This window comes from Synechococcus sp. CS-1332 (assembly GCF_025127995.1).
Lineage (GTDB): Bacteria > Cyanobacteriota > Cyanobacteriia > PCC-6307 > Cyanobiaceae > Cyanobium.
The window spans coordinates 1-115,343 of record NZ_JAHLYP010000052.1 but is presented as its reverse complement, the minus strand read 5'-3'; the positions used below and the strand labels follow the sequence as shown (position 1 = coordinate 115,343).

Here is a 115,343-nt window from a genome sequence, read left to right as displayed (position 1 = left end):
CGGGGGGGGCAGTGGGTGCAGCCGGTGGGCGGCAGCGGCTACGTGGACCTGCGCCAGGCCGATGCCCACGCCTGGAGCGAAGTGTGGCTGGAGGGGGAAGGCTGGCAGCGGGTCGATCCCACCGCCTGGGCCGATGGTGACTCCCTGGCACGCACCCTGGCCGCCGGCGCCGATCGCGCCGGCATTCCCCCCTGGGACTGGCTGCAGCAGCAGTGGTGGGGTCTCGACATCGCCTGGGCCCGCTGGTGGCTGGGGTACGACAGTGAACAGCAGCAGGCCCTGGTGCGTCGGCTGCTGGGCGACCATCGCCACCTGCTTGGGCTGGTGGTGTTGCTGGCGGTGGCCCTCAGCCTGGCCGCCAGCCTGGGGGGCCTGGGCTGGCTGGGCCGCCGCCGCAGCGGCGATCCCCTGCGCCTGGAGCTGGAGCGCACCCTGCGTGCCTTCGCCAGGCAAGGCATGGCGCCGCAGGCAGGGGAAACCCTCCCCGTCTTCGCCCAGCGGCTTGCCCAACGGTGGCCAGGCCTGGCCGGCCCCCTCGACGACTTCGTCGGGCACTACCAGCGGCAACGCTTCGCCAGCACCCCCAGCCGTATGGGCCGGCGCCAGGCCCGCCGGCTGGGACGGGTCCTGCGCCGTTCCCTGCGAACCGGCAACCGGTCAAAGGAAGCGGTACAACGGGAGCACCCCTGAACCGGCGACCATGACCAGCGTGCACGGGTCCGCCCGGAGCTTTTCAGGAGCTGGCCCGACCCACCTCTGGGGCCTGCTGCTCGCCGGCTCAGCGTTTCTGGCCCTGCTGCTGCCAGGTCCTGTGAGGGCGAGCAACGACGGCGATGTGATCCGGCTGCTGAATCAGCGCAACTGTCCCCGCTGCAAGCTGCAGGACGCCGACCTGGTCCATGCCGACCTGCGGGATGCGGATTTGCGGGGTGCCAAGCTCCAACGCGCCAATCTGGGCCAGGCCAAGCTGGATGGGGCGCGCCTGGAGGGCGCCGACCTCCGCTTCACCAGCCTCCAGGGAGCCTCCCTGCGGGGCGCCGATCTGCGCGGAGCCAACCTGGAGGGAACCGACCTGCGCCAGAGCGATCTGAGCGGCGCCCTGCTTGATCCCGGCGGCCTCGCCCGCAGCCACTGGCAAGACGCCCGGGGTGTCGGCCCTGCGGTGCTGAGCTATCCCGAGCTGCACAACGCCGGCGTCACCGCGGCCCTGGAGGGCCGCCATCCCCAGGCCGAGCAGCTGTTTTCCGAGGCGATCCGCCTGCAGCCGGAGGCAGCGATCAGCTGGGTGGCCCGGGGGCTGAGCCGCACCGAACAGGGCAAAACGGAGCTGGCCGCCCAGGACCTGAGCTACGCCGCCGTCCTCTATGGCCAGGCCGGCGAGGAGGCCCAGGCCAAACAACTCACCGAGGTCGCCACTGCCCTGCTCAAACCCGGCAAAAAAGCCAACCAGGGCAGCGGCATGGGCGGCCAGATGCTCTCCGGCGCTGCCGGATTCGCCTCGGCCCTGGCCCCCCTGGCCATGAAGTTCCTGCTGCCCCTGGCGTTCTGATCAGGCGTTACCTTGATCAGGGGGTCATTGAAGGCTGGGGTTCGCCGCCCATGAAGGCACGGGAGGACGGTGTCGAGGGCTGATAGCCGTAGCCGTAAGTGCCGCCTTCGGTGTCGTTGATGATGCGCGGCGTCACCATGATCACCAGTTCCCTCTTCTCCCGGTTGTTGCTGGAAGCGCGGAAGAACTGCCCAATGATCGGGATGTCCCCGAGAATCGGCCATTTGGTGACTATAGCCCGGTCGAAATCGGAAATCACCCCGGTGAGGATCAGGGTTTGCCCGTCCCTAACCCGCAGAGAGCCTGTATCCAAGCGTCGAATACTTAAAATCTGAATATCGCCGCAGCCCGTTACAGGCAGGGTAGCGGTGACGGCAGAAATGCTTGGGGACAGAGTAAATGTAACAAATCCATTGTCGTCAATCTTTTCGATTCGAGCTCCGAGCACCAAACCGGCCGTGGACAAGGTTGGCGTGCAAGTGATGACATTGCTCGTCGTCCCGGCACCTGCAGATGAACTTGTCTCAAATTCCGTAATCACATTGGTACCAACACGAACGACTGCTTCATTGGCCCTTCTCCGACCAATCGGAGAATCAATCGTGTATTGATCTAGGCCACCAGTAGCCCCCGTGTCGCCACTGGCGGAGCTGGATCCTCCTGTACCGGCCTCTCGAAGAACCGAGGGATTCTCCTGCAAAATAAGTGTCGGGCTGGCAATGAGCTTGCTATTGCGAGAAAGAATTTGAGCCTGTACAAAGTCGAAGAAGTTATTGATGGGATAGTTATTCCCGGGGTTGGGGTCGCCATTAAAACCTTGAAATGGAATCACCGCAGGTATCTGTTGCTGGCCAGGTGCTCTGGGCGAACTACCACCAAGAAGAGATCCAAAGTTTGCTGCTAGTGAACCATTGTCGTTGACGATAAAATTATTGCCCCAGCGGAAGGCGAAACTATTGGCAACCTCAAAGTCATTCTCGAGGTTCACATCCAGAATCTTCACCGAGAGTGCCACCTGCCGCTGGCGTAGATCAAGTTGCTTGAGATACTGCTCGGCGATGGCCACCAGCCTTGGCGCGCCCACCAGAGTGATGGTGCCGAGCCGGGTGTCGGTGGTGGCCCGCAGGCCGATGAGTGGGCCATTCAAGGCCCCGAAGGATTCCACCGTGGTGGTGGTGCTGGAGGAGGTGGTGGAGGCCGTCGGGCTGCCGGCTGGAGCGGCGGTGGCAGCGACGCCCTCGGAGACCGCCGTTGTGATCGTGTTGGTCTTGGTGACCTGGGCCCCCAGGTTGGCCAGGTAGTCGGCCGCGGAGTTGGCGGGCACCTGGTTCAGCCGGTACACCTTGGACAGCTGGGCGCCGAAGCTCTTGGCCAGCACGTTGGGGCCGGCGAAGATCGTGTTGCCGTCGCGCTTGCCCTGCAGTCCGGCCGCCAGGAGGGCCGAGTTGATCGCCCGGCCGTAGCTCTCGCGGCGAAAGGAGATCGAGATGGGCCGCATGGCGGCAGACGTCGCGGCTGCCGGGGTGGTCGTGCCGGGGGTGCTGGCTTCATCGACATAGACGAATCCATACCCGCCCAGCTGGCTGAGGGCCATCAGCACATCCTTGGCCGGGGCGTTGCGCAGGGTCATGGTGACCGGCGGGCCGCTGACGCTCACATAGCTGGGATTGCTGATGGTCATGGTCCCAACGGCCATGTCGCCCAGTGGCGGGGCAACGGCGCGCGGCTGGAGGGGGGGAATGAAGCCTGGCTGGGGAACCCTTCCAGGGGTGTTGACGTTGGGCGTCAGGGTCTGAAGGGTGCTCAGCGCCGGGGCGTTGAAGGTGAGGATCAGGCTGCGGCCATCGGCGCTGACCACAGGTCGGCCGACCGGGAAGCCCTGGGTGGGGGAAACTCTCAGTTCGAAGACGCTGCCCGAACCCTCAAAGCTGATGCTCTGGAGCCCAGCCTCAGGGAGGGAGAGCTGCACCGGGCCACGACGCAGGGCCATGGGGACGGCCGTCTGCAGCCGGCCCACCCAGACGGCTCCCTGGGTGGTCTGCTGGAGAACGGGGGAAGGGCCCGTCCCTTCAATCGTCAGCTCAACGGAATCCGGCAAGCGCCGCAGCTTGATGTCAAGGGCGCCGCTGACCTGGGCGATGTCGGAGAGCCGGGCTCTGGGTGACTCCCCAGCGGCGGATGGAACGGCAACAGCGGCAACGGCAGCGAGGCCAGTGGCCTGCTGCAGGACCACAACACCAAGCGATGCAGAAAGAACGTGCCGCCACTGACGTTTTGCCACGTTCCGCTGATCTCCGAATCGGACGAATGGTATCGGCGATTGTGCAAAACGGCCACTTGCCGGATTCGGTTGCGTCGGCATGGTCAGTTGGGAGTTGCGGGGGATGCTGGAGCGGGGGCTGCTGCCGGTGCCGGAGCCGCCGGAGCCGGGGCTGCTGCAGCTGCAGCCGGCGCTGCCGTGGCAGGGGGAACCGCTGGTGCCGGGGAGCGGCTGTACAGGCCCAGCGTGAGCTTCATCACGACCTCATTGCTGGGCTTGAGGGGCCTGGCGGCCGAGGCTCCGGCATCGGGGAGCGTGAGGTTGAGGTCGCTCTGGACAACCAGCACGTTGAGCGCTTCCAGGCGACGCAGAAAGGACAGGAGGGAAGGGAACGAGCCCCGGGCCGACACCAACAACGTTCGCTGGGTGAGACCCTGTAAAGCCAGGGGATCGGCCTGTGGGGCTCCTGGAGCGGCAGGGGTACCCGGTGGCGGTGCGGCGGCGGGTGGAGCAGCAGCGCCAGGCGGCGTTCCTGGGGCAGCGACGGCCTGGGTGGGCTCGTAAAGCGTCAGCTGGACGGCCGAAGCCTCGGCCTCGCGGTCGAGCATGGCCAGAAAGGTGGAGAGGTCGCCGTTGCCCGTGATCAGCCTCTCGATCTTGGCCTTGCTGGCCATGGCCGCCTCGGTGTTTTCCTGGGTGGTCACCAGCTGGCCCCGCATCAACGTCACCTGGTCACGCAGTTGTTCCAGCTCCTGAAGACGCTGGCTGTCCCGTTGAAGGGTCGCCCACAGGGGCAACAGGCCGGCCAGGACGACCAGGAGACCCAACCCACCCAGCACAGCCGCCGGCAGGATCAGCCAGATCAGGCGCAGGGTAGAAACGGGGAGCCTGGAGGACCCTTGTTGGAGATTTGTCATGGGATGAGGCCCTCCGCCTGCAGTAGTTGAAGCCGGCGCACCATGCCCTCCGATCCCAGCTGCTGCATGACAACCAACTGGCGGGCAGGGGCAAGGGTGGCAAAGGGTCCCGACAGTTCAAAGCTGACGGCGGCGGGGCCCACCGCTCCGGCCTGCCCGGCAACGGCCGTGCTGGGAACCCGCTCCAACTTGACGACCGTCACCCCCTTGGCCTGCAGCAGCGGAGAGCGGGCCAGCTCCAGCTGCAAGGCATTGATGCGCGCAAAGGCCAGTGGATCCAGGGCCTTCCCCTTGAGAATCAGGTTGTCGCCATCGACTTCGGCACTCTGGAGCTGAAGTCCTTCGGGTGTGCGCAGCTGCAGATCAGCCAGGAGGGCCGAAGAGGTGCGCAGGGTGGTGAGGCCTTCGGTCAGCTTGCGGGTGGTGGCGGTGAGCTGGTCAAGCTTTGCCCTGCTGGCCGCCATCTCGGCCTGCATCTGGGTCGACTCGGTTTCGAATCGGGTGAGCTGGGCGGTCTGGAGCTTGACGAACTGGTAGCGGAGGAAGACCAGAGCCGTGCTGCCCAGGGCCGCCCCCAGGAGGACAGCCCCGATCAGGGCACCCCGCAGCAGCAGGGGCCGCCGATCGCGCAGCGCCGAGACCATGCTCTCTTGGCCGATTTCCTTGCGCCTTTCGCGCAGCAGATCGAGGATGGGTCCTGTCATCGGACCGACTCCAGGGTTGCCAGCCCTTGCAGAACCAGGGACCCGAAGGGCTCTGGGGTGAGGATTTCGGCCCGAACCCCCAAAGCATCCTGGAGGTTGTCCTGGCAGGGGAGGGGCGCGCTGAGCAACAGCCGAAGGCGACGCACAGAAGAATCCTGGCGACGGTAGAAGGCCACGCAGCGATTCACTTCGCGCACAAGGTCGTCATCGTCCTCCGGAAGGGGCCAGTCAAAGACCGGTTCAGCACGACGCAGCAAAAGCAGCCGGGCCCCCACCGCCAACGGGTGGATCAGCACGGTGAGCTCGTCGCCTGGAGCCACCTCGAGCAAGGCGTTCACAGCCGCCAGCCGGCAGGACTGGGGCGGGGCGAGCCGCTCGAGCTGGGCGCCAGCCAGGTTGAAGACGTCAATCCAGTCCTCCACCAGCTTCCTGGACGCCACGGCCAGCAACATGCGCGGGGTGGCGCCCGGAAGGTGGCGCAGATCGATGGTCGCCTCGGCCAGGGGAACAGAGAAGCTGAGGGTTGGGTCGATCGTCCGCAACGCTTCAATGGGGTCGTCGGGAATGGCCGCCGAGGGCCAGTCAATGACGCGCCACTCCACCGCTCCCTCCGGAAGGGAAGCCAGGACGACCGCATCAAGCAGCCCGTCTCGTACCAGCAGATCACCGATCAGATCACCGAGGGGCTCCTTCTCCAGGGGCTGGCCATCCAGGCAGGTGAGTGGGGGCAACGGCAAATCGATGCTCACAGGCTCCGGGCCGGAACCCCTGAGCACCTGGCCTTTCAAGGCGTCGTCCTGGAGCTCGAGCAGCAATTGACGTGGGAAGAGCTGCGCGCGGATCGGTCGCAGACGATCCTCAAGATCATCCTTCAAGCCGATCAGGCCAGAAAAAACCAAGGCTCCGATCCGATGCTCGCAAAAGCTACCGAATTATGGGCGCCAAGGCATCCCCGAACCTACAACTTCAGAAAGCGTCCGACATCCATGGCGATCGAGCTGATGGGTCAATCCCTCCAGAATTGATGGGACAAGTGCGGGGCCTTCATAGATCCAACCGGTGTAGATCTGGATCAGGGACGCTCCTGCGCTGATGCGCTCCCAGGCAGCCTCGGCTGAGTCGATGCCACCCACACCAATCAGCGGCAACGCGGGGCCTGCCGTCGCCCGCAGCCGCCTCAGCACCTCAACCGCCCGTCGGCGCAGGGGACGGCCGCTCAATCCTCCCGCCTCCTCTGAGAGGGTCTGGCCCGTGGCCTCCAGGCGACGTCCTTCGAGTCCAAGTCGATGGACAGACGTGTTCACAGCGATCACTCCAGCCAGACCCTCTTCGTAGGCCAGTCGGGCAATGGTGTCGATGGCATCGTCCTCGAGATCGGGGGCGATCTTGACCAGCAGGGGAGGACAGGCCGGCAGGCGCCGGAGGCGCTCCACCAGCCGCCGGAGCTGGGCCTCTTCCTGAAGGTCCCGCAACCCCGGGGTGTTGGGTGAGCTGACGTTGACGACCGCGTAGTCGGCGAGGGGAGCCAGCAGCTCCAGGGAGGCGGCGTAATCGTCGGGGGCCATCTCCAGCGACACGCTCTTGGATTTACCGAGATTGATGCCAAGCACGGCGGGGCGTTGCCCCTGCGGAGGCAGGCCCTGGCGTTCCAGGGTCCGGCGCACGCCCCTGGCCCCGTCGTTGTTGAAGCCCATGCGGTTGAGGGCGGCCCGCTCCTCGGCCAGCCGGAACAGCCGCGGCCGGGGATTTCCCGGCTGGGGCTGCCAGGTGACCGTGCCCAGCTCGGCGAAACCGAAACCGAAGAGGTGCCAGATCGCGGCAGCCACGCCGTTCTTGTCGAAACCCGCGGCCAGCCCCACCGGGTTGGCGAAGCGACAACCGAACAGCGTCTGCTCCAAGCGGGGATCCCGCCGCTGCAGCTCCACCCCCAGCCCCGCCAGGCTGCCGCTCACCAAGGGCCAGCTGCGGCGCAGGGACGCCTGGCCCAGGGCCAGAAGCGTCAGACGACTCAGCTGTTCAGCGTCGGCACCGTCGTCACGGCGCAGCAGCGGCTCGACGAACCGGGCATAGAGAGCCCCGGTTCCCACCTGGCCGCCGCCGGTCGATTGCTCCTGCGGCATCCCTGTCTCCTCACTGCGGCCTGGCCAATCCTCCCGCGCCGCGCTCCAGACGCCAGCACCCATTGCCAACGGGCCTCACGAGCCAGTCACGCCAGAGCCAGGGTTCCCCTTTCCCCTCGAGGCTGGCCGTCGGCACCTCCAGCAACCTGGCGAGCTCCACGGCCCGCAGGCTGTAGCCCCCTGCGGCGAGCCGATCGGCCAGCTCCATGCGGGAAAGCAACTCCTGCAACGACCTGGGGGCCCGATCCACAGCTTCGGCAACGTCCACCCCCTCAGCAGCAGCCTCTGCCGCCGGCGCGACTTCAGCCGCCGAGGCCGGGGAGGCCTGGCTTTCGATCGCCAGTTTTGGGGCCTGCCCGCGGGAATACGCCACGGCGATGACATCGCAGCGATCGTTGTCCGGATCACCACTGTGTCCGCGCACGTGACGCAGGGCCAGCCCCGGCAGCCTGGCGGCATCCAGCAGCTCCCAGAGGTCCCGATTGAGCACGGGCCCACCGGACGCGGTGCGCCAGCCCTTGCGCTTCCAGCCGGCCATCCACTTCTCAAAACCATCGATCAGGTACCGGCTGTCGGTGCGCAGCACCAGATCGGGGTGGCGTGGCAGGTCTCGCAGGGCCTCCAGCACCGCCAGGGCCGCTGTGAGCTCCATGCGGTTGTTGGTGGTGGCCGGTGCTGCCCCCCCCAGCTCCCGCCTGGACCCGTTCTCAAAGCGCAGCAAGGCGCCCCAGCCCCCCGGCCCAGGGTTACCACTGCAGGCCCCGTCGCAGGCGGCAGCCACTACCCGCACCGGACGATCATCCATGGAGTCACCTTGACAGCATCGCTTGAATAGGTCCCTCTTCCCGGAGAACGCCCGGGCCCTGGAGGTGTTCCCATGCAGCGAACCTACCTGGCCCTGGCGGGCCTGGCCCTGGCCGGAGCAGGCCTGCCGATGGTCCAGCCCAGGCTGGCCATGGCCGCTGGCCTTTTCCAGAGCACGGAGGTGAACGCCGATCGTTTCGCAGTCCTGGCCAGGCCAGTGGGCGACAACGACTGGACCCTGCTGGTCCTCGAGCAGCTGGCCCCCCAACCCTCCTGCTGGCAGGCGCGCCCTGACGGGCTGGTGGATCCCACCTTGAACCGCTTCGACTACACCGGCATCTGCAACCGCTACCTCGACAGCAACGGCTATTCGCTACGGGTCGCTGACCAGGACATGGGCACCAGTTACAGCCTCCGGGTCCAGCAGGTCGGATCCCGACTGGAGCTGCAGGCCATCTCCTCCAGAAGCTCCGACATTCTCGTGGTGGGCAGGGCCGACATTCCCCTGCGCGACCGTGACGGCTTCGTGGCCCTCAAGCTTGATCCCGGCTGGGACCTCAAGCGCCGAACCTACGAGGAGAGGGCACTGACGCACCTCTATTTCGCCAGTGCGACCCCCCTGGAACAGCTGATCGCCCGGGCGGGCGGCACCCAGACCTTCCGGGGTCCGCTGCGTCCCGGCAGAGCCGAACTCCCTGGCGTTGCCGCCAGCCTGCCGATGCTCAACCAGAGCGACGAGAGCATGGGCTCGGAACGCTCCAGTCGGGCGATCGCCCTCCAGGTGATTCCCTACAGCGACACCAATGCAGGAGGGCTCTGAGTCCTCGCCAAGTCCCAAGCCACCGAACCGATGGCCAGTTGAATCACCGGACTGTTCACCCAGCACCTGCCTCCCACCTCACTTAAATTCAACAGGTGAGGAGTGGAGGACGCTCTTCCAGGGTCGAAACGAGGACAGACTCCCGGAAACGTTCCATCTCCAGAGCCCTGCCTTCGGCGGGGCTCTTTTTTATGGGATGACGTCCTTGCGCCAGGCCACAGCCCTGTCATCACCGACCACTGCCATGAAAAAGCCGGCCCCGAAGGACCGGCCGGAAGGAAAGGGAAGCTGGGCCCGGAGGCACAGCTTCGGCTGGTCACTTGATGGAGACCTTGCCACCCACTTCTTCGATGCTCTTCTTGAGAGCTTCGGCATCGTTCTTGGAGATGCCTTCCTTGACGGCCTTGGGAGCGGCTTCCACAAGGGCCTTGGCTTCGCCCAGACCGAGGCCAGTGGCCTCGCGGACGGCCTTGAGCACCTTGATCTTGGCGGCCGGATCGAAGCCATCGAGGATGACGTCGAACTCGGTCTGCTCCTCGACGGCCTCGGCGGCCGCGCCGGGGGCGGCGGCGGCCATCACGACGCCAGCCGAAGCGGCGGCGGACACGCCAAAGGCCTCTTCGATCTGCTTGACGAGCTCGGAAGCCTCAAGCAGGGAGAGGGTTTTCAGTTGTTCGAGAATCTGGTCGGTGGTAGCGGACATGGGGGGGGAATCAGCAACAGAACGGGAGGATCGGTGGAGCCCAGGGGTTCGCGAAAGGCGAACTCAACCTTCGCCGGATTCGGCGTGCTGCTTGAGTGCCCTGGCGAGACCGGACGGAACCTCGTTGATGCCCACAGCCAACTTGGTGGCCAGGCCATTGATCGCACCGGCGATCTGGGCCATGAGCACCTCCTTGGAGGGCAGATCCCCGATGGCCTGGATGTCGGAAGGGGAAAGGAGCTTGCCTTCGAAAAGGCCTCCCTTCACATCCGACTTCTTGGTGTCCTTCTGGAAGGACTGCAGGGCCTTCACCGCACCGCCGACATCGCCCTTGATCAGGACGAAGGCATTGGTGCCAGTGAGCAGGGAATCGAGATCCGACCAGGCGCTGTCACCATCAATGGCACGGCGCATCAAGGTGTTTTTGGTCACCTTGCACACACCGTTGCTGGCCTGCAGACGGGTCCGCAGATCAGTCATTTCCTTGATGGTCAGGCCCTTGAAATCGAGGACCAGCGCCATTTCGGCTTCACCGAGGAGCCCTTTGAGCTCTTCGACGATCTGTTGCTTGTTCTCCAGCGTGCGGCCCATAGGAGGTGGATCGGATCGGGGGAACAAGCAGGAAACGCGGCCCGGACAGCTCCTGGTGGGGGGCTTCGAGGCTGCTCATCGCTCCGCTCCGATCTGAGTGGCTCCGGCGGAGACACCAGCACAGGCAAAAACCAATCGCGTGGACCTCGGCAGGACTTACGAGAAGGAACGAGCGACCGAAATCGACGTTCTTGACGACCTGCTGTCTTGGGTGGGGCGCGTGCCCTTCTGGACGAATCCAGTTCATCAACCTACATCACGGCAGGTCAAGTTCCCGAAGCCGTGCCTGCCAACGGGCGTAGCCAGCGGCGTTGAGATGCACGCCATCCACCGTGTAGGGGCGCTTCAGCCCATCGGCATCGGCCATCACCGGGGTGAGATCGACATAGTCCTGAGGGGGAATCTGCTGTGCCAGCCGGTGGTTGAGTTCCGCCACTCTGCGAACACCGTCAGGGCCACAGCGGAACCGGGCACAGGGGATGGTGGATTGGACAATCACCCGTGCCCCGCTGCCGATCTGCAGGCCGGTGCGCAGCCACTGAATCCGGCCAGCAATGCGGCTGGGGTCGTAGCCCCAGACGATGTCATTGATCCCCACCATCACCAGATAGGTACTGGCACCCGTCCGGCGGATCTCCGGCAGCCGGGCCATCAGCTGGAAGCTGGTGTCACCGCTCACGCCCTGGTTGTGGACCACACGGTCGGGGAAAGCGGCCTGCCAGTCGCCCTGGGCCGTGAGCGAATCACCGACGAAAGTGACCGGACCACCGCGGGAGGGCGGCGATCCGGACGGCGGCGGCGCCACGGAGGCGATGGACCTGGCGCCTGGCCTGGAAAGCAGGCCCCACCCCAGGCTCAGCAGGGTGAGCGGAACCGCCACCCAGCCAACGATCCGGACCCATGACGACGCAGACACGACAGGGGCTCAGCTGTCCTGCTTGATGTCCTGGAGAGCGGCGAAGTCGACCTGGACCGACGGGCCCATGGTGGAGGCCACATAGAGGGTCCTCCAGTAGCGGCCCTTGGCACCGCTGGGCTTGTTGCGGTCGATGGTTTCCTGCAGGGCCTTGAGGTTCTCCAGCAACTTGTCGCTCGGGAAGCTGGCCTTGCCGAAGCGCACGTGCACGATTCCGGCCCGGTCGGCCCGGAATTCCAGCTTGCCGGCTTTGAACTCGTTGATGGCGCCAGCCAGATCGGTGGTCACGGTGCCGGCCTTGGGGTTCGGCATCAGGCCGCGGGGACCGAGCACCCGGCCGAGCTTGGCCACCTTCGGCATCATGTCGGGGGTGGAGATCAGCAGATCAAAGTCGATCGCGCCGCCGGCGATCTGGTCCACCAGCTCATCATCACCGGCCAGATCGGCACCGGCGGCCTTGGCTTCGGCCACCTTCTCACCCCGGGCGATCACCGCGATGCGAATGGTCTGACCGGTGCCGTGGGGGAGCGCCACGGTGGTGCGCAGTTGCTGGTCGGTGTACTTGGGATCGATGCCAAGGCGCACATGGGCTTCGATGGTCTCGTCGAAGCGCGCGGTGGCGGTGTCCTTGACCAGCTCGATGGCCTCGAGCGGTTCATAGGCGCGGTCCTCAACCTTGGCGGCGAGGGCCGTGAAGCGTTTGGAGATTTTCGTCATGGCAGGAAGGGGTGCGGACGACCGTGGGCGGTCTCCCCCAGGTAGGTGGATGGAAAGGAACGACGCCCGGGGAGGGTCAGTCGCTGACGGCAACGCCCATGTTGCGGGCGGTGCCTTCGATGATGCGCATGGCCGATTCAACGCTGGTGCAGTTGAGGTCGGGCAGTTTGGTCTTGGCGATCTCCTCGAGCTGGGCGCGGCTGATGGCACCCACCGCACCCTTGGCGGACGTGGCGGCACCCTTGTCGATGCCGGCGGCCTTGGAGATGAGCACCGAGGCGGGCGGGGTCTTGGTGATGAAGGTGAAGCTGCGGTCTTCAAAGACCGAGATCTCCACCGGGATCACGTACCCGGCCTTTTCCTGGGTGCGGGCGTTGTACTCCTTGCAGAACGCCATGATGTTGACCCCGTGCTGACCGAGGGCAGGGCCCACCGGTGGTGCGGGGTTCGCTTTGCCGGCCTGGAGGGCCAGCTTGATCACAGCTACGACTTTCTTGGCCATCGTCTGGGCTAGGGGACGGAACTCCCTTGCGGGAGAGCGGGACGGAACTCCCTCGCGGGAGTGCTGCGGATGGCCGGGGTGGGGCGATAGCCGGCCCGGCGGTGTGGCAGCCCCGTAAGGAACCACCCGGGGCCGCCCTCCGCAGGGAGGCGGCCGCCGCTGATCAGCTCTGTTTGCTGATCTGGGAGAACTCGAGCTCGACCGGGGTCTCCCTGCCGAAGATCGACAGGAGGGCCTTCAGCTTGCTGCGTTCTCCGGAGACTTCGATCACCTCGCCCTGGAAGTCCTTGAAGGGGCCGGCCGTGACGAGAATCTGGTCGCCTTCGGTGAGGTCGACCTTGAGGACGGGCTTCTTCTCAGCGGCACGCTTGAAGATGCGGTCGACCTCCTGACGGCTCAGGGGCCGTGGCCTGATGTGGCCGCGAGCCTTGCCGGTGGCGCGGCGTTCCTCCTGGCCCACGAAGTTGATGACGTTGGGGGTGCTGCGCACCGCCATCATCGTGTCCTCATCGAGAACCATGCGCACCAGCACGTAGCCGGGGAACACCTTCTCCTCGATGGACTGGCGGCTGCCGTCCTTTTTCAGCTTGACACCAGGGGTCTGGGGGATCTCGATCTCCAGGATCCGGTTGCTGACCCCCAGCGTGACGGCCCGCTGCTCCAGCGTGGCCTTCACCTTCTTCTCGCAGCTGGAAGCCACCTGAACCGCATACCAACGGGCCACCTGGGGCTTGGTGGCTTCACCCGCCTCGACGGCGGGATCAGCGGCGGCAAGGTCAGACCCGTCAGCGACAAGGCCAGTGCCTTCGCCAGGAAGCTCGAGCACCTCTGGGGCGTCGGGTTCGATCTCGGGCACGGTCTCGGGCACGGAAGTCAGGGGAAGGGTCATCAACGGAAGATCTGGGCCGATCCCCAGTGATAAAAACGGTCGATCGCAGCGATCGCCGCGGCCGAAAGACTCACCATCAGGATCACCGCCACCGACTCGCTGAACAGCTGCTGGCGGCTCGGCCAGACAACCTTTTGAAGCTCCGCGTAGGTCACCGCGAAGAAACCGGTGGGGGTCTCCTCCTCGGCGGAAGGACCGTCCGGCCCATCCTCGGGTGCGGACAGGCCATTCCCTTGGGCCAGGGGCCCTTCGGGACTGCTCGTGGTGGTGGTGACGGGGGGGATGGGTTCCACAGCGTGGATTCCGATGGATGCCGTTACGTCGGCACGCATCGGCAAACGATCACCCTACCGGACGTCCTTCCCCCACGGCCTTGAGAGGAACGAAGCGAAAGCCCGCTTCCCCGGGGCCGGCGAGCTCCAGCCGCACCCCCCTGGCCCCACTGAAGTGATCCTCCAGTAACTCTGTGGCCAGGGGGTTCTCGATGCGACGGCGCAGCACCCGCCGCAGCGGGCGGGCGCCGTACTCCGGCTCGTAGCCCTGCTGGGCCAGGGCCACCACGACGGCCTCATCCAGTTCCAGCTCCAGGTGCTGCTCCCGCAGCAGGGCCGCCAGCTCCGCCAGCTGCAGCCGCACGATGCGCTCGAGATCGGCTCGGGCCAGGGGACGGAACCGGATCACTTCATCGATGCGGTTGAGGAATTCCGGGCGGAACTGGCGCGACAGGGCCTCCTCCACCGCCAGATCGAGGGCACGCTCCTGATCCAGCTCCCCCTCCGGGGGCTGGGAATCCCCGCCACCATCAGGGTTGGAGGCGGAGCGGGCCCGCTCCAGAATCGCCCGGCTGGCCAGGTTGCTGGTCATGATCACCACCGTGTGGCGAAAGTCCACCGTGCGCCCCTGGGAATCGGTGAGACGGCCGTCGTCGAGAACCTGCAGCAGCAGGTTGAACACGTCAGGGTGGGCCTTTTCCACCTCGTCGAGCAGCAGCACGGCATAGGGGCGGCGGCGTACGGCCTCGGTGAGCTGCCCCCCCTCCTCGTAACCCACATAGCCGGGGGGAGCCCCCACCAGGCGGGCGACGGCGTTGCGCTCCATGAATTCGCTCATATCCAGCCGCACCAGCGCCTCCTCCTCATCGAAGAGGGCTGCCGCCAGGGCCTTGGCCAGTTCCGTCTTGCCGACACCTGTGGGCCCCAGGAACAGGAACGACCCCACCGGCCGGGTGGGGGCCTGCATACCGGCCCGGGAACGGCGGATCGAGGCCGCCACCGCCGCCACCGCCTCCGGCTGGCCGATCACCCGCCCAGCCAGCCGCTGCTCCAACTCCAGCAGCTTCTGCCGTTCTCCCGCCAGCAACTGCTGAACGGGGATGCCGGTGGAGCGGGCCACCACATCGGCGATGTCCCCCTCCTCCACCTGCTCGCGCAGCATCGGATCGCTCTGCAGCTCCGCCTCGACAGCGGCGCGGCGTTGCTGCACCCCGTGCAGCTGGTCGTACTGGAGACGGGCCGCCTCTTCCAGGTCCCCGTCTCGCTCCGCCTCAGCGATGGCGTGGCGCAGGTCCTCGTCCTGGTGCATGAGCTCGCGCAGTTCCTCCAGGCGCTCCCGCTCCCCCGCCCAGCGGCGCTGCAGCCGTTCGAGCTGCTCATGGGCGAGGCGCCGCTGTTCCTGCAGCGGCAGACGGTCCTCCACAGGGGAAGCTTCAGCCGCCAGCAGCTCCAGCTCCACCCGCCGCAGGTCCGCTTCGGCCGCCTCCACCACCTGGGGCTTGGAGGTGGCTTCCATACGCAGGTTGGCGGCGGCCTCGTCGATCAGGTCGATGGCCGAATCCGGCAGGCAGCGGTCGCTGATGTAGCGGGCCGCGAGCCTGGAGGCCGCCACCAGGGCCCCATCGGTGATGGTGACGCCATGGTGGAGCTCGTAGCGCTCCTTCAGCCCCCGCAGGATCTCGAGGCAGGTGGGACCGTCGGGCTCGCGGATCACCACCTGCTGGAAACGGCGCTCCAGGGCAGGATCCTTCTCGATGCTGCGCCGGTAGTCCTCGGGGGTGGTGGCGCCGATGCAGCGCAGGTCCCCCCGGGCCAGTACCGGCTTGAGGATGCTGGCCGCATCAGTGCCGGAGCGGTCGCTGCCCACCACCGTGTGCAGTTCGTCGATGAACAGCACCACCCCGCCGGCACCTCGGGCACCCCCCTCCTCGCCTCTCGCACCGTCGCAGTCGCGGACCTCGGCCAGCACGCTGCGCAAGCGCTCCTCGAACTGGCCGCGGAACTTGGCCCCGGCGATCAGGGCCCCCAGATCCAGGGCGACCAGCCGCAGCCCCCGCAGCGCATCGGGCACCTCGCCGGCCACGATCCGCTGGGCCAGGGATTCGGCCACGGCGGTCTTGCCGACGCCAGGCTCACCGATCAGCACCGGGTTGTTCTTGCTGCGGCGGGAGAGGACCTGGATGAGCCGGCGGATCTCCGGATCCCTTCCCACCACGGGATCGAGTTCTCCGGCCCGGGCGGCGGCCGTGAGGTCACGGCCGTAACGGGCCAGGGCACCGGGTTCGGGGTCCTCCTCCCGCCGCAGGGTCATGGTGGTGTCCGTTGCGGGTGATGGCGGGGCCACCGGATCCGTTGCCGGCGGGGCAGCGGGTGAGGGCAGCGTGGCGGGTGGCATGGCAACAGGTGGCATGGCGGCGGGGGGCTGGGCAACGGCGGGCAGCGGCCGCCACTGGCGCAGCAGCAGGTCCTCGCTCAGCCCCTCCTCCACCAGCAGGGACGCCCCGATCCGGGGTTCCACCAGCAGGGCCAGCAGCACGTGGGGGACATCCAGCAGCCGGGATCCCCAGGCCGCCCGGCGGCGGTCGGCCTCCTCCAGGAGATCTTCAAGGGCGTCACCGATGTAGAGCGTGCCGCCGTCTCCGCCGGGTTGCTCGGCGCAGAAAGCTTCCAGGCGGTCGAGCAGCCGGTCCTCGTCAAGGGGCAGCGGCGCCACCCAGGTGGCGAAGCGCCGGTTCAGCAGCAGGGTGAGCAGCAGGTGCTCCACGTCCATGGCGCCATGGCGCCAGCGCCTCGCCTGCTCCTGGGAGGCGATCAGCAGATCCCAGGCGGCGTCACTGAAGCGGTCGGGATCGCTGGTGAGGCTGGCGGGAGCTGCCGCCGGCTCCCGATCGTCGCGGGGGCGGGAGTCAGGGCGCATCGGACCGTGACGACGTCTGGATCAGTTCCACCTTGTAGCCGTCGGGATCCTCCACAAAGGCAATCACGCTGGTGCCGTGCTGCTTCGGGCCCGGTTCGCGCACCACCCGGCCGCCTTTGGCGGCGATGGCCGCGCAGGTGGCATAGATGTCATCGACACCGATGGCCAGGTGGCCGAAACCCGTGCCGAGCTCGTAGGCGCCGGTGCCCCAGTTGTGGGTGAGTTCCAGGACGGTGGTGTCCTTTTCATCGCCGTAGCCCACAAAGGCCAGGGTGTAGGAGCCACCGGGATAGTCCTTGCGGCGCAGCAGCTTCATGCCGAGCACCTCGATGTAGAAGCGCAGGGAACGCTCCAGATCGCCCACCCTGAGCATGGTGTGAAGCAGTCGCATCGGCGCTGGACCAGCTGGGGCCATTCTGACCAGGGTGCCGCGGGCCTGGGCCTGGGCCCGCGCCATTGCCGGGGGGTGGCGCAGGGAACACAGGCAGCGGCGGAGAGCCCCCCATAGGATTCCGCCACCAGCACACTCCCTGTGTACGACTCCCTCGACCTCGTCATCGACTCCATCGTGGCCCGTGAGGTGCTCGACTCCCGGGGCACCCCCACGGTGGAGGCGGAGGTCTATCTGGAGGGGGGCGCCAGTGGTCGGGCGATCGTGCCCAGCGGCGCCAGCACCGGGGCCCACGAGGCCCACGAGCTGCGCGACGGCGAGAAGGCCTACTTCGGCAAGGGCGTCAGCAAGGCGGTGGAGAACATCGAGGAGCGCATTGCTCCGGCCCTCTGCGGCCTGAGTGCCCTCGACCAGGGCGCCGTGGACGAGGCCATGAACGAACTCGACGGCAGCGACAACAAGTCGGCCCTCGGCGCCAACGCCATCCTGGCGGTGAGCCTGGCCACCGCCCACGCGGCCGCCAAGGCCCTGGGCCTGCCCCTGTACCGCTACCTGGGCGGCCCGATGGCCACCCTGCTGCCGGTGCCGCTGATGAACGTCATCAACGGCGGCGCCCACGCCTCCAACAACCTCGATTTCCAGGAATTCATGCTGGTGCCCCATGGGGCCGGCACTTTCCGCGAGGCCCTGCGCATGGGCGCCGAGGTGTTCCACACCCTCAAGGGGCTGCTCAAGGACCAGGGCCTCTCCACGGCGGTCGGCGATGAGGGTGGCTTCGCCCCCGACCTGGCCGGCAACGACGCCGCCGGTGAGCTGCTGATCCAGGCGATCGAGAAGGCCGGCTACCGGCCCGGCGACCAGATCTCCCTGGCCCTCGATGTGGCCAGCACCGAATTCTTTGCCGATGGGCGCTACGCCTTCGGCGGCGGCAGCTACACCAGCGCCGAGATGGTCGACCAGCTGGCGGCCCTGGCCAGCCGCTTCCCGATCGTCTCGATCGAGGACGGCCTGGCCGAAGACGACTGGGAGGGCTGGCGCCTGCTGACCGAGCGCCTCGGCAGCACGGTACAGCTGGTCGGCGACGACCTGTTCGTGACCAACACCACCCGGCTGCAGCAGGGCATCGAGCAGGGCATCGCCAACTCGATCCTGATCAAGGTGAATCAGATCGGCTCGCTCACCGAAACCCTGCAGGCCATCGATCTGGCCGGACGGGCCGGCTACACCAGCGTGATCAGCCACCGCAGCGGCGAAACCGAGGACACCACCATCGCCGACCTGGCCGTGGCCACCCGCGCCGGCCAGATCAAAACCGGGTCCCTCAGCCGCAGCGATCGGGTCGCCAAGTACAACCAGCTGCTGCGCATCGAGGACGAACTGGGCAGCCAGGCGATCTACGCCGGAGTGGAAGACCGGGGTCCGCGGGGCCGCGGCTGAGGCCGCCCCCGTTCACTCCCTGCGTGCTGATGCGGCAACGCCGGGCAGCTGGTCGAGGCGACCATCGCGCTTGAGCCTCGACTGAAGCTTCAGCCAGGACAAGCCCACAGGGAGCCCCAGCACCAGGGGCACCGCCACCAGGGCAGGCCGGCTGCTGGCCGCCAGCAGCGCCGCCGCCACCGCCAGACCCCCCAGCAGGAACGACTGGCCGGTGCTCTGCTGGGCCAGGGCCAGGCGCCGCAGCAGGCGATCGGTTTCACCCGCCCGGATCAGCACTTGCAGATCCCCCTGTTCGATGCGGGAGAGGCTTTCCTCCAGCCGCCGGGGGATCCCCAGGGCCCGGCTGCCCACCTCGGCCGCCTGGCGGGAGATCTCGTTGAACAGCTCATTCGGTCCGTTACCGCTGGCGGTCATGAGGGGCAGCAGATAGGGACGGGCGATGGCGATCAGGCTAAAGCCCGGATCCAGGCTGCGGCCCACCCCCTCGAAGGTGGAGAGGGCCCGCATCACGAAGATGAACTCCGGGGGCAGGCGGAAGGGCTGGCCGTACACCAGCTCGTAGAGATCACCGGAGAGCTTGTCCAGCACGTTGGCGCTGAATGGCGGAGTTAACGCCTCGGTGAGCATCACCCGCACCAGCCGCCGCACTGGCCCGGGATCGATACCCTGGGCGATCAGCCCTGCCTGCTGCAGCTCCTCCACCAGGGTCGAGGCATCCCGGGCCGCTGCGGCTCGCACCATGCGCCCCAGCCGGCTTCGCAGCCGCTCGGAAATCTGGCCCATCATGCCGAAGTCGTAGTAGATCAGCGACCCATCGCTGGCGACCGCGAGATTTCCAGGATGGGGATCGGCGTGGAAGAACCCGTAAAGGACAAGCTGCTGCAAGTAGCTGGCGGCCCCCTTTTCCGCCACCGCCGCCGGATCGATGCCGGCGCGGACCAGGGCCTCCCGATCGTTGATCTTGATGCCGGGGACGTAGTCCAGGCACAGCACCCGACGGGAGCTGAGTTCCCAGATCACCGCTGGAATGCGGATGCCGGGGTCATCCAGGAACTGCTGCCGGAAACGGGCGGCGTGCTCTGCCTCCAGCCGGAAATCCAGTTCCCGCAGCAGCACCCGCCGGCATTCCTTGGCGATGCCCACCCAGTCGCGACCGGCCCCCCAGCGGGGATGGCGCTGGACCACCGCCGCCACCTGCTGCAGCACCTCCAGATCCAGCCGGAACAGCCGCTCCAGCCCCGGCCGCTGCACCTTGAAGACCACCTGCCGGCCGCTGCGCAGGCTGGCCCGGTGCACCTGGGCCAGGCTCGCCGAACCGAGTGGCTCCACCTCGAGATCGATGATCTCCGCCCGCCGCTCCCCCAGTTCCTGATCCAGCAGGGACTCCACCACAGGGAAGGGAAACGCGGGCACCCGGTCCTGCAGATGGGCCAGCTCCTCCACCACGTCGGCAGGGAGCACATCGGGGCGGGCCGACAGCAACTGTCCGAGCTTGATGAAGGCGGAACCGAGCTCAAGGAATTGGGCGGTGAGCCAGCGGGCCCGGCGACGCTGGCGCGCGGCCTGGCGTTCGGGGGTTCGCCCCCCCGGGTAGGTCCAGGGGCGGGCATCCCACCAGAGTCCTGCCAGCAACTGGATGACGAGCCTCCAGATGCGCAGGGGACGCCACAGGCGGGGCAGCAGGACCCCGGGGCTGGAGGGGGCCGCCATCAGGCCTGCCCCGGAGACCGCGGCGGACCATCGGGGGCGACGGCTGGGACCTGATCGAGGCGCCTGGACAGTTCGGCGACCTTGGTCCGCAGGGCGTCGATCCGTTCCTGGGGATCCTCAGCTGAGCCCCCCCTGGAGGCGGCCGCCGCTGCGTTGCGGTCCTTCTCGATCCGTTCGGCTTCCATGGCCACCTCTTCCCAGAACAGGCTGAGTTCGTGTTGCACCCGGGCAGGCGTGTCCTGGGCGAGAACCGCCAGGGTGGCCGCCGCATCGGCCAGACCGCTGCCCAGGCGGGCGGCCAGGCGATTCATGGCCGCCATGGCGAGGGACTGCGGCGCGCTCATGACAAAGCCGGAGGGATCACCGAACTGTGGCAGATCAGGGCTGGGTTCCGGGAGCCGGTGGGCCGCTCACCGGAGGCGGGGCGATCGGCGCGGGGCCGGCGGCCTCCCGCTCGCGGGCCGGCGGCGTCCGCGGTGGAGGCAGCACAGGAGCTGACAGGGACTCGACGTCTCCGGGCCCAGTCGCTGACGGTGGGTCGCCCTCGATGGGAGTGGAGGTCTGCTCGAGCAGCCGTTGCCTCTCCTGCGCCTCCCGCTCCTCCATGGACTCGCGCCGCTCCTTGAGGTCGGCCTCCTCCTGTTTCTGCTGCTGCTCCTGCTCGATCAAGTCCAGGTCACCACGGATGTCCCGGGCGTCGCCGCCGAAGCGCTGGCGCAGGGAATCCAACGTCGTCCCGGGGGCGGGTTGCACGTCGAAGCGCTGGCTGGCACCCTGCTCGTCCTCACCACCCAAACTCATCAGCCGAAGACTGGCGCCATAGCCGAGCCCGAAGCAGAGGCCGACGATCCACCACACCCGCCAGTCCCAGCCGGGGCGTGAACCCCCGCGGGCACGGGGCCCGCGGGGCGGGGAAGTGGGCCTGGCCGTGACCATCGACGTCAGCGCAATCGCTGCCATCTTGCCGGGTCCGACCGGTGGCCTCAGGTGGTGTAGTCGGCGTTGATGCGCACGTACTGATCCGAGAGGTCGCAGCCCCAGGCGGTGCCGCTGCCTGGACCCGCCCCGACATGCAGGCAGATCTCAATCGTGTCATCGCTCAGGTAAGCGCCTGCGGCCCGCGCCCGCATGTAGGCCGACGCCGCCGGACGGTCGAAGCCCACAGGCTGGCCCTCCGCCATCAGCTGGTGCTCCCCCAGCCAGAGGGCGACGGCCTGCGGCTGGAAGTCCACCCCGGCCCGGCCGGCGGCGGCCAGGATGCGGCCCCAGTTGGGATCGCGGCCATGGATGGCCGTCTTCACCAGGGAGGAGCCACAGACAGTGCGGGCGATGGCGCGGGCGGCCTCGTCGTCGTCGGTGCCCTCCACCCGCACCTCGATCAGGCAGGTGGCCCCTTCACCATCGCGGGCCACGGCCCGGGCCAGGTGCTGGGCCACCGCCGTGAGGCCCGCCTCCAGGGCTCCGTGGTGCTCCTGGGCCAGGGACTCGCCGGCGGCGAAGGCCAGGAAGGAGTCGTTGGTGCTGGTGTCGCCGTCCACGGTGATCGCGTTGAAGGAGCGATCCACCGCCCGCTTCACCATCACCTGCCACACCTCCGCCGGCACGCCAGCATCACAGCTGAGGTAGGCCAGCAGCGTGGCCATGTCGGGGTGGATCATTCCCGACCCCTTGGCCATGCCGCCGATGCGCACGCGGCGGCCGCCGAGGCTGGCCTCTAGGGCGATTTCCTTGGTCACCAGGTCGGTGGTGAGGATCGCCTGGGCGGCGGCGCCGCCGCCTTCGGGGCTAAGGGCGGCCACCAGGGGATCGAGGCCCGCTTCGAGACCATCCATCGGTATCGGCACGCCGATCACGCCGGTGGAGCAGATCAGCACCTGCTCCACCGGCAGGCCCAGGCGCGCGGCCACCTCCCCGGTGGCGCGCAGGCTGTCGGCCAGACCGCGCTCTCCGGTGCAGGCGTTGGCCTGGCCGGAGTTGGTGAGCACGGCCCTGGCCGTACCGCCCGTGGCGGCCAGCCGTTCGGCACAGAGGTCGATACAGGCCGCCCGCACCCGGTTGGTGGTGAAGCTGCCGGCACAGACCGCCCCCTGCGGCGCCAGCAGCAGGCACAGATCAGGCTTGCCGGAGGGTTTCAGGCCCGCCGTGAGGCCCGACGCCAGAAATCCTTCCGGGGCCGTGACGCCACCGGGGATGGGCTGCCACGGAGAGGGAGGGATCACGGACTCAGCGGGAGACGTTGGAGCTGTCCAGCTTGCCGTAAAAGTCCCCGAGCCTCAGGGCCAGGGTATGGAGCGGGCCCCGATTGAACTCCGACGATTGCTGGAGCAACTGCTCGAGCTCCGAACCGTCGAACACCAGCACCGTGGCGGGTCCGTCGATGGCCCGCCCCTCGGCGCGCCGGGGATGGTCCACGACGAAGGACACCTCTGCGATGGGTTCACCGCTGCGGATCCGGGCCATCTCCTCGAGCGACCCATCAGTGGCGAAAGGCTGCAGGGGTTTACCGGAGCGGCCTGCGCCAGGGCCTGGTGGGCCGCGAGTTGATCCCGGGCCTGCTGCAGCACCCAGCGGGTGAGGTGGGCCTGACGCTCGGACCAGGAGCTGAAACGTTGCACCGTCCAGGAAAGATCCTTTCGCGGACATTTCTGCTCTGGCTCGTCGGCGTCCATCGACGGCGCCAGGCCCCAGAGTGCACCCAGCGAAACCAACGCGCCCTGAGCCTGCCCCAGCGCCGCATCGGACTGACCGGCGGGATCGCCACCGGTAAGAGCACGGTGGCCGCCCTGCTGGAGCATCGATTCGGGCTGCCTGTACTGGACGCCGACCGCTTCGCCCGCGAGGCCCTCGCCCCCGGCAGCCCCGGAGCGATGGCGGTGCTGGCCCGCTACGGCGGGCAGGTGCGGGCGCGCGGTGAGGCGGCCCCGGCGTCCGCTGATGCTTGCCCGTCCCTGGACCGGGCCGCCCTGGGCAGGATCGTGTTTGCCGACGCAGCGGAACGGGCCTGGCTGGAGGAGTTGGTGCACCCCCTGGTGCGGGCCTGCTTTGGCGCCGAGCTGGAACGGCTCCAGGAGGTGCCCGCCGTGGTCCTGATGGTTCCGCTGCTGTTTGAGGCGGGGCTGGAGAACCTCTGCAGCGAAGTGTGGCTGGTGGATTGCGACGAGGTCGAGCAGCTTCGACGCCTGATGGCTCGCGATGGACTCGACGCTGGGGAGGCCACCGACCGCATCCACTCCCAGTGGCCGCTTGCCCGCAAACGGGCACTCGCTAATGCCGTGATCGATAACAACCAGGCCAGCAGCAACCTTCCCTCACAGCTGATCAACCTGCTCCAGCCCCAGCATTGACGGACGATCTGGCGGCAATGAACGCGATACCGCAAGCTCGACAGCGAAGGCCACAGACAAGAACCTTTGATGTAAAGATTTTAGCAAAAAGGTTCAAGGATCAACTTGGGCACAGGACCTCCCATGACAATGACCGCTGGCCGGAATACATGAATGTCACGCACCATTCGTTACTTCGCCACCAATCGCGATCGCCAGAAGCTCGGGCGGGCCTTTGATGATGCGGAGCGCATCAAGTTGCAACGCAATGGCTACCACTGGATCGACACCGAGATCTGCATGGCCCAGTACCTGGGCAGCACCGATCCCTCCAGCCTTCCGATCGAGGCGGTGATCGCCGAAGAACAACGCGAGGATCTGAAGAGGTTTCTCGCCAAACCTTGCATCCGAACGGTGGTGATCGGCATTCACGGCTTCAACGTGCCGCTGCATGGTGCCATCACTTCCTTTTCGCTGCTGGCGGAGCTGCTGCAGCAACAACTGGCCCAGCAAGGGCACTCACTGCTGATGGGCCCGGGGGACATCGACGAGAGCAGGGATCACTTGGCCTTCATCGGCTTTTCCTGGCCATCCGATGGCAGCGTGCTGGCCTATCAGTCGGATCGCAACGAAGCGACCCAGTCCACCGCCGCACTGGCTAACACCATCGCCACGATCCGGACCGTGAATCCCGGCGCCGGCATTGCGATCATCGCCCACAGCATGGGCAATTACCTCACCTGCAACATGCTGGCCAATCTCCTCAACGAGGAAAGTTGGCCGATGCAGGCCTTCAGCGGCGACGACGCCGGCCGTCGGCTGACGGGCCGCCTGTCGCGCAGGGAACTCAATGGCACCGAATCCTTCGTGGATCAATACATCATGCTGGCTCCCGATGTGGAACGAAGGGAGGTCACCCAGTGTCCGAATGTGCAGGTCCGCTCCCAGCGACTTCATTACAACGGACCCTTCTACGGTGGACTCAAGCACCTGGTGGGTCATACCCATCTCTTCTACTCACGCCACGACAGCGCCCTTCAGGCTTCGGTGCTGGAGAAGGAGGCCCTGCGCGAACCGATCGAAAAACTCAAGCAGCGACTCACGGGCCCCGAACTCACCAAACGCTGGGAAAGCAGCCTTGGCCTCAATCCCCTGCCTTCGCTGGCGCCGCCCAACATGACGGGGTACAACGCCACCCGGCTGACCAATCGCGCCATCGACCACGGCGATTACTTCGACGCCCCGGCGGTGATCAGCACTATCGCCGATCTGCTGCTCCAGCCGCCGATCAACACCTGGGCCTGAGCAAGGAGCTGGCGACGATCAGCCCTTGAGCTGCTCGCTGAGGATCCGGTTGGCCAGCTTGGGGTCGGCGCGGCCGCCGGTGCGCTTCATCAGCTGCCCCACAAAGAAGCCCTGCAGCTTGTTCTTGCCGCCACGGAAGGCCTCCACCTCCTCCGGGTGGGCCGCCAGCAGCTCCGTCACGATGGCGGTGATCGCCGCCGGGTCGCTGATCATGCCCAGGCCGCGGGACTCCACGATCGCAGCCGCCGATCCGCCCTTTTCGAGCAGTTCCGGCAGCAGATCCTTGGCGATCTTGCCGCTGATGGCGCCCGTCTCGATCAGCTGCACCATCTCGGCCAGCTGCTCGGGCCCCAGGGGCAGCTCGGTGATCGACAGCCGGTTGGCGTTCACATGGGCGGCGATGTCGCCTGTCACCCAGTTGGCCACGGCCTTGGGGTCTCCGCCAGCGGCCACTGCCGCCTCGAAGTACTCCGCCATGGCGCGCTCATCGGTGAGCACCCGGGCGTCGTAGATCGAGAGACCAAGGGCATCGGCGTAACGGTGGCGCTTGGCCGCCGGCAGCTCGGGCAGCTCCGCCAGCCAGACCGCACGCTGCTGCGCGCTCACTTCGATCGGCCCCAGATCCGGGTCCGGGAAGTAGCGGTAGTCGCTGGCCCCTTCCTTACTGCGCATGCTCTTGGTGAGCTGCTTGCTCTCGTCCCAGAGACGGGTTTCCTGCACCACCGGCTCACCGGATTCGTAAGCCTTGATCTGGCGAGCGATCTCGAAATCGATCGCCTTCTGGATGGCGGAGAAGGAGTTCATGTTCTTGATCTCCACCTTCACACCGAAAGGGGCCTCGGGCCCGCGGCGCACCGAGATGTTGACGTCGCAGCGCAGGGAACCCTCCTGCATGTTGCCGTCGCTGACGCCCAGATAACGCATGATGCGGCGGATCTCAGAGGCATACTCCGCCGCCTCCCGGCCTGTGCGCAGATCCGGCTTGCTGACGATCTCGGCCAGGGCCACCCCGGCCCGGTTGTAGTCGACGAGGGAGTGGGTGGAGCCGGCGAGGCGGTCGCTACCGGCGTGCACAAGCTTGCCGGCGTCCTCCTCCATGTGCAGCCGCTCGATGCCCACGCGTTTCAGATACGTGTCCTTGCCCTTCTCGGCCACCTCCACCTCGATCCAGCCGTCCTCGGCGATCGGTTGGTCGTACTGGGAGATCTGGTAGTTCTTGGGCAGATCGGGATAGAAGTACTGCTTGCGGTCGAACTTGCTGTGCTCCGCCACCTGCAGGTTGAGGGCCAACGACGCCTTGACGGCGTACTCGAGCACTTTCTGATTGAGCACCGGCAGGGTGCCGGGCAGGCCGCACACGACCGGATCGATGTGGGTGTTGGGCTCGTCGCCGAAGCTGGTGGAGGCGGCGGTGAAGATCTTGCTGGCGGTACCCAGCTGCACGTGGGTTTCCAGGCCGATCACGGCCTCCCAGGCTTCTACCCCGCTCTCTTCAGCAATCTTGCCTTCAGCGATGTTCCCTTCAACCATGGTCGCGAGTCCTGCCGGCGCTGTCGGCCTCCCGCCGTCGGCCGGAGGCAGTGGATCCGATCCTATGCAGCGGCGGGCAGCCGCTTGAATTGAAACCCGCAAGACCCGGAGGCACGGACACTGGCTGGCACCCCTTCCAATCACCCTCCCGTGCTGCTGCTGGGTGGCGGCCTGATGGGCCTCGCCATTGCCCACCAGCTGGCCCGCCTGGGCAGGGCCGTGACCGTGCTCAGCCGCCGGCGCAGCGAGGCGGCGGGCTTCGTGGCCGCCGGCATGCTCGCCCCCCACGCCGAAGGCCTCAGCGGCCCGATGCTGGCCCTGGGCCAGGCCAGCCTGGAGCGCATTCCGGCCTGGGTGGCCCGCATCGAGGCCGACAGCGGCCTCCCCTGCGGCCTGCGGCCCTGCGGCATCGTCGTCCCCTTCTCCAGTGCTGCCGAGCGCGACGCCTACCCCACCGCCGCCTGGGGCGTGCCCCTCGACCGCACCGGCCTGGAACGGGAGCTGCCGGGCCTCGGCACGCCCTGGCGGCATGGACTGCTGTTTGCCCAGGACGGCCAGATCGACAACCGCCGCCGCCTGATGCGCGCCCTGGAGCGGGCCTGCGTCGCCCTGGGGGTGCGCTTCGAGGAGGGCAGCCAGGTGCTGGAGCTGCTCACCGGGGACGGCGGTCGCCTGCGGGGGGTGCGGCTGCGCCGGGCCGAGGGGGGCGAGCACACGATCGCCGCCACCACGGCGGTGCTCGCCTGCGGCGCCTGGAGTGGCCAGCTGCTGCCCTCGCTGCCGGTGCGTCCTGTGAAGGGCCAGATGCTGTCGCTGCAGGGCCCCAGGGCCAGCCTGAAGAGGGTGTTGTTCGGACCCGGCACCTACCTGGTGCCGCGGGAGGACGGCCTGCTCGTGGTGGGCGCCACCAGCGAACCGGAGGCCAGTTTCGACGACGGCCTCACCCCCGAGGGCCAGAAGCAGCTGCAGCAGGGTCTCGTCGCCCTGCTGCCGGAAGCAGCGCTCTGGCCGCCGATGGAGCGCTGGTGGGGCTTCCGGCCCGGCACACCCGACGGGGCACCGCTGCTCGGCCCCGGCCCCATCGAGGGGGTCTGGCTGGCCACGGGCCACTACCGCAACGGCGTGCTGCTGGCGGCCATCACCGCGGAGCTGATCGCCGAAGCGATCACAGCGGCCGAGCAGCGCTCCGGGGCTAGCCCCGAATTGCTGGCGCCGTTTCGCTGGGACCGGCCGCAGCCTGCAACCCCTGCAGCGCATACACCTCCAGGGGCACGGGCCAGCCCTTGAGGGCGTGGCCCCCCAGCGGCAGCACCGCCAGCTCCCCCGGCAGCAGCGCCAGCAGATCGCCGCTGATCAGGATCGGGTGCTCGGGGAAGAGTCGCGTCAATCCCTCCAGGCGGCTGGTCACGTTGACGCTGGCCCCCACCACCGTGAACTCCAGGCGCTGGGAGGAGCCCAGGTTGCCGGCGATCACCTCGCCGAAATGGAGCCCGATCCCGTGCCGCAACGGTGGTGTGCCCGCCGCGACCAGCTCGGCGTTCAGGGCCTCCAGCCGTTCCTGCATCGCCAGGGCCGCCCGCACCGCGGCCCTGGCCTCCTCGGCATCCCCACGGCTGCGGGGCACCCCGAACTCCGCCATCACGGCGTCGCCGATGAACTTGTCGAGCAGTCCCTCCTGCTCCAGCACCGCCGCGGCCATCGCCTCGAAGTAGCGGTTCAGCAGGGCGAACAGCTCGGCCGGCTCCAGCACGGCACTCAGGGGCGTGAACCCCACCAGGTCACTGAACAGCACGGCGCAGCGGGCCCGGCTGCCCACCGCCTGGTTCCACACCGGCCCTGGGCTGCGCAGGATGTCGCGCAGCAGGGTGGGGGAGACCCGCCGGCTCAGCACCTGGTGCAGGTAGGCCCGCTCCCGGCTCTCCGCCAGCCCCTGCCCCACGGCCCGCACCCCACCTCCGGCAACGGGGGCCAGCAGCAGGGCGGCCAGGGGCAGGCGCAACAGAGCCACGGCCCACAGGGCCCAGCCGGTGAGCAGCACCGTCGCCGCCAGGAGCAGCGCCAGCTGCAGGGTCCCGCCGGCACTCGCGGGCCGCCGCAGCAGCACACCGATCAGTCCTCCCCAGACCAGCAGCAGCAGAGCGTCCCCCGCCAGGGGCAGCCGGATCAGGCCCCGGTTCTGCAGCACGTTGGCGAGGGCCACCGCCTGGATCTCCGTGCCGGCCATGGGGCCCACGGGCGTTTCCTGCAGGTCCCCCAGACCCGGGGCCGTCACGCCGATCAGCACGCTGCGTCCCCGCCAGGTGGACGCCGGCAGTTCGAGCAGCCGCCAGGCCGGCACCCGGGACATGGTGCCGGCGGGGCCGGGATAGTTGAGCCCCATCGGCGCCACCGGCGGCGGCGCCGCACGCGCCAGGAAGGCCATCGGCCTGGGCAAGGGGGGCGGGAACGCGCCCAGCCTGGACTGGATCCAGTCCAGGCCCGGCACCGCCTCCACCACCCCTCGGGGGGACTGGAGCAGGGTGGTCAGGCCGGGGGCACCCAGCTGGTGGATCGGCCGCCGCAGCCGGCTCTGCTCCAGCCCCCCCTCCTGGCGCACGTCGTAGTGGACGGCCAGGTGCACCCGCTGGCGCCAGGGGGCGAGGATCGCGGCGAAGGCCCGGTCATCGGCGGGCCCGTAACGGCTGGGCTCGCTGTACTCGATGTTGAACAGCACCCGGGTGGCCCCCTGCTCCAACACATGGGCCGCCAGCCGGGCCTGCAGGGCCCGCGGCCAGGGCCAGGGGCCCATCTGCCGCCACAGCGGCGACGCCTGGCGTTCGCCAGGGGCCAGCAACTCCCCCAGCTCCAGGGAGTCGGCATCAATCGCCAGGATCACCGGATCAGCTGGGGCGGAACGCCCCCCCCGCAGCTGGAAGAAGGCCTGCAGGAGCTGGTCGTCGAGCAGCCTCGGCCCCTGCCCCAGGGGGGTGAGGGGCACCCGGTCCAGACCTGCCAGCAGGGGGACGGCCAGGGCCAGCCACCAGAGCCGGCGCCCCAGGCCAGGCCAGGGGGGCATCAGGGGGCGAGCCCGAGTTCGCGCTCGATCACCGGCAGGGTCTGCATCGGAGCCTGGAAGCCATTGAGCAGCTCGCTGTTCCGCCGCCGCTGGCGTGCCTCCGCCGCGTCCATCCGGTGGGGGCCCTTCCATCCCTGGGGCGTGGCCTCCAGACGCTGGCCGCTGGTCAGCCGGTACACGCTGCCGTCAGCGGCGCGCACCTCCACCTTCCCCTCCCAACTCAAGAACAGCACCGTCTCGGCGGTGGCCTCGATGAAGACCGTGGTGCCCTGGATCGAGGCGGTGCCCACCCGGGTGCGGACCCGTAGCGGCGTGCTGCCCTTCGATCCCGGATCGATCCAGGCGATGATCCGGCCGCGCACCAGGTCGAGCAGGTTCGGCTCGATGCGCAGCTGGGCGTTCCCCCCCAGCCGGAAGCTGCGCCCATCGGCCAGCAGGATCTGAAGCCGGCCGGGGTTTTCTGTGCGCAGCACGGTGGAAGGCCCGAGCACCTGGCCCACCAGGGCCGGGCGCTCTGGTGACGCCTGCGGCTTCACGAACGCCGGACGCGACGGCACATCCACCACCCGGGGCACCCGGGGAGCCGCCGTGGCCCCCGGCAGGACAAGGGTCAGGCCGGAAACGATCACGGCCCCGGCCGCCAGGCTCAGCGTCCTGGGATGCCGGAAGCTCCTGAGCAGCGCCATGGCCCGGGGACGCGAAGGACCCCAGGATGGCCGCTCAGGGCTCGACCCGCCACACCTGGTCGGCGGACGTCCACTCACACAGCTCGGAGGGCTGGAACCAGAGGCCGATCTCAAACACGGCCGTTTCCGGTGCATCGGAGCCATGGATGACGTTGCGGCCGATGTTCACGGCCAGGTCGCCACGGATGGTGCCGGGCTCGGCCTCCAGGGGCTTGGTGGCGCCGATCAGCTTGCGGGCGCTGGCGATCACGCCGTCCCCTTCCCACACCATGGCCACCACCGGCCCGCTGGTGATGAAGTCCACCAGGCCGGCGAAGAAGGGGCGCTCCCGGTGCACGCCGTAATGGCTTTCGGCCAGGTCCCGGCTGGGCACCAGCTGCTTCAGGGCCACCAGCTTGAAGCCCTTGGTCTCGAAACGGCCGAGGATCTCGCCCACCAGACCCCGCTGCACCCCGTCGGGCTTGATGGCGAGGAAGGTGCGTTCGGTGGCCATGGCAAAGGGAAAGGGGATCGGGCCATCGTCCGCGCTGGCCCTGCCGCTTGGCAAGCAACCCCGCACCCTTTCGGCGAGGCGCCCGGCCGGGGTTGACCGTCCTGCGCCAGCGTGATTCGGAGCCCGTACAGCCTGTACAGATCCGTGGATCGGCACCCGCCGGTGACCCGAAGGTGCCGCAGCGGCCGCCACAAGGCCACGCCTAGATTCGCTCCGACCGGCTTCCCTCCTCCCAGGCGCCATGGTGCTCGCCGACCCGACCAGCCCGCCGGGCGTGCCCTCCGGCCCTTCCGGGCGGGCCGACGCCTGGAGCGCCGCCGACGGGGCGGCGCTCTACGGAATCGACCGCTGGGGCGAGCCCTATTTCAGTGTGGGCGCCCGGGGCCACGTGATGGTGCAACCCCGCGGTGACCGCGGCGGCTCCCTCGATCTGGTGGAACTGGTGCGGGAGCTCCAGGGACGCGACCTGACCCTGCCGCTGCTGATCCGCTTCGACGACATCCTCGAAGACCGGCTGGAGCGGCTGCACGGCGCCTTCGAGCGGGCCATCACCCAGTACGGCTACGAGGGCCGCTACCAGGGCGTCTTCCCGGTGAAGTGCAACCAGCAGCGCCACGTGGTGGAGCAGCTGGTGGAGAGCGGCCACCGCTGGCATTTCGGCCTGGAGGCGGGCAGCAAGGCCGAGCTGCTGATCGCCCTGTCCCTGCTCGACGACCCCGACGCCCTGCTGATCTGCAACGGCTACAAGGACCGGCGCTACATCGAGACGGCGATCCTGGCCAGGCGCCTGGGGCGCCAGCCGGTGGTGGTGATCGAGCAGGCCGACGAGGTGGAGCGGATCATCGCCGCCAGCAGCGCCCTGGGCGGGGCCCCGTTCATCGGCATCCGCGCCAAGCTCTCGGCCCGCAGCACCGGCCGTTGGGGCAGCTCGGTGGGGGAGAGGGCCAAGTTCGGCCTCTCGATCCCCGACGTGCTCACCACGGTGGAGCGCCTGCGGGAGGCCGGCCTGCTCGACGACCTGCGCCTGCTGCACTTCCACGTCGGCAGCCAGATCAACGACATCGCCGTCCTCAAGGACGCCCTGCAGGAGGCCGGCCAGATCTACGCCGAGCTCACTCGCCTGGGGGCCCCGATGGGCTTCCTCGACGTGGGTGGTGGCCTCGGCATCGACTACGACGGCAGCCGCACTGCCACCGCCGCCTCCACCAACTACTCGCTGCAGAACTACGCCAACGACGTCGTCGCCACGATCCGGGAGTGCTGCGAGCCCCACGGCATCCGCCCCCCCACACTGGTGAGTGAGAGCGGCAGGGCGCTGGCCAGCCACTTCAGCGTGCTGGTGTTCGACGTGCTCGGAGCCGGCGGCCACACCGAGGCGGTGCCGCCGCCGGCCGAGGGCGAGGCCCTGATCCTGCACAACCTGCGTGACACCCACGCGCTGATCACGGCGATCGCCACGGCAGGGGGCGTCGAAGGGGAGGGCGGGGGAGAGCGGGCCGTGGTGGAGCGGCTGCAGGAGGCCTGGAACGATGCCCTCAAGTTCAAGGAGGACGCCCTCACCGCCTTCCGGCTCGGCTACCTGAGCCTGCCGGAGCGGGCCACGGCCGAGCGGCTCACCTGGGCGAGCTGCCAGGCGATCGCCGGCCAGCTCGAGGGCCTGGCCGCCGACACCGTGATCCCCCAGGAGCTGCAGGCCCTGCCGGCGGCCCTGGCCGGAACCTATTACGCCAACCTCTCGGTGTTCCGCTCGGCGCCGGACACCTGGGCGATCGACCAGCTCTTCCCGGTGCTGCCGATCCACCGGCTCGATGAACGGCCCACCCGGCTCGGCAGCTTCGCCGACCTCACCTGCGATTCCGATGGCAAGATCGCCCGCTTCATCGATCGGGGCCAGGTCAAGCCCCTGCTGGAACTCCACCACCTGCGGCCGGGCGAGCCCTACTGGATCGGGCTGTTCCTGGGCGGGGCCTACCAGGAGGTGATGGGCAACCTGCACAACCTCTTCGGCAGCACCAACGCCGTGCACATCCGGCTGGCGGCCGGGGGCGGCTACCGGGTCGACCACGTGGTGCGGGGCAACACCAACGCCGAGGTGCTCGAGGCGATGGAACACGACCCCGACCTGCTGCTGGAGCGGCTCCGCCTGGCCAGCGAGCAGGCCATCGGCCGGGGCGACCTGGCCATCAGCGACGCCCGGCGCCTGATGGCCCATCTCCGGGCCAGCCTGGAGCAGACGACTTACCTGGAGGCCTGACCTGAGCTGGAGGCCTGATCCCGGAGCGACACCGTGAAGATCTCCACCTCCCCCAGGCTCTTCACGGGCTGGGCCCCCAGGGAGCGGGAGTCGAGGCCCACATCAGCCTGAATCAGGTTGGCGGTCTGGGCGTCGCACACCACCGCCGCGTCCACATTCCGGGTGGCCGACTCCAGCCGGGCCGACAGGTTGACCGTGTCGCCGATCACGGTGAATTCCATCCGCCGGGGGCTGCCGATCTGGCCCACCATCACCTGGCCGCTGGCCAGGCCGATGCCGTTGTCGAGCGTGGCGATGCCGCGGCGGCTCCAGTCCTCGTTGAGGCCGGCCAGGGCTTCTCGCATCGCCAGGGCGCAGCGCACCGCCTGGCTGGCCTCTTCGGCCACCCCCCTGCTCACCGGTGATCCGAACACCGCCATCACCGCATCGCCGATGAACTTGTCGACGGTGCCGCCATGGGCCATGACCACCTCCACCATGGCGCCGAGGTACTCGTTGAGCTGGCGCACGTGCAGCTCGCTCTGGCCTTCGCCGCTGCGCTGCTTGGTGAGGACCGTGAATCCCTTGATGTCGGTCATCAGCACAGTCACCTCCAGCAGCCGGCCGCGCAGAATGCCCTGGGCCGATTCCGGGTCGGAGAGGATCTCCGCCACCACCCCCGGAGCCACGTAGCGCTCGAAGGTGCGGCGCAGGCGCCGCCGCTCCTGCCCCTCCCGCAGGTAGGCATCCCCGCCGTAGAGCAGGCCCAGCAGGACCAGGCCCGAGGAGGGCGCCAGCAGCGGCAGCCAGCGGTTGGCCTGCTGCAGCGCCACGGCGACGAGGGCCCCCTGGAGGACCAGCACCAGAACCACCAGGGCGAGACGCCAGCGCAGGTCGCTCCAGCGTCGGGCCGCCCCGAGCACGATCAGCAGCGGCAGCAGGGCCAGCAGGGCCCGTCCCGGCGCGCTGCGGGGCCAGGGCTGCAGGCCGTCCCCCTGCAGCGAGTTGGCCGTGGCGGTGGCCAGCACCTCCAGCCCGGACAGGCTGCCGAAGGGGGTGGGGTAGCCATCGGCCCCCTGGGCAACGACAGGGCCGAGCAGCACCACCGAACCGGCCAGGTCCTTGCGCAGGGGATGGGTCTTCCAACGCTCGGGGTCGAGCACTTCCCAGGCCGGCAGGCGCCGGAAGCTGCCCTCAGGGCCATAGAAGTTGAGGGAGCTGGCCCGGTCGTCCTGGCGGCTGCGGTGGCCCCCCAGCCGCAGCAGGGTGGAGGAGAGGGCGCTGTGGCCTTCGGCGCCCCGGGCGGGGAGCACGCCGCTGGCGTAAGCCTCCGGATGGCGGCTCGCCTCGCTGGAGGTGCCGGCGAGGACGTTGGTGAGCCCGAGGGCGCCGGTGCCGCCGATCGCCGACAGGAAGCGCTCCGGCCGCACGAAGGTGAGCGAGCCGGCCCCCTGGGTGTCGTTGGACTCGAGCATCTCCGCCGCCAGGGCGACCCGGCCGGGGTAACGCCGCAAGCGCAGCTCCAGGGCCTCGTCATCGGCCGCGCCCTTGCCGCTGGGCCCCTCGAAGACCACATTCACGGCCACCGCCTTGGCGCCGGCCTGCAGCAGCTTCTCCGCCACCATGCCGTAGGTGGCGCGGGGCCAGGGCAGGCTGCCGACGCCCCTGGCCCATTCCGGGATGCGACCCTCCTCCTCGAACCAGTCGCCCTGCTGGAGCGTGGCGTCGTCGACCGTGACCAGCACCACCTTCGCCGGGGGGCGCCGCGGACCGCGCAGCAGCAGCAGTTGCTGCTCCACCCCCCGTTCCCAGACCCTCATCCGGGGCCCCGGCCAGCCGGAGCTGACCCCCACCCAGGCCAGCACGGCCACCACGAGAACGCGGAAGGTTCGGGAGCGTGCCATCTCGTCGTACCCCTCCCGGTGGTGGTGGCGTTGGCGCCTGGCAGGCCCCCATCATCGGGGAAGCCGCCGCTGCGGGCCCGGCCCAGGCCCTAGGGGGAGGCTCCCGCCACCGGACTCCACAGCGTGCAGATCGCGACGGCCCGGCCGGAGCGCTCCAGCCGCACACAGTCGATGGCCCGGGCCCTGGGACGGTTGATCAGGATCTGGGTGTGCAGGGGCGAGCCCATCCAGCGCGACACGATGACCTCCGGGTTCCAGGCGCCCGCTGGCATCGGGCAGGCGATCACCTCACTGGTGGGCCTCAGGTTGGCCGTCGCCGCCATGCGGTTCTGGAACGCCTCCCAGAGGGAACGGTCGTGGTCACAGTCGCTGCTGGCCAGCACCCCCTCCAGCACCGGGGCCAGATAGGTGGCGTTCTGGGCGGCCAGGGCCGCCGGCAGGGGTTGCAGGGCAGGGCGGCCGGCCTCCCGGCGGTAACGGTTGACGGTCTCCACCAGGCGATCGCTGCTGAGTGCTGGCCTGGGCTGGGCGGGAAGCACCCCGGGGTAACGGCGCTGCACGAAGGCCTCCAGCGCCGCCATGCCGGGCAAGGGCGCGCTGAAGCCCTGGAACAGGGGTCCCTGGAGGATCGCGGCGTAGTCGGCAGCGGTGAGGGGCCGTTGCCAGAGCAGGGCCCCCTGGCTGGAAAGACGCACCCTGTTGCCCCCAGCCACAAGCAGCGGCGCCGCGTCCAGTGGTCGTCCATCGGCCAGGGGCTGCAGTTCGATCGCACCCTCCAGCACCGCCAACTCGGCTTCGCCGCCATCGAGCAGGGTGACCAGGTAGTTGGTGCCGCGGGTGCTCAGCCGCGAGGAACGGGTGCAACCGTTCTGCGGACCGGACACCAGGATCTGGCCGCTGCTGAGCAGGAAGCAGCTGCTGCCGAGGCGCAGCTGGGTGAAGCGGTTGAGGCGGCCGGCGGCACCGCTGGCGAAGCCCAGCTGGCCGCGGCTGTTCTGGGTGCGAACCAGTTCGGGCGCAACCGCCTTCTCCCGCAGCTGGGCCTGACGGCGTTCGATGAAGAGCTCGTTGCCATCAAGGATCTCCTGAACCACCGCCGACGTGCCCGGGCTGGCCACGCTGCCGCTGGGCCAGGCCAGGGCCGCCGCCAAGGCGGTCAACAGGAGCGGGTGGGGTCGAATCACCGGCTCAGAAGAAGCGCGGCAGACCGAAAGGCAACGACGGGACGCTGACCGGCACGGGCAGGTTCACCCCCGGCACCTTGGAGCGGATGTAGCTCTCCAGGGAGCCGTAGGCCGGCAGCGGCACCCGGAACCCCTGGAAGAGGGGCCCGCCCAGGATGCCGTTGTAGTCGCTCGCGCTGAGCCCCAGCAGCGCCATCACGACCCCACCGGCCGAGAGCCGCAGCTTGTTGCCTGCCTCCACGGTGGTGGCGGGTTTGCCGGTGGGTTCTCCGTCGACAAGCGGTTCCACCTCCACCGACCCTTCCAGCACAGAGATCTCAGACTCCCCCGACTCGCTGACATCGATCAGATAATTGGTGCCCCGCACGCTCAGCCGGGCCGAACGGGTGCAGCCGCTCTGCTTGCCAGACACCAGGATCTGGCCCTTCTCGACCAGGAAGCAGCCCTGACCCAGCTTGAGCAGGGCGAAGCGGTTGAGGCGGCCGGCGGCACCGCTGTCGAACCGGATCTGGCCCCGGCTGTTCTGGGTGCTGAGCTTCTGGGGGGCGCTGGCCTTCTGCTTCACCTGGGCCGTCTTGCCGTCGATGTAGAGCTCGTTGCCGTCGAGGATCTCCTGCACCACGGCGCTTTCGGAAGCCTCGACCGGCAGCGACCCGAGGGCCGGACCCACAAGCAGGATCAGGATCGGCAGAAACGACAGACTCGGCAGAGCGCTCGACAGGCGGTGGCGCATTCGCTCAAGGCTCCGGGTCCGGATCGGTTCATTCTGCTCGTTGAGCCCCAAAACGCAGCAGCGCAACCCAAAACGCGTCATCGCGCGCAGAACCGCACGGTCAGGCTCAGGCGGTCCTTCGGCAGCGCCAGCTCGGCTGGATCGAAGGGCGGGGCGGCATCGGCCGTGGCAGCCCGCATCTGCATCGGCCGCAATTCGTTGCCGTCCAGCTGCACCTCGAGGGGGTTGAGCTTGCTCAGGCCCACGGCGGCGGCCACCTCCCGGGCCTGGGCGAGGGCGTCCTGGTAGGCCCCCCGCAGCAGCTGGCGCCGCACGGTCCCATCGAGGCCGCGATCGGCCTCGGTGCCCACCGGTGACAGGCGCACCCCGGGCAGGGCCCCCACCTCCCGGATCAGGGCCTGCAGCCGCTGGGGCAGCAGGCGGCCACTGACCTGAAGACTGGCCGTCACGGCGGCCGGCCGGTTGCGCTCGGCGTCGCGCCGCCAGGTGCTGGGCGAGGTGACCCGCAGCTCTTCCACCTGCTGGCCCTGCAGCGCCGTGCGCACTGCCGCCAGGCGCTCCTGCAGGCTCTGGAGAGCACCATCCGCGGTGCTGGCCTCCGCCTCCAGGGACAGGGAGAACGAGAGCCGGCGGGTGGGCCGTTCCTGTTCGGCGCTGCCCCGGGCCTCCAGCAGGGTGCCCTCGCAGCGCAACTGCACCTGGGCAACGGCAACGTGGGGGGAGACCCCGGCCGCCACCAGACCCAGCAGGACGGCGAAGGGGCGCATCAGCAACGGGCGCATCGAAAACGGAGACGGCTGCCACCAGCCTGCTCGTCCCTCGAGCCGAGGGCCAGGTTCGGCGGCAGGATGGGGCGATCGAAGCGAGCACCTTGGCCCTGCTGCAGATCTGGATCAGCGCCCTGGCTGCCACGGCCGGGCTGCTGGTGCTGGCTCGCCTCGGCCGCCTCAGGCACCTGCCGGCCGTGCCGCTGCGGTTGCCGCTGCTGGCCATCGCCGCCTGGGCGGTGCTGAGTTCCCTGCCGCTGCAGGGGGTGCTGCCGGCCTATCGGGTGTGGGTGCTGCTCACCGACGACCTGCTGCTCACCTACGCCGCCATCCTCATCGCCCTCTGGGCCACCCTGGAGGTCCCGGCCCACCTGGGGCTGTGGCGGCCTCCACCGCAGCTGCTGATGCAGCTGCTCACGCTCGGCAGCGGCGCCCTGGCCACGGTGGTGCTGGTGCGGCAGTCGGCGCGGTTCGATCTGGTGGGGCTGGTGACCACCTCCGCCGTGCTCACCGCCGTGATCGGCCTGGCGGCCCAGGAGTCCCTCAAGGACCTGTTCGCGGGTCTGGAGCTTCAGTTGGGGGACGACTTCACCGAGGGTGACTTCCTCGAGCTGGATCAGGGGGTGCGCGGGGTGGTGGTGCGGGTGAGCTGGCGAGACACCATGCTCCGCAACATGGACGGCCAGCTGGTGGTGGTCCCCAACAGCCTCGTCACCGCGAGGGTGCTCCGGAATCTGGGGCGCTCCGGGGCCGTCAGCAACCGGTTCAGCGTCGGCCTCGACTACGACCTGCCGCCGGCCCAGGCCAGGGCCCTGCTCGAGAAGGTGGTACTGCAGCATCCGAAGGTGCTGCGCGAACCGCTCCCCCACATCCGGGTCATGGAGTTCCAGGACAGCGCCATCGCCTACGAACTGCAGGTGTGGCAGCGGGAATTGGGGGATGGGGCCATCGGCGACCTGCGCAGTGATCTCCTGGAGCAGATCTGGTACGCCCTGGCCCGTGAGGGGCAGAGCATCCCCTTCCCGGTGCGGGAGTTGCAACCGCGTCGCACCCGGGACCGGCCCCAGCGGCTCGACCGGCCGTCCCCCCAGCAGTGCTGCCAGACCCTGGCCAGCGTGGGAATCTTCACCGAGCTGAGCGGCGAGCAACTGGAGACGCTGGTCGAAGGCAGCCACCTGGTGGCCTACGGCCCCGGTGAGGCGATGGTGCAGGAGGGGGCCGAAGGCCGCTCGATGTTCCATGTGCTGCGGGGGACCGTGGAGATCCTCAAGGAGCTGGAGCCGGGCCACACCGTGGCCGTGCGTGAGCTGGGGCCTGGGGAGGTGTTCGGTGAGATGACCCTCTTCCTGGACGCGCCACGCAGCGCCACGGTGCGGGCCACCAAGGAATGCCTGCTGCTGGAGGTCGACCGGGAGAGCATCAAGGGCCTGCTGGACGAGAACCCCTACCTGCTGGAGCGCTTCGCCGCCATGGTTCAGGAGCGGCAGGCGGAACTGAAAAACCTGGATCGCGAACAGCACACGGAACGCTCCAATGCTCTGCTGGACACGATGAAACGGCTCTTCTTCGCCTTCAAAGGCACCTGATGGACAGCAAGAAAGGGCCCGGATCAGCGCTCTCCTCCCTGCTGGCACGTCTGGGGTTGCACCATCTGGGGGATGGCGTCCGCTCGCTCGTGCCCTACGCGGCCGCGGGGCTGCTGCTGCTGGCCCTGCAGCGCAGCCCCATCAACGAAACCCTCAACCTGCTGCTCTACGACCTGATCACCAGCCTGCGCCAGGCTCCGCCCGGAACGGACAAAGCGATCACGATCATCGGCATCGACGAATCGGACCTCGCCACCTACGGGTTCCCCATCGACGACAAGGTGCTGTGCGAAGCCATCGACCGGCTGAGTGCCGCAGGGGCGGTGGCGATCGGCCTCGACATCTACCGTGACCAGGGCGTCGGCCCTGACCAGGCCTGCCTGCGCGAGCGCTTCCGCAGTAATCCCCGCCTCGTTTCGATCTTCAACGTGGCCGAAGCCATCGGCCCGGTGCCGGGTACGCCCGCCGACCGGCGCGGTTTCAACGATCTGGTGCTGGATGCCGATGGGGTGATCCGCCGCGATCTGGTGCATGTGGCCGGCCAGGACGAAGCCACCGTGTCCCTGCCCCTGCGCCTGCTGGAGGTGGGCAAGGGCCAGCGGAGCCTGCGGCAGCGGCTTGAGAAGGGCACCGAACCGGGCCCCTGGCTGGAGCCGGCGTCGGGGGGCTACGACCAGCTGGATGCCGCGGGTTTCCAGAAGATGCTCTCCTTTCACCAGCTCGGCAGCTTCCACCTCTGGAATCTCCAGGATGTGCTCGGCCGCAGGCCGATCCCCAGGGACCAGATCCGGGGCCACATCGTGCTGATCGGGACCACCGCTCCCAGCCTGCGGGACCTGTTTCCGGTGCCCCAGACCCGATCCGCCCTCGGGGCGAAACAGCTGCTGGTGCCCGGCGTCGAGATCCATGCCCATCGCCTGGCCGGCCTGATGGACCGCTACGTGGCCGGGGACCCGCGGCGACTGCGGACCCTGCCTGGCTGGGTGGAGCGCGTCGCCGAAGTGCTGGCCGTGGTGCTGGGGATCGTGCTGGGGGAAGCCTTCCGACTACTGCGCCGCAGCGTGATGGTCGTGGTGCTGGTGGCCTCCCTGCTGGTCGGCGGCGCCGTGCTGCTGCTCTACAACTATCTCTGGGTCGGGTTGAGCATGCCTCTGACCGGGCTGATCGCCATGGCGGGTGCAGCCTGGGTGCGCCGGGGCGCCTCCAGCCAGAAACAACGCCAGCAGATCGAACGGCTGCTGGGCCAGACCACCTCCCCGGCCGTCGCCCGCCAGCTCTGGAACCAGCGGGATGGGCTGCTCAGCGACGGGCGCTTCGAGGGGCGCCAGCTGCCGGTCACCGTGCTGATGTCGGACACCTGCTCGTTCACGAGCGTGTCGGAACGGCTCACCCCCGGGGAGCTGCTCGACTGGCTGAACCGGGGCATGGCCCTGTTCGTCCCCGCGATCACACGCCGGGGAGGCATGGTCAACAAGTTCACCGGTGATGGCCTGCTGGCGGTTTTCGGCGCCCCCCTGAGCAGTGGCGAGCAGGCCGACGCCAAGGCCGCCATCGATGCCGCCCTGGCCATCCAACGGGCCGTGACCAGCCTCAATGAAGAACTGGAGCTGGAGGGGCTTCCGGCCATGGCCCTGCGCGTCGGCGTCCATTCCGGCGCTGTTCTGGCGGGATCGATGGGCAGCAGCGAGCGGCTGGAGTACGCGGTGATCGGCGATGCCGTGAACTGCGCCTCGCGGCTGGAAAGCATCGACAAGGATCGTCAGGACAATCTCTGCCGGGTGCTGGTGTCCTCCAGCACCCTGGATCTGCTGCCCAAGGGACTGCCCCTGGAGTGGCTCGACTGGGGCGCGTTGAGCGTCAAGGGACGCACCGAACCCCTGCGCATCTGGGAGCTGCGGGGCGGCCTCAGGCGGGACAGCGCACTGGAAGCCGCTCTGGCCACTGGGCCGTGATCAGATCAGACAAGCCGAAGCTGGCGCCCACTTCCACGCTGGACACGCTGGAGCCACAGGACTGGCGCAGTTTGGCCAGGGAAGCCTGGACGGCAGCGTCCTCCTTGGAGGCTTCCGTGACCAGCAGGCTCAGGGCCGGCGGCGAGTCCGCGGCCACGAAGTTGAGCGGATCAGCAGGGGTGGAGGTGGCCGCCGCCCCTGGGCAGATGTAGCTCGACTCCCACATCGTCGGCACCTTCACTGGGGGCAGGGTCAGGAGGGTGATGCCCGGTGAGGAGGCCGGCAGCACCCGGCGTTGGCCCGAGGACATCGATCCGTCCACGGTGCCGCGATCACTCAGCGGTCGGAAGGTGATCTCCAGGGGACTGGGGGCAGCACTGGGGCCTTCGAGCACACCGAGGTAGCGGGCCTTGCCGGGGGCGAAGACACTGCTGGAGGGCACCAGGTGGGCCAGAAGGCGACTGGCGCACTCACCGCGGGTTCCTCCACCCACCCGCCTGCCTGGGAAGCTTTTACGCAGCTCACTCTGGGCCTGGGCCTGCGGCGGCTCGATCGCCGCCAATGGGACCAGGGTCAGAAGGAAAGCGGCCAGCAACGGGAAGCGGAAACGTCGCGCAGCGCCGCGGGGGCGGAAACGCATAGGAACAGCCATGGGGGAACCAGCAACCTTTCTCTTCATTGGAACCAGAGTGGTGTGGAGGCCTGCCGAATCGCCAGCCAGGCCCAGAGGAACTTGCAGATGATGTGAAGCGCCTGATCAATGGACAGAGTCCACAGACGTCGGCATTTGCCGAAGTCGATCAACAGATGCACACCCCATTCTGCCACACCCAAAATGGGAGATTGGGTGACCATGCCCACCAGAAAGCCATGGATGGCGGCATGGGAGGTGAGCCACCAGCCCCACCCAAGGGTCACCCCGCAACCTGGACACTTCTCCCTCGCCATGCGATCGCTTTGGAGCCCGAAATCCCCGAGGAAATGGGCCATCGCCAGCATCAGAAAGACGTTGAAGACCGCTGGAAGATCAGGCACTGAATGAGGAACTGGGTGGACCGTGGAGACCCACCACAGGTGGGACAGGAAGGGGGAAGGAAGCAAGCCAAGACAGCCGTTGTCGATGGTTCACCAGGGGGTTCCAATCAGCTGAACCCCGGCCCAGAAGTAAGGGTGGGCCATGCCTGACGCGATGCGGCGCCGCTGGGAAGGTGTCAATTCGGTGAGTAGGGGGACACCATCGGACCCGATGACCTTATCGCCCTCAAGCCGCACTTTGCCAGTGGCCATCGCCTGCCGGGTGGCCCGCAGGGCATCGGCTTTCTGGACGCCCTGATCGAGATAGCGATAGAGCTGCAGAAAATAGGCGGAGGTGGCGACATCGTCCACGTACCAGAGGGTGCCGATCGCACTGCGTGATCCCGCCTGCAGGGCCAGTCCTGCAAAACCGAGCTCACTGTCGCTATCCCCCAGGGCCGTGCGACAGGCGCTCAGCACGAACAGTTCAAGCGGACTGCCACTGCGTTGCTGCCGCAGGCCGGCGAACTCCTGAAGGCTGACGGAGCCGGTTCCAGTGAAGATGCGTGCCTGCGACGGTCCGCCTGGCATGAACTCCGCATGGGTGGCCACGTGCAGCCGCTCGTAACGCGGGTCGGCCGCCTGGCTCAGCAGCACCTCCGGGGTGAACGCCTTGTTCAGGAAGCGGTCGATGCCGACCCCATCCGGGATGCCGGCCAGCTCCTCGGGCACCAGGGGGAGGGGGCTGAGTCCTTCGAACTCCGAGGCCCCAGCGGCCAGCATCCGACCCCTTGTCAGCCGGGGAGGGCCGAAGGACGTGAGGTTGAGGGACGGGGTGATCGAGAAGCCGAATTGGTCACCGAAATAGCTGGCGCCGTCATGCAGGGCCGCGAAAGGAAGGCCCTGCAGGCCGCGATCGGCGGCGATCACCAGGGTGGTGATGCCCTTGGCCTTGAGCTCCTCGGCCACGGGCGCGATCAGGGCCCGGTGGATCTGCCTGGACGGGGACTCAGGGTTCTCCACCTGCAGAGGTTCGAGGCGGGCCAGTTGCCGGTAAAGCGCCCGCAGCTGGTCGCCGAAGCGCTCCCGTGACAGCTCAACCCGCTTGCCGAACGGCTCACCCTTGCGGCTGAGCAGGATCAGATCAAGGAATGAATTGGTCGGTTTCTTCTCGGTGTCAACTGGGGCCTTCGCCTCCTGACCCGCAACGGACGTCTCCTGGCCCGCCACCTGCTTCTGTTCGGTGAAGGAGATCATCAGCACCGCCGGGTTGAAGCGCTCGTCGTCCTTGTCCCCCTTCTGGGAGGCCTTGCTGAGCAGTCGTTGCAATTCCTCAAGGCGAAGGGTTCCGTTGGAATCTGCCGCCTTGCCCACATCCCCAAGCGTCCTTTTCACGTCCTCCGTGCGCCGTTGCTCCCCATCCGAAATCGCGGCCGTCACCTTGTCCGAAGCAAGGGTGGAGGTGGTGATGCTGAGGGAGCCCGGTGTGGTGCTGGCGCCCCCGGCCAGACTGAAATCAGCTTCCGAGAGGTTCACCGCCAGAGAATCAGAACCCACCCCGCGCCGGCTGGCGATGAGATTCGAACCTAAGGGAGTCGTCTGGGCGGAGGGAAAGATGCGAAACCCCAGATCGGGCAGTTGGAGCGCGGGGCTCGGCGGAGAAGACGGTGTCGGGTCCGGGGGTGCCGTCACCGTCTGGGGCGGGATTGGCGTGGGAGTGAAGGGCGGGTCGATGGGTGCCAAGGGCGGGGGAAGGGTTGCCGCCAGGCTTCCGCCTAAGGAGACCGGCAACTGCGGATCGCCTGTCGTCACCACACCCTGAAGATCAAAACCGATCGGCAGGAAGATCTGGCCTGGCGCGAAGGCACCGGTGATGCTGCGGGCCCGGATCAACTCATAGGGGGTGGGGACTCCGACGATCGGCGGAGAGACCACCTCCAAGCCACCGCCAAGAACCGTGTCACCGAAAACAGAGAGCTGATCGTCGGTGGAGAGATCGAAAAGGAGCTGGCTGTTGGCCTCCAGCCGCAGACTTGCGGCACGAATGCGGAGCGATCCAATGGGATCAAGCACCGCCACCGGTGCCCCTGGCGCAGGCGAGCCGCCATTGGTGAACGTCCCCAGACCGCCGGCACCCACCTCAATCTCACCGGAGCCCTGGAGGGTTCCATCATTCCTGAACGTGGCACTGTCAATCAACAGCCTGGCCGAACCATTGCCCTGCAGAACAACCGAAGTGCCCGGGGAAATGGTCGAACTCTGCAGATTCAACGTACTGTTGGGAGCGATCAGAATCGATCCGGCACCGCCAAGGCCCGTCACCTGGTTGGATCCCGACAGAAGCAGCTGCGCCCCGTTATCAACGGCCAGATTGGAACCATTGATGGTCGCCTGGTTCAGGGCGAGGGTGGCACCATCAGCAACTCGGATGAAGGTCGTGATGATCGGCGTGGCATCCCTGAAAATGGCACCGTCGATCAGGCTGCTCTGGGCTGAAGGACCAATTTTCAGAAGTGACGTGGCAAAGGCTGTGACGGTGCGACCGGGACCTTGAACGTAACGCCTGGAGATATCCAGAGTCGCAGGTTTCGGGCTGCCAAACAGGGAGAGCTGAACCTCCCCCAGACTGGTTGGACTCCAACCAAACTCTCCGGTGCGAACCGTGCCCGAAAGAAGTTTGAAGGGCTCAACGGCACCAGTGAGTTCGATGTTGCCATCAATACGGGATGCCCCCTGAAAGGTTTTGAGCGTGCCGGTGTTGATATCAACCGCGCCCTTCTGCCAGCTGATCGAACCCGCAGGTGTGGAGGCATCAGCTGTTTTCTGATACCAGAGATCGACATCCAGACGTCCCAGCGTGGAGGTGTTCGAGAAGGCGACTGGGTCCACACCCGGAACGTCGATCAGGATGTTGCCGTCGGCCCTCAAATCCAGGCTGGCGTTCGCACCAGCCGTTTTCTCGACCGAGGCCAGCAGGGAAATGGTCCCCGGCTGGGTGCCCACGGGATCGGTCGTGTCCACGATCACCGTCTGCCCGCTATTGAGGGCCGTGTTGATGAGCCCGACATCGATACGCGACGGAGAGCCGGGAGGACCCACCGAGGTGCCTCCGGGAGGCGAGCCACCCCCAGTGCCGGAGGGGACGATCTCGATGTCGCGGGGATCGATCAGCCAGGTTCCACCTCGCCCCCTGGGTGCCGAGAGATCCGGCGCTGTGGAGAGTGCCAGCCAACCCGCCGAGGTCTCTACGAACCCCCCATCGCCTCCCTGAGGACCACCCCTGGCGCTGACGGCACCATGCACTTCAGCCACGTCCTTGCCAAGGACCAAGAGGCGTCCGCCACGGCCAGCCGTGGTGGCATCAGCCCGGAGAACGGAGGACGCATCCACCGTGGTGGTCAACGCGGTCGCGGTCCCCAGGGGGTCGGCACCGACCTGCACGACACCTCCCGCCGTGCGGCCTGTCGCCAGAAGGCTGGATCCGGCCAGAGAAACCTGTTTCCCGGTGAGGCTGATGCTTCCGCCAGAGCCGGCCGGGTTGGAAACATCCACCGTGCTGTTCTGAAGCGCCACCTGCTGGCCCTGGAGGGCCACCTGACCCCCGGGGGCCTGAAGCCGTGATCCCCCCAGCAGAACGTGGCCTCCCTGGGCATCCAGCAGCAATCCGCCCTCCACGGTGAGCAGGCCGCCCTCGATGGCCAGGTCCCCCTGGGCGGTAAGACCAAGCTGGCTCAGGGTGGACGGGTCGGTGCTGAGCCCGGACAGGCCCAGGAAGGGCGCTCCAGCCAGGGAGGCGGCGGCCGCGGCCGTGGTGCCGTTCGCATCAAAACGACCCTCTCCCACCCGCAGGCCGGTGGCGGTGGTCAGGTTGAGTTGCTGAACATTGTTGAAGGTGCCGGAACCACTGAACCGGATTCCCCCCGGTGAGAGCCAGACGAGGTTGGCCGGACCGCTCAGGGTTATGGCCTTATCGATGAAGCTGCCGAGGGGATGGGTGACGCCCACCATGACGTTGCGATGGCCCGCCACGTCGAGGCTGACGCCGGTGATGCCACCGCGGGTATCGAAGGCGGAGAAGCGGTGAAAGAGATTGGCCCCGGCGGAGGTGCCCCCCTGGATCGCACAGGCACCGCCGAAGCAACTGCCTCCTGGACGGCCATTCACGACGCTGCCCAGCCCCAGGGGACCACCAGTCGCGGAGATCTCGCCGGCGGCGACAGGCGTGGTCGCCAGCCCCAGCAGAGCGACAAGCCTCAGCGGGGCGAGCCAACGCGTGGATTTCAGGACAGGAGACGAACCCGACCAGCCCTTCCGGGCCAACTCACTGGGACATTGGTATCTGTTGCTACTCAAATTCCTGCCCACAACGCTGATGGGTGGGTAAGTTTTCCAGGCGAAAACATTAGAACCAATCCCTTTGCCATCAGACACGCATCAGGTGCTACTCCACCTGACCTCATCAACATCTAAGAACGCTACCAGCCTGTCTTTCTGAGCGAGAACACGGCCTTCACTGATGCTGCTCCTTCTCGCCCAGTTGGTGGCCCCTCCCCTGCAGGACGGCCCGATCCGGTTGCCAGGCCCTTCGCGTCAGTTTGAGCGGCCGGTCCCCTCCGAACCACTACCGCCCGCCCCCGTCGACATCCGGCCCCTGGAAACGCCGGTGTCCGAGCCCGATGGCACCAGGCCACCCCCTCCCACACCTGCTCCCGGGACCCAGCAGCCAGCGGGCCCACTGCCGGAGATCCGCGGGCTGACGCTCTACAGCCCTCTTCAGGTGCGCGAGATCCTGGCCGAGTGCAGCAGGATCGCCGATCCGCTGGAGCGGCTCAAGGCCTGCGCCGTCGCCCTCAGCACCCGGCTTGTCTTCGATGGGTATGTCAGCAGCCGCGTCTACGTGGTGGGCGAGCCGGCCCCGGGCTATCTCGATGTGGTGGAGGGTCGTGTCGTCGGGATCCAGGTGTCCGGCGGCGATCCCCGGCTGAACCGTCGCGTCGAGCGGCTGTTGCGCCCCCTGCGCGGCCAGATCCTGCGGCTGTCCACGGTGGAGCAGCAACTACAACTGCTCAAGCGGCAACCAGGCATCGAGAGCGTGCGGGGCACCCTGGCACGGTTGGGCAGTGATCCCTCCGAAGGGGTGTTCCGGGTCGCGGTGGAGCCGGCCCGCGAACCCTGGCAAGGGGATCTGGCGCTGCGCAACGACGGCACCAGCGGCTCCGGCGAGTTCCGGGCCGTGGCCACGCTGCTCAAACCCAGCCTGCTGCGGCGAGGGGACACCCTGCTGATCTACGGCGAGCTTGATGCCACCGACACCCCCGAACTGGGGGCGGCCATCGCCTCGGTGAGTTACACCTACCCCTTCAGCGACACCTTCAGCCTCACCGGTGGTTTCGGTTTCAGCCGCCGCAACCTGGTGGAGCTGCCGTCGCCGGTGGATGGGTTCTCCACCAGCCAGTTCCAGGCCCTGGCCCAGTTCGAATGGGTGTTCCGCGAATCCCTCAGCCAGCGCTGGAGCCTCTTCGCCGGCTACAGCAACAGCCGCAGCACCACCTATGAGCAGGACACCGCCCTGCCGGCCGGCGTGCCCGAAAGTGTTCGCAGCCCTGCCGGCGGCTACCTGCGCTTCGGGGTCAACGGCAGCGGCACCGGCCGCCATCTGGGTTGGAACGGCAGTGCCTACCTGCTGCAGGGCGTCACGGCAGCGACCCCGGCCATCCAGCGCCAGCAACTGGCGGAAGCAGGCATCGCCATCGGTGGGGCCACCGCCATCGGGGGCTTCCTCTCCGGCTCCTGGACCGTGACCCCCCGCTGGCAGATCAACCTGCGCACCGCCGCCCAGCTGGCCTTTGCCCCGCTGACCTCCTCGATGCAGTTCACCCTCGGTTCCGATGTGGGGCTGCGTGGTCTCCCCGGCCAGCTGATCAGCGGCGACAGCGGCTGGCTGGCCAGCACCGAAGCGGTGTGGACCTTCTGGAACGGCAAGACCAGTGCCCTCCAGCTCGTGCCCTTCATGGGCGCCGGAGGCATCCGCACCAACTTCAACGGTGGCTCCTTCGGCGACACGGTGGGGGCCGGCGGGGTGCTGCTGCGCTGGCTGGCCAACAACAACTGGACGGTGGAGCTGGGCTGGGCCAAACCCTTCTCCACCACCGACAACCTCGGCGTCTGGAATGACTGGCTACTGGGGCAGGGGCTCTACACCAAGGTGAATGTCCGCTTCTGAGCGTCAGAGGCTGGGCTTCAGACCCCTCCCAGCTGGTCGAGCAGCCGCCGGCGGGCCTCCACCAGCGCCCCATCGAGGGCCGCGCCGTCGCGCCCGCCGGCCTGGGCCAGCTGGGGACGGCCGCCGCCACCGCCGCCACAGAGCTGGGCAATGCCACCGATGAAGGCTCCCGCCTTGGCGCCGGAGGCCACCACCGCGGCACCGAAAGCCGCCACCAGCATCACCTTGCCCAGCTCCGCCGGGTCCGGCAGACCGCCGAGCACCACGGCCGCCCCCACACCGAGCTGCTGCTGCAGGCACTGGGCCGCCTCCTGGAGGCCGGCGCCATCGACGCCATCCAGTCGCTGCACCAGCAGCCGATGGGAGCCGATCGTTTCAGCCAGCTCCCCAAGGGCGCTGGCCTTGGCCACCGCCAACGCGCCGCGCACCGCCGCCAGCTCCTTGGCGGTGGCCCGCAGTTCTTCGGCCTGGGCGGCGACGCGCTCAAGGATCTCAGCGGGCTGGGCCTTGAAGCGATCGGCCAGCTCCCTCACCACCCGGTCGCGCTCCCTCAGGTAGGGGAGCAGGGCGGGACCGGCCACCGCCTCGATGCGGCGGATGCCCGCCGCCACGCCCGTCTCGGCCACGATCCGGAACAGGCCGATCTCGGCGGTGTTGGCCACATGGGTCCCACCGCAGAGCTCCATCGAGACGCCGGGCACATCCACCACCCGCACAACCTCGCCATACTTCTCGCCGAACATGGCCACGGCGCCGGCGGCCCGGGCCCGCTCCAGTTCCATCTCCCCCACCTCCAGGGGATGGGCCTCGGCGATCCAGCCGTTGACCAGGTCCTCGATCTGCTCCAGTTCGGCCGGGGTGAGGGCCCGGGGGCAGTGGAAGTCGAAGCGCAGCCGGTCGACATCCACCAGGGAGCCCGCCTGGGACACCCCGTCGCCGATCACCTGTTTGAGGGCCGCCTGCAGCAGGTGGGTGGCGGTGTGGTGGGCCTGGGCGCGGCGGCGGCAGCTGCGATCCACCCGGGCCTGCACCACCTCGCCCACCGCCAAGGTGCCACGCTCGATGCGGCCGCCATGCACGAAGACGCTGCGGTTGCGACTGACCGCATCGATGCGCACGATCAGGCCAGCTTCAACGCCCGCGTCACCGGCCAGCAGCAGCCCCCGGTCGCCCACCTGGCCGCCGGATTCGCCGTAGAACGGCGTGCTGTCGAGCACGATCTGCACCGCATCGCCGGCGGTGGCGAGGGTGGCCGGTTCCCCGTTCACCACCAGGGCCAGCACGCAGGCCGCCTGATCGAGGGCCTCGTAGCCACGGAAGTGGGTGGGCGCCAAGGCCGCGGCCACCTGGTCGATCGCACCCTGGAGGGTGAGATCGATGCTCACCGCCGCCGCCTTGGCCCGCTGCCGCTGGCGCTCCATAGCCGCCTCGAAACCCTCCAGGTCCACCGTCAGGCCGTGCTCCTCGGCAATTTCCTCGGTGAGCTCCAAGGGGAAGCCGTAGGTGTCGTAAAGCTCGAAGGCGGCGTCGCCGCTGATGCGCTCCGGCCGGGTGGCGAGCACCTCGGCCAGCAGCTTCTCGCCCCGCTCCAGGGTGTCCAGGAAGCGGGCCTCCTCCCGCACCAGCTCGGCCAGGATCACCTCCCGCCGTTCCAATAGCTGGGGGTAGGCCGCGGCCATCAGGGCGATCGCCGCCTCCCCCATCGCCACCAGGAAAGGGCGGTCGATGCCCAGCAAGCGGCCATGGCGCACCACACGACGCAGCAGGCGGCGAAGGACGTAGCCCCGGCCCAGGTTGGAAGCGGTGACCCCATCGGCGATCAGCAGGGTGATGGCCCGGCTGTGGTCACCGATCACCTTGAGGGAGGTCTGGGCGCGGGTGTCTAGGGCGGGGTAGTCCAGCCCCGCCAGCGCCGCGGCTGCCTCGACCAGGGGATAGATGAGGTCGGTTTCGTAGTTGTTCGGGACCTTCTGAAGGATCTGGGCCATGCGCTCCAGGCCCATACCGGTGTCGATGCTGCGCCGGGCCAGGGGCGTGAGCGCACCGGCCGCGTCGCGGTTGTACTGCATGAACACCAGGTTGTAGAACTCGATGAAGCGGCCGTCGTCCTCGAGATCGATGGCGTCATCGCCCCGCTCGGGGTGGAAGTCGTAGTAGATCTCCGAGCAGGGGCCACAGGGGCCGGTGGGGCCCGAGGCCCAGAAATTGTCGGCCTCGTCCATGCGGATGATCCGCTTCGGATTCACCCCCACGGCGTCACGCCAGATCGCGGCCGCCTCATCGTCGTCGCGGAAGACGCTGACCACCAGGTGGGCCGGATCGAGTCCGAACCCCTCGGTGATGAGCTCCCAGGCCCAGGCGATCGCCTGCTCCTTGAAATAGTCGCCGAAGGAGAAATTCCCCAGCATCTCGAAGAAGGTGTGGTGCCGGGCGGTGCGGCCCACGTTCTCGATGTCGTTGGTGCGAATGCACTTCTGGCTGCTGGTGGCCCGGGGCGCCGGTGGCGCCGCCTGGCCGAGGAACACCGGCTTGAACGGCAGCATGCCGGCGATGGTGAGCAGCACCGTGGGGTCCTCGGGCACCAGGGAGGCACTCGCCATCCGCCGGTGGCCCCGTTCTTCGTAAAACGAGAGGAAGGCCTCACGGATCTCGGCCCCGCTGCGAGGCCTGGGGCGGGTGGGGTCGGCAGCCATGACGAGAACGCAGGGAGAGTCCTGGGACAGGCATGATCGCCCAGCGCCGGAGCCCGGCGGGAGCTCAGTAGTGCTCCATCAGCGTCAGCTGGACGCTTGTCTGGCTGAGCTTGGCGCCGATGTCGCAGGTGAGGGCCTTGAGCAGGGCGATCACCACGTCAGGATGGCTGGCACTGAGGGCCTCGAAGTCGCTGCGGTGCAACACCCAGCACTCGCCGGGCCGGGTGGCGATGATGTCGGCGGTGCGGGGTGTCTGGGCCACGAAGCCGATCTCCCCGAAGCAGAGCCCCGGGCCGAAGGTGGCCAGCCGGGTGGAGTGGGAGACCCCATCACCGGTCTTGATGTCGAGGGCGATGTCGAAGGAGCCGGAACGCACCAGGAACAGCTCGTCACCGGGATCCCCGCGACGGATCACGAAATCACCGGCCACAAACGCTCGCCTGGCCATGCAATCCACCAGGATCCGCCGATGCTCCACGCCCAGGGGCGCCAGAAAGCCCTGCTCTCCGACGTCGTCGCCCGCGTCACTGGCACCCACTTCGGTCGGCGGGTCATACCACGTCAGGAGCAGTTCTTCGGCGGCTTCGAGGGCCGAATCCAGATGCTCGTAGGCGTCGATCCGATCGGTGATGTTCCAGTCGGGCTTGGAGACCAGGGGCAGCCGACCGGCGCGGGAGAGGAGGATCTCAACGCCATCGTCCTCGATCGAACAGAGCTGACGATCCAGCAGGCCTGAGGACTCCATCGGGCACTCGGTCACGTGGGCCAGATCGAGGATGAGGATGCGCACGTCGTTGCTGAGCCGCACCAGTTCGGAGGCCAGCTGCTCGATGCCGCCGAAATCGAGCACTCCCTGCACGTGGATGATGCGCACCTCATCCCGGTGGGGCGCCAGGATCTCCAGCTCCCGATCACTGCGCCAGCGTCGCGATTTTCGCTGGGACCCCTGGTAGGAACGGCGGATGGTGGCATCGGCCTGGTAGTACTGATTGAACAGACTCAGGCCCACCCCCACCGATAACTGGCGGCAGACCGCCACTCCCCGGACACTGTTGCCGAAGTTGTCCAAGGGAGGCGAGTAGGTGGCGATGCCGAGCCGTCCCGGGATCACCGCCATCACCCCTCCAGCGACCCCGCTCTTGGCCGGAATGCCGACGTCATGGAGCCACTGGCCCGCGAAGTCATACATGCCGCAGGTGCCCATCAGGGCCAACACCCGAACGGTGATGTCGTACGACAGGGGCTGGCCACCGGTGAAGGGATTGCGGCCCTGGCAGGCCAGGGTGGAGGCCATCACGGCCAGATCACGACAGGTGACGGAGATGGCGCACTGGCGGAAATAGAGATCGAGGGCCGGTTCAGGGTCGGACTCGATGATGTTGAAGTTGCGCAGCAGGTGGCCGATGGCGCGGTTGCGGTGTCCCGTTTCCTTCTCCGAGCGGTAGACGTCTTCATTGATCGTCAGGCGCCGACCGGCCAGTTCCTCGAAATACTCCAGCAGCAGCTCAACAGCGCCGGTGGGATCGGCGTCACAGATCTGGGCGGAGGCGGCGATCGCCCCGGCATTGATCATCGGATTGCGGGGCTTGCCCGAGTCAGGGTCGAGGCTGATGGCGTTGAAGGCTTCCCCTGAGGGCTCCACATCGATCTTGCTGGCCATGAAGTCGAACGAGAGCGTCTTCAGGGCCAGTGCATAGATGAAGGGCTTGGAGATCGACTGAATCGTGAACTCCTTCCTGGTGTCACCGATCTCATAGATCCGCCCACCCGACGTGGCGATGACGATGCCGAAATCGTCGGGGCAGGCGTTGGCCAGCTCGGGGATGTAGTCCGCCACCCTGCCTTCCCGGACCCCGGAGAAGGAGTCGTACAGCTCGCCGAGCAGCTCCTGGATGACGTTGGGATGGCGATCGGCACCCTGCAGCAGCAGTTCATCCCGAAGATGGTCAGGCATTAGGTAGCAACAGATACCAGAAAGTGGGCGCCCTTGCTTGCCCCATCTCCCACCATGGCATCGGCAGAGGTGGCCGAAGCCTGCGATCCTCAGGACTTTCGGGAACCGGCCTGCAGCAGAGCGTCCAGGTCCACCGGATCGATCTGGTCGGCAGCCAGGAATCGCTGGGCATAGGTGAGGTAAACCCCGGAGCCCAGGAAAAGATCGAACAGGTCCGCATCGATGCGGCCACGGTCCCGCAGGCCGGCCAGGATCCCCAGGGACTGGGACAGGGGCATCCCCTGCTTGTAGGGGCGATCGGCGGCGGTGAGGGCCTCGAAGATGTCGGCGATGGCCAGAATCCGGGCCGGGATCGACAGCTGTTCCGCCGTCAGTCCCCTCGGGTAGCCCCGGCCATCAAGGGTTTCGTGATGCCCTCCGGCAATCTCGGCGACCCGATCCATCGACGGGGGGAAGGCCATGCTCTCCAGCATCACGATCGTATGGATCATGTGTTCGCGGATCTTGTAGATCTCCTCGGGGGTGAGCGTGCCCCTGGCCACCGACAGGTTGTAGAGCTCGCCGCGGTTGTAGAGCAGTTCCGGCACCGCCAGGTTGAAGCCCCACCTGGCCTCCGGCACCTCGGCGGCGGGCCTGGGGAGACGGTGGTGGTGGGCATCGCAAAGCAGGGTCGCGGGGGCCGGCAGGGGCTCGGAGTGATCGCTGTATCTGGCCTGCTCCTCCCAGCCCAGCCCCAGTCGGTCGTCGAAATGGCGCCACCAGTGGCGCCCCGCCAGCTGCTGGAGCTGGGCAAGATCCTCTGGATCGGTGCCTTCGCTGCCCACGTTGCAGCGGGACACACAGGCGAAATCACGCTGCAGTTCCTGCTCCAGTTGTGCATAGTCCCGCTGCAGGGTTTCAGGGTCACCGCCCGCCAGCAGGCCCTCGAGCATGGCGATGCGTCCATCCCGCAGCAGCACCTCGAAGCGGGTGCGGATCTCATGAATCCGGTTGGTCGGGGCGTCCAGCTTGGTGGCCTTTTCCACCACCGCCTCAGGGGTCACGATCTTGCCGCAGTCGTGCAGCCAGGCCGCCGTGCGGAATTCCCGGCGCTCCGCCTCTCCGCTGAAGCGAAACGGGGCCAGAGGCCCCTCTTGGGTGGCTTCCGCCGCTTCAGCCAGCAGCAGGGCCAGCTCCGGCACCCTGGAACAATGACGGCCGGTATGGGTGCTGCGGGCGTCGATCGCCCCCGCCAGCAAGGCGATCATCGAATCGATCTGCCGCTGCTGCCCCTCCAGGGCCCGGGTGCGTTCGACGCAGACGGCCGCCAGGGCCGCCAGGGCCTCGATCAGCTGCTGGTCGCCGGCATCGAAGGGACGCACGAGGTCGGTGGCCGTCTCGGGGGTGATCAACGCAGCGGACTCCCGCTTGCGGTTGATCAGCTGCATCACTCCCACAACGTCCCCGGCCATGGTTCTCAGTGGCACCACCAGCATCGACACGGCGCGGTAGCCCGTGCGGCGATCAAGACCGGCGTCAAAGCGGTAGGGACGGTCGGTGGGAATCGCGTACACATCCGGCAGATTCAGCACCTCGCCATGCAGGGCCGTCCAGCCAACGAGTCGCTCGGGGGTGATCGGGAAGCGCACATCCAGCAGGCTGGAATCGATGCCGGCCCCGCGGGCCGCCAGGGAGCTGTTCTGGAAGGCCGTGAACCAGAGTCGCTTCTCTCCCTTCTCCTCTTCCACCAGGTAAATGCTGCCGGCATCGCTGAGGGTGAGATCCCTGGCACTGGAGAGGATCTGCCGCAGCAGGGCGGGGAGGTTGAGCGCCCCGCTGATGGCCGTGGCGATCTGGAGCATCTCCGGCAGCGCGCGTCTCGCCTGGTGGGCGTCGGAGGCGTGCGGTGGCGGATGGGCGGCGGTCAAGGGGGTTGCCTGCCGTGATGGGAAGCCCGGACCCCTGGCAAAAACCAGGACTCCGCCCATGGCCGTGATCGGAGCAACGTCCGGTGACCGCGCCAGGGATGGATGAAAGGCCGAAAAAGAACTGTGCTGGTTGAACCGCTGGCATGGCCAGCATCAACGAATAATGTAAGACGGCCGATGGTCAGGCATGATCGGCCCATCGCCAAGGCCTTGTCGTTGACCCAGGCGTCCGACGATTCCCGTGCCCGTCTGCGGCTGCAGTCCCTGTCGTGGGCGCTGCTCGGCGGACTCGCCGCCACCCTCATCGGCCTGCCGGCCGGTCTGGAGAGCGGGCTGCGGTCGGCGGGCTGTGGCTTCTTCTACGGCCTGCTGGCCTTCCACCTGCAGCGGGTCGATCCGGACGACGAGCACCTGGCGGCCGGGCTGGTGGGAGCCGTGTGCGGCATCCGCAGCCTGGGGGGACCCGTGCTGGTCACCTCCCTGACCTTGCCCGTCCCGGAGATCCATTCCCTGCTCCACCAGCCCCTGGCACACAGCGTGGCTGAGGCCATCGTCGACCTGATGCGTGGTTGGTTGCCGCTCTGGCTTCCCCTGATCGGCAGTGCCCTGCTGCTGAGGGGCGCCCAACGTCTCCTGCCCGCCCTGCGGCCATGAGTCTCCTGCATGCCACCTGGCTGTTTCCGCCGGAAGGGGCCGGGGGCCGACTGCTGCTCTGGGCCGACACCTGGCGGGTTGCCACTCCGGTGGCGCCGCTGCGCACCGTTCCCGACCATCCCCTGTCCCTCAACGTCGACGATCTGGGTGCCTGGCTGGATGACCACGGCCTCTGGTCGGAAGCCTTCCGCCCGGCGGAGGCTCTGCTCACCCTGCCCAGCCGCAGCCAGGGGGCCCGCGGTCGCCGCAAGGCAGCCAGTGAGGGGCTGGCCGCCTGGAGCGGTCTGCCGCTGCAGGCGGGTGAGCCGATCCCGAAGGAGGTGCAGTGGTGGCCCTGGCGGGTTGAGGGCCTGGCCCTCGATCCCGCCGGGGCCGGCGAATGGCTCGCCGGGCTGCCTCTCGCGGGCGACGATCCTGGCCTGGCGGACGATCTGCGCTGGTGGAGCCACCTGGAGCGCTGGGCCCTGAGCCTGATCGCCCGGGGCCGCTGGCTGCCCCAGGTGGAGGAGGACCGGGCCCGCTGGCTGCCTCTGCTCAACCGCGAAGGGGACCGGCGCCGGCTGGAGGAACTTTCCATCCGGCTGCCCCAGGTGGCCACCTGCGCCATGGCCGCCGGGGCTACCGGGGAACTGGGGCTGGCTTGCCGCCGACCTGGCAGCGGCCGGCTGCGGGTGGCCAGCCTGCTGGAAGCCCTCCTCGATGGCCAGCTGCGCAGCGGCTTCCGGCCCGATGCCAAGGGCCTGGATCCCCTGCTGGGCGCCTGGCAGAAGGCCCTCGGCCCCGGCCCCGGCCGGCTCGAGCTGGATGAGGAGGAGCGGGAACGGCTGGCCGTGGCCACCCACCACTGGCGCGAAGCGGTGGCGGGGCGCGTGGCGCCGGCCAGGACCTGCCTGGAGCTGTTCACCCCCGAGGAGGGCGGGGAACTCTGGGAGTTGCGCTTCTCCTTGCAGGCCGAGGCCGATCCCAGCCTGCGCATGCCGGCCCGCACGGTCTGGAATGCGGGCGACGGCAGGCTCCAGCTGGGAGAAGTGGAGGTGGCCGAACCAGGCCAGTTGCTGCTGGAAGGCATGGGCCGGGCCCTGCAGGTGTTCGAACCGATCGGACGGGGCCTCGATACCGCGGCCCCCGAAGCCATGCAGCTCACCCCGGCAGAGGCGTTCGTGCTGGTGCGCACCGCCGCCACCCAGCTGCGCGACGTGGGGGTGGGCGTGGTGTTGCCCGCCAGCCTCAGTGGTGGCCTGGCCAGCCGCCTGGGCCTCTCGATCGAGGCCGAGCTGCCCGACCGTTCCCGCGGCTTCTCCCTGGGGGAAAGCCTCGAGTGGAAATGGGAGCTGATGATCGGCGGCGTCACACTCAACTTGAAGGACCTCGAGCGCCTGTCCGCCAAGCGCAGCCCGCTGGTGCAGCACAAGGGGGTCTGGATCGAACTGCGCCCCAGCGATCTCAAGAATGCCGAGCGCTTCTGCGCCGCCGATCCCAACCTCAGCCTCGACGATGCCCTGCGGCTGACGGCCAGCGACGGCGACACCCTGATGCGGCTGCCGGTGCATCGCTTCACCGCCGGGCCCAGGCTGCAAGCCGTCCTGGAGCAGTACCACCAGCAGAAGGCCCCGGATCCCCTGCCGGCACCGGAGGGCTTCGCTGGCCAGCTGCGGCCCTACCAGGAGCGGGGCCTCGGCTGGCTGGCCTTCCTGCACCGCTTCGACCAGGGCGCCTGCCTGGCCGACGACATGGGCCTGGGCAAGACGGTCCAGTTGCTGGCCTTCCTGCAGCACCTCAAGGTGGAGCAGGAGCTCAAGCGTCCTGTCCTGCTGGTGGCTCCCACCTCGGTGCTGACCAACTGGAAGCGGGAGGCGGCGGGCTTCACGCCGGATCTGGAGGTGCGGGAGCACTACGGCCCCCGCCGGCCCTCCACCCCGGAGAAGCTGGCCAAGGCCCTGGAGGGGGTGGACCTAGTGCTCACCAGCTACGGGCTGCTGCAGCGCGACAGCGAACTGCTGGAGAGCATTGACTGGCAGGGCATGGTGATCGACGAAGCCCAGGCGATCAAGAACCCATCGGCCAAGCAGAGCCAGGCGGCCCGCGACCTGGCCCGCCCCGGCAAGCAGGGCCGCTTCCGCATCGCCCTCACCGGCACCCCCGTGGAGAACAGGGTGAGCGAGCTCTGGGCCCTGATGGACTTTCTCAACCCCAGGGTGCTGGGGGAGGAAGGTTTCTTCCGCCAGCGCTACCGCCTGCCGATCGAGCGCTACGGCGACATGAGTTCCCTGAGGGATCTCAAGGCCCGGGTCGGGCCTTTCATCCTGCGGCGGCTCAAGACCGACCGCTCGATCATCTCCGACCTGCCGGAGAAGGTGGAACTGCGCGAGTGGGTGGGCCTGTCGGCGGAGCAGACGAAGCTTTACCGCCAGACCGTCGACGACAGCCTCGACGCGATCGCCCGCGCCCCCCTGGGGCAGCGCCATGGCCAGGTGCTGGCCCTGCTGACCCGGCTCAAGCAGATCTGCAATCACCCGGCCCTGGCCCTCAAGGAGGGCCGGGTGGAGAACGGCTTCGCCAGCCGCAGCGCCAAGCTGCTGCGGCTGGAGGAGATCCTCGAGGAGGTGATCGAAGCAGGCGATCGGGCCCTGCTGTTCACCCAGTTCGCCGAATGGGGCCACCTGCTCAAGGCCTACCTGGAACAGCGCTGGCGCCAGGATGTGCCGTTCCTGCATGGCGGCAGCAGCAAGACCGACCGCCAGGCGATGGTCGACCGCTTCCAGGAGGATCCCCGCGGTCCCCAGTTGTTCCTGCTCTCCTTGAAGGCCGGCGGCGTCGGCCTCAACCTCACCCGGGCCAGCCACGTGTTCCATATCGACCGCTGGTGGAACCCGGCGGTGGAGAACCAGGCCACCGACCGGGCCTACCGAATCGGCCAGACCAACCGGGTGCTGGTACACAAATTCATCACCAGGGGTTCAGTGGAGGAGAAGATCGACCGCATGATCGAGGAGAAATCCAAGCTGGCCGCCGACATCGTCGGCAGCGGCGAGGAATGGCTCGGTGGCTTCGATGTCGGCCAGCTCAGGGATCTGGTGGCCCTGGAGGACGGCCTCTGAGGCTGGTGAAACGCTGAGGGGAAACCAGGCTCAGCGGCTGGACAGGAGAGCTTTTTGCTTCTCCGCCATCACGGGCAGTAGCAATGGCAGGGCCAGGGGGGCTGCGGCGGCAGGCGTCTGACCCATGCGGCGCAACCAGCGGTAGTGGGAGGCCACACCGGCGAGGAAGGAGCGGTGCGTACGGAAAGGAACGCCGCAGTCGTGGCAGGTCTGCTCAACGATGGCGGAGAGCTGGGGGTAGTGGACGTGGCTGATGCGGGGAAACAAGTGATGCTCCACCTGGAAGTTCAACCCCCCGAGCAGCCAGCTCAGCACGCCATTGGAGCGGCTGAAATCCACCGTGGTGGCCAGCTGGTGGTCGGCCCAGGGGCCCATGCCGGCATTGCTGGCTGCAGCTTCGGGGAAATCGGCCTCCTCCACGCAGTGGGCCAGCTGGAACACCACACTCAGCACGATTCCCTGCACCATCGCGGTCACCACATAGCAGCCGATCACCACAGCGAAGGAATGGCGCTGCAGGGGCAGCGCAAAGGCCAGGGAGAAGAAAATCACCTTGCCGGCCACGACCAGCAGCCAGTCGGCAGGGGTCAGCCGTGGCAGGGAATGGTCGCCGCGGCCCCGGCTGGCCAGATCGGCGAAGTCATCGAAGAACTGCCACTTGATCGGCAGCATTCCGTACAGGGGCCAGAGATAGAGGTGCTGCCAGCGGTGCCACCAGCGGTGGGGCTGGTGAGGCGAGAGGCGTCCGAGCAAGCCGAGATTGATGTCGTCGTCGTGGCCGGAGATGTTGGTGAAGGTGTGGTGCAGGCCGTTGTGCTTGTGGGCCCAGATCAGGGAACTGCCGCCCAGCAGATCGAGCGTCATGGCAGCGGCCTTGTTGATCCAGCGGTGGCGGGAGTAGGCGCCGTGGCCACCGTCGTGCTGGATGTTGAAGCCGATGGCGGCGATCGCCAGGCCGAGGCAGGCCGAAAGGGCCACCGCCCCCGGCCAGCTCCTGACCTGGAAAACGAGCAACCAGTAGGTCAGAACGAACCAGCCGAGGATCACGGCCGATTTGACCACCATGGCCAGCGAATCGCGTCGCTCCTGGCCCGTGCTCTCGAAGTGGTTGTGAACCCTTGCCCTTAAAAGACTGTGAAAACCGTCGCCGGCTCCGAACGTGATGCGATTCAAGGACTCCAAGCCCTGCGTCGCGACAACCTAGGCCAGTGGGTCCGGTAGGCGTCAGGATGGGGCCCTGAGGCCGGCGGCATGACCAGCTCCTTCCCCGGCGCCAATGGCGCCATCACCACCCAGCTGGGGCAGCAGGGTCTGGGGCAACAACCCTGGTGGGTGGAGCAGTGGATGGAGCTGATCCATTCCTACCGCTTCAAGAAACGCCTCGAGCGCGCCTGGACCTACGCCCGGGAAGGCAACGTCGTCTCGATTCGCTTCGAGGGTCGCCGGGTCCACGCCCGGGTGCAGGGCACCGACCCGGATCCCTACAAGGTGAAGCTCTGGCTCGACGTGCTCAACGACGAGGACTGGGGCTATGTGCTCGAGGCCCTGAGCCAGAAGGCCCGCTGGTCGGCCCAGTTGCTGGCTGGGATCATGCCCGCCGACATCGAGAGGGCCTTTGCCGCCAGCGGCAAGCGGCTGTTCCCCTTCAAGCTCCAGGAGGTGCGCAGCGAGTGCAGCTGCCCCGACAAGGCCAATCCCTGCAAGCACATCAGCGCCGTGTACTACCTCATGGGCGATCGCTTCAGCGAGGACCCGTTTGTGCTGTTCCAGCTGCGGGGCCGCACCCGGAGCCAGCTGCTGGGTGATCTGGCCAAGCGCCGCAGGGAGGGGGTGGTGGCGCCCGTGGAGCATGCGCCCCATCCGACCCATCCCGCCATCGCCGATCCGGCCCGCTGGTGGCGCTACGACGCCCCCCTCGATCCCGATCTGGTGGTGATCACGCCGGCCATGGAAGGGGAATCCGGCCTCGATGGCGCCGGCCCCCTGCCCCTGGCCGAGGAGCCCCGCTTCCCGGAGGCCAACCAGCTCTTTCTCGAAACCCTCAAGGCCCACGGGACCGGGATGGGCCAGCTCGCCATGGCCCGGGCGATGGCCACCGGCAACGAAGCGGACGGCTGAACCGCCAAGGCCCCGGCCTTTTAAGGCTTTGTTAAGTTCATGGCCATCAGGTGAATTTTCTATCACCCGGTGCTAACTTTCCAGCGTTGGTCGCTCACCTCCTCGGAGGCCCTGTGCACTGCCTGGCTTCAGGCAGGTTCTGGATCCACGGAACACCACACCGTCCCCCCTCTTTTCAGCCATGAGAACCACCCTCAAGCCCCTGCTCCGAGGAGGAGCTGCTGCTGCAGCCATCGCCATCACCGTGTTCGGCGGCGCCCAGCAGGCCCAGGCCGTCGGCACCATCGAGGTGTTCCAGGAGCTGTTCCTGTCCCTCGACGTCTCCGGCAGCATCAGCCCCAACAACTTCAATCTCTACAAGGACGGCTACATCGCAGCGTTCAACAACACGGACGTGCAGGCGAAAATCTCCGAGACCTTCGCCTTTGGTCGTGGTGGACTCGCGATCGCCGTGGGCCAGTGGAGCAACACGGCCTTCTCGCCGCCGGTGATCGACTGGCAGCACATCACCAGTCTCGACACTGACGGGGTTAACGGCGGCACCTCCCTGAACACCTTCCTCACCGCCCTCGACGGTATGGGGCGCCAGGGCTCCTCCACCACCTGCGTTGATTGCGGCATGGCCGCCGCGATCACCGAGATCAACACCAACGACTACTTCACAACTCGCGCCGACGGTCGGGTGATCGACATTTCCACCGATGGTCAAGGGAACCGTGAGGCCTGCTCCGGAACCAGCAACATTGGGGAATGCTCTCGAATCCGGAGGGATCAAGCCGTCGCCAGCAAAATCATCATCAACGGCCTCGGAGTGGGCAACTCCGCCAGCAACTTCCTCACGGACAACGTCGTGACCCCTCTGAACGGTGACACTAGGGCTGGGTTCGTACAGAAGGCCGCCAACTTTGGGGCCTTCGAGGCAGCCATCACCACCAAGCTGATCCGCGAGGTGGGTCCTCCGGGTCCCGGCCCTACCGATTCGGTGCCCGGCCCCCTGCCCGTCTTGGGTGCGGCCGCTGCCTTCGGCTTCTCCCGCAAACTGCGCCGCCGCATCAACACTGCCAACTTCCACCAGGCCTGATTCCGCCCCCTGCAGTGGCTCCAGCCCGGCGTCATGCCGGGCTTTTTCATGGGTGGACTCTGGCCATCCGCCCGCCGATCGAACAACCTGAGCCCGTCCACACCTGAGGCCAGAGCCGCTCCTCCGGTGCTTTCTCTCCCTTCTCCATGAGCCCCCAAGCCGACCCCCAGCCCACGGCCGATCGCAATCCGGAAGCCCATCCGCGAGCGGGCAGGGAGGTGCCCCTGGCCGAAAACTACGTCGAGGAAGTCGCCCTCGCCCTCAACTGGGGGGCAATCCTGCTGTTCGTCCTGTTCCTGCTTGGGATCATCGCCGCGGCCTGGCCGGTGCGCCTGATCGATCCTCTCTGGCTGCAGGCCGTGAGCGACAAGCTGCTCGCCTCGGGACCCATCGCCATGGTGGGAGCTGTGTTGCTGCTGCTGGCCAGGCTGCTCGATCCCCACTCTCGCCCGATCGGGCGCCGTGTGGCGCTGCTGCGGCCCCTGAGCTTCTGGATCGCCTTCGGGTACCTGCTGCTGATCCCGCTGCAGATCTACAGCGGCATCAACCTGCTGCGCCAGTTCAGGGCCAACGACACCAGCGAACTGAGCGCCTACATCGCCACCACCAGGGCGATCGAGAGCGCCCGCACCTACGACGACATCCTCAAGGCGGTGCGGCTGCTGCCCGGCCAGGCCCCGGCCCTGCCCGCCAGCATCAACGTCCCCCTGGACGTCGTTAAAAACAAGCTCAGCAACGACCTCAATCCCTTCATCAAGCGCTACCAGAACAGCGCCGATGCCATGGGCATGAAGCGGCTCAACGACTGGTTCGTGCAGCTGGCCAGGAACGTCATCGCCGCCCTGCTGCTGTTCTTCACCTTCGCCTCGATCGGCAAGCGCTTCGCCTACCAGCCCACCCTGCTCCAGAGCGTGCTCTCGGGCCGGCTGCTCTCCGCCTTCGGCAGCCGGCGGCACCAGGCCCCCCCGGAAATGGACGCGGCCATGCGCATGATGATGCCCGACGAGAGCGAGCCCCGTCGCTGAGGTCAGAGCCATCCCACCGTCTGAACCGCCCCCCTGGCTGAGCGAGACCGCCATTGCCACCGCCGGGCGCCTCCTGGCTGGCCACCGCCTGGCCTTTGAGCGGCCATTGATGGCAGGCGTGCCATGGGGCCGCTCACCGTTGCAGGCGGCCCAGGAACTGTTCGTGGCTGCCACGGTCGTGCTGGCCCACGATGGCAGCGCCGATCCGCGCCTGATCTACGCCAACCGCGCCGCTTTGTTGCTGTGGCGCCGCCCCTGGAGCGCCATGGTGGGGCTGCCGTCCCGGCTGACGGCCGAGCCGGCCGAACGTCAGAGCCGGGCCCTCGTGCTGGAGCTGGCCCGCCAGCAGAGGGCCCTCAGTGGCTACGCCGGCACGCGCGTCGACAGCGGCGGCCGCCGTTTCCGCCTCGAGAACGCCCGGCTGTGGACCCTGCGGGATGACAGCGGCCAACCCTGCGGCCAGGCGGCCGCCTTTGCCAGCTGGTGGTGGCTGGAGCCGCCCCATTCCGGTTCCCCGCACCCCTTGGCGAAGAGGCCGAACCCGGTTGGGGGGACCGAACCTGGAGCGTCGGTTCCCCCCCTCCAAGCCTGAGGGCAAGGCGGGCACATTGACGGAGCGGATGGTAATTCACCTGGCCATCCCCGTCACGTTGTTCGGAAGCACCAATCATGCGTACCTTGCATCCTTCCCCCTTCGATCTCTTCGACCGGCTGGAGCAACAGCTGCAGACAGCCGAACGGGTTCCCGCCGCCGAGGTTCACGAAACCGAGGCGGCGTACATCATTGCCCTGGAACTCCCTGGCGTCGACCGCTCCTCCATCGACGTGAAGGCCACCGACCGCTCCTTGATCATCACCGCCGAGCGCCGTGCCCACCAGCCAGCCGGAGACCCCTCCGCCGCGGCCGAGGGCAACCGGCGAGCTCCCCTGCTGAGCGAATTCCGCTACGGCACCTGGAGCCGCAGTTTCCGCTTCCCCGGCGGCATCCAAAGAGACGCTCTCGAGGCCCACTACCGCGATGGTCTGCTCACCGTGACGGCACCCAAGGTGCAGTCACTGACAACGGTCAGTGTCAAGGTGGCCGACTGAGGCCATCACGCCTCGATGCGACGGGCGGAATTGAGGGAGAGACCGATCACTGAGATGTAGCTGGTGGCTTCGATCCAGCGCACGATGCCTGTCAGGTCGTAGGTCTCTCCTTCCCCGTCACCGACCACCACGCTGCAGTGATGGCCAACGGTCAGATCATGGCCAGCCTCGATGGCCACCTTCATGCCATCCACGCTCAGGTCAAGGACCTCTCCGAGCACCCCATCGGAGACGCCCATGGACTCCGTGCGAAGCCGGGCTGTGGCCAGGCCCGTCGGAGGCTTGAACCGGTCGGAGCGCGAGGCTTCCTGAAGACGTTCCTCCAGGCGGCGGAAAGCTTGCCGAAACCGTTGCAAGTCTGCGGTGGTCACCTATCCCCTTACCGTCGGATATCGCTGACGCATTGTCCCTTTCCCAGCAAGGCTCTTTGCGTGGTCTAACACGCCGAAAAGGATGCTGCCTTGCCTACAGTCTCAGGCCTGCGGAAGGACTCGGACCCCATGAGCACCAGCACCGCCAGCGCCTCGCCCTCCACGGCGGCCTCGACTGGCCGCCTCAGCCTTCAGTGCGAGCCGATCGCGGCTGACACCACGGCGATCCGCTCCCTCGACTGGGACCGCAGCCGCTTCGACATCGAATTCGGCCTGCGCAACGGCACCACTTACAACGCCTTCCTGGTGCGGGGCGAGCGCACGGCCCTGGTCGACACCAGCCACGCCAAGTTCCGTGACACCTGGATCCCCCTGCTGGAGGGTCTGATCGAACCCACCGCGATCGACCACCTGATCGTCTCCCATACCGAGCCGGACCATTCCGGCCTGATCGGCGATCTGATCGACCGCCACCCGGACATCGAGATCGTCGGCTCCAAGGTGGCGATCCAGTACCTGCAGGACCAGGTGCATCGCCCCTTCCGCAGCCGGGCGGTGAAGAGCGGAGATGAGCTGGATCTGGGCGTTCACCCCAGCAGTGGTGTGGCCCATCGCTTCAGCTTCCTCAGTGCCCCCAACCTGCACTGGCCCGACACGATTTTCTCTTTCGATCACGGCACCGGCCTCCTCTATACCTGCGACGCCTTCGGGCTGCACTACTGCTCCGACGACCTGTTCGATGTCGATCCGGGGGCCATCGCCCCGGACTTCCGCTTCTACTACGACTGCCTGATGGCTCCCAACGCCCGCAGCGTGCTGCAGGCCCTCAAACGCATGGAGGGGCTGCCGGAGATCACCACGATCGCCGTGGGCCACGGCCCCCTGCTGCGGGATCACCTGCCCCTCTGGGTGGGCGACTACCGCGACTGGAGTGGCCAGCGCAGCGCCGGTGAGGCCTACGCCGCCGTCTGTTACCTGAGCCAGTACGGCTTCTGCGACCGGCTCAGCCAGGCCATTGCCCGGGGGGTGGGCAAGGCCTCCGGCCAGGTGCAGCTCGTCGACCTGCGCGCCACCGACGCCCAGGAACTCGCCGCCCTGATCGGCGAGGCGAGTGCCGTGGTGGTTCCCACCTGGCCCGCCAGCCCCGATCCCGACCTGCAGACCGCCATCGGTACCCTGCTGGCGGCCCTCCATCCCAAGCAGTGGGTGGGGTGCTACGACGCCTTCGGCGGCAACGACGAGCCGATCGACACCCTGGCCGGCCAGCTGCGCAACCTGGGCCAGAAATGGGCCTTCGAGCCCCTGCGCATCCGCCAGGTTCCCGGCGGCGCCGACTACCAGCGCTGCGAGGAGGCCGGCACCGACCTGGGCCAGCTGCTCACCAAGGAGAAGACCATCGCCGCGATGAAGGCCATCGATGGCGATCTGGACAAGGCCCTGGGGCGCCTCAGCGGCGGCCTCTACATCGTCACGGCCCGCCAGGACGACGAGGCCGGCAGCCGCAGCAGCGCCATGGTGGCCAGCTGGGTGAGCCAGGCGAGCTTCGACCCCCCCGGGCTCACGGTGGCCGTCGCCAAGGACCGGGCCATCGAAGCGCTGATGCAGGTGGACGATCGCTTCGTGCTCAACGTGCTGCGGGAGGACAACCACCAGCCCCTGCTGCGCCATTTCCTGCGCCGGTTCCCACCGGGGGCCGACCGCTTCGCCGGCGTGAGCATCCTTGAGGGCGTGGCCTCCGGCGGTCCGGTCCTGGGGGATGCCCTGGCCTACCTGGGCTGCCGGGTGACCCAGCGCATGGAGGGGCCCGACCACTGGATCATCTATGCGGTGGTGGAGGAGGGCAACGTGGCCGACACCACCGCCGCCACGGCCGTGCATCACCGCAAAGTGGGCAACCACTACTGATGACCACCTCCCCATCCGCGTCGGATCGGCGCGTCATCGCCCTGCCGGTCGAACCCGGCCTGATCTGCCTGCGTGGCCTCAGCCCCCGGCGGCTGCGTTTCGAGGTGGAGTACGGCCTCGAGCGGGGCACCACCGCCAACAGCTTCCTCTTCCAACAGGGCGCCTCCGGCGGCGCTCCTGTTCTGGTGCATCCGCCGGGGGCCTCCTTCGCCGCCCCCTTCCTGGAGCAGCTGGCCCTGTTGGTGCCGGCCGACGCCCCCTTGAAGGTGGTGGTGGGCCACGTCAACCCCAACCGGGTGGCCCTCCTCAAGGAGCTCGCCGCCGGCTGGCCCTCAACGGTCCTGGTGGCCTCCAATCCAGGGGCCCAGGTGCTGGGCGAACTCTGGAACCGCCAACGGCCCGGCCCCTCGGGCGCTGCCGAAGCCCCAGCCGAGACCGTGCCCCTGCCGACGATCGAGGTGGTCAAGCAGGAGACGAGCCGCACCCTCGCCGACGGCCATGTCCTCACCCTGATCCCCACCCCCACCCCCCGCTGGCCCGGCGGCCTGATGGCCTTCGAGGCCAGCACCGGGCTGCTGATGAGCGGCAAGTTCTTTGCCGCTCACCTCTGCACCGAGGACTTCGCCGAAGCGAGTCGCAGCAGCACCGAGGAGGACCGCCGCTACTACTTCGACTGCCTGATGGCGCCGATGGCCCGCCAGGTGGAAACGGTGGTGGACCGTCTCGATGCGATGGCGATCCGCACCATCGCCCCGGGCCACGGGCCGGCCATTGCCCAGAGCTGGCGCAGCCTGCTGGCCGACTACCGCCGCTGGGGGGAGAGCCAGGAACGGGCCAGCCTTTCGGTGGCGCTGCTCTATGCGAGTGCCTACGGCAACACCGCGGCCATCGCCGACGCCCTCTCCCAGGGGGTGGCCCGCAGTGGTGTGCGGGTTGAGAGCATCAACTGTGAATTCGCGCCACCGGAACAGCTGCTGGAGGCGATCCACTCCTGCGACGCCCTGCTGATCGGCTCACCCACCCTCGGGGGCCATGCGCCCACCCCGATCGTCTCGGCCCTGGGCACCGTGCTGGCCGAGGGTGACCGGGCCAAGCCTGTGGGGGTGTTCGGCAGTTTCGGTTGGAGCGGCGAGGCGATCGACCTGCTCGAAAGCAAGCTCCGCGACGGCGGCTTCCAGTTCGCCTTCGATCCGATCCGGATCAAGTTCAGCCCCGATCTGGCCACCCTGCGCACCCTGGAGGAAACCGGCACCGCCCTGGGCCGCCGCCTGCGCAGCCAACATCGCCAGTCCCAGCGACGCAGCACCGGCGGAGGCCTCAGCGAGAGCCGCACCAACCCGGCGATCCAGGCCCTCGGCCGGGTGGTGGGTGCCCTTTGCGTGGTGCTCGCCCGCAAGGGGGACGGCCCCGAGGCCATCGGCGGCGCGATGGTGGCTAGCTGGGTCAGCCAGGCCAGCTTCAGTCCCCCCGGCTTCACCGTGGCCGTGGCCAAGGATCGGGCGATGGAGAGCCTGCTGCACGTGGGTGACGCCTTCTGCCTCAACGTGCTGGCGGCAGGGAAGGAAAGCGGCCCGATGAAGCGGTTCCTGCAGCCCTTCCCCCCGGGGGCCGATCGCCTGGCCGGCCTGGAACTTGAAGCCACTCCCAGCGGACAACCGCTGCTGCCGGAAGCCCTGGCCTGGCTGGAGGCCCGCGTCAGCCAACGGATGGAATGCGGCGACCACTGGCTGCTCTACGCCGAGGCCCTCAGCGGCGACCTGCTCGATCCGGCCGCCACCACCGCCGTGCACCAGCGACGCAGCGGCGCCAACTACTGAGCCGCTGGCCTAGGCCGCCTGGGGCGGCGTGGGCGACCCGCCGCTGCCCGTCTGGAAGGGAAGGACGAGGGTGGCCCAGTGGTCGGGCCGTTCGGGACGACGGCGCCGGGCCCGGCGCACCCCGAAGGGCACCCGCACCACGTTGGTGCCATCCACCCGTTGGCTGGCCTCCGGCAGACCGGGCACAAGGGGGCCCGGGCCCGGCTCACCGCCTGAATTGTCGTTGCCGTTCATGAACCCCATGAAAATGAAAGGCGATTGCCATCGCCGCTAGGTGATGGCACAGCAATGATGCGCCATGGCGGGGGGAAAAGGTACCGGCGGAACACTCAGGCGGCCAGTTCGGGAATTGCCACCTCTTCCACACTCGGGCAGGTGCAGACGAGGTTCCGATCACCGAAGGCATTGTCGATGCGGGCGACCGCCGGCCAGAACTTGGTCTGCCGCTGTTCCTCCCCGGCGGGGAAGGCGGCCTCACTGCGGCTGTAGGCCCGCTCCCAGCTGTCGGCGGTGACTGCCGCCAGGGTGTGGGGAGCCTGCTTGAGCGGGTTGTCGAGGGGGTCGGCGGCCCCGGTTTCGATCGCCCAGGCCTCGCGGCGGATTCCCTCCATGGCCGCACAGAAGCGATCGATCTCCTGCAGCGATTCACTCTCGGTGGGCTCCACCATCACCGTGCCAGCCACCGGCCAGCTGACGGTGGGGGCATGGAAGCCGTAGTCCATCAGCCGTTTGGCCAGATCGTCCACCTCCAGGCCGCAGCTGCGCTTGAGGGGCCGCAGATCGAGGATGCACTCATGGGCCACCCGGCCGCCGCTGCCGCGATAGAGCACCGGGAAGTGCGGCTCCATCCGCTCGGCGATCACGTTGGCCGCCAGCAGGGCCACCTGGCTGGCGGTGCGCAGGCCTGACCCCCCCATCATGCGGATGTACATCCAGCTGATCGGCAGGATGCCGGCGCTGCCCAGGGGCGCCGCCGACACCGGGCCGATGGCCTGGTTGCCTGCGGCGGCGGCCAGGGGATGGGAGGGCAGGAAGGGCACCAGGTGGGCCGCCACGCCGATCGGCCCCACCCCGGGACCACCGCCCCCGTGGGGGATGCAGAAGGTCTTGTGAAGGTTGAGGTGGCAGACGTCGGCGCCGTAGAGCCCCGGCTTGCAGAGGCCCACCTGGGCATTGAGGTTGGCGCCATCGAGATACACCTGGCCGCCGTGGTCATGCACGGCCTGGCAGATGCGGCGGATGCCCGTTTCGAACACCCCATGGGTGGAGGGGTAGGTGACCATCAGGGCCGCCAGGTCGGCGGCATGGGCGGCGGCCTTGGCCGCCAGGTCCTCGATGTCGATGTTGCCCTGCGCGTCACAGGCCACCGCCACCACCCGCATGCCGGCCATCACGGCGCTGGCGGGATTGGTGCCGTGGGCACTGGTGGGGATCAGGCACACCTGCCGATGGCCCTCACCGCGGCTCCGGTGCCAGGCCCGGATCACCATCAGGCCGGCGTACTCCCCCTGGGAGCCAGCGTTCGGCTGCAGGGACACCCCTGCAAAGCCCGTGATCGCCCCCAGCCAGGCCTCCAGATCCGCCGCCAGGGCGACATAGCCCCCGGTCTGGTCGGCGGGGGCGAAGGGATGCATCTGGGCGAAGGCCGGCCAGCTCACCGGCGCCAGTTCGGCAGCGGCGTTGAGCTTCATGGTGCAGCTGCCCAGCGGGATCATGCCGTGGACGAGCGACAGGTCTTTGCTCACCAGGCGCTGGATGTAGCGCAGCAGCTCCGTCTCGCTGCGGTAGCGATGGAACACCTCCTGGCTGAGCCAGGGGCGTTGCCGCCCTGGCATCCCGTCGAGCAGCTCCGAGAGCGGCTTCTCCTCCAGGGCGATCAGGCCGGCCTGGAGGGCGGTCTGCGCTCCGGCGGCGGCGGCGGAATCCGGGGCCAGGGCCGCCAGCAGGCTGGCCAGTTCCTCGGGCGTGGACAGTTCATCGAGGCTGATGGCCAGGGCGGCCTCACCGTCGTCGCCACGGATCCCGCAGCGGAGGTTGAAGCCGGCGGCCACGGCCCGCTGCCGCAGGCTGGGCGCGGCGGCGGTGCGCAGCACCACGGTGTCGAAGGCCGCCCCTGGGTCAGCCGCCAGCCCCAGGGCCGCCAGCCCCAGCACCAGCCCCTGACGCAGGACCAGAAGGCGACGGGCGATGGCTTCGAGGCCATCAGGGCCGTGGTGCACGGCATAAAAGCTCGCCATCACCGCGAGCAGCACCTGGGCCGTGCAGATGTTGCTGGTGGCCTTGTCGCGCCGGATGTGCTGCTCCCGGGTCTGGAGGGCCAGCCGCAGCGCCGGGTTGCCCTCCGCATCCCTGGACTGGCCAACCAGGCGGCCGGGGATCTGGCGCTTGAAGTCCTCCCGGGTCGCGAAGAAGGCCGCGTGGGGACCACCGAACCCCATCGGCACCCCATAGCGCTGCAGGCTGCCGACGGCGATGTCAGCGCCCAGCTCACCCACCGGGGACAGGAGCGCCTGGGCCAGGGGATCCACCGCCACCGTGCTGATCACCGCGCAGGAGCGGGCCGCCGCCAGCAGCGCTGAGGGGTCCCAGAGGCGGCCCGCGACGCCGGGAAGCTGGAGCAGCAAACCGAAAACGTCCTCGCCCAGCACCCCATCGGGGGCGTGACTGACGGCCTCGGCCTCGAACGTCTCGATCACGATCCCCAGGGGTTCGGCCCGGGTCTGGAGCACGGCCAGGGTCTGGGGGAAGACGGCCCGGTCCACCAGAAAACGGCGTGCCCCACGCCGCGGGCTGACCGCTGCCGCCATCGCCATCGCTTCGGCGGCGGCGGTGGCCTCATCCAGCAGCGAGGCGTTGGCAATGGGCAAACCCGTCAGCTCGCTGACCAGCGTCTGGAAATTGAGCAGGGCCTCCAACCGGCCCTGGGCGATCTCCGCCTGGTAGGGGGTGTAGGCGGTGTACCAGCAGGGGTTTTCCAGCACGTGGCGCTGGATCAGAGCCGGCGTCGCCGTGCCGTGGTAGCCGAGGCCGATCAGGCTGCGCAGCACCCGGTTGCGAGACGCCAGGACTCCCAGCTCCGCCAGGGCCACCGCCTCCGGGCAGGGGAGCGGCAGGCCGACGTCGGCCTCGGCCGCCGTCAGCAGGATGTCGGCCGGAACGACCTCGGCCGCCAGCTGGTCAAGGGACCCCAGGCCGAGCTCGGCCAGCATCCGTAGCTGATCTTCGGGATCCGGACCCAGATGCCGGACCAGGAAGGAGGCGGACACGGGCATTCGGGAGGGTGGTGGCGGGATCCTAAGGAATTCAGCCCGCCTGCACCTTGGCCCCGTAGGTGGCGGCATCCATCAGAGCCTCCAGTTCGTCAGGCGCGCCAAGCCGTACCAGCAGCAGCCAGCCTTCCCCATAGGGATCGTTCTGGAGCTCCTCGGGGCTGGCCAGTACGGCCTCGTTGCGGGCCTCCACCGTGCCGCTCACCGGGGCCATCAGATCCTCCACCGCCTTGACCGATTCGACGCTGCCGAAACTCGTGCCCCTGGCCAGGGCGGCCCCCACCGCCGGCAACTCGACAAAGACGATGTCGCCGAGCTGGTCCACGGCGAAGGAGCTGATGCCGAGGCGCACCAGGTCACCGTCCGGGCGCACGTACTCGTGGGTTTCGGAATAGCGGCAATCGTCGGGGAAGGTGTGTGCCAAGGCCGGTGGGGGTGCGGAGGAGGCGGCCTCAGTCTGCCTCCGGCAGGGACGCCAGGGCCGCAAGGGCCTGCTCAAGGGCCAGGGCCACATGCCCATGGTGGGTGCCGCCCTGGGCATAGAGCACGTAGGGCTCCCGCAGCGGACCGTCGGCGGAGAACTCACTGGTGCTGCCGTCGATGAACGTGCCCCCCGCCATGACCAGATCACTGGCGTAGCCGGGCATGGGGGCCGGCACTGGATCCAGGTAGGCCCCCACAGGGGAGGCCTGCTGGAACGCCCGGCAGACGGCGATGAGCCGATCCGGATGGCCGAGCCGCACCGCCTGGATCACATCACTGCGTTCGGCACCGGGACCAGGGTTCACGGCGTAGCCGAGGCCGCCGAACACCTCGGCCACCAGATCGGCGCCGATCAGGGCCTCGGCCACCATCTGGGGGGCCAGGAACAACCCCTGGAACAGCAGCCGGTACTGATCAAACCCCGTGCCCCCCTCGCTGCCGATGCCCGGGGCGGTGAGCCGGCAGCAGGCCATTTCCACCAGCTCCTGGCGGCCGGCCACATAGCCCCCCGTGGGCGCGATGGTGCCGCCCAGATTCTTGATCAGGGATCCGGCGATCAGGTCGGCCCCGACGGCGGTGGGTTCCTGTTCCTGGACCAGCTCCCCATAGCAGTTGTCGACGAAGCAGACGCAGTCCGGCCGCAGCTCCTTGACCCGTTCGCAGAGGCGGCCGATGGTGGCCACAGGCAAGGAGGGCCGCCAGCTGTAGCCGCAGCTGCGCTGGATCAGCACCATTCGCGTCTTAGGGGCCAGCGCGTCCTCCAGGGCCGCTTCGTTGACCTCTCCGGCCTCGGTGAGGGGCAGCTCGTCGTAGCGGATGCCGAACTCGGCCAGGGATCCCTGGCCCTGGCCCCGCAGCCCGATCACCTCCTCGAGGGTGTCGTAGGGGCGGCCGGTGAGCGCCAGCAGCCGGTCACCCGGCCGCAGCACCCCGAACAGGGCGGCGGTGATGGCATGGGTGCCGCTGACGAACTGGAGCCGCACGGCGGCGGCTTCGGCCTGCAGCACCCGCGCGAAGACCCGATCCAGCACCTCCCGGCCCAGGTCCCCGTGGCCGTAGCCGCTGACCGAGGCGAAGTGGTGCACCCCCAGGCGTTCGGCGGCGAAGGCGTCCAGCACCCGGCCCAGGCGGGGCCGCACGGCGGCCGTGCGGCGGGCCACCACCGGGGCGAGCCGCTCGAGGGCGGCGGCCACCGTGTCGGCAGGGCTGGAGCCTTCGCGCAGACCTGGAAGAACGTTCCCCAAGGGCTGGCAATCGTCAGAACCCACTCTGCCATCGCTGCCGTGGGTCAGGATGGGGGCCTGACTCTCAGCCCACCCCTGCCCTTCCACCGGAGAAACGTTTGGTTGCACGATCCGAAGCCTTCCGATCTGGCCAGAGCGCCCAGACCGTGCGCGTCCCCCGGCAGGAAACCAGCCACTCGCGCAAGAAGGCCCAGTTGCTGGCGGCCATGGAAGGGCCGAGGCCGCCCCTGCCAGCGACCCAGCGCAAATTCAAGACCGGCACCACCGGCTTCATGCTGGCCATCCATGTCGGTGCCGTCTTCGCCCTGCTGCCCCGGTTCTGGAGCCTCCAGGGGGTGATCGTGCTGGCGGTTCTTTACTGGGCCACGGTGCTGGGGGTGACCCTGGGGTTGCACCGGCTGGTGGCACACCGGGGCTTCGAAGCCCCCCGCTGGGTGGAGCGGATGCTGGTGCTGATGGGCACCCTGGCCTGCCAGAGCGGCCCGATCGAATGGGTCGGCCTGCACCGGCACCACCACCTCTTCTCCGACCAGCCCAACGATCACCATGACGCCGCCCGGGGTCTCTGGTGGGCCCACAGCGAATGGATGCTGCACAAGATCCCGGCCCTCACCGAGATCCATCGCTTCACCGGCGACATGGAGAGGGATCCCTTCTACCGCTGGCTGGATCGCTGGTTCCTGCTGCTGCAACTGCCCCTTGGGGCTGCCCTTTACTGGTATGGCAACTGGGCCGGCGTTCCTGGCGGCGGCCTGGGGCTGGTGCTCTGGGGAATTCCCCTCCGCCTGGTGCTCGTCTATCACGTCACCTGGCTGGTGAACTCCGCCACCCACGCCTTCGGGTATCGCAATTTCGACTGCCCCGACCGCTCCCGCAACTGCTGGTGGGTGGCCCTGCTCACCTTCGGTGAGGGCTGGCACAACAACCACCACGCCTACCCCCATTCGGCCCGCCACGGGCTGCGCTGGTTCGAGTTCGACATCACCTGGCAGCACATCAGGGCCATGAGAGCCTTGGGCCTGGCCAGGCGCGTCCGCATCGCCCCTGTGTTCGGCCACCGCGGCGACGCTCCCTCCAGCGCCTGATCAGAGGTCCGCTTGGTCGGCTGTCGCAGGGATCACCGCCCCGATCTCCCGGCGGATGGCGGCCGCCAGATCGTCCGGGGCCTGCTCGGCCCCTTCCCCCTGCAGCCGGCGGGCCCGCTGCCGCAGCAGCTCCAGAAAACGGTCTGGGCCTAGCTCGTCCTCCCCCGCCGCCCCCAGGGCCGCCAGGGTGCGGCGCAGTTCCGGCAGTTCGGCATCGAATTCCACCGCCGTGTAGTCGCGCTGGCCGGCGATCACCTCGGCGAAGCGCTCCCGCCGCTGGCGTTTCGCCACCGGATAGGCCGCCATCAACCGGTCGCGGCAGTCGCGCCAGGGCCTGCCGGCGGTGAACAGATGGGCCAGGGCGGCGCTGAGCCCCCCGGCCTCGGTGTCGGCGATGCGCAGATCGAAGCTGGCCGGAGGCTGGCGGAAGCCCACGAACACCTCGAGCAGGGCCCCAGGTCCCAGCACCCGCTGACGCTCGTCAAGCACCGGCAGGGCCGAGCTGCAGAGGGCGTCGAAGAGCTCGGGGTGGGCCGCCAGCAACGTGCGCGCCGCCAGCGGCTCCAACCGACCCCCGGGGGCCTGGGCCTCGAGCCAGAGGTTGACGCTCCCCAGGGCCAGGAAGACCTCCGGACCCGGGGAGGCCAGCTTGCCGTTGCGCAGCATCGAGAGCTGGGAGTTGTGCACCCGCCCCAGGTCGAGGGCCTCGGCCAGCATCGGCAGCACCCGGTGGGACCAGCCGTTGCGCTCGTGCCAGACCCGGATCAGGTGGGCGAAGGCGATGCGACCAGATACGAGTTCGTCTCGGAATCCCACTCGATCTGGATTCGTATTGCTACCATCCTAATCACTCAACAGGAGTCCGGTCCTTCATGGCCGTCCAAACCTTCTCCCGCTCCGGCGCCCCAACCGGCAGCCGCCGCGACACCGCCAGCAACGCCCGCCACACCCGCCGCCCCGCCAGCATCAACCAGGGGTCCGATGCCCTGCTCCGGGCCAGGGGCCTGCACGAACCTCGCCGCGGCGAACCCCGCGGCGTCTCCGCCAAGGGCACCCGCTGGGGCACGATCGGCTTCATGGTCCTGATCCACGTCCTGGCGGTGGTGGCCCTTCTGCCCCGTTTCTGGAGCCTGGAAGCCGCCAGTGCCCTGCTGGTGATGTATTGGGTCACCGCCTGCCTGGGCGTCACGATCGGGTACCACCGGCTGCTCTGCCACCGCTCCTTCCGCGTGCCCCTCTGGCTGGAGCGCTTCTTCGCCACCTGCGGCGCCCTCAGCTGCCAGCACGGCCCGATCGACTGGGTCGGCCTGCACCGCCATCACCACAAGTTTTCCGATACGGAAGCGGATCACCACGACAGCAACAAGGGCTTCCTGTGGGCCCACATGTCGTGGATGTTCGAAGAAATTCCCGCCATGGCCGCCGTGCCCCGCCTCACCGGCGACTTGGCCACCGACCCTTACTACCGCTGGCTGAACACGAGCTTCCTGCTGCTTCAGGTGCCCCTGGGCCTGCTGCTGTTCTGGATCGGCACCGCCACCGGCGCCGGCGGCTGGGCCCTGGTGCTGTGGGGCATTCCCCTGCGTCTGGTGATCGTGTATCACTGCACCTGGCTGGTGAATTCGGCCACCCACATGTGGGGAGAGACCGTCCATGAGAGCGGTGACAAATCGAAGAACAACCCCTGGGTGGCGGCGCTCACCTTCGGTGAGGGCTGGCACAACAACCACCACGCCTACCCCCATTCCGCCCGCCACGGATTCGGCCCCCGCCAGTTCGACCTCACCTGGCAGCACATCCGGCTGATGCGGGCCCTGGGCCTGGCCACCCGGGTCCGCCTACCCCGGGCGGCCGGCCACGCCGGCTCCATGTCGTAGGCTGGCCAATCGGATTTCAGATGGCTCAGCCGGGGCGTTGTCATGGTCAAGAAGCGTGTGCAGGTGGTCCTGAGCGAGGACATCCTTTCCCTGGGCAAGAACGGGGATCTGGTGGATGTGGCTCCCGGCTACGCCCGTAACTTCCTCCTTCCCACCGGCAAGGCCCTGGCCGTCACCGCTGCGGTGCTGCGTCAGGTGGAGCACCGGAGGGCCAAGGAGGCTGAGCGCCAGGCGACGCTCAAGGCCGACGCCGTCGCCTTCCGCACCGCCCTCGACACCATCGGCCGCTTCACCGTCAAGAAGCAGACCGGCGGCGACGATGTCCTGTTCGGCACCGTCACCAACGGCGACGTGGCCGAAGCCATCGAGGCCGCCACCAAGAAGGAAGTGGATCGCCGCGTCATCACCGTTCCCGAGATCCACCGCACGGGCTCCTACAAGGTGCAGATCAAGCTGCACCCTGAAGTCGTCGCCGACGTCAACCTTGAAGTGGTCAGCTACTGATCAGCCAGCAGCGAACCGATTTTTCCGGCTAAGGGTTCCAGAGTGATCGTTCTCGCTGGCGCCCGATCCCGACCGATCCGGCTCCCCTTTTCGATGAGTCGCGTTCTGGAATCGAGTCGATGGTGAGCGTGCCCCTGGCTGAATCCGATCCCCCCCGGCCCGATGGGCCGAGGCCGGCGGCCAAGCGAACCGAACAGGTCGGTTTCGAAGCTCTGCCTGATTCGGTCCCGCCCCAGAACCTGGAGGCAGAGGAGTCGGTCCTTGGCGGCATCCTCCTCGATCCCGATGCCATCGGCCGCGTCGCCGACGTGCTGCGTCCCGAGGCGTTCTATCTCGGCGCCCACCGCGAGATCTATCGCACCGCCCTGATGCTGCACAGCCAGGGCAAGCCCACCGACCTCACGGCGATGGCGGCCTGGCTCGCCGACACCGGCCAGCTCGAGAAGGTTGGCGGCAGCGCACGGCTCGTCGAGTTGGTGGAGCGCACCCTCTCCACCGCCTCCATCGACCAGGTGGCCCGCCTGGTGATGGACAAGTATCTGCGGCGGCAGCTGATCCGCTCCGCCAACGACGTGATCCGCCTGGGCTTCGACCAGAGCATCCCCATGGAGCAGGTGCTCGATGAGGCCGAGCAGAAGATCTTTGCCATCAGCCAGGAGAAGCCCACCGCCGGCCTCACCCCCACCGCCGAAATCCTCACCAGCACCTTCAACGAGATCGAGAGCCGCTCCCTCGGCACCGCCGTCGCCGGCATCCCGGTCAACTTCTACGACCTCGACGCCATCACCCAGGGCCTGCAGCGCAGCGACCTGATCATCGTCGCCGGGCGCCCCGCCATGGGCAAGACCTCCATCGTCATGAACATCGCCAAGAACGTGGCCCAGCTGCACCAGCTGCCGGTCTGCGTGTTCAGCCTGGAGATGAGCAAGGAACAGCTCACCTACCGCCTGCTCTCGATGGAGGTGGGCATCGAGAGCGGCCGCCTGCGCACCGGCCGCCTGCAGCAGGAGGAGTGGCCCCTGCTGGGCCAGGGCATCAACAGCCTCGGCCAGCTGCCCCTGTTCATCGACGACAAGCCCAACTCCGGCGTGCTCGAGATGCGCTCCCTCTGCCGGCGCCTGATGGCCGAAACCGGCAAGGAGCTCGGCCTGATCGTGATCGACTACCTCCAGCTGATGGAGGGCAGCACCCCCGACAACCGCGTCCAGGAGCTCTCCCGCATCACCCGCGGACTCAAGGGCATGGCCCGGGAATTACATGTGCCCGTGATCGCCCTCTCCCAGCTCAGCCGGGGCGTGGAGTCCCGCACCAACAAGCGCCCCATGCTCAGCGACCTGCGGGAGTCGGGCTCGATCGAGCAGGACGCCGACCTGGTGCTGATGATCTACCGCGACGAGTATTACAACCCAGAAACCGCCGACCGCGGCATCACCGAAGTGATCGTCACCAAGCACCGCAACGGCCCCGTCGGCACGGTCAAGCTGCTGTTCGAACCCCAGTTCACCCGTTTCCGCAATCTTGCGGCCTGACCTGCTGGGCGGCACCAACGCGATCGCTTCGGAGCGTTTCGCAAGCGAGCAGGAAGGAACGTAACTCCAGCCCCACCAGCTTCACCCAGCCTCCTGTTGCGCGAGCGCCTCACGAATGGCAGCCGCCAGATCGGCTGCCCATGGGGCGAGGTGATAGTGGTAATGCTCTTCGAACAGTCTCCGGTGGTGCACGCCACCGCAGGCGTAGGCACGCCAGAGCCTGCACTTCAGCCGTTCCCCCCGCGAGGTGGTGAACAGGTGAACCGTGACAGGCAGCGTCCTGGGTTGGTAGCGGCGGTGGAGAAGGTCGTAATAGTCCTGTCCGCTGGCTTCAGTGCGTTCGTGCGGTTGATGTGGGAGGGGGGCAAGCGGAGGGCGGAACCGCTGCAACTCCGCTGAGAGCCTCCTGGAACGGAGCTGCAGGAACTTCACGAAGTTACGGGGCCGTTTGCTATGGCGGAGCTGTTCGAGATAAGCCGGCAAACGTCCAATGGTCTTGCGCAGCAGCAGAGACGTCCGCAGGCGCCTCGAAATGAACGCTGTCCGGTCACTGTCGAGGATGGCCAGCATGCCGATAGAGCGACCACGGCTCAGCAGGGCGGCCGCCACGGCGTAGGCATACCAGCCGCCTGCGGATTGGCCCAGGAGATGGTACGGGCCCTGTGGCCAGCGTTCTTCGATGAGTGTGGCGTAGTGCTCCGCCATCTCCTCCACGCTCCGATGGCGCGGGGCACGGCCGTCGATGCCCCGCGCCTGGAGGCCGTAGACCGGACGGTCAGGCGCCAGAAAACCGGCAAAGTCGGTGTAACAGAACACATCACCACCGAAGCCGTGGATCACAAACAACGGGATGGCCTCACCAAGTGCCTGAAGGGGAACCATGCACGGGTCAAGATCACTGGGAAGCGTCTTCTCCCCCTCCAGCCGCAAGAGCATCTCAGCGATGGTCGGAGCATGAAAGATCATCGCCAGTGGCAGGGTTCTGGCGAGGCTCTCCTCGATGCGGGAGATCAGCCGGGCTGCGGCGAGGGAATGGCCACCGATGGCAAAGAAGTTGTCATGGATGCCGAAGTCGCCATGGCCGAGCACGTCGGCCCAGAGCGAGTGGAGCCGGATCTGGAGGGGTGTCGACGGTGCCGTGCGTCGATGGAGATCTCCGCTGAAGCAGGGTGTCGGCAAGGCACTGCGATCAAGCTTGCCGTTGGGAGTGAGGGGAAAAACGTCGATACGGACGAAGGCGGCCGGCAGCATGTACTCAGGCAGGCGTTCGGCAAGGAAAGGGCCCAGCTCGATGGCGGAAAGGGAGCTGGCCGCAGCCGAGTGGTCGAGAGCAGAGTCACCGGCCGCCGCATCGCCTGAGGGGTGGGTGGCGATCCAGTAGGCGACCAGCTGGGGGTTCGATGGCTGGTCCTGCCTCAGCAGCACCACGGCCTGCTCGATCGCCGGATGGGCGATCAGGGCTGCCTCAATCTCCCCAGGTTCGATTCGGAAGCCGCGCAGCTTGATCTGATGATCAAGGCGGCCATGGAAGGCCAGGGTGCCGTCGGCATTCCAGCTGGCGAGATCGCCAGTTCTGTAGAGGCGCTCCGTCGAATCGCCGCGGAAGGGGCTGGGTATGAACCGCTCAGAGGTGAGGTCGGGGCGATTCAGATAGCCCAGGGCCAGACCGGCACCGCCGATATGGAGTTCACCTGGGATGCCGATCGGGCAGAGCTGGAGATGGGCGTCGAGGACCAGCAGCGAGGTATTGGGGAGAGGCACTCCGATGGGCGCCATGAGGGGCCAGTCGCTGACAGCGGCCGGCAGCAGATGGTGCGACACCACATGGCTTTCCGTAGGGCCGTAATGATTGTGCAACCGGCCATCATCGAGCCGGCCGATGAAGCTCCGGATCGCCGGGGACAGGGTCAGGGCCTCACCTGCGGAGATGACATCACGCAGGCGGCTGTAGGGAGCCTCGGCACAGAGGGCCAGCTGCTCGAGCACGACATAGGGAAGAAACAGCCTTTCGATTTCCTCCGCCCTGATGACCTTCCAGAGCAGCGCAGGGTCGCGCCGTTGCGCCGCTGAGATCAGGACCAGGGTGCCCCCGAGGCAAAGCGTTCCAAACACTTCCTGGAGGGAGACATCGAAGCCGCAGCCGGCGAACTGCAAGGTCCTGGCAGGAGGCCTCAGGCGCTCGTGCTGGCGATGGAAGGCAACCAGCCCGGCCAGAACGCGGTGGGGGACGAGCACACCTTTGGGTACCCCAGTGGAGCCGGAGGTATAGAGGAGGTAAGCCGGAGCCGAGAGCGGGATCGCTGCAGGCGCCTGAGGTTCCACGACATCAGTCTCTTGGAGGTCATCGCCAAGGTTCAACAGCGGCCGACTCGCCAGAGCGGCCACAGCGCAAGCCGGCCCATCCACCACCAAGAGGAGCGGATCGGCATCGGCGAGCATCCGCTGCAGGCGTGCCTCCGGCAGGGTCGGATCAAGGGGGAAATAAATGCCGCCGGCCTTGAGAATGGCCAACAGGCCAACCACCATCTCGAAGGAGCGACCCAGGCAAAGGCCAACGATCACACCGGGACCGACACCCCGCTGCCGTAGAAGATGGGCCATCTGGTTGGCACGGGCATTGAGCGCGCCATAGCTGAGCTGCTGGTCGGCGTAGACCAGGGCAGTGGCCTCAGGTGTGCGGGCTGCCTGCTGCTCGAAGATCTGATGGGCGCAGCGCTCAAGAAGCGGCAGGGCGTTCCCGTGAGACCAGATCTGGAGCTGGCGGGACTCCCCATCCGGAAGCAAGGGCAGAGCAGAAACTCTGCATCCAGGAGACGCAACAATCCCCTGCAGAAGACATAGCCACTGATCCAAGATTCGACGAATATGGTCGTCACTGAAAAGAGACGTTCTATAACTTAATTCGCAATGAAGGCCATCACAACCAGCAACTGGCTTGATCGACATATGGATCTCAAAGGACTCACGAATGACCGGAACTGCGAAGCGCTCAACAGTGACGCCTTTGGCGCATACAGGCTTTGGCTTAAAATTATTGTAAGCAAACATCACCTGCACCAATGGGGGACGGCCCCACATCCTGGCAGGACAATGGTCTATCACAAGCTGCTCAAAGGGCATGCTTTGGTGGGCAAAAAGATCTCCCATGCTTGAAGTAAGCCTATCCAGATAGTCACTGAAGCAGGGGTCATCAATAAGCTCACCACGAATGACCAAGGTATTGACGAAGAATCCAATCAATCGGCGCATGGAAGACCTGCTGCGGCCGGCAACAGGAGTTCCAACAAGCAAGTCCGTTTTGAGACTGGTTCTGGACAACAGGACCTGGAAGGAAGCCAGCAAGAGCACATAAAGGGTGGTTCCCTTCTCATGCGCAAGACTGGCGAGTTGCTGCCGCAGGGAAGCAGGCAGGCAGACGGTCTGGACATCTGCCGAAAAAGTTTCTGTCGGCGGGGGAGAAAAATCCCTTGGTATGTCTAGGGTCGTGGGAGCTCCATCGAGGTAACGATGCCAGAAGCTCCTCAATAACTCCAGGCGAGCCTGTGAATTCCGCTTCAGGTGGTCGTCGCCTTCAGATCGTTTCAGCAACGACGCAGGATCTGATGTACTGCTAGATTCATCTTCTGATTCATACAGAGCAAACAGTTCTTCCTCGAGAATGTCAAGAGACCAACCATCGCAGACTGCATGATGGATGGTGATGACGAGCAGATGATCATTCTCACTCACTTCCAGTAATAATGCCCGCACCAAGGGACCTTGTTCCATATCGAAGGACGCGACCGACTCCAAACTTGCACGTTGTTGCAGGGCTGACTCAACGGTCAACGAATCACTTTGCATTGACGGCTGAACTCGTTCGATTCGCATCGGCCAAGCAGAAGGCGAATGAATGATCTGCAGAACATCAGCGCCTTCAAGATGGAGAGTGGTGCGCAGCGCTTGGTGCCGTCGCCGGAGAACATCAAGCGACTTCTGCAGGCGATCAATCAGCAAGGAACCATTTAATCGCCAGGCACGTCTAACGTGATAGGCACCCGATCCAGGACTGTACTGCTCCAGAAAGTAGAAACGCTTCTGACCTAAAGAAGCTGGAAAGCTAGTGTGGCTGAGCATTGATCACCAGGTCACTTGCAACGCCAGAAAGCGAAGCATCTGAATACTTCAAGAAAGCCGAAGCTGGGCCAACCTGTACAGCTGAAGTGCAAACATTCTCTGCAATCTCATTGGCTCTGTACAGAAGGAGCTCTTGAATCCTGGCCGTAACAACCTTGGCCAAGCCCGCCCCCTTGCAGTAATGACTTCCGTAACCGAGGGGAAGTTTCAGCGAAGAGGAAAAAGGACATCCACTGACATCACCAAGAAAGAGATAGCAGGTATCACCGGAATGAAGCGAATGGCCAGAAATATGATGAGGTACGACGCACTCTCTCATGACAAAATTAGTCGGCAGCATCGAATAGCCATTCGACAGGCTGGCGAGGGATGCCTGAAGGTCAGCAGAGTCAGGACTTCGAATGACAGCGTTCAGAAGGGCCGTAGCAACAGCCAGAAGTGGCGTAGCTCCCATCATCAACAAGGTAAGGACTGCAAGTCGATCGGCATCGGAGAGTGGGCACTGTCGGTCAGGATGATTCTCAATCGCATTGATAAGTGCATCGAGAATAGTGTTGCATCGAACCAGGTGGCTGCGCTTTGCGAAGGGCTGGAAGATATCAACAGCAAATACCTCCTTGTTGTCGAGAGGAGGATCGACGCCACTGATCGTTTCCAGGCAGTGGCGCATGAGCCTGCCAACAAGTGCAATTCCAACCTGGTGTGCCGTCAGATCATCTGATCCATCCAGCAATGGATCAATGGCCTCAAGAAGCACTGAGATATTCAGATTGCGAATAGCATCTTCACAACGTGCGAAGGGCTGTTGAATGGCTTCAACCTGCGCTGCATGACGATCGGCGTTGAGAAAAGCTGGATTAGAATCTATGAAAAAGCGAATTTGTCGCGTGCTCTCCTCATCACAGAGCGACAGGATCGGGGCAAGAAACTGCGCCTGTTGAAAGCGGGAGTCAGCCAGAATCGTTCTAGCCAAAGAAGCCCTATACACCATATAGATGCGAGGGCCTTGGCTGGCATCAGAAAGGCATTCGATCGGATCAGACATCTCAGCGAAAGACCCCTCATGACGCCGACCGGTGATGTGCGTGACCCGCTGTATCGCCTTCAAGAAGTTCATTTTGATGCCAGCTAGACTACATTAGTTGGTTGACGGCTTGGTTTAGTTTATGGATCAAGGCCTGGCTTTGGCAACTATATCAAATAATTCGGCGAATGTAATCGCTGGATGCAGCTGCTCATCGCCAATCTCAATGCCATATTCCTCTTCTAACTCCATGACTATTTCCAAGAACTCCAGCGAATCTACACCAGCAGATGAGATGGGAGAGCTCAGGTCATCATCGTGACTGAATAGTCCGGGCTCCCCCATCTCTTCAGCAAGAGAAATAAATCGATCCCGAATCCATTGCTCCGGGGTGGGACTCGATGAGGTGGCAGACATTTAGCGAGAGTTCAGAACGGCAGAGATGGCCATCAAGGGCCCGGCTGCATTCACTGAAGCTTAAGATCAGAGCGCCATCATGCCCAGAATGATGGCGAAGAAACGCATCTTATCATATCCACAATCAGACCGGCCGTCAACTGAGGTCAACAATTTCCGAATACCTGGCGCACCCGAGTCCCAGCATGATCCAGCACTAGAAGCGCCCCGATACAACAGCTTGGCCGAGCGGCAGCCGCATCCCAATGTGCGGGTGTCCCCTTTTGAACCAATCCCCTCCCAGGCGCCATGGCCCTCGACGCCGATCTGCCTCTGAAGTCCATCTGGTCAATGCGCTGTCCCGCCGATAGCCATGTGAATCCGAACAGCACTCCTGAGGGACACCGGAAATGGGGCCGCGACGGTGGGTTGGACCTGTTGCGTAGCCCAGCCCGATTAGTGTTCCCTTGCATGACCCATCCCCCAGAGCAGGGCTGCTCCGATAGACAACGTAGGACTGACTGGTGGCGGCATCAGCTCGTCGTTCTCAACGTCTGATGTGACCGCTGCCACCATCTTCATCGTCACCAATCACCCACAAGGGCCCCGTCGGCAGCGTCAAGCTGCTGTTCGAGCCCCAGCTCAGCCGTTTCCGCAATCTGGTGGCGTAGGGATTCCCCCCGTATCGCGCCAGCAGAAGAGCCTGTATTGTGCCTGTCAAGGCATCGTAAAGAAATACATGCAGCATCATTCTTTCTGGTTTTACGTTTTCACGTTTTTCGGCATTATCCTGCTGCGCTATCTCACGATGGCGGGCTTCGCCCACTGGCTTCTCTATCACCGTCAGCCGGCGAATATGTCCATCCTCAAGGACATCCACCTCTCCGTCCTGTCAACGGGAATTTTCGCCTTGGCCACCGCCGTGATCATGACCCTCTACGACCAGGGAATGACCAAACTCCATGGCCAGTTGAATTCAGAGAACTGGTGGTCCCTGCCACTCAGTTACCTGGCTATACTCGTGCTGCAGGACGCTTACTTCTACGCCACCCATCGGCTGTTTCATCAGCCGAGAATGTTTCCCTGGTTTCACCAGGGGCACCACCGATCGCGTCAACCCACACCCTGGACCTCCTTCGCCTTCGACCCCCTTGAAGCCGTCGTCCAGGCCCTGTTCCTGATCGGGGTCGTGATGCTGATCCCCCTGCATTTCGTCACCCTGCTGGCGGTGCTCACCACCATGACGGTGTGGGCGGTGGTGAACCATCTGGGTCTGGAGGTGCTGCCGCTGCACTTCCCCCACCACTGGCTGGGTCGCTGGCTGATCGGCCCCGCTCACCACTCGATTCACCACCGCCGACACGGCAAGCACTTCGGGCTTTACTTCACCTTCTGGGACAGGGTGTTCGGCAGCGAGGATCCCGCCTATGCGGACGCGCTGCAGCCCCCGGGTCCCTGAGCACCTCCCGGCCAGAGCAAAAACCGGACGGCGCTGATGCCCACTCCCTCGCCAGCGCCGCGGCGCTTCCACGATCAGGGCGCAGCGGGTGGCGAAGCCAGCCATGTAGTCGCAAAAGGCCACCAGGATGAGCAGGGTGAGGGCGATGCCCAGGGCATGCAGTCCTACGCGTCTGGGGAGCAGCAGAACCAGAAGGGCGGGATCATCAAGCCAGGCCGGGGCCCTCAGCAAAGGTCGGTCAGCCCAACCAGGTCGGCGGCCCGCAGCATGCTGGCCAGCCGGGAGAGCTGCCCGATCGCCTGGTCGTGCTCCTGCGGGCTCGCCGCGGCGCAGGCGTCCTCCAACAGCACCACCTGGAAGTCGCGGTCATGGGCCTCCCGGGCCGCCGACTGCAGCGCCCAGGCGGTGCTGACGCCCCCCAGCAGCAGCCGCTCGATCCCAGCGGCCCGCACCAGCGTCGCCAGGGCGGCGCCGTGGAAGGGGCTCAGCCGGGTGCTTCACCAGCACCGGATCGGCCGGTTGCACCGCCAGATCGGCGTGGAACTCCGTGCCCCACTGGCCCAGCCGCAGGACCCCCAGCTCCCGGGCCCGGCCGAGGAGCGGCGCGTGGGCGGGAAGCTCCGGATAGCCGGCGCGGATGCCCACTTTCACCAGGAGCGTGGGCCAGCCCCGGGCGGGGGCCCCCTCCAGCGCCAGATTGGCCGCCGCCAGCACCCCGCGCCGTTCCACCTCAACGGCGCAGGTGGGCATGGCCCCATCGGGGTGAATGAGGTCGTTGATCAGAACGATCAGCACCAGGGCGGTGCGCATCGCTTGGCGTCGCTGCCGACGGGCCCATCATCAACCGCTGAAGACCTGCTTGCTCTGGCCTGGAATCGCGCCCCTAGCTTCCGGCCATGGGGGACCGTTCCTGGAACCGCCACACTGGAGGGATCGCTGCTGAGTCCGGGTGATGACCTCGCGACCAAGCCCATGTCCAGACGACGGCTCATCGGTGGCTGAAGCCCGTGCCGAAGCCCCGTCAGTGGGACAGGCCCTCAATCACCGGCTGCGGCAGCTGCACCAGCAATTGATGGAAATCACGCCCGATGTGGATCGGGTGGCCGTCGCGCTTTACGACCCTCAAGACGATTTATTGAAGACGTTTGTTAATAGCACCCGCACGGGAGAGGCGATCAGCGGCTATGAGTTCCACCTCTCCAAAAGCCAGTCCCTCAGCCACCTGGCCACAAGCCGTTCCGTCCGCGTGCTGGACAACATCCCGGCGGCGGTGCGCGGCAACACCAAGCACTCGGCCTGGCTGCTGAAGGAGGGCTACCGCTCTTCGCTGACTGTTCCGTTGTTTGACAAGGGTTCGTTCATCGGCTTTCTCTTCTTCGATTCACTGAAGCCTGCTGTGTTCAGCGAACATGTGCAGCGGAAACTCTCTTTGATTGCTTCGCTGGTCAACATGTTGATCAGCAGCGAACTCAATCTGGTGCACTCGATCACGGCTTCGGCCCAGGTGGCCCGCGAGTTTGCCAATCTACGGGATTTTGAAACGGGCGCCCATCTTGAGCGCATGGCCCACTACGCGCGGCTGATCGCCCGGGAACTCCAGCAGAGCCACGGACTCAGCGATGAATACATCGAACATCTTTATCTGTTTGCGCCCCTGCATGACATCGGCAAGATCGGAATCCCGGATCGCATCCTGCTCAAACCCGGTCCCCTGGATCCAGAGGAACGTCGGCTGATGGAAACCCATGTGCAAAAGGGCATGGAGATTCTGGAGCGAATGGTGGGTGAATTTGGGCTGGAGGATCTGCCCGACTCAGCTGTGATGAAAAATGTCGTGGCGGGCCACCACGAAAAACTTGATGGTTCCGGCTATCCCCTGGGCCTGAAGGGTGAGGCCATCCCCCTGGAGGCCCGGATCATCGCGGTGGCCGATGTGCTGGATGCCCTGACAAGCCACCGGCACTACAAGGAAGCCTGGACCATGGAGGCGGCCATCACGGAACTCGACCACCTGGTGGCCGCTGGACAGTTCGATGCCCACTGTGTGGCGGCCGTGAAGCGGCGGCGCGAGGCTGTGGAAATGATCCGGGATCGGTTCAAGGATGTCTGAATCCGAGACCTGCCGGGGTGGGGCCCCGCGCCACCCACCCGTGCAGCGCCATACATTCGATCCATGGTCCTGAGCGCAACCCCCACCGAAAACTTCGACCTGATCGTGGTCGGCGGCGGCCATGCCGGCTGCGAGGCGGCCCTCACCGCCGCTCGGCTGGGGGTCTCCACCGCCCTGTTCAGCCTCAACCTCGACCGCATCGCCTGGCAGCCCTGCAACCCGGCCGTGGGCGGCCCGGCCAAGAGCCAGCTGGTGCATGAGGTGGATGCCCTCGGCGGAGTGATCGGCCGGCTGGCCGATGCCACCGCCCTTCAGAAACGCCTGCTCAATGCCAGTCGCGGTCCCGCCGTCTGGGCCCTGCGGGCCCAGACGGACAAACGCCAGTACGCCCGCCAGATGCTGCAGCTGCTGCAGCACACCCCCAACCTCTCCCTGCGCGAAGCGATGGTGACGGGCCTGGAGGTGGAAGGGGAACCCGGCGATCCGGGAGGGGCACGGGTGATCGGCGTGCGCACCTACTTCGGCAGCGTCTACGGGGCCGGTGCCGTGATCCTCACCACCGGCACCTTCCTGGGCGGCCGCATCTGGGTGGGCAACCGCTCGATGGCGGCGGGCCGGGCCGGTGAGCAACCGGCCGAAGGGCTGACCGAAGCTCTGCAGGAGCTGGGGTTCCGCACCGACCGGCTCAAGACCGGCACCCCCGCCCGTGTCGACCGCCGCAGCGTGGCCCTTGATCGCCTGGAGGAGCAGCCCAGCGATGCGGCCGATCGCTTCTTCAGCTTCGATCCCACCGCCCGGGTGAGCGGTGAGCAGATGGCCTGCCACATCACCCGCACCACGGCGGCCACCCACCAGCTGATCCGCGACAACCTGCACCTCACGCCCATCTACGGCGGCTTCATCGACAGCAAGGGGCCCCGCTACTGCCCTTCGATCGAAGACAAGATCGTGCGCTTCGCCGACAAGGACAGCCACCAGATCTTCCTCGAGCCGGAGGGACGCGACACGCCGGAGCTGTACGTCCAGGGCTTCTCCACCGGCCTGCCCGAATCCCTGCAGCTGGCCCTGCTGCGCACGCTGCCTGGGCTGGAGGCCTGTGTGATGCTGCGGCCCGCCTATGCCGTCGACTACGACATCCTTCCGGCGACCCAGCTGGAGCCCTCCCTGGAGACCAAGCGGGTGCGGGGCCTGTTCTCGGCCGGCCAGCTCAACGGCACCACCGGCTATGAGGAGGCCGCGGCCCAGGGACTGGTGGCCGGGCTGAATGCGGCCCGCCTGCTGGGGGGCCAGGACCCCGTGCATTTCCCCCGGGAGGGGAGCTACATCGGCACCCTGGTGGACGACCTGGTGACCCAGGACCTCAAGGAGCCCTACCGGGTGCTCACCAGCCGCAGCGAATACCGGTTGGTGCTGCGCGGCGACAACGCCGATCGCCGTCTCACACCCCTCGGTCACCAGCTGGGCCTGATCGACGAACGGCGCTGGCAACTGTTCGAACAGAAGCAGGCCGGGATTGATGCGGAAAAGCGGCGGCTGGAGACGGTGCGGCTCAAGGCCTCCGATCCCGCCGCCAGCGCCGTGGCCGCCAGCACCGGCGCCGGCATCAACGGCTCCATCACCCTGGCCGACCTGCTGCGTCGGCCGGGCCTGCACGGCGAGGATCTGGTGCGGCTGGGGCTCTGTGACCCGGATCTGCCCGCCGACGTGCGGGATGGCGCCGAAATTGACATCAAATACAGCGGCTATCTGGCCCGCCAGGAGCAGCAGATCGAGCGGGTCCGGCGTCAGCTGGGGCGGGCCATCCCCGCCGACATCGCCTATGCCGGCATCCGCACTCTCTCGGCGGAGGCCCGAGAGAAATTGACGGCCATCCAGCCCCGCAGCCTCGGGCAGGCCTCCCGGATTCCCGGCGTCAGTCCCGCTGATGTCAACGCCCTGCTGCTCTGGCTGGAACTTGAACGGCGCCGGGAGCCACCGGGCCCTCGTCAGACCGCGGAACCATCGTTACAGTGACGCACGCCTTTGCCGAGGACTGCACGTGAGCCCCTCCCCTCGGCGCCCCCTGCGCGGCATCCCCACCTCCCGTGCCTATTGGGAGCTGAAGGCGGAGCAGATGATGAACCGAGTCTTCGACCCCGAGGCCACCATCGATCTCGATGTGGCGGCCCAGGCCGAGCCCCCCCCACCGCTGCCGGTGGCCACCCCCATCCGCCGGCTTCGGGGCCGTTCGTCCACGCCACCCCCTTCTGCGGCCCCGGCCAGGCCCGACCGCAACACCCTGCTGCTCACGGCGATGGGTGGTGTCTGCATGATCAGCGTCGCCAGCTCGGTGCTGTACCTGACCCATTCCAGCCGCATGCAGCAGGCCCTCACCCAGGAGCGCAGCCTGCTGCTGGTTGAGCGGCTGCGCAGCCTCGGACCGGCCAATCCGGCGCCGATCGGGGCCGTCGGGGGCACCAACCTGGCCAGCGGTGGGCAGCCCCTGCTGCCACTCACCGGTGACCAGCTGCCGCCGCCTCCGGAAGAACCCTGGATCGAGCAGTTGTCCCAGCTGCCCCAGCCGGAGGGGGCGAGGGCCCCTGTTCTGCGCGTGCCGGTGAGCCCGAAACTGGCCGCCGCCGCGCCCCCCGCCAGCGGGGGCGGGGGTTACACCGAGCGCAGTGCCGCCCCGACAGGCGGTGGCGGTGGCTCCGTGCCCGAGCTGGTGGGTGTGGTGGGTTCGGCAGGCCGCTCTGCCTCGGCGATCTTCCAGATGGGGGGAAGCTCCACCAGCGTCAACGCCGGCGAAGCGATCGGGGGCAGCGGCTGGCGCCTGCGCTCCGCTGACGGCGACGCCGCCCTGATCGAGCGGGGCGGCGAAGTGCGACGCATCTCGATCAGCAACGGCTACTGACTCGCGTCCCGGCCCGCCATGACCCCTGACTCCGGCGGCCTGTTGCCGTCCCCCAGCTTTCTGTGGCAGACCAGCGCCGCCGAACGCCAGGAGTTACCGACGGGCCGGGAACTCACTGGCCCCTGGAAGCTGCTGCTGCTTGGGGACGGCAGCCCGACGCGGCACCTGCAACTGCTCACCGGCCTGCCGGTGGAGGTGGAACTGATCGCCATGGCCTCCGAGCCGGATGGGGCTGCCGGTGCCCCGGCGGAGGTGGCCCACCTGGCCAAACCCCTGCTCAGACGGCAGGTGTGGCTCACCTGTGGGCCGCAGACCCTGGGCTGGGCAGAGAGCTGGTGGAACCGGGCCGAAGCGGAGGCCCATCTGCAGGATCGTCGTCTGCCGATCTGGCGCAGCCTCTCGGCCGGTCGCGCCGAGCTCTTCCGCGAGGTGGACGGTTTCGGCCAGGTGCAGGAGCCCTGGCTGGCGGAGCGCTTCGGCTGCGCTGGACCCTTCTGGAGCCGTCACTACCGCTTCTTTCGCCAGGGCAGGGAACTCACGGTGATCCGGGAGGTGTTCTCCCCGGCTCTGGAGCTCTGGCTGGGGCCGGCCGAAACCGGAAATGTTCGTAAAGACTGATCAATTCGGTAACACCATGTGGCGGTTTCCTGTTGACGAATTGACGCTCCAGGGTCATTAGCCAGCATTCGCTTACCCGATGTCGCCGCCATGTCCACCCGTCACAGCGCCCAGACCCCGCCGGGAGGGGACTGGCTCACGCTCACCGAACTGGGCCGCCGCTACGGCGTCTCTGCCGTCCACACCGGGAAACTGCTGGTGGCTTCCGGTCTGCGCCGCAGCAGCGGCGAACCGACGCCCGCAGCCCTGGCCACTGGCCTGGCCATGCGTCCCATGCCGGGCCATCACCAGTCGAGCCTCTGGCTGCATCAGGGTTGTGCCCCCCACCTGGAACGGCTGGGCCTGGTGCCCCAGGCCCAGCGCACGATGGTGAGCCTGTGGGCGGATCTGCTCAGTGCCCTGCAGAACGGCTCTCCGTCGATCAGCATCTCAGCCGAGGAGATGGCCAATGACGTCCCCCGCGACCTGGTCAAACCGGTGAACAGGGAACTGCGTCAGAGGGGCTGCAGCTTCCGAGTCAACCCGAAGCTCAGGACAACCGCAGTCCCTGGGCCTGCTTGCTCGCCTGCTCGAGCATCTGACGCAGCCGATCCTCGTCGGTCGTGCTGAGGTTGGTGCGCAGCAGCTTGGCGTGGGGGGCGTGAATCCTCAGGCGATCGATCAGCCGATCGGGAGTGGCGTCGCGCAGCAGCAGGCAGAGGGCCGCACTGCCGGGGGGGAGAGTTTCTCCCACCTCGCGCATGAAGCCGTCATTGATACCCAGATCGGAAAGGGAGCCTGAAGCGGCCCCCAGACCCACACCCACGGCGGCGCCAAGCAGGGGATTGAGGAACAGCAGGCCCACGAGGGTGCCCCAGAAGCCACCGCCAAGGGCACCCGCTTTGGTGAGGTTCAGCGACTGGTGCAGGCGCACCTTGCCATCCGGTTCCGCTTCCACCACCACGGCATCTTCCAGGGCGATGAGTTCCTCCTTCTGGATCTCCACCAACTGACGCCGGACCTGGTCCGCTTCCGCCACGGACGGAAATCCAACGACCACCAGGCTGCTCATCGTCGTCATCCTCTCGATTACGGCGTATTCCTAACCCACTTCCGCCCAAAGTGGCGGTGTTCCCGGCTCAGGTGCGCCGGCGGCTGGAGCGCGGCAAGGGCCTGCCTTCGGCCGCCGGTGTGGCCGGCGGCTCCGGGGAGGCGGAACTCCCGCCCGGCGCAGGCCGTTGCCAGCGGGGCAGGCTGAAGCTGGCGTCATCGGGCCAGTCGCCGTCGTCGCCCTCGCCGGGTGCATGGCTGGGCCGTTGTTCAGGGCCCAGGGGCTGGGGTGGGAGAGACCCTGGCCGGACGCGCCGCGACACCGCCTCCAACCCCTGGCGGCGCGGGCGAACCGGTGTGACCGATGGCTGCTGCGGTGGTGGCGGTGACGCCTCCACGTTGTTGCGCCCGGACTCCTGCCACGGCTCACGCCAGTCGTCTCCGTCATCAAGGAGCCAATCGAGGCGTCCTTCCACCCAGCGGCCGAGCTCGTCCATGCGCGGTCGCAGCTGGGGGCGGCCTTCGGCTCCCCGCGGCGCCGGCCGGCCGCCGGGCCGTGAACCGGCCACCCCTTCGACGAACTGACGGCCGGCCGTCACCCAGCGATCGACCCGTTGATCGAAGGGGTCGGTTCCGCCCCTTGGCCGCCGGGAGGGATCCCGTTCGCGGCCGTAGCCCTGATCCGTCGTAGGCATATGGAAATTTTAACGGCGCCGGCCGGACAGCCAGTGCTCCCGCCCGATTCCCACCAGCGCAATGGTGAAGCCTCCCCACTCCAGGGTCCACAGAAACGTCGCCATCGGCCCCAACACCTGCGCCAGAACCTAGGCGGTGTTGGGTTCAAACACCAGCAGACAGCTCGCATCCCAGCGGCCGCCATGGAGGCGCTCGCAGCAGTGACGGCAGGCCAGGCCCTGACGGCGGCGCTGGTAGGGCGTCCGGCTGTCGCAGCGCGGGCAGCGAGCGATCCAGCGGCTGGCGGGCACCGGCAGGGGGTAGCGGTGCCGCAGGCTCACCTGAAAGCCGTCCTGGGCCTGGTTGATCGCCGCCATCCGGGCCCGGAACTGGGGGCCGTGCACTTCCTGCACGACCAGCACCCGGTCCACCCAGGCGTGGATCATTTCGTGGCACAGGGTGCCCAGGGTGGCCTGGCGGGGCAACGGCTCCAGCAGGGGCCGGGAGAGGACGATCTCGCAGAGGTCACGCCCGTCGGCCAGACGCCCCCGCCGGTAGAAGCCGGCGGTGCGGGTGAGACGGCCATCGCTCCAGCGCACGTCCACCAGCGGCCGGTCGTCGCGGGTGAGCTGGCCGTCGAAGTGCTCGCGATTGAGCCGGTGGAACAGGGGCAGCAGCGGTTCCAGGGGCATCGGCCCATTCTGGTGGGGTCGTCCGTCAGACTCTGCAACGCTGCGAACGGATGGGATCACCATGGACTGGGGACTGGCCCGCGACATCGGCTCCAAGCTCCTGCTGGCGGGAGCCGGTGGCTTGCTTCTGTACTGGACCATCTCGGCGGTCCGGCTGGTGCTCAGCGCCCGGGGCATCAATCCGCTGATCAAGCAGTTCTTCACCCAGGTGGCCTCCGGCCAGGTGGACGGGGCCTACCTGCTCACCACCCGCAACTACCGCTCCCACGTCAACCGCCAGCAGTTCATCCGCTTCCTGGTCGGGCTGCAGCTCAACAAGTACCGCAACCTCAAGTCCGGCCGCCCCAGGCTGCAGGAGGGCCAGGTGATCCTGACGGTCAAGCTCAAGACCGACGGCAAGGAGGAACTGCCGCTGGACTTCACGTTCGTGAAAGTGGAAGAAGCCTGGCGGGTGGATCGCATCACCCGGCTGGCGGCCGCCTGAGCCGTGGCCCAAGCCCGGGCAGAAGAACTGCGGCGCCTGCTCAACCGCGCCGCCCATGCCTATTACGTTCTCGATGCTCCGGTGCTGGAGGATCCGGTCTATGACCGGCTCTACAGGGAGTTGGTGGCGCTCGAGCAGGCCGATCCGGCGCTGATCCAGCCGGACAGCCCCACCCGCCGGGTGGGGGGAGCACCGGCCGAAGGCTTCACGAGCGTGGCCCACAGGGTTCCCCTGCTGAGCCTCGACAACGCCTTTTCCCATAGCGACCTGGACGTCTGGTACGGACGCCTGCTCAAGGTGCTCGATCGCGAACCCCAGGAGGGATCCCCGGCGCCGGCCCTGCCGATGGTGGGCGAGCTCAAGATCGACGGCAACGCCCTGGCCCTGAGCTACGAGCAGGGGGTGCTGGTGCGGGCCGCCACCCGGGGGGACGGGGAGCGGGGGGAGGAGATCACTGCCAACGTGCGCACGATCCGCAGCGTGCCCCTGCGGCTGGAGCTGACGTCGCCGCCGGCCTGGGTGGAGGTGCGCGGTGAGGCCTTCATCCCCGAGGCCACCTTCGCCGCCATCAACGCCGAGCGGACCGAACGGGGCGACCCCCCCTTTGCCAACCCACGCAACGCCTGCGCCGGCACCCTGCGCCAGCTGGACCCGAAGGTGGTGGCCGCACGGAGCCTGTCGTTTTTCGCTTACACCCTGCACCTGAGCGAGGACTGGCAGGCCGGGCCCCACAGCCAGTGGCAGGCCCTTGACTGGCTCAAGGCGGCTGGTTTCCGCGTCAATCCCCATTGCGCCCTCTGCCCCGACCTGGCGGCGGTGAAGGCCTTCTGCGATCTGTGGGAGCAGGACCGCCGCGGCCTGCCCTACGCCACTGACGGGGTGGTGGTGAAACTCGACGACCTGCGCCTGCAGGGGGAGGCGGGCTTCACCCAGAAGGCCCCCCGCTGGGCGATCGCCCTCAAGTACGCCGCCGAAGAGGCCCCCAGCCGCCTGCTGCGCCTCACCTGCCAGGTCGGCCGCACGGGGGTCGTCACCCCGGTGGCGGAATTCGAGCCGGTGCCCCTGGCCGGCACCAGCGTGAGCCGCGCCACCCTCCACAACGCCGACCGCCTGGCGGAGCTGGATCTCTGCGCCGGCGACACGATCGTGGTGCGCAAGGCCGGCGAGATCATCCCCGAGGTGGTGCGGGTGCTGAAGGAGCTGCGGCCGGAGGGGGCGATGCGGCTGGAGCTGCCCCCCACCTGCCCGGAATGCCGCTCGGTGCTGGTGCGGGAGGAGGGGGAGGCCGCCACCCGCTGCGTCAACAACGGCTGCCCCGCCATCCTGCGGGGTTCCCTGCGCCACTGGGTGGGCAAAGGGGCCCTCGACGTGGACGGCCTGGGGATCAAGCTGATCGAGCAGCTGGTGGACCGGGGCCTGGTGGCGTCGATCCCCGACCTCTACGGGCTCGATGCCGCCCTGCTGGCCAGCCTGGAGCGGATGGGGCAGACCTCGGCCGCCAAGCTGGTGGCCGCCCTGGAGGCCTCAAAGCAGCAGCCCTGGCACCGGCAGCTCTATGGCCTCGGCATCCACCACGTGGGCGAGGTCAACGCCAAGGCCCTGGCCCGGGCCTTCACCACCGCCGCCGAGCTGAAAGCCGCGGCGTTCGCCACCGCTGCGTTGGCCACCGCTGCGTTGGCCGACAACGACGAGGCTCCAGATCGGCTCACGCAAGTCTTCGGCATCGGCGCCGAAATCGCCCAATCCCTGAGGCAATGGTTCTCCACACCGGCCAACCGGTCGCTGCTGGAGCAGCTGGAGGCGCTGGGCTTCTCCCTGGCCGCGACCCCGGACCAGAGCGCGGGCGCGGAGGGGGGGCCACAGGTGGCCACACCCCTGGCGGGACTGACCTTCGTGCTCACCGGCACCCTGCCCAGCCTGAGCCGCTCCGCCGCCCAGGCCCTGATCGAGGCGGCAGGTGGGAAGGTGAGCGGTTCGGTGAGCCGCAAGACCAGCCACGTCGTGGCAGGCGAGGAGGCCGGCAGCAAGCTCACCAAGGCCCAGGCCCTCGGGGTGAGCGTGCTGGATGAGGAGGGCCTGCGGGCGCTGCTGGAGACCGATCCGGTCTGAACGGTTTCTGCTCGTCCGGCGTCCCTGTCGGAGTCACCCGTCAGAGTGGAGGGGCACGTCTGCAGCCAGGCCATGCGACGACGGCCACTGATCCTGCTCGCCGTCGTGGGGATCCTGGGCTGGAGCGTGGCGCGGGCCTTGCCGCCGGGGTCGTCCCCGACCCTGCAGGGGTTGGCGGCGGCGCGCAAGCTGCGTTGGGGCACCGCCGTCACGAATGAGCAGCTCAAGGACCCCGGCCTGCGGCGCCTGGTGACCAGCCAGAGCGGCCTGATCGTGCCCGAATCGGAGCTGAAGTGGGATGGGGTGGAGGCGGCGCCCGGCCGCTTCGATTTCAGCGCCCCGGACCGGCTGCTGGCCTTCGCCCGCGAGCACGGGCTGGCGATGCGGGGCCACACCTTGCTGTGGCATGAGCAGTTGCCGGCCTGGGTCAAGGCCCTTCCGGCCGCGGACCTGGACAAGGCCCTGGCGACCTACATCCGCACCGTGGTGGGCCACTACCGCGGCCAGCTGCCGTCGTGGGATGTGGTGAACGAACCCATCGCCGACGACGGCACGGGCCTGCGCCGCAGCCTCTGGCTGGAGCGGCTGGGCCCCGATTACATCGCCCGCGCCCTGACCCTGGCCCATCAGAGCGATCCTGCAGCGGCCCTGGTGATCAACGAGTACGGGCTGGAGGGTGATGACGCCAAGACGGCAGCCAAGCGCCGCTCGTTCCTGGCCCTTCTGCGCCAGCTGCGCGATCGCGGCGTTCCCCTGAATGCCGTGGGGCTTCAGGCCCATCTGTACGCCAACGGCAGCGGGCCCACCACCTTCCGCACCCTGCCCACCTTCCTGCGGGAGCTGGCGGCTTTGAATCTGGACATCTACGTGACCGAACTGGATGTGAACGACCGGGAACTGCCGGCGGCCATCCCGGAGCGGGACCGCGCCGTGGCGGCGGTCTACACCGCCTTCCTGGCGGCGGTCCTGCCGGAACCCAGGCTGAAGCTGATCACCAGCTGGGGATTGAGTGATCGCACCACCTGGCTGAATGCATTCCTACCCAGGGCCGATGGTCTGCCACAACGGCCGTTGCCCTTCGATGAAAACAACCAGGCCAAACCAGCAACATTGGCTATAATGGCGGCCTTGGACAAGCCGTGAACCAGTCAGATCAGGGTCACAAAAAACAAGTGAAGTCCGCATGAATGAGCCATGTAAGCGCATATTCATGGGACAAAGTGCTGTCCTGATAGAGTCAAAATCACACCGTGAACCTCCGGGATGTCTTCGTCTTCCGCTGGCGCGAACGACCTAGAACCCGCGGGAGCCGCCGGTCCTGAGCCTGACGCCCCAGCGACGGATGAGGACGACGCGATCCCCAGCTCCCGAAGGGCCGATCTCACCATCCTGTTGATCTCCGCTGGGCTGCTGATCACGGCCCTGGCCATCGTGATCAATTTCTTCACCGCACGCTCGCGCGATGCGGTCATCAATGCCACCCCGATCGTGCTGAGAAGTCCGGTCACCGGCACCCTGGAAAGCCTCACAGTGGGGACAGGCGTGGAGGTCCGCCCCGGCCAGACCCTGGCGATCGTGGTGAATCCGAGGGCTCCAAAAGACGCCCTCACGGCGCTCGAAACCCAGCTGTCCACGGCGCGGGGCCGGCTTGAGGAACTGCGGACACGCCGGGATCTGCGCAAGAAGCTCGTGAAGCAGCTGAACCTGGACGCCAGACAGCAACGCAGCCTGGAAATCTCCCGCGACCAGAGCGAACGGGACGGCCTCGGCTTCGCGTTGGACCGGGCCCGTAAGGAACTCGCCTTCGCCAGCAGGGAAACCGTGCGGCAGGACACGCTGTTCCGGGCCGGCGCCGTGGCCGCCAACGTGGTCGATCGGGCCCGCACCACCGAGCAGCAACGTGCTCGGGAGGTGCGGGGCCTTGAAGCCCAGCTGGCCGGCCAGGTGGCCGTTCTGCAGGCCTCCAAAAACGACCTCACCCTGCGCAACAACCGCAGCAACTCCGATCCAGTGGTGCGGCTTCAGGAGGCCACCATCGCCCTGGAGAACGCCGAAGGGGATCTCCGCACCCAGACCTTCCAGGTCAATGGTCTGGAGCTGCAGCTGACGGTGGCCAAGAAGGAATGGCAGGAACGCAACCTGGCCCGTCTTGTCAGTCCCCGGAAGGCTGTGGTGTGGCAGCTGGGGGCGCAGAGGGGAGATTCCGTCGACGCGATGCAGACAGTGATCCAGATGATCGACTGCAGCCAGCGCTGGCTGACAACCACGGTGGCGGAAAACGATCTCAACCGAATTCGTCTGGGCAGCAAGGCCAGGATCGAGCTGGTGGGCAGCCGGGACAAACTGCGCGGCGAAGTGATCGGGATCCGCTCCGGCATCGGCCGTACCCAACTGGGCGAGGAAGCTCCCCAACCGGTGCCGATCAATCTGGCCAGGGAAAGCGAAGTGAAGATCCGCATCCTCAATGACTTTCCGGCTCCTCCTGGGGAGTTCTGCTACGTGGGCTTCACGGCGAAGGTCAGCTTCGAACGATGAAGTTCCTCCACTCGTTTACGGATCCCACGGGCAACACGAGGATCTCGCCGTGGGTCTGGATGGTGCTGCTGCTCTCCGGGGCCAGCCTGGTTATGGCGGTGCTGCTGGCCAATCTGCAGTTTTCGGTGGTGGCGATCGGGCTTCTCAATCCGCTGAGTTTTCGGGTTCTGCCCGAGCTCTGGCAGGTGCGGGATGTGTGGGTGGATGTGCTGCTGCCCCTGGCCCTGGCGGTGGGGATCTGCCTGGGGGCGAACCTGCTGCCCAGGCGACCTGCCTCCTATCTGCTGGCCACGGTGTTGCTGTCGCTGTTCGCGATTCGCTACTTCATCTGGCGAGCGACGACCATCAACTCAGCCCACCCAGTCAGCCTCTTTTTCAGCCTGATTTTCTTTCTCTGTGAGTTCACATATCTTTTCACATCCGCTCTGCAGTTCTATCCCTCCCTGAAGTACAGGCCGGAGCAACGGCGACGCCAGGCGGATCAACTTCTGGCCTGGGCAAAGGAGCATCAACCCAGCGTTGACCTATGGATTCCAACCTACAACGAATCTGCACGCATGGTTCGGCGCTGCATCATGGCATGCGCCAATATTCAGTATGCCAACAAGACGATCTATGTGCTCGATGACGGCCACCGCCCTGCCATCGCCGCCCTGGCTCAAGAGCTCGGTGTGCAGTACCTGAGCCGACCGGACAATCTGCACCGCAAAGCCGGCAATCTCAACTACGCCTTGGCGCACTCCCACGGTGATCTGATCGCCGTTTTCGATTGTGACTTCATCCCCTTCAGCCGATTCCTTGATCGCACGGTTGGCTTTTTCAAGGATCCCAAGGTGGCCTTGGTGCAAACCCCGCAGCACTACTTCAACTCTGATTTTCATAATCGCAATCTCGGCCTGGACGTCCTTGTCCCCGACGACATGGACTATTTCTTCCACTATGTCCAAGTCATTCGTGATCCCTTCAACGCCGTGGTCTGCTGTGGCACCTCCTATCTCGCCCGCCGATCCGCACTGGAGGCCATCGGTGGCTATGTCACCCATTGCATCGTCGAAGACAACCAGACCGGCACCCGGCTGCTCACCCGTGGCTGGCGCATGATCTATCTGGATGAAGTGCTGAGCCTGGGGGAGGTGCCCCGAACCTTCCGCGATTACCTCGAACAACGCCTGCGTTGGATGCAGGGCAACGTCCAAGTGTTCACCTCCCCGAAAGAACTCCCGATCTGGAAGACATTAAATTTCTGGCAACGGGTCTTTTATCTGAATCTCTTTCTTAGTCTATTGACGCCGGTGTTTCGAGCGGTCTATATCATTTTCCCACTGCTGTCCATGCTGATCGGCTTCACCTTGATTGCCGCTCCTCCGGTGGAATACATGGCCTACGGTCTTCCGTTCGTGATCATGCTGTATTTCCTGCCGTCTTGGCAGACCAACGGCCATTACTTTCATTTCTGGACGGAAGTCTATGAGTCCCTGTTCTGCTTCCCTGCATTGAAACGGATGTCCCAGATCCTGTTCCGACCCTTCCGATCCGTGGGCAGCCTGGTGACCAACAAGGACGTCAATCATCCAAAGCAGACCCTGGACCTTCGTTTCGCCTGGCCTTTCCTCACCTATCTCTTCCTCTTCGTTGGCGTACTGATCTTGAATTACGGCTTGCCCCTGCTGGACATTCGCTGGTCAAGATCTCTTTTCGAGGGCGAAAGTCTGATGCTCGGCTGGAATCTGTACAACGGCATCCTGATGTTCATCTGTCTGCTCGCCTGCATCGACAAACCGATCAGGCGTCAGGCCGACCGCTTCCCCCTGGGACTGGTGGCCTGCCTCGAAGTGGAGGGCACCGAGTACTGGGGCATCACCAACGATGTCTCCGAGCAGGGGGCCAGCCTGTTGCTCAATACCCCGGGCCCGGGGAAGGGGGAGATTCAGGGCCTGCTGCGGGTGCCCCAGTACCACCTGGAGTTACCCGTCCGGCTGATGAGAACCAGCCGGCTGCGCCAGCACCACCTGCTGGGACTCAATTTCGACATGCCGGCCCGCGAGACGGAAGCCGCCCTGATTCAGCTCATCTACGGCGAGAACGCCTGGTTCCAGAAGGTGAAGCGGGTGGGGAGCATCGAGGCGCTGTTCCTGCTGCTCGGCAGCGTGTTTCGCGCCGAGCCGATCCTGCGCCGCTCCTGAGCTGCGGGCGTTGCACAACCGCCACCGATACATCTGGATCGGCCGGTTCAGCCCCAGAATGCCTGCGTGAAAGTCGATCCTGTGGCCGTCGCCCACTCCTTGGACCACGACATCAGTCTCGATCCACCCGTGCGCGCCTCCAGCGCACCGGTGATGGTGGAGGTTGAGCCGCTGCCTGAGATTCCAGGGGAACTGCGGCGCCAGTTGGCCCGCCACCAGTTGCTGCTGCCCCTGCTGCGCCAGTCGGTGATCGCCACGGCCGTGGCGGCGGTGACCCTCACGGAAGAGGAGCGTCAGAAGGCCCAGCAGGCCTGGGGTTCCAGCCATGGCATCCGCTCTGCCGAGGATCTGAAGAGCCACCTGCAGAAGCACGAACTCTCGGAAGCTGATGTGCTCTGGCAGGCGGAGCTGCCCACCAGGATCGAGCACCACTGCCAGGACCATTTCCTGCACCGGGCCGAGCAGCGCTACCTGGCCCGCAAGAACCAGCTGGATCAGGTGATCTACAGCCTGCTGCGGGTGGAGGACGGAGCCCTGGCCCGGGAGCTCTACCTGCGCATCGCCGAAGGGGAGGCCGACTTCGCCGAACTTGCCGCCACCTACGCCAAGGGGCCCGAGCGCTCCACCCGGGGCGTGGTGGGTCCAGTGCCGTTGCTGCAGGCCCATCCGTCCCTGGCCGAGCTGCTGCGCACCAGCCGCCCGGGCCAGCTCCATCCCCCCCTGCGCATCGACCGCTGGTGGCTGGTGGTGCGGCTGGAAACGCTCCGCTCGGCCAGCTTCGACAACGAGATGCAGAAACGGATGGCGCGGGAGCTGTTTGAGGAATGGGTGGATCAGGAAGTGACCCTGCAGCTGCGGCAGGGGCTGGGGCGATGACCTCCACCGTTCCCGGGCGCACCGACTGGCTCACCCTGCCGCCCTTCGACGGCCTCTCCGCCGCCGGCCGCGAGCGGCTGCTGGCGGAGGCCCGCCCGTGCCGGTTCCGCATCGGCGAAGACCTCAGCAGCGCCGGCAGCATCGGCGACCGCGTGCTGGTGCTGCACGAGGGTGAGGCGCGGTTGCTGGCGGAACGGGACGCTCGGCCCTTCACCCTGGAGCGACTGGGGCCCGGCGCCATCGTTGGGTTGGTTTCGCTGTTACGGGCCGAGGGGATCGAGCCGGTGAGCGCCGCCTCCGAGCTGCTGGCGACGGCGGTTCCAGACACGCTGGTGCTTGAGCTGCTGCTGGCCGAGGACGGCCTGCGTGAGTGGTGTGGCCGCCACCTCTGGACGGCGGAACTGCACCAGCTTCTGCTTCAGAGGGAAGGAGCCGCAGCGGGCCGCTTTGATCCGCCCCTCTGGCGCGAAAAGATCGAACGCCTGCGCCTGCGGGCCCGGGGCGTGCTGCCGAACGTGGCAGGGGCGCTTACCCTGCTGGACGGCGAGGAGCTGCTCCTGGCCAGCGCCAACGTCCCCGATCTGGCCATCGGTTCGGTGCTGGCGGCGGCACAACCGCTGCCCCAGCCCCGCCCCCCCCTGCCCCTGAGGCTGCTGGCCCTGGCCCCCGCGCCGGCGGAACCCCCCGTTCCCTTCCCCTCGACCATCCAGGCGGGCGAGGCCATCGTCCCCATTGAGGCCGCCCCCGGCGGCCTGGCCCAGCCCAGCAGCCTCGATCTGGGCCAGGACCGGGCCGACCGCCACCTCGTCCTGGTGCGGGGCAGCGGCCCACTGGAGGAGACCCTGGCCTGCTTCCAGATGCTCGGCAAGCTGCTGGAGCTGCCCTACCGCCGTGACGCGGTGGACAAGATCCTGCGCGACAAGATGCGCCGCGGCCAGCCACCCGATCTGCAGCTCTGCGGCCAGATCGCCGCCATGCTCGGCCTGCTGGTCACCGGCGCCAAGGTGCCAGCAGCGTCCGCCACCCGGCTGATCACCCCTTGCCTGGTGCCCTGGAAGCAGGGCTTCGCCATCGCCACCGCCAGCAACGCCGCCGGCCTGCGGTTGGCCTCCCCGGCTGAAGGCTGGGTGCAGCTGAGCCCGGCCCAGATCGCCGAGCACTATCCGGAAGGGCTGGAGCTGCTGCTGCTGGAGCGCAGCATCGACACCCCTGAGCAGACCTTCGGTCCTGGCTGGTTCTGGCCGGCCCTGAAGCGCTATCGGGGCATGTTGCTCCAGGTGCTGCTGGCCTCCTTCGTGGTGCAGCTGTTCAGCCTGGCCAACCCCCTGCTGATCCAGGTGATCATCGACAAGGTGATCTCCCAGCGCAGCCTCGACACGCTGCAGATCCTGGGCATGGCCCTGGTGGTGGTCACCCTGATGGAGGGGGTGATCGGCTCGCTGCGCACCTTCCTGTTCACCGACACCACCAACCGCATCGACCTGCGGCTCGGCGCCGAGGTGATCGACCACCTGCTGCGGCTGCCGCTCGGCTATTTCGACAAGCGTCCCGTCGGGGAGCTGGGCACCCGCATCGCCGAGCTGGAGAAGATCCGCAACTTCCTCACGGGCCAGGCCCTGATCACCCTGCTGGACGCGGCCTTCTCGGTGATCTACATCATCGTGATGGCGATCTACAGCTGGCTGCTGACCCTGATCGCCCTGGCTGTGCTGCCCATCCAGGTGGGACTCACCCTGCTCGGGGCCCCCCTGTTCCGGCGCCAGTACCGCCAGGCGGCCGAGGAGAACGCCCGCACCCAGAGTCACCTGGTGGAGGTGCTTACCGGCATCCAGACGGTCAAGGCCCAGAACGTGGAGATGGTGAGCCGCTGGAAGTGGCAGGAGCTGTACGCCAAATACATCTCCCGCACCTTCGAGAAGACCATCACCGGCACCTTCCTGAACGAAACCAGCTCGGTGCTCCAGAAGCTCTCCCAGCTGCTGGTGCTCTGGGTGGGGGCCACCATGGTGCTCAAGGGGGAGCTCACCCTGGGCCAGCTGATCGCCTTCCGGATCATCAGCGGCTATGTCACCCAGCCCCTGCTGCGCCTCTCCTCGATCTGGCAGAACATCCAGGAGCTGAGGGTGTCGTTCGAGCGCCTCGCCGACGTGGTCGACACCCCGGAGGAATCAAGCGAAGCCGATCGCGGCCACATCCCCCTGCCGCCGGTGAAAGGCGATGTGGTGTTTGAGAACCTCAGCTTCCGCTTCAACCCCGGCGGGCCCGAGGTCCTCACCAACGTCAGCCTGCACGTTCCCCCCGGCACCTTCACCGGGATCGTGGGCCAGAGCGGCAGCGGCAAGAGCACCCTGATGAAGCTGCTGCCTCGCCTCTATTCCCCCACCAAGGGCCGCATCCTGGTGGACGGCTACGACATCGACAAGGTGGAGCTCTATTCCCTGCGTCGCCAGATCGGCATCGTGCCCCAGGATCCCCTGCTCTTCTCCGGCACCATCAGCGAGAACATCGCCCTGACCAACCCGGAGGCCCCCAGCGACGCCATCGTCGAGGCCGCCCGGATCGCCGGCGCCCACGACTTCATCATGGAGCTCTCCTCCGGCTACAGCACCCCCCTTGGGGAGCGGGGAGCCTCCCTTTCCGGCGGCCAGCGCCAGCGCATCGCCATCGCCCGCACCCTGCTGAGCCAGCCCCAGCTGCTGGTGATGGACGAAGCCACCAGCGCCCTCGACTACGACACCGAACGCCAGGTGTGCGACAACCTGCGGGAGACCATGAGCCAGAGCACCGTGTTCTTCATCACCCACCGGCTCTCCACCATCCGCCGCGCCGATCTGATCGTGATGATGCACCAGGGCGCCATCGTCGAGACCGGCAGCCATGAGGAACTGATGGCCCTCAAGGGACGCTATTTCGCGCTCTATCGCCAACAGGAGGCGGGCTGATGGCTCCCCCCACCCCAGGCAGCCTGCTGCGGCGGGCCCAGAACAGCCTCGAGCGCAGCATCCACACCGACAGCGACGACGTGGTGCTGCAGCAGTCGCGCTTCTGGGCCCGCTCGATCACCTGGACCCTGATGGGGGTCACCCTGTTCGGCCTTGGCTGGCTGGCCTTCGCCCAGACCGAGGAGATCGTCACCGCCCCGGGCAAGCTCGAGCCCCTGGGGGTGGTGAAGGACATCCAGATGCCGGTGGGAGGCGTGGTGGAGCAGGTGATGGTCAAGGAGGGCGAGCGGGTGAAGAAGGGCCAGGTGCTGCTGCGCCTCGACACCGAGACCACCCTCGATCGCCAGGGCAGCATGCAGCAGACGATCCGCTACAAGCAGCAGCAACTGCGGCTCAAGCAGGTGGAGCTCGCCCGGTACCTTCAGTACAACGACACCGAGCAGCGGGTGCTGCGCCAGAGCCTGGTGCTCGAGAAGGACGTGCTTGGCCGCCTCGAGACCCTCAACAAGGAGGGCGCCACGGCTGAACTGCAATACCTCTCCCAACGCAACAAGGTGCAGGAGGTGCAGGGGAAGCTGGAGGAAACCGGCGTCGACCGGTTGCGCCAGCAGGCGATCCTGCAGCAGGGCATCCGTGAAATCCAGAGCGAGCTGGCCGACCTGCGCAGCAAGCTGACCGAGCTCAACGTCAACATCCGCTATCAGGTCATCCGGGCCCCGGAAGCCGGTGTGGTGTTCGAACTCAAGCCCCGCTCCAGGGGGTTCGTGGCCCAGACCAGCGAGCCGGTGATGAAGGTGGTGCCCTTCGACAAGCTGGAAGCGAGGGTGGAGGTGCCCAGCCGGGAGATCGGTTTCGTCACGGTGGGCAAAACGGCTGACATCAGCATCGATTCTTTCCCAGCCACCGATTTCGGCGTGCTGCAGGGCACCGTGCGGCGCATCGGCTCCGACGCCCTGCCCCCGGACCAGATGAACAACTTCTACCGCTTTCCGGTGGACATCCGACTCAACTCCCAGCAGCTGAAGCTCAAGAGCGGCAAGGTTCTGCCGCTGCAGGTGGGCATGTCCCTCACCGCCAACGTCAAGTTGCGCAAGGTGACTTACCTGCAGCTGCTGCTGAGCGACTTCAAGGACAAGGCTGACGCCCTGCGGCAGATCTGAGCCGCTCCATGGCCGCGTAGTGGTCGGGGATGATGCGTGTGCGCAGGCCCACCAGGGGCTCCAGCCACGGCAACAGCAGCCCGTCGAGGCCGCGGTTCACCAGCCAGCCGGCGATACGGAACGCCCCCCGCCAGCGGGCCTGCGGGGCGATCAGATGCAGGGCGCCGCGGTGCACCGGCCCATCGATGCAGACCAGCCAGGCCGGATCCATCCCCGCCTGCCCCATCGCCACCTCGAAGCTGCGGCGGCTGTGGAAGCTGATGTGCTGGCCGTTGCCGAAGGCGTAGTACCACCAGTCAGGTCCTGGAATCTCACCCGGCTGGCGCATCAGGGTGGAGAAGACGAACAGGGGCGTGGCGCCCACCTCGTCGCGCAGGAACCCGGTGGTGCCGGGCACATGTTCGATCACCTCGAAGGCGGTCTTGCAGCCGCTCGGGCCATCGCCCGGGGGCTCGCAGAAGGGGCGGATCAGTTCCATGGCCGCATAGGCGTCGGTGCCGTGGAAATCGAAGCCGTGGTCCCGCAGCAGGCGCGGCAGCATGCCCAGCCCAGTGCCCAGGTCGCAACCCGGCTCGCTGGCGCCGAAGCGACCCAGGCGGCCGATCACCAGAAGCAGGCGCAGCAGGCGCGAGGCGTGCAGGTTGCGGTCGACGTAGCCGGTGTCGCCGTAGAAGGAGTCCTCGTAGGCCACATCCAGCCAGGAGGGCTCGCCCAGGAAGAGAAAGTCGCAGGCACTGCAATGGGCGAGTTCAGCCTCCACCCGGGCCTTGCTCACCCGAACCCGTCGCACCAGGGTGAGATTTCCGCCGCCGCAGTTGGGGCAGGCGCAGACGGTGGGGCTGGGGGGAGTCTCGGCCGTCACCATCGCTGGACTGCATCGCAACCTGGGAGGCTACCCCGCGTTCCTCCAGGGTCAGGCACACCTGGCGGCCCACGAGCAGCACCGCCGCCAGGGTGGCAACCACCCCCAGCAGCCGCAGGGCCCAGGTGACGCCATCGGCCGGACCGGCCAGCAGCGCCGCAAAGCGCCCGGGATCGCCAGCCGCCGCCCCCAGGGAACAGAAGAGCACGGTGCCGGGGAGGATGCCGACCAGGCCGATCGAGTAATCCCGCAGGCTCACCTCACTGAGGCCGTAGGCCAGGTTGAGCAGGCTGAAGGGGAAGGCCGGCGAGAGCCGGGTGAGCAGCACCAGGGCCAGGCCCTGGCGGCACACCGCCCGCTCCACCGCCAGCAGCCGCGGCGCCCCGGCCAGGCGGCGGCGGGCCCAGCCGCGCCAGCGACCGCGCCCCAGCAGGAACACCGCCTGGGCCCCCAGGCAGGCCCCGGCGAAGACCAGCACGCTGCCCCAGAGCGGGCCGTAGAGCACCCCGGCCAGCATCGAGGCCCAGACCCCCGGCAGCAGCAGGCTGACCCACAGCGCATAAAGGGGCACAAAGGCCACAGTCCCCACCGGGGAGCGCAGCCAGGGCAGCAGGTGATCCGGCAGCCAGAGCAGGTCCATGGGGCCACCGTATCGACCCTGCCTACGCTTGGGTCCCGTGCCCGTGCTGCCATGGCTGACCCCTCGGAGCTGGCCCAACAGGTCGCCCGGGGGGCCCTGTTCCGGGGGCGCCACTGCGTCACTGGCAGCGGCGAGCCCCTGGAGGCCGCGGTGGGCGGCACGGTTCTCCCGGCGGGCGGTGGCAGCACAGTGGGTTGGCAGCTCTGCCGCAGCCGCCAGGAGCTGGTACGTTCGCTGCACAGCGGCGGCTCGCTGGGGATCGGCCTGGGCCCCCTGAACCTGCTGAACGCCAAGCAGGCGTTCAGCGACTCCCTCAAGACCACCAGCTTCAGCCTCTCGTTGGTGGTCTGGGCCCGCCAGGTGGCCACAGCAATGGAGGTGGGCCAGAGCCACCTGCTGGAGGGTGTCGCCGTGCCGACCAGCGCCGCCGAGCTCGAGGCCTTCGTGGCCCTGTACGGGGATGGTTTCGTGGCGGCGGCGGAGGTGGGCGGTGAGTGCCACGGGGTGTTCACCTTCTATGCGCAGTCACGGGAGCAGGCGCGGATGGTGGAGCGGGAGTTCGAGGCAGGACTGGGCCTCGGCGGTCTGGCCCTGACCCCCGCCCTGGTGGAGACCGTGACGACGGTCGCCCGCCATGCCGAGGTGAACGTGGGCTTCCGGATGCAGGTGAGCGGCAGCCGGGCCCAGCCACCAGCTGAGGCCGCCTCCCTGATCCCCTTCGCCCGCGACTTCGCTGGGCTCCCCCTCGATCACCCGGCCCTGATCGGCGTGCGGACCAGGGGCTACGAGAGCGTGCCGGCCATCGGTGGCGCCTTCCAGTTGGTGGCCACCAACCGACAGCTGTTCAGCGGCGAAGGCCCTGGCGAGGGTTTGAGCGAGCGCCGCGAACGGCTGGAGGGCCTGATCCACCAGATGGACTGGGTGGCGGGCACCTACCGGCTCTACGCCGTGGCGCCGGACCCAAGCCTCGCCGTCCAGCGCGCCGCCGCCAGGGCGGACCTGGGCGCCATCGACACCTGTCGGGCTGCCTACGCCGCCGCCGCCACCGCTCGCCTGGAGGCGCCGAAGCTGCCCTCCCTTGCCGCGGGCAGCCCCGAGCTGAACGTGACCCTGGGCGACGAGCTCCTGATGGGGGGTAACGGCGGTGCCCCCTTCACCTTCCCCGGGCGCGCCGAAGCCATCCGCCAGCGGCGGCATCTGGTGGAGGTGGCTCTGCGCACCGGCTCGCGGGTGGATCAGATCCGGCTGCGCTACGCCGGCGAGGGGGATCCGCTCGAGGCGGAGGTCCATGGCGGCGGCAGCGGCGGTGACCGGGGCCGCCTGGAGCTCGGGGAGGGCGTGGTGATCCGCCGCATCGAGGCCCTCAGCGGCACCCGCGTCGACCGGCTGTTCCTCACCAGCAGCGACGGCCAGCGGATCGGCGGTGGCGGCGAGGCCGGCGATCGCCCGCTCGACTGGACGGTGCCGGCCGACAGCGTGGTGCTGGGCTTCAGCGGCCGCTGCGGCCGGGAACTGGATGGCTTGCGGGCCATGGTGGCCCGCTTCGGGCCCCTGATCTGGCAGCCACTGGAGGTGGCGGCCGAGGGGCCCTGAAAGACAATCGATCAGATCAGCGGAACGGTCTGCTGGATCAGGTCGATCTGGCCCCCTTCCACCAGGTAGCCGGCGCCCTGGATGTTGCCACCACCAAGGCTGTGGGCCTGGACGTTGGCGATGAAGAAGCTGCCGGGTGCGGAGCCGTAAATCGTCGAGACATCGATGATCCCCGAGGATTCCCAGTTGCCGACACCATTGCTGTTGGGTTGGGTGACATCACCGGGTTGGCTCTGGCCGTAGGCCGTCGGCACGGCGGTGCGGTCTATCTGGGCCCAACGCTGGGCTTCGCCGGTCGAGCTGCCGGTGATCGGGTCGATCGCCAGCTTCCAGATCGAGGCTTCCTGGGTACCGAAGTTGCCGAGGGTGGTGTCGGTGCCGCCGCCGTTGGCCCGGTCCTCCTGGATGTAGGCATGGCCATCGGCACTGATGGTCATGTTGTCGGGATTGCGCAGACCGGTGGTGGGATCCACCAGCAGGTCGCCGTCGTAGACGACCTTGAGCACCGAGTCTCCAGGTCCGGAGATCAGGCCATCGCTGCCGAAGGCGGCGCCGAAATCCAGGGTGTACACGTTGCCGTACAGATCACCTTTGTTGAAATCAGTGGTGCCGGTGGACACGAACACCGCCTGCTGACCGTTGAGCGGGTTGACCTCACCGTCCTCGATCCGGCTCAGCTGCAGGGCACCGGCGCCCACCGCCAGCTGGCGCAGGGCCGGGGCACCCAGCTGGGTGTAGTTGGGATCGACGCTGGCCAGGTCGACCCAGGAGCCGTTGATGGCCGCGTTGAGGCCATTCGCCTTGGTGAAGGCCAACAGATCCAAGGAATCGGGGCCATCATCGACGACACCTTTCTCCGGCAGGGCCGTGGTGACGTAGGTGTACAGCGTGCCCTGGTTCTGGGCCAGACCGTTGCGCTCCAGGAAGCTGGCGTCAGCGGCCGAACTCTTGGTGCCGACCCAGAGAAAGAGGGGCGCCTTGGCGTCGTCGAACAACAGCACCGACACGGTGTCCGCACTGCCCGTATCGATGATCGTGGCGGACTCCCAGGTGCCCTTGCCGAAGCCCACCACCTCATGGAGGGCACGGCCGTCGACATCGAGGGCGAAGAAGGACCCACCGTCACCGCTGAATTCCTCTTCTCCCACGAGATAGACGCGGTCGGCGAAGCCGATGCCCGCACCAAAGCTGTTCGCTTCCACCAGATTGGCGGAGCAGAACCGCTTGAAGCCCACGGCACCCAGGTCGGACGCCTGGTCGATCGCAACGTCCGAGCTGTCCAGGTGGATGCTGTCGTAGGCCAGACCACCTCTGAGCACCTTGCTCTGAAAGCCATTGGAGGCATCGTCATCGACATCCTTGTCGATCACCAGGGTGCTGACGCGGGCACCGGTGAGACCACCATCGACGCCGGGCAGGAGATAGCCATACCCGCGATCAGCGCCCAGCTCGCTGTTGACCAGCAGGGTGAAGGTGCCGTCCCCGTTGTCGTAGGCACCCTGGCCATCGAAGATGCCAGTGGGAGCGAAGACGCTGTCGCCGGGGTTCAGCCCATTGGTGAACTCGCCGTTGGTGATCAGGCTGGTGATTGAAAGCTGGGGACCGCCCACCACATCCTTGAGCATGGTGGAGGTGAAGGCGCCAGCACCGGCCACAGGAGGCGCCGCGATCAATGCCTGCAGATCGAACACATTGAGGGTGTTCGACACCTCGTTGGACACGATCAGCTGGGACCGGCCGGTGGGACTCTGCTTGGCGTCCACCACATGCAGCCCCTCTGGGGAGATGCTGCCGGCGATCACGGTGCTGGTGACGAAGCTGACAGCGGCTGGATCGGTGACATCGAACACCGCCAGCATCGATTTGGTGGTGCGCTCCATGCTGACGATGGCGTAGCTGCGGCCCTTCATCTGGGCCACCACCACGCCTTCGGGCTCAACGCCCTTGCTATCACTGCGGCCATCGGCATACATGCCGGCTGCCACGGCGATGGTCTGCAGGCTGTTGCCGCTGTCCCAGAGCAGGGCGCCGGTGTCGGCATCGAAGAGGCTGATGCTGCGGCCACCAAAGGTGGTGATGCGATCGGGGCTGCCGGCCGTGGCGTCGTCCGTCAGCGTCCTGACATTGGGGTTAGGCCCGTTACCAGACTCATCCTTGTAGGTGACAACGACATTAGGAGCCGTGCCCTGGGTGTACTCGCGGGCATCGCCTTCGTTGGCAGTTACGAAGTAGTCCTTGCCCTTGACGCTGTAGGCAGCGATGCCATCAGCCATGCGCAGACCTTCGAAGTTCTGGCCCAGCAGGGGTTTGAACCCGCCATCCTTGTCGCTGAGGTCGACGAGTTGGTTCTTGTAGTCGACTGTGCCCAGGGCGAAGATCGTCTCAATTGAGTTGGTCTTGAGGTTGACCTTGGCAACTCCATTGTTCTCCTGCAGGGTCACATAGGCATAGTTGCCCAGGATCGAGACGTACTCCGGCTCGATGTCGGTGGCTTGGGTGGTGCCGGCAGGGCCAGAGATTCTGAGCCCCGTGGGCAGGGTGAGTCCGGCGAAATCAAGCTCGGTGTAGGAGAACCTCAGATTCGCCTGACCCTTGATGTCGATGATGCCGATGCTTCCGACAGGATCCTTGCCGCCTGCGACGCCGTAGCCCGTGATCGGTTCGCCCTCGTTGGCGATCACCAACTTGGTGCCCTTGTCGTTGAAGGTGATCGAGTCGGGCAGGTAGCCGACCTGAACGTCCTGCAGGAAGGTCAGACCGCCCTCCGCACCCACGCGGTAGAAACGAATCACCCCCTTGCCGCCGTTGCTGCTGTAGTCGCTGGGGGAAAGGGCCACCGCCAGCAGATTGCCGAAACTGGCCACCGACTGGGAGTTGTAGCCCGTCAGCGTCACCCGCTCTTCCAGGGTGATCGCTGACGGATCGGTGGCGTTGGTCACCTGCAGGGTGCCGCCACCACCACTGGAGACCACAAACATCTGACCACGGACGCTAACGGTGGTGGAGATTTCGCTCTGGAACTGCTCGCCCGGGGTCGCCTGGGGAGACAGGTCCAGACTTCCGAGCAAGGGTTGGGCCGGCGCCGGCTCAGGCCGACCAGGGAAGGCCTTGCGGTTGGCCACCCCCGCTGCAGCAGGACCCACGTACGGCTGACTGCTGGCGGTTAGCTCTTCAGGCAGGATCCATTTGTTGGCGGGACCCTTGGCTTTGCTGGAGGCAACCATGGAGGCGAAGGAATGTTCACTGAAAACAACCATCACCCAGACCCCCACCACCCCGGTTAAGGATTGGGTTGGGAATCGGCAAAGAACACCGTCCAAGGTGATCCCGAACACGATTGGATCACGTGTGCAATCAAGGAAATCTGCTAGAGCTTGACTTCGGCCAGCCGATCAGACGCTGCCGGCATCGGGCAACGGCGCCTCAGCCCCCCAGATCCACCAGCCGCCGGCGGGCCAGCGCCGCCTGGGCCTCCGCTTCGGCCAGATTGGCCCGGCATTCGGCCACCACCTCGGGCGGGGCCTTGCCGGCGAAGTTGGGGTTGGCGAGGCGGCCGCTGAGCCCGCTGATCTCCTTCTCGGCCTTGGCGATGTCCTTCTCCAGGCGGGCGCGCAGGGCGTCGAGGTCGACCAGGCCCTCCAGGGGCAGCAGCACCTGCAGCTCGCCGCTCACGGCGGCCAGGGCCCGGGCCGCGGGCCGCTCTGCCGCCGCCGCCGGATCCAGCACGGTCACGCTCTCCGCCCGGGTGAGGGTGGTGATGTCGGCGCTGCCCTCGTGCAGCACCGCCGCCAACTCCTTGCGGCCAGTGATGAACAGCACCGGCGCGCCCTGGGAGGGCTTGAGGCCCGCCACGGCCCGCAGGTTGCGCACCACCCGGATCGCCTCGATCAACTCAGCGAAGGAGGCCTCGAGGCCTTCATCGAGGGCAGCCTCCTCGGCGACCGGCCAGCGCTGCAGGGCCAGGAAGGTGCCCTCCGGGGCCCCGCTGAGCCCATGCCAGAGCTCCTCGCTCAGGTGGGGCATCAGCGGATGCACCAGCACCAGCAACTCCGCCAGCACCTTGGCCAGCACGGCGCGGGCGACCTGCTGGTCGGCCAGGGCCTCGGCACTGAGGGGCTCCCCCTCGGCGATGGGGCGCGGGTTGAGGCGCCGTTTCAACAATTCAATCGTCCAGTCACAGACCTCGTTCCAGGCGAACTCGTACAGCCCTTTGGCGGCTTCCCCCAGGCCATAACTGGCGTAGCGCTCCGCCGTCTCGCGCTTCACCCGCTCCAGGCGCGAGAGGATCCAGCGGTCGGCGAGCTGCAGACGGGCGGGGTCCGGGGCACCCAGGGACGCGGGCGTCTCACCACCCAGGTTCATCAGGGCGAAGCGGGTGGCGTTCCAGAGCTTGTTGGCGAAATTGCGCGCCGCCTCCACCGTGGCGGAGCTGCCGACGTTGCGGTCGTAGTCGAGGCGGATGTCCTGGCCGGCGCCGGCCACCTCGCGCACCAGGGCGAAGCGCAGGGCATCGGCGCCATAGCGCTCGATCAGCGGCAGCGGATCGATGCCGTTGCCGGCGCTCTTGCTCATCTTGCGGTTGTTCTCATCCCGCACCAGGCCGTGGATCATCACGTCGGCGAAGGGCATCCAGGGCTTGCCGGCGCCGGCCGGCTGCATGGCGCCGGCCAGCATCGTCATGCGGGCCACCCAGAAAAAGATGATGTCGAACCCCGTCACCAGCACGCTGGTGGGATACCAGCGGGCCAGATCGACGGCGTTCGGATCGGGCCAGCCCAGGGTGGAGAACGGCCAGAGGCCACTGGAGAACCAGGTGTCGAGCACGTCAGGGTCCTGCTCCAGCTGCAACTCCCGGCCAGCGTCACCGAACTGCGCCGCCGCCTTGGCGCGGGCCTCCGCCGCGTTGCGGGCCACCACGTAGGGCGTGGCCTCGCTGATCACGCCACCGGTTTCACTGACCACGAACCAGGCGGGGATGCGGTGGCCCCACCAGAGCTGGCGGCTGATGCACCAGTCGCGGATGTCGGTGAGCCAGTCGCGGTAGACCTTCTCCCAGCGCTCCGGAACGAAGCGGGGCGCACCGCCATCGAGGGCCTCCCGGCAGCGGGCGGCCAGCGGCTCAGCACGCACGAACCATTGGGTGGAGAGCAGCGGCTCCACCGGCACCTTGCCGCGGTCGGAGAAGGGCACGCTGTGGCGGTGGGGCTCCACCTTCACCAGGAAGCCCTCCGCCTCCATCGCCGCCACCACCGCCTGGCGGGCCTCGAAGCGATCCAGGCCGGCGAAACGGCCGGCCGCCGCGTTCATGCTGCCGTCCTTGGCCATCACCGTGATCAGCGGCAGGCCGTGGCGGCTGCCGATGGCGAAGTCGTTGGGGTCGTGGGCGGGGGTCACCTTCACGCAGCCGGTACCGAAGGCGGGATCCACATGCCCATCGGCCACGATCGGGATCTTGCGGCCCACCAGGGGCAGGGTGAGGCTGCGGCCCACCAGGGCGGCGTAGCGGGGGTCGGTGGGGTGCACCGCCACTCCGGTGTCGCCCAACATTGTTTCGGGGCGGGTGGTGGCCACCACCAGGTGGTCGGTGCCATCGGCGGCCGGGTCCCCGTTCAGCGGATAGCGGAAGTGCCAGAGGTGGCCGTCGAGCTCCTTCATCTCCACCTCCAGGTCGCTCACCGCCGATCCCGAGGCCGGGCACCAGTTCACCAGGTACTCGCCGCGATAGATCAGCCCCTGCTCGTGCAGGCGCACGAAGGCCTCCACCACCGCCTCACTGAGGCCGGGATCAAGGGTGAAGCGCTCGCGGCGCCAATCCACCGAATAGCCCAGACGGCGCAACTGGCCCACGATCGTGCCGCCGCTCTCCCCCTTCCAGGCCCAGGCGCGTTCAAGAAAGGCATCGCGGCCCAGGTCGTCCTTGCTGCCGCCCTCGGCCTTGATCTGCTTCTCCAGGATCGTCTGCACCGCGATCGAGGCGTGGTCGGTGCCGGGGAGGCACAGCACGTTGCGGCCCTGCAGGCGCTGGAAGCGCACGATCGTGTCGATCAGGGCCGTCTCGAAGCCGTGGCCCATGTGCAGGCTGCCGGTCACGTTCGGCGGTGGGATCACCACCGCGAAGGGCTCACCGCCGGCGGCGGGATCGGGGTGAAAGGCACCGGCTTCCTCCCAGGCCGCCTGCCAGCGCGCCTCGGTGGCGGCCGGGTCGTAGGTCTTGGGAAGGGGCTCGGCGGACACGGGGGACGTTGGGCAGGGGGCCCATGGTCGCAAAAGGCCGCCGCACCTAGGTTGAGCCCATGGCTGATGGCTGGGAGTCAAGGCTGGAGCGCTGGCGGCAGGCCGGCCTGATCGAAGCCGCCAACGCCGAGGCCATCCGGGCCTGGGAACGGGCCCAACCCAGCCCCCAACGGTTGCGGGTTCCTGTGCTGGTGGCCGTCGCCCTGGGGGGCGTCCTGGTGACCGCCGGGCTGCTGCTGTTCGTCTCCACCCACTGGCAGGCCCTGGCGCCGGCGCAGCGTTTCGCGCTGCTTCTGGCCCTGGTACTGGGGCTGCACGGGGGCGCCGCCGCTGTGGAGGAGCGCTTCCCGCCCCTGGCGGTGGCCTTGCACGGCGTGGGTACGGTCACCCTGGGGGCCGGCATCTTCCTGGCCGGCCAACTGTTCCACCTGGAGGCCCACTGGCCCCTGGGGCTGCTGCTTTGGGGCCTCGGCGCGGGCCTGGGTTGGGGATTGCTGCGCCAGTGGCCCCAACTGGCGCTGCTGGCCCTGGTGGGGCCGGCCTGGCTGATCAGCGAATGGCAGCTGGCCGTCGACGCCGCCACCGATGGATTCCAGGGAGGATCGGTGGATCCGACGGCTGTGGCGGCACCGGCGGCGGGCCTGATGCTGCTCAGCCTCTGCTACCTGGCGGCACCGGCAGGACCGGGGCCCGTCGCGCCGGCGCGGCGGGTGCTGCTCTGGCTGGGTGGGCTGGGCCTGCCGGCGGCGGGCCTGCTCTGGCTGCTGTTCACCCACTCGGCTCCGCGCACGGCGCCCCTGCCG

93 protein-coding genes and 1 pseudogene (1 of these 94 running past the window's edge) are annotated in these 115,343 nt (G+C 67.4%); 40 read left to right on the top strand and 54 right to left on the bottom strand.

All coding sequences use genetic code 11. The features are described from left to right. Together KQ305_RS13855 and KQ305_RS13850 are read left to right on the top strand one after the other, a co-directional pair. Positions 1–690, top strand: the final stretch of a protein-coding gene (locus KQ305_RS13855; RefSeq protein WP_259725981.1) for a DUF3488 and transglutaminase-like domain-containing protein. Its footprint begins 1,155 nt before the window's first position; only the last 690 of its 1,845 coding nucleotides appear in the window; its start codon lies off the left edge, out of view; the stop codon is at positions 688–690. A gap of 10 nt (positions 691–700) precedes the next feature. Continuing rightward, a complete protein-coding gene (locus tag KQ305_RS13850; RefSeq protein ID WP_259725980.1) occupies positions 701–1,549 on the top strand; it encodes a pentapeptide repeat-containing protein in 849 nt (282 codons plus the stop codon). Between the two features lie 16 nt (positions 1,550–1,565). Here KQ305_RS13850 and KQ305_RS13845 read toward each other — a convergent pair whose 3' ends face one another. The 6 genes from KQ305_RS13845 to KQ305_RS13820 form a co-directional block, all read right to left on the bottom strand. Then, positions 1,566–3,830 carry a type II secretion system protein GspD gene (locus tag KQ305_RS13845; protein ID WP_259725979.1) on the bottom strand — a complete coding sequence of 755 codons (2,265 nt, stop codon included), beginning with the start codon at positions 3,828–3,830 and terminating at the stop codon, positions 1,566–1,568. A gap of 83 nt (positions 3,831–3,913) precedes the next feature. Beyond that, the gene (locus KQ305_RS13840) at positions 3,914–4,726 is read right to left on the bottom strand and encodes a hypothetical protein (RefSeq protein ID WP_259725978.1); all 813 of its coding nucleotides are present in this window, start codon (positions 4,724–4,726) and stop codon (positions 3,914–3,916) included. Then, on the bottom strand, positions 4,723–5,430 hold the full coding sequence (locus tag KQ305_RS13835; RefSeq protein WP_259725977.1) for a PilN domain-containing protein: 708 nt from the start codon (positions 5,428–5,430) through the stop codon (positions 4,723–4,725). The genes KQ305_RS13840 and KQ305_RS13835 overlap by 4 nt, the downstream gene beginning before the upstream one ends. Then, positions 5,427–6,245, bottom strand: coding sequence for a hypothetical protein (locus KQ305_RS13830; RefSeq protein WP_259725976.1), 819 nt, complete (start codon positions 6,243–6,245; stop codon positions 5,427–5,429). The genes KQ305_RS13835 and KQ305_RS13830 overlap by 4 nt, the downstream gene beginning before the upstream one ends. 117 nt (positions 6,246–6,362) lie before the next feature. Continuing rightward, positions 6,363–7,550, bottom strand: coding sequence for a quinone-dependent dihydroorotate dehydrogenase (locus KQ305_RS13825; protein WP_259725975.1), 1,188 nt, complete (start codon positions 7,548–7,550; stop codon positions 6,363–6,365). Positions 7,551–7,560: 10 nt separating this feature from the next. Further along, positions 7,561–8,355, bottom strand: coding sequence for a ribonuclease H (locus KQ305_RS13820; RefSeq protein WP_259725974.1), 795 nt, complete (start codon positions 8,353–8,355; stop codon positions 7,561–7,563). Between the two features lie 72 nt (positions 8,356–8,427). Here KQ305_RS13820 and KQ305_RS13815 point away from each other — a divergent pair, with 72 nt between their 5' ends. Next, entirely contained in the window at positions 8,428–9,174 is a 747-nt protein-coding gene (locus KQ305_RS13815; RefSeq protein ID WP_259725973.1) for a DUF3747 domain-containing protein, read from the top strand. A gap of 316 nt (positions 9,175–9,490) precedes the next feature. Here KQ305_RS13815 and rplL read toward each other — a convergent pair whose 3' ends face one another. The 9 genes from rplL to gloA form a co-directional block, all read right to left on the bottom strand. After that, on the bottom strand, positions 9,491–9,877 hold the full coding sequence (rplL, locus tag KQ305_RS13810) for a 50S ribosomal protein L7/L12 (protein ID WP_216906680.1): 387 nt from the start codon (positions 9,875–9,877) through the stop codon (positions 9,491–9,493). Positions 9,878–9,940: 63 nt separating this feature from the next. Further along, on the bottom strand, positions 9,941–10,468 hold the full coding sequence (gene rplJ, locus KQ305_RS13805) for a 50S ribosomal protein L10 (RefSeq protein WP_259725972.1): 528 nt from the start codon (positions 10,466–10,468) through the stop codon (positions 9,941–9,943). Between the two features lie 256 nt (positions 10,469–10,724). Further along, positions 10,725–11,348: a GDSL-type esterase/lipase family protein gene (locus tag KQ305_RS13800; RefSeq protein WP_259725971.1), complete on the bottom strand. Its 624-nt coding sequence runs from the start codon at positions 11,346–11,348 to the stop codon at positions 10,725–10,727. Between the two features lie 45 nt (positions 11,349–11,393). Continuing rightward, positions 11,394–12,101: a 50S ribosomal protein L1 gene (gene rplA, locus KQ305_RS13795; protein WP_259725970.1), complete on the bottom strand. Its 708-nt coding sequence runs from the start codon at positions 12,099–12,101 to the stop codon at positions 11,394–11,396. Positions 12,102–12,177: 76 nt separating this feature from the next. Then, positions 12,178–12,603, bottom strand: coding sequence for a 50S ribosomal protein L11 (gene rplK, locus KQ305_RS13790; RefSeq protein WP_259725969.1), 426 nt, complete (start codon positions 12,601–12,603; stop codon positions 12,178–12,180). 163 nt (positions 12,604–12,766) lie between these two features. After that, the gene (nusG, locus tag KQ305_RS13785; RefSeq protein ID WP_259725968.1) at positions 12,767–13,492 is read right to left on the bottom strand and encodes a transcription termination/antitermination protein NusG; all 726 of its coding nucleotides are present in this window, start codon (positions 13,490–13,492) and stop codon (positions 12,767–12,769) included. Continuing rightward, a complete protein-coding gene (secE, locus tag KQ305_RS13780; RefSeq protein ID WP_259726023.1) occupies positions 13,492–13,716 on the bottom strand; it encodes a preprotein translocase subunit SecE in 225 nt (74 codons plus the stop codon). Before secE ends, nusG begins: the two co-directional genes overlap by 1 nt. A 118-nt stretch (positions 13,717–13,834) precedes the next feature. Next, positions 13,835–16,681: an ATP-dependent Clp protease ATP-binding subunit gene (locus tag KQ305_RS13775; RefSeq protein ID WP_259725967.1), complete on the bottom strand. Its 2,847-nt coding sequence runs from the start codon at positions 16,679–16,681 to the stop codon at positions 13,835–13,837. After that, the gene (gloA, locus tag KQ305_RS13770; RefSeq protein WP_259725966.1) at positions 16,671–17,072 is read right to left on the bottom strand and encodes a lactoylglutathione lyase; all 402 of its coding nucleotides are present in this window, start codon (positions 17,070–17,072) and stop codon (positions 16,671–16,673) included. Before gloA ends, KQ305_RS13775 begins: the two co-directional genes overlap by 11 nt. Positions 17,073–17,213: 141 nt before the next feature. On the opposite strand from gloA, the gene eno reads away from it, so the two are divergent. Next, the gene (gene eno, locus KQ305_RS13765) at positions 17,214–18,509 is read left to right on the top strand and encodes a phosphopyruvate hydratase (protein WP_259725965.1); all 1,296 of its coding nucleotides are present in this window, start codon (positions 17,214–17,216) and stop codon (positions 18,507–18,509) included. Positions 18,510–18,521: 12 nt separating this feature from the next. Here eno and KQ305_RS13760 read toward each other — a convergent pair whose 3' ends face one another. The 5 genes from KQ305_RS13760 to KQ305_RS13740 are packed head-to-tail and all read right to left on the bottom strand — an operon-like array spanning position 18,522 to position 22,679. Then, the gene (locus KQ305_RS13760) at positions 18,522–20,219 is read right to left on the bottom strand and encodes an AarF/ABC1/UbiB kinase family protein (protein WP_259725964.1); all 1,698 of its coding nucleotides are present in this window, start codon (positions 20,217–20,219) and stop codon (positions 18,522–18,524) included. Next, positions 20,219–20,563 (bottom strand): hypothetical protein, encoded by a 345-nt coding sequence (locus tag KQ305_RS13755; protein WP_259725963.1) that lies wholly within the window; start codon positions 20,561–20,563, stop codon positions 20,219–20,221. The genes KQ305_RS13760 and KQ305_RS13755 overlap by 1 nt, the downstream gene beginning before the upstream one ends. Before the next feature lie 34 nt (positions 20,564–20,597). Then, positions 20,598–21,179, bottom strand: a complete 582-nt coding sequence (locus KQ305_RS13750) for a hypothetical protein (protein ID WP_259725962.1) — start codon at positions 21,177–21,179, stop codon at positions 20,598–20,600. Positions 21,180–21,202: 23 nt separating this feature from the next. Further along, on the bottom strand, positions 21,203–22,438 hold the full coding sequence (argJ, locus tag KQ305_RS13745; protein WP_259725961.1) for a bifunctional glutamate N-acetyltransferase/amino-acid acetyltransferase ArgJ: 1,236 nt from the start codon (positions 22,436–22,438) through the stop codon (positions 21,203–21,205). Positions 22,439–22,442: 4 nt separating this feature from the next. Next, on the bottom strand, positions 22,443–22,679 hold the full coding sequence (locus KQ305_RS13740; RefSeq protein WP_259725960.1) for a hypothetical protein: 237 nt from the start codon (positions 22,677–22,679) through the stop codon (positions 22,443–22,445). A 68-nt stretch (positions 22,680–22,747) separates the two neighbouring features. Here KQ305_RS13740 and coaE point away from each other — a divergent pair, with 68 nt between their 5' ends. Together coaE and KQ305_RS13730 are read left to right on the top strand one after the other, a co-directional pair. After that, positions 22,748–23,563: a dephospho-CoA kinase gene (coaE, locus tag KQ305_RS13735; protein WP_311134361.1), complete on the top strand. Its 816-nt coding sequence runs from the start codon at positions 22,748–22,750 to the stop codon at positions 23,561–23,563. Between the two features lie 153 nt (positions 23,564–23,716). Then, the gene (locus KQ305_RS13730) at positions 23,717–24,847 is read left to right on the top strand and encodes an alpha/beta hydrolase (RefSeq protein ID WP_259725959.1); all 1,131 of its coding nucleotides are present in this window, start codon (positions 23,717–23,719) and stop codon (positions 24,845–24,847) included. A gap of 18 nt (positions 24,848–24,865) precedes the next feature. On the opposite strand, the gene gatB is transcribed toward KQ305_RS13730, so the two are convergent. Next, complete coding sequence (gatB, locus tag KQ305_RS13725; protein ID WP_259725958.1) at positions 24,866–26,377, bottom strand: Asp-tRNA(Asn)/Glu-tRNA(Gln) amidotransferase subunit GatB; 1,512 nt, start codon at positions 26,375–26,377, stop codon at positions 24,866–24,868. 174 nt (positions 26,378–26,551) lie between these two features. Here gatB and KQ305_RS13720 point away from each other — a divergent pair, with 174 nt between their 5' ends. Beyond that, on the top strand, positions 26,552–27,664 hold the full coding sequence (locus KQ305_RS13720) for an FAD-dependent oxidoreductase (RefSeq protein ID WP_399231708.1): 1,113 nt from the start codon (positions 26,552–26,554) through the stop codon (positions 27,662–27,664). Here KQ305_RS13720 and KQ305_RS13715 read toward each other — a convergent pair. The 3 genes from KQ305_RS13715 to ndk are packed head-to-tail and all read right to left on the bottom strand — an operon-like array spanning position 27,570 to position 30,611. Beyond that, positions 27,570–29,432, bottom strand: a complete 1,863-nt coding sequence (locus tag KQ305_RS13715; RefSeq protein WP_259725957.1) for an adenylate/guanylate cyclase domain-containing protein — start codon at positions 29,430–29,432, stop codon at positions 27,570–27,572. The two genes, KQ305_RS13720 and KQ305_RS13715, sit on opposite strands and share 95 nt — an antisense overlap. Then, positions 29,432–30,118, bottom strand: coding sequence for a FecR family protein (locus KQ305_RS13710; protein ID WP_259725956.1), 687 nt, complete (start codon positions 30,116–30,118; stop codon positions 29,432–29,434). Before KQ305_RS13710 ends, KQ305_RS13715 begins: the two co-directional genes overlap by 1 nt. Before the next feature lie 34 nt (positions 30,119–30,152). After that, positions 30,153–30,611 carry a nucleoside-diphosphate kinase gene (ndk, locus tag KQ305_RS13705; protein ID WP_259725955.1) on the bottom strand — a complete coding sequence of 153 codons (459 nt, stop codon included), beginning with the start codon at positions 30,609–30,611 and terminating at the stop codon, positions 30,153–30,155. Positions 30,612–30,852: 241 nt separating this feature from the next. Between ndk and speA the strand changes: the two genes are divergently transcribed. After that, positions 30,853–32,865 (top strand): biosynthetic arginine decarboxylase, encoded by a 2,013-nt coding sequence (speA, locus tag KQ305_RS13700; RefSeq protein ID WP_259725954.1) that lies wholly within the window; start codon positions 30,853–30,855, stop codon positions 32,863–32,865. On the opposite strand, the gene KQ305_RS13695 is transcribed toward speA, so the two are convergent. The 4 genes from KQ305_RS13695 to KQ305_RS13680 all read right to left on the bottom strand — a co-directional run bounded on the left by KQ305_RS13695 (position 32,850) and on the right by KQ305_RS13680 (position 37,447). Further along, a complete protein-coding gene (locus tag KQ305_RS13695; RefSeq protein ID WP_259725953.1) occupies positions 32,850–34,748 on the bottom strand; it encodes an adenylate/guanylate cyclase domain-containing protein in 1,899 nt (632 codons plus the stop codon). The two genes, speA and KQ305_RS13695, sit on opposite strands and share 16 nt — an antisense overlap. 89 nt (positions 34,749–34,837) lie before the next feature. Continuing rightward, complete coding sequence (locus KQ305_RS13690) at positions 34,838–35,932, bottom strand: FecR family protein (RefSeq protein WP_259725952.1); 1,095 nt, start codon at positions 35,930–35,932, stop codon at positions 34,838–34,840. A gap of 4 nt (positions 35,933–35,936) precedes the next feature. Beyond that, complete coding sequence (locus tag KQ305_RS13685; protein ID WP_259725951.1) at positions 35,937–36,665, bottom strand: FecR family protein; 729 nt, start codon at positions 36,663–36,665, stop codon at positions 35,937–35,939. 77 nt (positions 36,666–36,742) lie between these two features. After that, positions 36,743–37,447, bottom strand: a complete 705-nt coding sequence (locus KQ305_RS13680; protein ID WP_259725950.1) for an SIMPL domain-containing protein — start codon at positions 37,445–37,447, stop codon at positions 36,743–36,745. Positions 37,448–37,536: 89 nt separating this feature from the next. Between KQ305_RS13680 and KQ305_RS13675 the strand changes: the two genes are divergently transcribed. After that, positions 37,537–39,018, top strand: a complete 1,482-nt coding sequence (locus KQ305_RS13675; RefSeq protein ID WP_259725949.1) for a mechanosensitive ion channel family protein — start codon at positions 37,537–37,539, stop codon at positions 39,016–39,018. Next, positions 39,018–40,970 (top strand): adenylate/guanylate cyclase domain-containing protein, encoded by a 1,953-nt coding sequence (locus KQ305_RS13670; RefSeq protein WP_259725948.1) that lies wholly within the window; start codon positions 39,018–39,020, stop codon positions 40,968–40,970. Before KQ305_RS13675 ends, KQ305_RS13670 begins: the two co-directional genes overlap by 1 nt. Here the strand turns inward: KQ305_RS13670 and KQ305_RS13665 are convergent. The 3 genes from KQ305_RS13665 to KQ305_RS13655 form a co-directional block, all read right to left on the bottom strand. Further along, positions 40,924–41,610: a hypothetical protein gene (locus KQ305_RS13665; RefSeq protein WP_259725947.1), complete on the bottom strand. Its 687-nt coding sequence runs from the start codon at positions 41,608–41,610 to the stop codon at positions 40,924–40,926. The genes KQ305_RS13670 and KQ305_RS13665 overlap by 47 nt on opposite strands. A 35-nt stretch (positions 41,611–41,645) precedes the next feature. Beyond that, positions 41,646–42,005 carry a DUF3307 domain-containing protein gene (locus KQ305_RS13660; RefSeq protein ID WP_311134359.1) on the bottom strand — a complete coding sequence of 120 codons (360 nt, stop codon included), beginning with the start codon at positions 42,003–42,005 and terminating at the stop codon, positions 41,646–41,648. Positions 42,006–42,095: 90 nt separating this feature from the next. Next, complete coding sequence (locus KQ305_RS13655) at positions 42,096–46,304, bottom strand: CHAT domain-containing protein (protein ID WP_259725946.1); 4,209 nt, start codon at positions 46,302–46,304, stop codon at positions 42,096–42,098. A 196-nt stretch (positions 46,305–46,500) separates the two neighbouring features. Between KQ305_RS13655 and KQ305_RS13650 the strand changes: the two genes are divergently transcribed. Further along, on the top strand, positions 46,501–48,207 hold the full coding sequence (locus KQ305_RS13650) for a ShlB/FhaC/HecB family hemolysin secretion/activation protein (protein ID WP_259725945.1): 1,707 nt from the start codon (positions 46,501–46,503) through the stop codon (positions 48,205–48,207). 17 nt (positions 48,208–48,224) lie between these two features. On the opposite strand, the gene alaS is transcribed toward KQ305_RS13650, so the two are convergent. The 3 genes from alaS to KQ305_RS13635 all read right to left on the bottom strand — a co-directional run bounded on the left by alaS (position 48,225) and on the right by KQ305_RS13635 (position 54,695). Then, entirely contained in the window at positions 48,225–50,900 is a 2,676-nt protein-coding gene (gene alaS, locus KQ305_RS13645; RefSeq protein WP_259725944.1) for an alanine--tRNA ligase, read from the bottom strand. A gap of 64 nt (positions 50,901–50,964) precedes the next feature. Then, positions 50,965–52,854, bottom strand: coding sequence for a glutaminase A (gene glsA / locus KQ305_RS13640; protein ID WP_259725943.1), 1,890 nt, complete (start codon positions 52,852–52,854; stop codon positions 50,965–50,967). Between the two features lie 89 nt (positions 52,855–52,943). Further along, positions 52,944–54,695 (bottom strand): HD family phosphohydrolase, encoded by a 1,752-nt coding sequence (locus KQ305_RS13635; protein WP_259725942.1) that lies wholly within the window; start codon positions 54,693–54,695, stop codon positions 52,944–52,946. A gap of 243 nt (positions 54,696–54,938) precedes the next feature. On the opposite strand from KQ305_RS13635, the gene KQ305_RS13630 reads away from it, so the two are divergent. After that, positions 54,939–55,415, top strand: a complete 477-nt coding sequence (locus KQ305_RS13630; protein ID WP_259725941.1) for a hypothetical protein — start codon at positions 54,939–54,941, stop codon at positions 55,413–55,415. Beyond that, positions 55,412–58,513 carry a DEAD/DEAH box helicase gene (locus KQ305_RS13625; protein ID WP_259725940.1) on the top strand — a complete coding sequence of 1,034 codons (3,102 nt, stop codon included), beginning with the start codon at positions 55,412–55,414 and terminating at the stop codon, positions 58,511–58,513. The genes KQ305_RS13630 and KQ305_RS13625 overlap by 4 nt, the downstream gene beginning before the upstream one ends. Positions 58,514–58,543: 30 nt before the next feature. Here the strand turns inward: KQ305_RS13625 and KQ305_RS13620 are convergent, their stop codons facing one another. Next, positions 58,544–59,686 carry an acyl-CoA desaturase gene (locus tag KQ305_RS13620; RefSeq protein ID WP_259725939.1) on the bottom strand — a complete coding sequence of 381 codons (1,143 nt, stop codon included), beginning with the start codon at positions 59,684–59,686 and terminating at the stop codon, positions 58,544–58,546. 78 nt (positions 59,687–59,764) lie between these two features. On the opposite strand from KQ305_RS13620, the gene KQ305_RS13615 reads away from it, so the two are divergent. The 5 genes from KQ305_RS13615 (at position 59,765) to KQ305_RS13595 (ending at position 63,826) form a co-directional block, all read left to right on the top strand. Then, positions 59,765–60,631 (top strand): SWIM zinc finger family protein, encoded by an 867-nt coding sequence (locus KQ305_RS13615; protein WP_259725938.1) that lies wholly within the window; start codon positions 59,765–59,767, stop codon positions 60,629–60,631. A gap of 181 nt (positions 60,632–60,812) precedes the next feature. Then, positions 60,813–61,712: a DUF1194 domain-containing protein gene (locus KQ305_RS13610; protein ID WP_259725937.1), complete on the top strand. Its 900-nt coding sequence runs from the start codon at positions 60,813–60,815 to the stop codon at positions 61,710–61,712. 146 nt (positions 61,713–61,858) lie between these two features. Then, positions 61,859–62,737 (top strand): hypothetical protein, encoded by an 879-nt coding sequence (locus tag KQ305_RS13605; protein WP_259725936.1) that lies wholly within the window; start codon positions 61,859–61,861, stop codon positions 62,735–62,737. Between the two features lie 10 nt (positions 62,738–62,747). Then, positions 62,748–63,329, top strand: coding sequence for an MEKHLA domain-containing protein (locus KQ305_RS13600; protein WP_311134362.1), 582 nt, complete (start codon positions 62,748–62,750; stop codon positions 63,327–63,329). 77 nt (positions 63,330–63,406) lie between these two features. Beyond that, on the top strand, positions 63,407–63,826 hold the full coding sequence (locus tag KQ305_RS13595; protein ID WP_259725935.1) for an Hsp20/alpha crystallin family protein: 420 nt from the start codon (positions 63,407–63,409) through the stop codon (positions 63,824–63,826). 5 nt (positions 63,827–63,831) lie between these two features. On the opposite strand, the gene KQ305_RS13590 is transcribed toward KQ305_RS13595, so the two are convergent. Beyond that, entirely contained in the window at positions 63,832–64,065 is a 234-nt protein-coding gene (locus tag KQ305_RS13590; RefSeq protein ID WP_259725934.1) for a PilZ domain-containing protein, read from the bottom strand. A 261-nt stretch (positions 64,066–64,326) separates the two neighbouring features. Here KQ305_RS13590 and KQ305_RS13585 point away from each other — a divergent pair, with 261 nt between their 5' ends. After that, positions 64,327–66,102 (top strand): diflavin flavoprotein, encoded by a 1,776-nt coding sequence (locus KQ305_RS13585; protein WP_259725933.1) that lies wholly within the window; start codon positions 64,327–64,329, stop codon positions 66,100–66,102. Next, positions 66,102–67,919, top strand: a complete 1,818-nt coding sequence (locus tag KQ305_RS13580) for a diflavin flavoprotein (protein WP_259725932.1) — start codon at positions 66,102–66,104, stop codon at positions 67,917–67,919. Before KQ305_RS13585 ends, KQ305_RS13580 begins: the two co-directional genes overlap by 1 nt. Positions 67,920–67,928: 9 nt before the next feature. On the opposite strand, the gene KQ305_RS13575 is transcribed toward KQ305_RS13580, so the two are convergent. The 4 genes from KQ305_RS13575 to KQ305_RS13560 all read right to left on the bottom strand — a co-directional run bounded on the left by KQ305_RS13575 (position 67,929) and on the right by KQ305_RS13560 (position 72,915). Next, the gene (locus KQ305_RS13575) at positions 67,929–68,153 is read right to left on the bottom strand and encodes a hypothetical protein (protein WP_259725931.1); all 225 of its coding nucleotides are present in this window, start codon (positions 68,151–68,153) and stop codon (positions 67,929–67,931) included. Positions 68,154–68,248: 95 nt separating this feature from the next. Beyond that, complete coding sequence (gene gcvP / locus KQ305_RS13570; protein ID WP_259725930.1) at positions 68,249–71,191, bottom strand: aminomethyl-transferring glycine dehydrogenase; 2,943 nt, start codon at positions 71,189–71,191, stop codon at positions 68,249–68,251. A gap of 31 nt (positions 71,192–71,222) precedes the next feature. Then, positions 71,223–71,612, bottom strand: coding sequence for a glycine cleavage system protein GcvH (gene gcvH / locus KQ305_RS13565; RefSeq protein ID WP_259725929.1), 390 nt, complete (start codon positions 71,610–71,612; stop codon positions 71,223–71,225). Between the two features lie 28 nt (positions 71,613–71,640). Next, on the bottom strand, positions 71,641–72,915 hold the full coding sequence (locus tag KQ305_RS13560) for a methionine gamma-lyase family protein (protein ID WP_259725928.1): 1,275 nt from the start codon (positions 72,913–72,915) through the stop codon (positions 71,641–71,643). Positions 72,916–73,121: 206 nt separating this feature from the next. On the opposite strand from KQ305_RS13560, the gene KQ305_RS13555 reads away from it, so the two are divergent. Next, positions 73,122–74,000, top strand: coding sequence for a fatty acid desaturase (locus tag KQ305_RS13555; RefSeq protein ID WP_259726019.1), 879 nt, complete (start codon positions 73,122–73,124; stop codon positions 73,998–74,000). Here KQ305_RS13555 and KQ305_RS13550 read toward each other — a convergent pair whose 3' ends face one another. Continuing rightward, positions 74,001–74,816, bottom strand: coding sequence for a hypothetical protein (locus tag KQ305_RS13550; RefSeq protein WP_259725927.1), 816 nt, complete (start codon positions 74,814–74,816; stop codon positions 74,001–74,003). Positions 74,817–74,872: 56 nt separating this feature from the next. Here KQ305_RS13550 and KQ305_RS13545 point away from each other — a divergent pair, with 56 nt between their 5' ends. The 3 genes from KQ305_RS13545 (at position 74,873) to dnaB (ending at position 77,910) form a co-directional block, all read left to right on the top strand. After that, entirely contained in the window at positions 74,873–75,877 is a 1,005-nt protein-coding gene (locus KQ305_RS13545) for a fatty acid desaturase (protein WP_259725926.1), read from the top strand. A gap of 42 nt (positions 75,878–75,919) precedes the next feature. Then, entirely contained in the window at positions 75,920–76,381 is a 462-nt protein-coding gene (rplI, locus tag KQ305_RS13540; RefSeq protein WP_259725925.1) for a 50S ribosomal protein L9, read from the top strand. A gap of 119 nt (positions 76,382–76,500) precedes the next feature. Then, positions 76,501–77,910, top strand: coding sequence for a replicative DNA helicase (gene dnaB / locus KQ305_RS13535; protein ID WP_259725924.1), 1,410 nt, complete (start codon positions 76,501–76,503; stop codon positions 77,908–77,910). Positions 77,911–77,991: 81 nt separating this feature from the next. Here the strand turns inward: dnaB and KQ305_RS13530 are convergent, their stop codons facing one another. From KQ305_RS13530 to KQ305_RS13515, 4 genes are all read right to left on the bottom strand, one after another. Next, complete coding sequence (locus tag KQ305_RS13530) at positions 77,992–82,026, bottom strand: amino acid adenylation domain-containing protein (RefSeq protein ID WP_259725923.1); 4,035 nt, start codon at positions 82,024–82,026, stop codon at positions 77,992–77,994. Next, entirely contained in the window at positions 82,010–83,071 is a 1,062-nt protein-coding gene (locus KQ305_RS13525) for a cytochrome P450 (RefSeq protein WP_259725922.1), read from the bottom strand. The genes KQ305_RS13530 and KQ305_RS13525 overlap by 17 nt, the downstream gene beginning before the upstream one ends. Positions 83,072–83,197: 126 nt before the next feature. Then, a complete protein-coding gene (locus tag KQ305_RS13520) occupies positions 83,198–83,467 on the bottom strand; it encodes a phosphopantetheine-binding protein (protein WP_259725921.1) in 270 nt (89 codons plus the stop codon). Between the two features lie 526 nt (positions 83,468–83,993). Continuing rightward, positions 83,994–84,326 (bottom strand): hypothetical protein, encoded by a 333-nt coding sequence (locus KQ305_RS13515; RefSeq protein WP_259726026.1) that lies wholly within the window; start codon positions 84,324–84,326, stop codon positions 83,994–83,996. On the opposite strand from KQ305_RS13515, the gene KQ305_RS13510 reads away from it, so the two are divergent. Continuing rightward, positions 84,303–84,905 carry a sterol desaturase family protein gene (locus KQ305_RS13510; RefSeq protein WP_311134358.1) on the top strand — a complete coding sequence of 201 codons (603 nt, stop codon included), beginning with the start codon at positions 84,303–84,305 and terminating at the stop codon, positions 84,903–84,905. The two genes, KQ305_RS13515 and KQ305_RS13510, sit on opposite strands and share 24 nt — an antisense overlap. 224 nt (positions 84,906–85,129) lie before the next feature. Here the strand turns inward: KQ305_RS13510 and KQ305_RS13505 are convergent, their stop codons facing one another. Then, positions 85,130–85,357 (bottom strand): cysteine hydrolase, encoded by a 228-nt coding sequence (locus KQ305_RS13505; protein ID WP_259725920.1) that lies wholly within the window; start codon positions 85,355–85,357, stop codon positions 85,130–85,132. Beyond that, positions 85,272–85,715: an isochorismatase family protein gene (locus tag KQ305_RS13500; RefSeq protein ID WP_259725919.1), complete on the bottom strand. Its 444-nt coding sequence runs from the start codon at positions 85,713–85,715 to the stop codon at positions 85,272–85,274. The genes KQ305_RS13505 and KQ305_RS13500 overlap by 86 nt, the downstream gene beginning before the upstream one ends. Before the next feature lie 184 nt (positions 85,716–85,899). On the opposite strand from KQ305_RS13500, the gene KQ305_RS13495 reads away from it, so the two are divergent. The 5 genes from KQ305_RS13495 (at position 85,900) to KQ305_RS13475 (ending at position 91,135) form a co-directional block, all read left to right on the top strand. Next, positions 85,900–87,015: an HD domain-containing phosphohydrolase gene (locus KQ305_RS13495; RefSeq protein WP_259725918.1), complete on the top strand. Its 1,116-nt coding sequence runs from the start codon at positions 85,900–85,902 to the stop codon at positions 87,013–87,015. Positions 87,016–87,078: 63 nt separating this feature from the next. Further along, positions 87,079–89,028, top strand: a complete 1,950-nt coding sequence (gene mnmG, locus KQ305_RS13490; RefSeq protein ID WP_259725917.1) for a tRNA uridine-5-carboxymethylaminomethyl(34) synthesis enzyme MnmG — start codon at positions 87,079–87,081, stop codon at positions 89,026–89,028. 25 nt (positions 89,029–89,053) lie between these two features. Beyond that, positions 89,054–89,908, top strand: a complete 855-nt coding sequence (locus KQ305_RS13485; protein ID WP_259725916.1) for a hypothetical protein — start codon at positions 89,054–89,056, stop codon at positions 89,906–89,908. 18 nt (positions 89,909–89,926) lie between these two features. After that, positions 89,927–90,526: a chorismate lyase gene (locus tag KQ305_RS13480; protein WP_259725915.1), complete on the top strand. Its 600-nt coding sequence runs from the start codon at positions 89,927–89,929 to the stop codon at positions 90,524–90,526. A gap of 90 nt (positions 90,527–90,616) precedes the next feature. Next, positions 90,617–91,135 (top strand): hypothetical protein, encoded by a 519-nt coding sequence (locus KQ305_RS13475; protein WP_259725914.1) that lies wholly within the window; start codon positions 90,617–90,619, stop codon positions 91,133–91,135. On the opposite strand, the gene KQ305_RS13470 is transcribed toward KQ305_RS13475, so the two are convergent. The 3 genes from KQ305_RS13470 to KQ305_RS13460 all read right to left on the bottom strand — a co-directional run bounded on the left by KQ305_RS13470 (position 91,056) and on the right by KQ305_RS13460 (position 92,922). After that, positions 91,056–91,577: a DUF1269 domain-containing protein gene (locus tag KQ305_RS13470; RefSeq protein WP_259726017.1), complete on the bottom strand. Its 522-nt coding sequence runs from the start codon at positions 91,575–91,577 to the stop codon at positions 91,056–91,058. The genes KQ305_RS13475 and KQ305_RS13470 overlap by 80 nt on opposite strands. A 67-nt stretch (positions 91,578–91,644) precedes the next feature. Then, the gene (locus KQ305_RS13465) at positions 91,645–92,250 is read right to left on the bottom strand and encodes a hypothetical protein (RefSeq protein WP_259725913.1); all 606 of its coding nucleotides are present in this window, start codon (positions 92,248–92,250) and stop codon (positions 91,645–91,647) included. Positions 92,251–92,379: 129 nt separating this feature from the next. After that, positions 92,380–92,922 (bottom strand): SprT family zinc-dependent metalloprotease, encoded by a 543-nt coding sequence (locus KQ305_RS13460; protein ID WP_259725912.1) that lies wholly within the window; start codon positions 92,920–92,922, stop codon positions 92,380–92,382. A gap of 61 nt (positions 92,923–92,983) precedes the next feature. On the opposite strand from KQ305_RS13460, the gene KQ305_RS13455 reads away from it, so the two are divergent. The 8 genes from KQ305_RS13455 to KQ305_RS13420 all read left to right on the top strand — a co-directional run bounded on the left by KQ305_RS13455 (position 92,984) and on the right by KQ305_RS13420 (position 105,211). Then, positions 92,984–93,406 carry a hypothetical protein gene (locus tag KQ305_RS13455; RefSeq protein WP_259725911.1) on the top strand — a complete coding sequence of 141 codons (423 nt, stop codon included), beginning with the start codon at positions 92,984–92,986 and terminating at the stop codon, positions 93,404–93,406. 3 nt (positions 93,407–93,409) lie between these two features. After that, the gene (gene ligA, locus KQ305_RS13450; protein WP_259725910.1) at positions 93,410–95,515 is read left to right on the top strand and encodes an NAD-dependent DNA ligase LigA; all 2,106 of its coding nucleotides are present in this window, start codon (positions 93,410–93,412) and stop codon (positions 95,513–95,515) included. 72 nt (positions 95,516–95,587) lie between these two features. Next, entirely contained in the window at positions 95,588–96,658 is a 1,071-nt protein-coding gene (locus tag KQ305_RS13445; RefSeq protein ID WP_259725909.1) for an endo-1,4-beta-xylanase, read from the top strand. Between the two features lie 120 nt (positions 96,659–96,778). Next, entirely contained in the window at positions 96,779–98,050 is a 1,272-nt protein-coding gene (locus KQ305_RS13440) for an HlyD family secretion protein (RefSeq protein ID WP_259725908.1), read from the top strand. Between the two features lie 200 nt (positions 98,051–98,250). After that, on the top strand, positions 98,251–100,233 hold the full coding sequence (locus KQ305_RS13435; protein ID WP_259725907.1) for a glycosyltransferase: 1,983 nt from the start codon (positions 98,251–98,253) through the stop codon (positions 100,231–100,233). 66 nt (positions 100,234–100,299) lie between these two features. After that, positions 100,300–101,109, top strand: a complete 810-nt coding sequence (locus KQ305_RS13430) for a peptidylprolyl isomerase (RefSeq protein WP_259725906.1) — start codon at positions 100,300–100,302, stop codon at positions 101,107–101,109. Further along, positions 101,106–104,051 (top strand): peptidase domain-containing ABC transporter, encoded by a 2,946-nt coding sequence (locus tag KQ305_RS13425; protein WP_259725905.1) that lies wholly within the window; start codon positions 101,106–101,108, stop codon positions 104,049–104,051. Before KQ305_RS13430 ends, KQ305_RS13425 begins: the two co-directional genes overlap by 4 nt. Further along, on the top strand, positions 104,051–105,211 hold the full coding sequence (locus KQ305_RS13420) for an HlyD family secretion protein (RefSeq protein ID WP_259725904.1): 1,161 nt from the start codon (positions 104,051–104,053) through the stop codon (positions 105,209–105,211). Before KQ305_RS13425 ends, KQ305_RS13420 begins: the two co-directional genes overlap by 1 nt. Here KQ305_RS13420 and KQ305_RS13415 read toward each other — a convergent pair. Together KQ305_RS13415 and KQ305_RS13410 are read right to left on the bottom strand one after the other, a co-directional pair. Then, positions 105,177–106,076 (bottom strand): class I SAM-dependent methyltransferase, encoded by a 900-nt coding sequence (locus KQ305_RS13415; protein WP_259725903.1) that lies wholly within the window; start codon positions 106,074–106,076, stop codon positions 105,177–105,179. The genes KQ305_RS13420 and KQ305_RS13415 overlap by 35 nt on opposite strands. A 37-nt stretch (positions 106,077–106,113) precedes the next feature. Next, positions 106,114–106,713: pseudogene (locus tag KQ305_RS13410) on the bottom strand (TVP38/TMEM64 family protein); the annotation flags it as partial. A gap of 51 nt (positions 106,714–106,764) precedes the next feature. Here KQ305_RS13410 and KQ305_RS13405 point away from each other — a divergent pair. Further along, on the top strand, positions 106,765–108,306 hold the full coding sequence (locus KQ305_RS13405; protein ID WP_259725902.1) for a jacalin-like lectin: 1,542 nt from the start codon (positions 106,765–106,767) through the stop codon (positions 108,304–108,306). An 11-nt stretch (positions 108,307–108,317) separates the two neighbouring features. Here KQ305_RS13405 and KQ305_RS13400 read toward each other — a convergent pair whose 3' ends face one another. Then, positions 108,318–111,530 carry a PhoX family protein gene (locus tag KQ305_RS13400; RefSeq protein ID WP_259725901.1) on the bottom strand — a complete coding sequence of 1,071 codons (3,213 nt, stop codon included), beginning with the start codon at positions 111,528–111,530 and terminating at the stop codon, positions 108,318–108,320. A gap of 199 nt (positions 111,531–111,729) precedes the next feature. Continuing rightward, the gene (locus KQ305_RS13395; RefSeq protein WP_259725900.1) at positions 111,730–114,540 is read right to left on the bottom strand and encodes a valine--tRNA ligase; all 2,811 of its coding nucleotides are present in this window, start codon (positions 114,538–114,540) and stop codon (positions 111,730–111,732) included. Positions 114,541–114,599: 59 nt separating this feature from the next. On the opposite strand from KQ305_RS13395, the gene KQ305_RS13390 reads away from it, so the two are divergent. After that, a partial coding sequence (locus tag KQ305_RS13390) for a DUF2157 domain-containing protein (protein ID WP_259725899.1) occupies positions 114,600–115,343 on the top strand: 744 nt, incomplete at its 3' end.

Bases quoted from the DNA above. Each gene is read 5' to 3' on its own strand.
- KQ305_RS13850 (WP_259725980.1), top strand. From the start codon at position 701: ATGACCAGCGTGCACGGGTCCGCCCGGAGCTTTTCAGGAGCTGGCCCG.
- KQ305_RS13840 (WP_259725978.1), bottom strand. From the start codon at position 4,726: ATGACAAATCTCCAACAAGGGTCCTCCAGGCTCCCCGTTTCTACCCTG.
- KQ305_RS13835 (WP_259725977.1), bottom strand. From the start codon at position 5,430: ATGACAGGACCCATCCTCGATCTGCTGCGCGAAAGGCGCAAGGAAATC.
- KQ305_RS13825 (WP_259725975.1), bottom strand. From the start codon at position 7,550: ATGCCGCAGGAGCAATCGACCGGCGGCGGCCAGGTGGGAACCGGGGCT.
- KQ305_RS13820 (WP_259725974.1), bottom strand. From the start codon at position 8,355: ATGGATGATCGTCCGGTGCGGGTAGTGGCTGCCGCCTGCGACGGGGCC.
- KQ305_RS13815 (WP_259725973.1), top strand. From the start codon at position 8,428: ATGCAGCGAACCTACCTGGCCCTGGCGGGCCTGGCCCTGGCCGGAGCA.
- rplL (WP_216906680.1), bottom strand. From the start codon at position 9,877: ATGTCCGCTACCACCGACCAGATTCTCGAACAACTGAAAACCCTCTCC.
- rplJ (WP_259725972.1), bottom strand. From the start codon at position 10,468: ATGGGCCGCACGCTGGAGAACAAGCAACAGATCGTCGAAGAGCTCAAA.
- rplA (WP_259725970.1), bottom strand. From the start codon at position 12,101: ATGACGAAAATCTCCAAACGCTTCACGGCCCTCGCCGCCAAGGTTGAG.
- rplK (WP_259725969.1), bottom strand. From the start codon at position 12,603: ATGGCCAAGAAAGTCGTAGCTGTGATCAAGCTGGCCCTCCAGGCCGGC.
- nusG (WP_259725968.1), bottom strand. From the start codon at position 13,492: ATGACCCTTCCCCTGACTTCCGTGCCCGAGACCGTGCCCGAGATCGAA.
- KQ305_RS13775 (WP_259725967.1), bottom strand. From the start codon at position 16,681: ATGCGCCCTGACTCCCGCCCCCGCGACGATCGGGAGCCGGCGGCAGCT.
- gloA (WP_259725966.1), bottom strand. From the start codon at position 17,072: ATGCGACTGCTTCACACCATGCTCAGGGTGGGCGATCTGGAGCGTTCC.
- KQ305_RS13760 (WP_259725964.1), bottom strand. From the start codon at position 20,219: ATGGCGGCCCCCTCCAGCCCCGGGGTCCTGCTGCCCCGCCTGTGGCGT.
- KQ305_RS13755 (WP_259725963.1), bottom strand. From the start codon at position 20,563: ATGAGCGCGCCGCAGTCCCTCGCCATGGCGGCCATGAATCGCCTGGCC.
- KQ305_RS13750 (WP_259725962.1), bottom strand. From the start codon at position 21,179: ATGGCAGCGATTGCGCTGACGTCGATGGTCACGGCCAGGCCCACTTCC.
- KQ305_RS13740 (WP_259725960.1), bottom strand. From the start codon at position 22,679: ATGGCCCGGATCCGCAGCGGTGAACCCATCGCAGAGGTGTCCTTCGTC.
- KQ305_RS13730 (WP_259725959.1), top strand. From the start codon at position 23,717: ATGTCACGCACCATTCGTTACTTCGCCACCAATCGCGATCGCCAGAAG.
- gatB (WP_259725958.1), bottom strand. From the start codon at position 26,377: ATGGTTGAAGGGAACATCGCTGAAGGCAAGATTGCTGAAGAGAGCGGG.
- KQ305_RS13720 (WP_399231708.1), top strand. From the start codon at position 26,552: ATGGGCCTCGCCATTGCCCACCAGCTGGCCCGCCTGGGCAGGGCCGTG.
- KQ305_RS13715 (WP_259725957.1), bottom strand. From the start codon at position 29,432: ATGCCCCCCTGGCCTGGCCTGGGGCGCCGGCTCTGGTGGCTGGCCCTG.
- KQ305_RS13710 (WP_259725956.1), bottom strand. From the start codon at position 30,118: ATGGCGCTGCTCAGGAGCTTCCGGCATCCCAGGACGCTGAGCCTGGCG.
- ndk (WP_259725955.1), bottom strand. From the start codon at position 30,611: ATGGCCACCGAACGCACCTTCCTCGCCATCAAGCCCGACGGGGTGCAG.
- speA (WP_259725954.1), top strand. From the start codon at position 30,853: ATGGTGCTCGCCGACCCGACCAGCCCGCCGGGCGTGCCCTCCGGCCCT.
- KQ305_RS13695 (WP_259725953.1), bottom strand. From the start codon at position 34,748: ATGGCACGCTCCCGAACCTTCCGCGTTCTCGTGGTGGCCGTGCTGGCC.
- KQ305_RS13685 (WP_259725951.1), bottom strand. From the start codon at position 36,665: ATGCGCCACCGCCTGTCGAGCGCTCTGCCGAGTCTGTCGTTTCTGCCG.
- KQ305_RS13680 (WP_259725950.1), bottom strand. From the start codon at position 37,447: ATGCGCCCGTTGCTGATGCGCCCCTTCGCCGTCCTGCTGGGTCTGGTG.
- KQ305_RS13670 (WP_259725948.1), top strand. From the start codon at position 39,018: ATGGACAGCAAGAAAGGGCCCGGATCAGCGCTCTCCTCCCTGCTGGCA.
- KQ305_RS13665 (WP_259725947.1), bottom strand. From the start codon at position 41,610: ATGCGTTTCCGCCCCCGCGGCGCTGCGCGACGTTTCCGCTTCCCGTTG.
- KQ305_RS13650 (WP_259725945.1), top strand. From the start codon at position 46,501: ATGCTGCTCCTTCTCGCCCAGTTGGTGGCCCCTCCCCTGCAGGACGGC.
- alaS (WP_259725944.1), bottom strand. From the start codon at position 50,900: ATGGCTGCCGACCCCACCCGCCCCAGGCCTCGCAGCGGGGCCGAGATC.
- glsA (WP_259725943.1), bottom strand. From the start codon at position 52,854: ATGCCTGACCATCTTCGGGATGAACTGCTGCTGCAGGGTGCCGATCGC.
- KQ305_RS13635 (WP_259725942.1), bottom strand. From the start codon at position 54,695: ATGCTCCAGATCGCCACGGCCATCAGCGGGGCGCTCAACCTCCCCGCC.
- KQ305_RS13630 (WP_259725941.1), top strand. From the start codon at position 54,939: ATGGTCAGGCATGATCGGCCCATCGCCAAGGCCTTGTCGTTGACCCAG.
- KQ305_RS13625 (WP_259725940.1), top strand. From the start codon at position 55,412: ATGAGTCTCCTGCATGCCACCTGGCTGTTTCCGCCGGAAGGGGCCGGG.
- KQ305_RS13615 (WP_259725938.1), top strand. From the start codon at position 59,765: ATGACCAGCTCCTTCCCCGGCGCCAATGGCGCCATCACCACCCAGCTG.
- KQ305_RS13610 (WP_259725937.1), top strand. From the start codon at position 60,813: ATGAGAACCACCCTCAAGCCCCTGCTCCGAGGAGGAGCTGCTGCTGCA.
- KQ305_RS13605 (WP_259725936.1), top strand. From the start codon at position 61,859: ATGAGCCCCCAAGCCGACCCCCAGCCCACGGCCGATCGCAATCCGGAA.
- KQ305_RS13595 (WP_259725935.1), top strand. From the start codon at position 63,407: ATGCGTACCTTGCATCCTTCCCCCTTCGATCTCTTCGACCGGCTGGAG.
- KQ305_RS13590 (WP_259725934.1), bottom strand. From the start codon at position 64,065: ATGGGCGTCTCCGATGGGGTGCTCGGAGAGGTCCTTGACCTGAGCGTG.
- KQ305_RS13585 (WP_259725933.1), top strand. From the start codon at position 64,327: ATGAGCACCAGCACCGCCAGCGCCTCGCCCTCCACGGCGGCCTCGACT.
- KQ305_RS13580 (WP_259725932.1), top strand. From the start codon at position 66,102: ATGACCACCTCCCCATCCGCGTCGGATCGGCGCGTCATCGCCCTGCCG.
- KQ305_RS13575 (WP_259725931.1), bottom strand. From the start codon at position 68,153: ATGAACGGCAACGACAATTCAGGCGGTGAGCCGGGCCCGGGCCCCCTT.
- gcvP (WP_259725930.1), bottom strand. From the start codon at position 71,191: ATGCCCGTGTCCGCCTCCTTCCTGGTCCGGCATCTGGGTCCGGATCCC.
- KQ305_RS13555 (WP_259726019.1), top strand. From the start codon at position 73,122: ATGGAAGGGCCGAGGCCGCCCCTGCCAGCGACCCAGCGCAAATTCAAG.
- KQ305_RS13545 (WP_259725926.1), top strand. From the start codon at position 74,873: ATGGCCGTCCAAACCTTCTCCCGCTCCGGCGCCCCAACCGGCAGCCGC.
- rplI (WP_259725925.1), top strand. From the start codon at position 75,920: ATGGTCAAGAAGCGTGTGCAGGTGGTCCTGAGCGAGGACATCCTTTCC.
- dnaB (WP_259725924.1), top strand. From the start codon at position 76,501: ATGGTGAGCGTGCCCCTGGCTGAATCCGATCCCCCCCGGCCCGATGGG.
- KQ305_RS13530 (WP_259725923.1), bottom strand. From the start codon at position 82,026: ATGCTCAGCCACACTAGCTTTCCAGCTTCTTTAGGTCAGAAGCGTTTC.
- KQ305_RS13525 (WP_259725922.1), bottom strand. From the start codon at position 83,071: ATGTCTGATCCGATCGAATGCCTTTCTGATGCCAGCCAAGGCCCTCGC.
- KQ305_RS13520 (WP_259725921.1), bottom strand. From the start codon at position 83,467: ATGTCTGCCACCTCATCGAGTCCCACCCCGGAGCAATGGATTCGGGAT.
- KQ305_RS13510 (WP_311134358.1), top strand. From the start codon at position 84,303: ATGTCCATCCTCAAGGACATCCACCTCTCCGTCCTGTCAACGGGAATT.
- KQ305_RS13500 (WP_259725919.1), bottom strand. From the start codon at position 85,715: ATGCGCACCGCCCTGGTGCTGATCGTTCTGATCAACGACCTCATTCAC.
- mnmG (WP_259725917.1), top strand. From the start codon at position 87,079: ATGGTCCTGAGCGCAACCCCCACCGAAAACTTCGACCTGATCGTGGTC.
- KQ305_RS13480 (WP_259725915.1), top strand. From the start codon at position 89,927: ATGACCCCTGACTCCGGCGGCCTGTTGCCGTCCCCCAGCTTTCTGTGG.
- KQ305_RS13475 (WP_259725914.1), top strand. From the start codon at position 90,617: ATGTCCACCCGTCACAGCGCCCAGACCCCGCCGGGAGGGGACTGGCTC.
- KQ305_RS13470 (WP_259726017.1), bottom strand. From the start codon at position 91,577: ATGAGCAGCCTGGTGGTCGTTGGATTTCCGTCCGTGGCGGAAGCGGAC.
- KQ305_RS13465 (WP_259725913.1), bottom strand. From the start codon at position 92,250: ATGCCTACGACGGATCAGGGCTACGGCCGCGAACGGGATCCCTCCCGG.
- KQ305_RS13460 (WP_259725912.1), bottom strand. From the start codon at position 92,922: ATGCCCCTGGAACCGCTGCTGCCCCTGTTCCACCGGCTCAATCGCGAG.
- KQ305_RS13455 (WP_259725911.1), top strand. From the start codon at position 92,984: ATGGACTGGGGACTGGCCCGCGACATCGGCTCCAAGCTCCTGCTGGCG.
- KQ305_RS13445 (WP_259725909.1), top strand. From the start codon at position 95,588: ATGCGACGACGGCCACTGATCCTGCTCGCCGTCGTGGGGATCCTGGGC.
- KQ305_RS13440 (WP_259725908.1), top strand. From the start codon at position 96,779: ATGTCTTCGTCTTCCGCTGGCGCGAACGACCTAGAACCCGCGGGAGCC.
- KQ305_RS13425 (WP_259725905.1), top strand. From the start codon at position 101,106: ATGACCTCCACCGTTCCCGGGCGCACCGACTGGCTCACCCTGCCGCCC.
- KQ305_RS13420 (WP_259725904.1), top strand. From the start codon at position 104,051: ATGGCTCCCCCCACCCCAGGCAGCCTGCTGCGGCGGGCCCAGAACAGC.
- KQ305_RS13415 (WP_259725903.1), bottom strand. From the start codon at position 106,076: ATGGTGACGGCCGAGACTCCCCCCAGCCCCACCGTCTGCGCCTGCCCC.
- KQ305_RS13405 (WP_259725902.1), top strand. From the start codon at position 106,765: ATGGCTGACCCCTCGGAGCTGGCCCAACAGGTCGCCCGGGGGGCCCTG.
- KQ305_RS13400 (WP_259725901.1), bottom strand. From the start codon at position 111,530: ATGGTTGCCTCCAGCAAAGCCAAGGGTCCCGCCAACAAATGGATCCTG.